Origin of the sequence: Rhabdonatronobacter sediminivivens (assembly GCF_013415485.1) — a bacterium.
Lineage (GTDB): Bacteria > Pseudomonadota > Alphaproteobacteria > Rhodobacterales > Rhodobacteraceae > Rhabdonatronobacter > Rhabdonatronobacter sediminivivens.
Genome location: NZ_JACBXS010000011.1, coordinates 1 through 110,836, shown reverse-complemented (window position 1 = coordinate 110,836; position 110,836 = coordinate 1). Strand labels below are relative to the sequence as shown.

100 protein-coding genes are annotated in these 110,836 nt (G+C 67.4%); 63 read left to right on the top strand and 37 right to left on the bottom strand.

The genetic code is table 11. The annotated features are described in order from the left end of the window. Nucleotides 1–134 precede the first annotated feature (134 nt). Nucleotides 135–1,439, bottom strand: coding sequence for an ATP-dependent protease ATPase subunit HslU (gene hslU, locus HUK65_RS07475; RefSeq protein WP_179905527.1), 1,305 nt, complete (start codon nt 1,437–1,439; stop codon nt 135–137). A 160-nt stretch (nt 1,440–1,599) separates the two neighbouring features. Here hslU and HUK65_RS07470 point away from each other — a divergent pair, with 160 nt between their 5' ends. Continuing rightward, nucleotides 1,600–2,955, top strand: a complete 1,356-nt coding sequence (locus tag HUK65_RS07470; RefSeq protein ID WP_179905526.1) for a S8 family serine peptidase — start codon at nt 1,600–1,602, stop codon at nt 2,953–2,955. Between the two features lie 33 nt (nt 2,956–2,988). Beyond that, complete coding sequence (locus HUK65_RS07465; RefSeq protein ID WP_179905525.1) at nt 2,989–3,288, top strand: hypothetical protein; 300 nt, start codon at nt 2,989–2,991, stop codon at nt 3,286–3,288. A 27-nt stretch (nt 3,289–3,315) separates the two neighbouring features. Here HUK65_RS07465 and hslV read toward each other — a convergent pair whose 3' ends face one another. From hslV to tsaE, 5 genes are all read right to left on the bottom strand, one after another. Continuing rightward, the gene (gene hslV / locus HUK65_RS07460; protein ID WP_327787055.1) at nt 3,316–3,867 is read right to left on the bottom strand and encodes an ATP-dependent protease subunit HslV; all 552 of its coding nucleotides are present in this window, start codon (nt 3,865–3,867) and stop codon (nt 3,316–3,318) included. Nucleotides 3,868–3,941: 74 nt separating this feature from the next. Then, complete coding sequence (gene trxA / locus HUK65_RS07455; RefSeq protein WP_179905524.1) at nt 3,942–4,262, bottom strand: thioredoxin; 321 nt, start codon at nt 4,260–4,262, stop codon at nt 3,942–3,944. Between the two features lie 31 nt (nt 4,263–4,293). Then, nucleotides 4,294–7,668 carry a double-strand break repair helicase AddA gene (gene addA, locus HUK65_RS07450; RefSeq protein WP_327787056.1) on the bottom strand — a complete coding sequence of 1,125 codons (3,375 nt, stop codon included), beginning with the start codon at nt 7,666–7,668 and terminating at the stop codon, nt 4,294–4,296. A gap of 103 nt (nt 7,669–7,771) precedes the next feature. Then, a complete protein-coding gene (gene addB, locus HUK65_RS07445) occupies nt 7,772–10,711 on the bottom strand; it encodes a double-strand break repair protein AddB (protein ID WP_179905522.1) in 2,940 nt (979 codons plus the stop codon). Nucleotides 10,712–10,789: 78 nt separating this feature from the next. Continuing rightward, complete coding sequence (tsaE, locus tag HUK65_RS07440; protein WP_235441821.1) at nt 10,790–11,281, bottom strand: tRNA (adenosine(37)-N6)-threonylcarbamoyltransferase complex ATPase subunit type 1 TsaE; 492 nt, start codon at nt 11,279–11,281, stop codon at nt 10,790–10,792. A 291-nt stretch (nt 11,282–11,572) separates the two neighbouring features. On the opposite strand from tsaE, the gene HUK65_RS07435 reads away from it, so the two are divergent. The 3 genes from HUK65_RS07435 to phoB all read left to right on the top strand — a co-directional run bounded on the left by HUK65_RS07435 (nt 11,573) and on the right by phoB (nt 14,196). Continuing rightward, nucleotides 11,573–12,709 carry a sensor histidine kinase gene (locus HUK65_RS07435; RefSeq protein ID WP_235441820.1) on the top strand — a complete coding sequence of 379 codons (1,137 nt, stop codon included), beginning with the start codon at nt 11,573–11,575 and terminating at the stop codon, nt 12,707–12,709. Between the two features lie 69 nt (nt 12,710–12,778). Beyond that, nucleotides 12,779–13,498 (top strand): phosphate signaling complex protein PhoU, encoded by a 720-nt coding sequence (gene phoU / locus HUK65_RS07430; protein WP_179905521.1) that lies wholly within the window; start codon nt 12,779–12,781, stop codon nt 13,496–13,498. Next, entirely contained in the window at nt 13,495–14,196 is a 702-nt protein-coding gene (gene phoB / locus HUK65_RS07425; RefSeq protein WP_179905520.1) for a phosphate regulon transcriptional regulator PhoB, read from the top strand. The genes phoU and phoB overlap by 4 nt, the downstream gene beginning before the upstream one ends. On the opposite strand, the gene HUK65_RS07420 is transcribed toward phoB, so the two are convergent. Continuing rightward, nucleotides 14,181–14,954, bottom strand: a complete 774-nt coding sequence (locus HUK65_RS07420; RefSeq protein ID WP_179905519.1) for a hydroxypyruvate isomerase family protein — start codon at nt 14,952–14,954, stop codon at nt 14,181–14,183. The two genes, phoB and HUK65_RS07420, sit on opposite strands and share 16 nt — an antisense overlap. Before the next feature lie 304 nt (nt 14,955–15,258). Between HUK65_RS07420 and HUK65_RS07415 the strand changes: the two genes are divergently transcribed. From HUK65_RS07415 to HUK65_RS07370, 10 genes are all read left to right on the top strand, one after another. Further along, nucleotides 15,259–18,210 carry a hypothetical protein gene (locus HUK65_RS07415; RefSeq protein ID WP_179905518.1) on the top strand — a complete coding sequence of 984 codons (2,952 nt, stop codon included), beginning with the start codon at nt 15,259–15,261 and terminating at the stop codon, nt 18,208–18,210. A 42-nt stretch (nt 18,211–18,252) separates the two neighbouring features. Next, nucleotides 18,253–19,077: a SapC family protein gene (locus HUK65_RS07410; RefSeq protein ID WP_179905517.1), complete on the top strand. Its 825-nt coding sequence runs from the start codon at nt 18,253–18,255 to the stop codon at nt 19,075–19,077. Nucleotides 19,078–19,129: 52 nt separating this feature from the next. Beyond that, the gene (locus HUK65_RS07405) at nt 19,130–20,518 is read left to right on the top strand and encodes a TolC family protein (protein ID WP_179905516.1); all 1,389 of its coding nucleotides are present in this window, start codon (nt 19,130–19,132) and stop codon (nt 20,516–20,518) included. Next, entirely contained in the window at nt 20,515–22,728 is a 2,214-nt protein-coding gene (locus HUK65_RS07400; protein WP_179905515.1) for a type I secretion system permease/ATPase, read from the top strand. Before HUK65_RS07405 ends, HUK65_RS07400 begins: the two co-directional genes overlap by 4 nt. Then, entirely contained in the window at nt 22,712–24,022 is a 1,311-nt protein-coding gene (locus HUK65_RS07395) for an HlyD family type I secretion periplasmic adaptor subunit (protein WP_179905514.1), read from the top strand. The genes HUK65_RS07400 and HUK65_RS07395 overlap by 17 nt, the downstream gene beginning before the upstream one ends. A 46-nt stretch (nt 24,023–24,068) precedes the next feature. Further along, nucleotides 24,069–24,623, top strand: coding sequence for a dTDP-4-dehydrorhamnose 3,5-epimerase (rfbC, locus tag HUK65_RS07390; RefSeq protein ID WP_179905513.1), 555 nt, complete (start codon nt 24,069–24,071; stop codon nt 24,621–24,623). A gap of 3 nt (nt 24,624–24,626) precedes the next feature. Continuing rightward, the gene (rfbB, locus tag HUK65_RS07385; RefSeq protein ID WP_179905512.1) at nt 24,627–25,670 is read left to right on the top strand and encodes a dTDP-glucose 4,6-dehydratase; all 1,044 of its coding nucleotides are present in this window, start codon (nt 24,627–24,629) and stop codon (nt 25,668–25,670) included. Continuing rightward, nucleotides 25,667–26,515, top strand: a complete 849-nt coding sequence (gene rfbD, locus HUK65_RS07380; protein WP_179905511.1) for a dTDP-4-dehydrorhamnose reductase — start codon at nt 25,667–25,669, stop codon at nt 26,513–26,515. Before rfbB ends, rfbD begins: the two co-directional genes overlap by 4 nt. After that, a complete protein-coding gene (gene rfbA / locus HUK65_RS07375; RefSeq protein WP_179905510.1) occupies nt 26,512–27,387 on the top strand; it encodes a glucose-1-phosphate thymidylyltransferase RfbA in 876 nt (291 codons plus the stop codon). The genes rfbD and rfbA overlap by 4 nt, the downstream gene beginning before the upstream one ends. 214 nt (nt 27,388–27,601) lie before the next feature. After that, complete coding sequence (locus HUK65_RS07370; protein ID WP_179905509.1) at nt 27,602–28,849, top strand: MraY family glycosyltransferase; 1,248 nt, start codon at nt 27,602–27,604, stop codon at nt 28,847–28,849. A gap of 192 nt (nt 28,850–29,041) precedes the next feature. Here HUK65_RS07370 and HUK65_RS07365 read toward each other — a convergent pair whose 3' ends face one another. From HUK65_RS07365 to HUK65_RS07355, 3 genes are all read right to left on the bottom strand, one after another. Beyond that, on the bottom strand, nt 29,042–30,493 hold the full coding sequence (locus tag HUK65_RS07365; RefSeq protein WP_179905508.1) for a mannose-1-phosphate guanylyltransferase/mannose-6-phosphate isomerase: 1,452 nt from the start codon (nt 30,491–30,493) through the stop codon (nt 29,042–29,044). Then, the gene (locus HUK65_RS07360; protein WP_179905507.1) at nt 30,490–31,875 is read right to left on the bottom strand and encodes a phosphohexomutase domain-containing protein; all 1,386 of its coding nucleotides are present in this window, start codon (nt 31,873–31,875) and stop codon (nt 30,490–30,492) included. The genes HUK65_RS07365 and HUK65_RS07360 overlap by 4 nt, the downstream gene beginning before the upstream one ends. 118 nt (nt 31,876–31,993) lie before the next feature. After that, on the bottom strand, nt 31,994–33,187 hold the full coding sequence (locus HUK65_RS07355; RefSeq protein WP_179905506.1) for a cytochrome P450: 1,194 nt from the start codon (nt 33,185–33,187) through the stop codon (nt 31,994–31,996). Between the two features lie 124 nt (nt 33,188–33,311). Between HUK65_RS07355 and HUK65_RS07350 the strand changes: the two genes are divergently transcribed. The 16 genes from HUK65_RS07350 to HUK65_RS07275 all read left to right on the top strand — a co-directional run bounded on the left by HUK65_RS07350 (nt 33,312) and on the right by HUK65_RS07275 (nt 48,823). Beyond that, nucleotides 33,312–33,785, top strand: a complete 474-nt coding sequence (locus tag HUK65_RS07350; RefSeq protein WP_179905505.1) for an Lrp/AsnC family transcriptional regulator — start codon at nt 33,312–33,314, stop codon at nt 33,783–33,785. Nucleotides 33,786–33,914: 129 nt separating this feature from the next. Beyond that, a complete protein-coding gene (gene rplO, locus HUK65_RS07345) occupies nt 33,915–34,406 on the top strand; it encodes a 50S ribosomal protein L15 (RefSeq protein ID WP_179905504.1) in 492 nt (163 codons plus the stop codon). A 115-nt stretch (nt 34,407–34,521) separates the two neighbouring features. Then, on the top strand, nt 34,522–35,895 hold the full coding sequence (gene secY, locus HUK65_RS07340; protein WP_179905503.1) for a preprotein translocase subunit SecY: 1,374 nt from the start codon (nt 34,522–34,524) through the stop codon (nt 35,893–35,895). Then, the gene (locus tag HUK65_RS07335) at nt 35,892–36,539 is read left to right on the top strand and encodes an adenylate kinase (RefSeq protein ID WP_179905502.1); all 648 of its coding nucleotides are present in this window, start codon (nt 35,892–35,894) and stop codon (nt 36,537–36,539) included. Before secY ends, HUK65_RS07335 begins: the two co-directional genes overlap by 4 nt. Nucleotides 36,540–36,729: 190 nt before the next feature. Further along, on the top strand, nt 36,730–37,098 hold the full coding sequence (gene rpsM, locus HUK65_RS07330; protein WP_179905501.1) for a 30S ribosomal protein S13: 369 nt from the start codon (nt 36,730–36,732) through the stop codon (nt 37,096–37,098). A gap of 15 nt (nt 37,099–37,113) precedes the next feature. Continuing rightward, complete coding sequence (gene rpsK, locus HUK65_RS07325) at nt 37,114–37,503, top strand: 30S ribosomal protein S11 (RefSeq protein ID WP_179905500.1); 390 nt, start codon at nt 37,114–37,116, stop codon at nt 37,501–37,503. A gap of 118 nt (nt 37,504–37,621) precedes the next feature. After that, entirely contained in the window at nt 37,622–38,638 is a 1,017-nt protein-coding gene (locus HUK65_RS07320) for a DNA-directed RNA polymerase subunit alpha (RefSeq protein ID WP_179905499.1), read from the top strand. Between the two features lie 114 nt (nt 38,639–38,752). Continuing rightward, nucleotides 38,753–39,169: a 50S ribosomal protein L17 gene (gene rplQ, locus HUK65_RS07315; protein ID WP_179905498.1), complete on the top strand. Its 417-nt coding sequence runs from the start codon at nt 38,753–38,755 to the stop codon at nt 39,167–39,169. 505 nt (nt 39,170–39,674) lie between these two features. Further along, complete coding sequence (gene dnaA / locus HUK65_RS07310; RefSeq protein WP_179905497.1) at nt 39,675–41,081, top strand: chromosomal replication initiator protein DnaA; 1,407 nt, start codon at nt 39,675–39,677, stop codon at nt 41,079–41,081. Nucleotides 41,082–41,190: 109 nt separating this feature from the next. Further along, nucleotides 41,191–42,309, top strand: coding sequence for a DNA polymerase III subunit beta (gene dnaN, locus HUK65_RS07305; protein ID WP_179905496.1), 1,119 nt, complete (start codon nt 41,191–41,193; stop codon nt 42,307–42,309). Between the two features lie 108 nt (nt 42,310–42,417). Beyond that, the gene (gene recF / locus HUK65_RS07300) at nt 42,418–43,530 is read left to right on the top strand and encodes a DNA replication/repair protein RecF (protein WP_179905495.1); all 1,113 of its coding nucleotides are present in this window, start codon (nt 42,418–42,420) and stop codon (nt 43,528–43,530) included. A gap of 2 nt (nt 43,531–43,532) precedes the next feature. Continuing rightward, nucleotides 43,533–43,967 (top strand): VOC family protein, encoded by a 435-nt coding sequence (locus tag HUK65_RS07295; RefSeq protein ID WP_179905533.1) that lies wholly within the window; start codon nt 43,533–43,535, stop codon nt 43,965–43,967. Beyond that, nucleotides 43,964–44,584, top strand: a complete 621-nt coding sequence (locus tag HUK65_RS07290; RefSeq protein WP_179905494.1) for a LysE family translocator — start codon at nt 43,964–43,966, stop codon at nt 44,582–44,584. The genes HUK65_RS07295 and HUK65_RS07290 overlap by 4 nt, the downstream gene beginning before the upstream one ends. Nucleotides 44,585–44,689: 105 nt before the next feature. Further along, the gene (gene gyrB / locus HUK65_RS07285) at nt 44,690–47,107 is read left to right on the top strand and encodes a DNA topoisomerase (ATP-hydrolyzing) subunit B (protein ID WP_179905493.1); all 2,418 of its coding nucleotides are present in this window, start codon (nt 44,690–44,692) and stop codon (nt 47,105–47,107) included. Between the two features lie 103 nt (nt 47,108–47,210). Next, nucleotides 47,211–47,819, top strand: coding sequence for a class I SAM-dependent methyltransferase (locus HUK65_RS07280; RefSeq protein ID WP_179905492.1), 609 nt, complete (start codon nt 47,211–47,213; stop codon nt 47,817–47,819). Next, a complete protein-coding gene (locus tag HUK65_RS07275; RefSeq protein ID WP_235441819.1) occupies nt 47,816–48,823 on the top strand; it encodes an NADPH:quinone reductase in 1,008 nt (335 codons plus the stop codon). The genes HUK65_RS07280 and HUK65_RS07275 overlap by 4 nt, the downstream gene beginning before the upstream one ends. A gap of 131 nt (nt 48,824–48,954) precedes the next feature. Here the strand turns inward: HUK65_RS07275 and HUK65_RS07270 are convergent, their stop codons facing one another. The 3 genes from HUK65_RS07270 to HUK65_RS07260 all read right to left on the bottom strand — a co-directional run bounded on the left by HUK65_RS07270 (nt 48,955) and on the right by HUK65_RS07260 (nt 51,687). Continuing rightward, nucleotides 48,955–49,947 carry an NAD(P)H-quinone oxidoreductase gene (locus HUK65_RS07270; RefSeq protein ID WP_179905491.1) on the bottom strand — a complete coding sequence of 331 codons (993 nt, stop codon included), beginning with the start codon at nt 49,945–49,947 and terminating at the stop codon, nt 48,955–48,957. 77 nt (nt 49,948–50,024) lie between these two features. Further along, a complete protein-coding gene (locus tag HUK65_RS07265; RefSeq protein WP_179905490.1) occupies nt 50,025–50,897 on the bottom strand; it encodes a branched-chain amino acid aminotransferase in 873 nt (290 codons plus the stop codon). Nucleotides 50,898–50,964: 67 nt separating this feature from the next. Beyond that, nucleotides 50,965–51,687, bottom strand: a complete 723-nt coding sequence (locus tag HUK65_RS07260) for a COQ9 family protein (protein WP_179905489.1) — start codon at nt 51,685–51,687, stop codon at nt 50,965–50,967. A gap of 138 nt (nt 51,688–51,825) precedes the next feature. On the opposite strand from HUK65_RS07260, the gene rpsU reads away from it, so the two are divergent. Then, nucleotides 51,826–52,032 (top strand): 30S ribosomal protein S21, encoded by a 207-nt coding sequence (gene rpsU, locus HUK65_RS07255; RefSeq protein ID WP_082055842.1) that lies wholly within the window; start codon nt 51,826–51,828, stop codon nt 52,030–52,032. A gap of 386 nt (nt 52,033–52,418) precedes the next feature. Here the strand turns inward: rpsU and HUK65_RS07250 are convergent, their stop codons facing one another. Continuing rightward, on the bottom strand, nt 52,419–53,960 hold the full coding sequence (locus HUK65_RS07250) for an SARP family transcriptional regulator (protein ID WP_179905488.1): 1,542 nt from the start codon (nt 53,958–53,960) through the stop codon (nt 52,419–52,421). 97 nt (nt 53,961–54,057) lie between these two features. Between HUK65_RS07250 and HUK65_RS18685 the strand changes: the two genes are divergently transcribed. The 8 genes from HUK65_RS18685 (at nt 54,058) to HUK65_RS07210 (ending at nt 63,730) form a co-directional block, all read left to right on the top strand. Beyond that, complete coding sequence (locus HUK65_RS18685; RefSeq protein ID WP_179905487.1) at nt 54,058–55,173, top strand: phosphatase PAP2 family protein; 1,116 nt, start codon at nt 54,058–54,060, stop codon at nt 55,171–55,173. Further along, nucleotides 55,164–55,391, top strand: coding sequence for a hypothetical protein (locus HUK65_RS07240; protein WP_179905486.1), 228 nt, complete (start codon nt 55,164–55,166; stop codon nt 55,389–55,391). Before HUK65_RS18685 ends, HUK65_RS07240 begins: the two co-directional genes overlap by 10 nt. Further along, nucleotides 55,388–57,091: a S8/S53 family peptidase gene (locus HUK65_RS07235; RefSeq protein WP_179905485.1), complete on the top strand. Its 1,704-nt coding sequence runs from the start codon at nt 55,388–55,390 to the stop codon at nt 57,089–57,091. The genes HUK65_RS07240 and HUK65_RS07235 overlap by 4 nt, the downstream gene beginning before the upstream one ends. Nucleotides 57,092–57,308: 217 nt before the next feature. Next, nucleotides 57,309–59,039 carry an acetate--CoA ligase gene (gene acsA, locus HUK65_RS07230; RefSeq protein WP_179905484.1) on the top strand — a complete coding sequence of 577 codons (1,731 nt, stop codon included), beginning with the start codon at nt 57,309–57,311 and terminating at the stop codon, nt 59,037–59,039. Continuing rightward, a complete protein-coding gene (gene pdhA, locus HUK65_RS07225) occupies nt 59,036–61,027 on the top strand; it encodes a pyruvate dehydrogenase (acetyl-transferring) E1 component subunit alpha (protein ID WP_179905483.1) in 1,992 nt (663 codons plus the stop codon). The genes acsA and pdhA overlap by 4 nt, the downstream gene beginning before the upstream one ends. After that, nucleotides 61,024–62,247 carry a dihydrolipoamide acetyltransferase family protein gene (locus HUK65_RS07220; RefSeq protein ID WP_179905482.1) on the top strand — a complete coding sequence of 408 codons (1,224 nt, stop codon included), beginning with the start codon at nt 61,024–61,026 and terminating at the stop codon, nt 62,245–62,247. The genes pdhA and HUK65_RS07220 overlap by 4 nt, the downstream gene beginning before the upstream one ends. Further along, nucleotides 62,244–62,492 carry an acyl carrier protein gene (locus HUK65_RS07215; RefSeq protein WP_179905481.1) on the top strand — a complete coding sequence of 83 codons (249 nt, stop codon included), beginning with the start codon at nt 62,244–62,246 and terminating at the stop codon, nt 62,490–62,492. Before HUK65_RS07220 ends, HUK65_RS07215 begins: the two co-directional genes overlap by 4 nt. A 17-nt stretch (nt 62,493–62,509) precedes the next feature. Next, nucleotides 62,510–63,730: a hypothetical protein gene (locus tag HUK65_RS07210; protein ID WP_235441818.1), complete on the top strand. Its 1,221-nt coding sequence runs from the start codon at nt 62,510–62,512 to the stop codon at nt 63,728–63,730. A 57-nt stretch (nt 63,731–63,787) separates the two neighbouring features. Here HUK65_RS07210 and HUK65_RS07205 read toward each other — a convergent pair whose 3' ends face one another. The 8 genes from HUK65_RS07205 to HUK65_RS07170 form a co-directional block, all read right to left on the bottom strand. Beyond that, entirely contained in the window at nt 63,788–64,921 is a 1,134-nt protein-coding gene (locus tag HUK65_RS07205) for an arginase family protein (RefSeq protein ID WP_179905480.1), read from the bottom strand. 43 nt (nt 64,922–64,964) lie between these two features. Further along, complete coding sequence (locus tag HUK65_RS07200) at nt 64,965–66,173, bottom strand: M24 family metallopeptidase (RefSeq protein ID WP_179905479.1); 1,209 nt, start codon at nt 66,171–66,173, stop codon at nt 64,965–64,967. A gap of 107 nt (nt 66,174–66,280) precedes the next feature. Then, nucleotides 66,281–67,003 (bottom strand): creatininase family protein, encoded by a 723-nt coding sequence (locus HUK65_RS07195; protein WP_235441817.1) that lies wholly within the window; start codon nt 67,001–67,003, stop codon nt 66,281–66,283. A gap of 11 nt (nt 67,004–67,014) precedes the next feature. Continuing rightward, nucleotides 67,015–67,659 carry a glutathione S-transferase family protein gene (locus HUK65_RS07190; RefSeq protein ID WP_179905477.1) on the bottom strand — a complete coding sequence of 215 codons (645 nt, stop codon included), beginning with the start codon at nt 67,657–67,659 and terminating at the stop codon, nt 67,015–67,017. Continuing rightward, entirely contained in the window at nt 67,646–68,440 is a 795-nt protein-coding gene (locus HUK65_RS07185) for an amino acid ABC transporter permease (RefSeq protein WP_179905476.1), read from the bottom strand. The genes HUK65_RS07190 and HUK65_RS07185 overlap by 14 nt, the downstream gene beginning before the upstream one ends. Before the next feature lie 7 nt (nt 68,441–68,447). Beyond that, a complete protein-coding gene (locus HUK65_RS07180) occupies nt 68,448–69,251 on the bottom strand; it encodes a transporter substrate-binding domain-containing protein (protein ID WP_179905475.1) in 804 nt (267 codons plus the stop codon). 64 nt (nt 69,252–69,315) lie between these two features. After that, the gene (locus tag HUK65_RS07175) at nt 69,316–70,371 is read right to left on the bottom strand and encodes an ABC transporter substrate-binding protein (protein WP_179905474.1); all 1,056 of its coding nucleotides are present in this window, start codon (nt 70,369–70,371) and stop codon (nt 69,316–69,318) included. A gap of 83 nt (nt 70,372–70,454) precedes the next feature. Then, the gene (locus HUK65_RS07170; protein WP_179905473.1) at nt 70,455–71,381 is read right to left on the bottom strand and encodes a LysR substrate-binding domain-containing protein; all 927 of its coding nucleotides are present in this window, start codon (nt 71,379–71,381) and stop codon (nt 70,455–70,457) included. Between the two features lie 111 nt (nt 71,382–71,492). Between HUK65_RS07170 and HUK65_RS07165 the strand changes: the two genes are divergently transcribed. Together HUK65_RS07165 and HUK65_RS07160 are read left to right on the top strand one after the other, a co-directional pair. Further along, nucleotides 71,493–72,581: a hypothetical protein gene (locus HUK65_RS07165; protein ID WP_179905472.1), complete on the top strand. Its 1,089-nt coding sequence runs from the start codon at nt 71,493–71,495 to the stop codon at nt 72,579–72,581. Nucleotides 72,582–72,596: 15 nt separating this feature from the next. Continuing rightward, a complete protein-coding gene (locus tag HUK65_RS07160; RefSeq protein ID WP_179905471.1) occupies nt 72,597–73,643 on the top strand; it encodes an aromatic ring-hydroxylating dioxygenase subunit alpha in 1,047 nt (348 codons plus the stop codon). Nucleotides 73,644–73,670: 27 nt separating this feature from the next. Here HUK65_RS07160 and HUK65_RS07155 read toward each other — a convergent pair whose 3' ends face one another. The 11 genes from HUK65_RS07155 to HUK65_RS07105 form a co-directional block, all read right to left on the bottom strand. Further along, a complete protein-coding gene (locus HUK65_RS07155) occupies nt 73,671–75,509 on the bottom strand; it encodes an SLC13 family permease (protein WP_179905470.1) in 1,839 nt (612 codons plus the stop codon). Between the two features lie 83 nt (nt 75,510–75,592). Next, nucleotides 75,593–76,975, bottom strand: coding sequence for a GntP family permease (locus HUK65_RS07150; RefSeq protein WP_327787050.1), 1,383 nt, complete (start codon nt 76,973–76,975; stop codon nt 75,593–75,595). Nucleotides 76,976–76,978: 3 nt separating this feature from the next. Then, entirely contained in the window at nt 76,979–78,037 is a 1,059-nt protein-coding gene (locus tag HUK65_RS07145) for a patatin-like phospholipase family protein (protein WP_179905469.1), read from the bottom strand. A 195-nt stretch (nt 78,038–78,232) separates the two neighbouring features. Then, nucleotides 78,233–79,324: a betaine/proline/choline family ABC transporter ATP-binding protein gene (locus HUK65_RS07140; protein ID WP_179905468.1), complete on the bottom strand. Its 1,092-nt coding sequence runs from the start codon at nt 79,322–79,324 to the stop codon at nt 78,233–78,235. Nucleotides 79,325–79,337: 13 nt separating this feature from the next. Next, nucleotides 79,338–80,396 carry an ABC transporter permease gene (locus HUK65_RS07135; RefSeq protein ID WP_179905467.1) on the bottom strand — a complete coding sequence of 353 codons (1,059 nt, stop codon included), beginning with the start codon at nt 80,394–80,396 and terminating at the stop codon, nt 79,338–79,340. A 74-nt stretch (nt 80,397–80,470) separates the two neighbouring features. Continuing rightward, nucleotides 80,471–81,433, bottom strand: a complete 963-nt coding sequence (locus HUK65_RS07130; protein ID WP_179905466.1) for an ABC transporter substrate-binding protein — start codon at nt 81,431–81,433, stop codon at nt 80,471–80,473. A gap of 43 nt (nt 81,434–81,476) precedes the next feature. After that, the gene (locus HUK65_RS07125; RefSeq protein WP_179905465.1) at nt 81,477–82,133 is read right to left on the bottom strand and encodes a DUF3726 domain-containing protein; all 657 of its coding nucleotides are present in this window, start codon (nt 82,131–82,133) and stop codon (nt 81,477–81,479) included. Then, on the bottom strand, nt 82,123–83,781 hold the full coding sequence (locus tag HUK65_RS07120; protein ID WP_179905464.1) for a hypothetical protein: 1,659 nt from the start codon (nt 83,779–83,781) through the stop codon (nt 82,123–82,125). The genes HUK65_RS07125 and HUK65_RS07120 overlap by 11 nt, the downstream gene beginning before the upstream one ends. A gap of 20 nt (nt 83,782–83,801) precedes the next feature. Beyond that, nucleotides 83,802–84,806: a membrane dipeptidase gene (locus HUK65_RS07115; protein WP_179905463.1), complete on the bottom strand. Its 1,005-nt coding sequence runs from the start codon at nt 84,804–84,806 to the stop codon at nt 83,802–83,804. Then, the gene (locus tag HUK65_RS07110) at nt 84,803–86,254 is read right to left on the bottom strand and encodes an aldehyde dehydrogenase family protein (protein ID WP_179905462.1); all 1,452 of its coding nucleotides are present in this window, start codon (nt 86,252–86,254) and stop codon (nt 84,803–84,805) included. Before HUK65_RS07110 ends, HUK65_RS07115 begins: the two co-directional genes overlap by 4 nt. Before the next feature lie 16 nt (nt 86,255–86,270). Then, a complete protein-coding gene (locus HUK65_RS07105) occupies nt 86,271–87,272 on the bottom strand; it encodes an Ldh family oxidoreductase (RefSeq protein WP_179905461.1) in 1,002 nt (333 codons plus the stop codon). 94 nt (nt 87,273–87,366) lie between these two features. Here HUK65_RS07105 and HUK65_RS07100 point away from each other — a divergent pair, with 94 nt between their 5' ends. The 10 genes from HUK65_RS07100 to HUK65_RS07055 all read left to right on the top strand — a co-directional run bounded on the left by HUK65_RS07100 (nt 87,367) and on the right by HUK65_RS07055 (nt 98,505). Then, nucleotides 87,367–88,266, top strand: coding sequence for a LysR family transcriptional regulator (locus HUK65_RS07100; RefSeq protein ID WP_179905460.1), 900 nt, complete (start codon nt 87,367–87,369; stop codon nt 88,264–88,266). 161 nt (nt 88,267–88,427) lie between these two features. Further along, on the top strand, nt 88,428–89,531 hold the full coding sequence (locus tag HUK65_RS07095) for an outer membrane protein transport protein (RefSeq protein WP_179905459.1): 1,104 nt from the start codon (nt 88,428–88,430) through the stop codon (nt 89,529–89,531). 137 nt (nt 89,532–89,668) lie between these two features. Next, nucleotides 89,669–90,526, top strand: a complete 858-nt coding sequence (locus HUK65_RS07090) for an ATPase (RefSeq protein ID WP_179905458.1) — start codon at nt 89,669–89,671, stop codon at nt 90,524–90,526. Nucleotides 90,527–90,537: 11 nt separating this feature from the next. Then, on the top strand, nt 90,538–91,455 hold the full coding sequence (metA, locus tag HUK65_RS07085) for a homoserine O-acetyltransferase MetA (protein WP_179905457.1): 918 nt from the start codon (nt 90,538–90,540) through the stop codon (nt 91,453–91,455). Nucleotides 91,456–91,504: 49 nt separating this feature from the next. After that, nucleotides 91,505–92,407: an alpha/beta fold hydrolase gene (locus HUK65_RS07080; RefSeq protein WP_179905456.1), complete on the top strand. Its 903-nt coding sequence runs from the start codon at nt 91,505–91,507 to the stop codon at nt 92,405–92,407. 78 nt (nt 92,408–92,485) lie between these two features. Further along, a complete protein-coding gene (locus tag HUK65_RS07075) occupies nt 92,486–93,727 on the top strand; it encodes an argininosuccinate synthase (RefSeq protein WP_179905455.1) in 1,242 nt (413 codons plus the stop codon). An 85-nt stretch (nt 93,728–93,812) separates the two neighbouring features. After that, nucleotides 93,813–95,330, top strand: a complete 1,518-nt coding sequence (gene gpmI, locus HUK65_RS07070; RefSeq protein ID WP_179905454.1) for a 2,3-bisphosphoglycerate-independent phosphoglycerate mutase — start codon at nt 93,813–93,815, stop codon at nt 95,328–95,330. After that, complete coding sequence (locus HUK65_RS07065; protein ID WP_235441815.1) at nt 95,327–96,484, top strand: murein hydrolase activator EnvC family protein; 1,158 nt, start codon at nt 95,327–95,329, stop codon at nt 96,482–96,484. The genes gpmI and HUK65_RS07065 overlap by 4 nt, the downstream gene beginning before the upstream one ends. 90 nt (nt 96,485–96,574) lie before the next feature. Next, on the top strand, nt 96,575–97,906 hold the full coding sequence (locus HUK65_RS07060; RefSeq protein WP_179905453.1) for a S41 family peptidase: 1,332 nt from the start codon (nt 96,575–96,577) through the stop codon (nt 97,904–97,906). A gap of 98 nt (nt 97,907–98,004) precedes the next feature. Further along, nucleotides 98,005–98,505 (top strand): RNA pyrophosphohydrolase, encoded by a 501-nt coding sequence (locus HUK65_RS07055; protein ID WP_179905452.1) that lies wholly within the window; start codon nt 98,005–98,007, stop codon nt 98,503–98,505. A gap of 115 nt (nt 98,506–98,620) precedes the next feature. Here the strand turns inward: HUK65_RS07055 and HUK65_RS07050 are convergent, their stop codons facing one another. Beyond that, nucleotides 98,621–99,079, bottom strand: coding sequence for an NUDIX hydrolase (locus tag HUK65_RS07050; RefSeq protein WP_179905451.1), 459 nt, complete (start codon nt 99,077–99,079; stop codon nt 98,621–98,623). Nucleotides 99,080–99,165: 86 nt separating this feature from the next. On the opposite strand from HUK65_RS07050, the gene hslO reads away from it, so the two are divergent. From hslO to HUK65_RS07015, 7 genes are all read left to right on the top strand, one after another. Then, nucleotides 99,166–100,152, top strand: coding sequence for an Hsp33 family molecular chaperone HslO (gene hslO / locus HUK65_RS07045; RefSeq protein ID WP_179905450.1), 987 nt, complete (start codon nt 99,166–99,168; stop codon nt 100,150–100,152). Continuing rightward, nucleotides 100,142–100,747 carry a CoA pyrophosphatase gene (locus tag HUK65_RS07040; protein ID WP_179905449.1) on the top strand — a complete coding sequence of 202 codons (606 nt, stop codon included), beginning with the start codon at nt 100,142–100,144 and terminating at the stop codon, nt 100,745–100,747. Before hslO ends, HUK65_RS07040 begins: the two co-directional genes overlap by 11 nt. Then, on the top strand, nt 100,744–101,889 hold the full coding sequence (locus tag HUK65_RS07035) for a CCA tRNA nucleotidyltransferase (RefSeq protein WP_179905448.1): 1,146 nt from the start codon (nt 100,744–100,746) through the stop codon (nt 101,887–101,889). Before HUK65_RS07040 ends, HUK65_RS07035 begins: the two co-directional genes overlap by 4 nt. A gap of 62 nt (nt 101,890–101,951) precedes the next feature. Continuing rightward, nucleotides 101,952–102,566 (top strand): LysE family translocator, encoded by a 615-nt coding sequence (locus HUK65_RS07030; protein WP_179905447.1) that lies wholly within the window; start codon nt 101,952–101,954, stop codon nt 102,564–102,566. Between the two features lie 78 nt (nt 102,567–102,644). After that, nucleotides 102,645–103,877 carry a lytic murein transglycosylase gene (locus HUK65_RS07025; protein WP_179905446.1) on the top strand — a complete coding sequence of 411 codons (1,233 nt, stop codon included), beginning with the start codon at nt 102,645–102,647 and terminating at the stop codon, nt 103,875–103,877. Between the two features lie 88 nt (nt 103,878–103,965). Then, nucleotides 103,966–105,168, top strand: a complete 1,203-nt coding sequence (locus HUK65_RS07020; RefSeq protein WP_179905445.1) for a GTP-binding protein — start codon at nt 103,966–103,968, stop codon at nt 105,166–105,168. A gap of 1 nt (nt 105,169) precedes the next feature. Then, nucleotides 105,170–105,481, top strand: a complete 312-nt coding sequence (locus tag HUK65_RS07015) for a DUF6525 family protein (RefSeq protein ID WP_179905444.1) — start codon at nt 105,170–105,172, stop codon at nt 105,479–105,481. On the opposite strand, the gene HUK65_RS07010 is transcribed toward HUK65_RS07015, so the two are convergent. Both HUK65_RS07010 and dapB read right to left on the bottom strand, forming a co-directional pair. Then, complete coding sequence (locus tag HUK65_RS07010) at nt 105,432–105,803, bottom strand: dihydrodipicolinate reductase (RefSeq protein WP_235441814.1); 372 nt, start codon at nt 105,801–105,803, stop codon at nt 105,432–105,434. The two genes, HUK65_RS07015 and HUK65_RS07010, sit on opposite strands and share 50 nt — an antisense overlap. 88 nt (nt 105,804–105,891) lie before the next feature. Further along, complete coding sequence (dapB, locus tag HUK65_RS07005; RefSeq protein ID WP_179905443.1) at nt 105,892–106,692, bottom strand: 4-hydroxy-tetrahydrodipicolinate reductase; 801 nt, start codon at nt 106,690–106,692, stop codon at nt 105,892–105,894. Between the two features lie 130 nt (nt 106,693–106,822). On the opposite strand from dapB, the gene rbfA reads away from it, so the two are divergent. From rbfA to truB, 3 genes are read left to right on the top strand one after another with little or no spacing between them, the layout of a single operon-like run. After that, a complete protein-coding gene (gene rbfA, locus HUK65_RS07000) occupies nt 106,823–107,257 on the top strand; it encodes a 30S ribosome-binding factor RbfA (protein ID WP_179905442.1) in 435 nt (144 codons plus the stop codon). Then, the gene (locus HUK65_RS06995; RefSeq protein ID WP_179905441.1) at nt 107,244–108,005 is read left to right on the top strand and encodes a phosphodiester glycosidase family protein; all 762 of its coding nucleotides are present in this window, start codon (nt 107,244–107,246) and stop codon (nt 108,003–108,005) included. The genes rbfA and HUK65_RS06995 overlap by 14 nt, the downstream gene beginning before the upstream one ends. A 36-nt stretch (nt 108,006–108,041) precedes the next feature. Further along, complete coding sequence (gene truB / locus HUK65_RS06990) at nt 108,042–108,956, top strand: tRNA pseudouridine(55) synthase TruB (RefSeq protein ID WP_179905440.1); 915 nt, start codon at nt 108,042–108,044, stop codon at nt 108,954–108,956. Between the two features lie 96 nt (nt 108,957–109,052). On the opposite strand, the gene ald is transcribed toward truB, so the two are convergent. Beyond that, on the bottom strand, nt 109,053–110,171 hold the full coding sequence (ald, locus tag HUK65_RS06985; protein ID WP_179905439.1) for an alanine dehydrogenase: 1,119 nt from the start codon (nt 110,169–110,171) through the stop codon (nt 109,053–109,055). 135 nt (nt 110,172–110,306) lie between these two features. Between ald and HUK65_RS06980 the strand changes: the two genes are divergently transcribed. Further along, nucleotides 110,307–110,765 (top strand): Lrp/AsnC family transcriptional regulator, encoded by a 459-nt coding sequence (locus tag HUK65_RS06980; protein WP_179905438.1) that lies wholly within the window; start codon nt 110,307–110,309, stop codon nt 110,763–110,765. Nucleotides 110,766–110,836 lie beyond the last annotated feature (71 nt).

Here is a 110,836-nt window from a genome sequence, read left to right as displayed (position 1 = left end):
AAAGATTGCTCATTGATTGGTCTCCTTGCGGAGCGTGAATCACGCCGCAAGGCTGAAATCAATAGGTCCTGAGCCTAAGATTTTCAGACAAAGGGACGCGCAAAAGCATGAGCTAGCCGATTGACAAGCTGTCCTCACAACACATATCGACTCAAATCCGCCGAGCGGGCCAGGTCGCCCAGGTTGGTCTCCACGAAACCCGCGTCCACGGTCACCGTCTCGCCGCCGCGGTCCGGGGCGGTGAAGGAGACCTCCTCGAACACCCGTTCCATCACCGTGTAGAGCCGCCGCGCGCCGATGTTCTCAACCGCCTGATTCACCTCGGCCGCGATCCGGGCCAGGGCTTTGATCCCGTCTTCGGTGAAATCCACCGTCACGTCCTCGGTCCCCATCAGCGCGGTGTATTGCCGGGTCAGCGCGTTGTCGGTCTCGGTCAGGATGCGCACGAAATCGCCCTCGGTCAGGGGGCGCAACTCCACCCGGATCGGCAAGCGGCCCTGCAATTCCGGCAGCAGGTCCGAGGGCTTGGCAATGTGAAAGGCCCCCGAGGCAATGAACAGGATATGGTCGGTCTTGACCGGCCCGTATTTGGTTGAAACCGTCGTCCCCTCGATCAGCGGCAGCAGGTCACGCTGCACGCCTTCGCGGCTGACATCGCCGCCGCGCGCATCCGACCGCGCACAGACCTTGTCGATCTCATCCAGAAACACGATCCCGTTTTCCTGCACCGTCTCCAGCGCGGCGCGGTTCACGGTCTCATCATCCAGCAGCTTGTCGGCTTCCTCGCTGACCAGCACATCATGGCTTTCGCCCACGGTCATGCGCCGGCGCACCTTTCGGCCGCCAAAGGCCTTGCCGAAGATATCGCCCAGGTTCATGCCGGCCCCGCCCTGCGGCATGCCGGGGATCTCCATCGCCGGAAACGGGCTTGAGGTGTCGGTGACTTCAAGCTCGATCTCGGTGCCATCGAGCGCGCCGCTGCGCAGCTTCTCACGGAAGCGTTCGCGCGTGGCCTCGCGGGCATCAGAGCCCACAATGGCCTCGATCACCCGGTCCTCGGCGGCGGCCTGGGCGCGGGCCTTGACCTCCTCGCGCATATGCTCACGGGTCATGGCAACGGCGCTGTCGGCCAGGTCACGGATGATGCTGTCCACATCGCGGCCCACATAACCGACTTCGGTGAACTTGGTGGCCTCGATCTTGATGAAGGGCGCGCGGGCGAGCTTGGCCAGACGGCGGCTGATCTCGGTCTTGCCGACGCCGGTGGGGCCGATCATCAGGATGTTCTTCGGATAGACCTCCTCACGCAGGTCCGAGGGCAGCTGCTTGCGCCGCCAGCGGTTGCGCAACGCCACCGCCACGGCCCGCTTGGCGTCCTTCTGGCCGATGATGAAGCGGTCCAGTTCGGACACGATCTCGCGGGGGGTCAGGTTGGTCATGCGCGGCTCCCATCTCGGTTTCGCCTCCATTTATGCGGCGGGCGGGCAGAAACCAAGGGTGCGAATTGATTTGACCGGACACCCGGCCTGCGAGACACTTGCGGTATTTCCAGGCAAGACCTTCACGATCATTTCCAGACGATATCCATAGGAGCAAGTCATGACACATGAGGATTCCAACAATGGCGCCATACCTTCGGGCGACGGCCCCGCACTTTCGGCATCGCTGAGCGAGTTGTGCACGCGCGCGCAGCAGCACCCCGAGGGCCACACCGGCCGACTGATTGCCGTGTTCCGGGACGATGACCCCGGCACCGCCTCCACCAGCTTCGATGCAGCGCTGAACCGCGTGAACGCCCATAGCCATGATTTCGCCGATGATGCGGTCGATTTCGGGGCGCTCTCCACCGCCGAGGCGCTGACCTTCGACAATCTGGGCATCGCCATCGTCACCGGCAGCGCTGCCGAGGCTCTCAGGTTCTCATCCTCGCGGCCGGCCGAAGGCTTTACGACCGCGGTGGATCAGCCCTTTGTGCTGGTGCCTGAAACCATCGAATGGGCGCAGACCGACCCCGGAAGCTACCTGCGCGGGTTTCGCGCCGCGGTGGACCGGATTTACCGGGATCTGGGCCATCCGGACGCGCCGGATGCGGATCACGAGCTTGCTGACGGCGGGCTGCAGACCGCAGAACATACATGGGGGTTGATAGCCACCGGCGTGCCGCTGTCGCCCTTTGGCGGCACCGATATCCGGGTGGCGATCCTCGATACGGGACTGGACCTGGAGCATCCGGACTTTCGTGACCGGCGCATCCTGGCGCAGTCCTTCATCCCGGGCGAGACACCGCAGGATGCAAACGGCCATGGCACCCATGTCGCCGGCACCGCCTGCGGCCCCCGCGTGCCCCATGTCCCGGGGCCACGCTATGGCATCGCCCATGACAGCGACATCCTGGTGGCCAAGGTGCTTGGGGACAACGGCTCGGGCTCAACCGCGGGAATCCTGGCCGGGATCAACTGGGCGCTGCAGAACGGTGCGCAGGTGATCAACATGTCGCTGGGCAACCGGGTGCCGACCGAGGCGCTCCATTACACCCAGGCCGGACGCAGTGCGCTGAACCAGGGGGCGTTGATCATTGCCGCCGCCGGAAATTCCAACGAGCCCACCGGCCAGCCCGCGAATTCGCCGACGGTCCTGTCGGTGGCGTCGATCACCTCCTCCATGGCCAAATCCGGGTTTTCGAACTTCGGCAAGATCGACCTGGCCGGGCCCGGCTCCTCCATCGATTCGGCGCTGCCACGGCCCAGGAAGCGCGGCTATCTCAGCGGCACCAGCATGGCGGCGCCGCATGTCGCAGGCATCGCCGCGCTTCATGCGCAGGCGCGCGGCCTGCGCGGGCGCGAACTCTGGGCGCATCTGCAAAGGACGGCAAGACGGCTTTCCCTGCCGGCAACAATGGTGGGCGCAGGGCTGGTTCAGGCGCCCGGCCTTGATTCCCCGAAGGCCGGGCCATAGATCTTCGCAAGGACACCTCACCGGAGCGCGCCAATGGACCTGATCCTGACCATCGACCCGTCCGAGGACATGGCGCGCGTCCTGAAGCGCCTCGAGGCGACCGAGGTCCAGGTGACCCGCGTGCTGGACAAGCTGCATGTCGTTGCCGTGCGGTGCGAAGGGGCTTCGGTCCAACAGATGCGCGCCATCCCGGGGGTTGTCTCTGCAGAGCCCGAAGGCGTGGTCACGCTGGACCCGCGCGAGGTGCCGGAACTGGGCGCCCCGCCCCCCTCCTTGCCCAACGACATTGGCGCATCCTGGCGCAGTCCCGCCTGGAGGCGCGACAATGACTGATGACGGCCTCAGGCGCGCCCCGGCCGCTCAGCCGCCAATAGCTTCGACCGTCAGGCGGCCATTGGTATAGACGCAGATCTCGGCGGCAATGGCCATGGCCTTGCGGGCCACATCCTCGGCCCCAAGGTCGGTTTCCATCAGCCCACGCGCCGCCGCAAGCGCATAATTCCCACCGGATCCGATCGCCGCCACATCATGCTCCGGCTCCAGCACATCACCCGCGCCGGTGATCACATAAAGCTCGGTGCCATCGGTGACAATCAGCATGGCCTCCAGCTTCTGCAGATACTTGTCGGTGCGCCAGTCCTTGGCCAGATCCACAGCCGCACGCTGCAACTGTCCCGGGCTGGCCTCCAGCTTCGTTTCCAACCGCTCCAACAGGGTGAAGGCATCGGCGGTCGAGCCTGCAAACCCGGCCACCACCTCGCGCCCACCGGGCGCCAGGCGCCGCACCTTGCGCGCGCTGCCCTTGATGACGGTCTGGCCCAGGCTCACCTGCCCGTCACCGGCCACCACCACCTTGCCGCCGCGCCGCACCGCCACAATGGTGGTGCCATGCCAGCCCGGAAACTCGCTCACGCCCGCCCCCATTTTCTTGCCGAAAATACTCCCGCCGGAGGCACCCGCCGCCAGGCGGGTTCCCCCGCGACGGCTCACACCGCGCTGTCGATCCAGCTTTGCAATGCCGACTTGGGCGCGGCACCCACCTTGTTGGACACCGGCTGGCCATCCTTGAACAGGAACAGTGCCGGGATGCCGCGAATACCCATCTGCGCAGGCGTATTCGGGTTTTCGTCCACATTCACCTTCACGATCTTCACCCGGCCCGCATATTCGTCCGAAAGCTCTTCCAGCGCAGGGCCGATCTGCTTGCAGGGACCGCACCATTCAGCCCAGAAATCAACGACAACGGGAATGTCGGACTGGCGCACTTCCTGATCGAATGTGGCGTCGGAAACGGCGATGGTAGCCATGGTCTCTCTCCTGTCTTGGGTTGCAGCCTAGTTATGAACGGGGCGCGGCGGGGTCAAGGGCGATACCGGCGCGGCTCAGGGCCGCTTCCAGCAGCGGACCGGGCAGCGGCATCAACGCGGCACTTCGGGTCCATAGCAGCGCGCAGTCCACGGCCCGCCCCGGCCAGACCTGCGCCAGCGCCGCGCGATAGGCGCCCATCTGCCGCAACAGGCCCTCGGGCACCTCCTGCGCGCTGGACGGCACCAGCCGGTTTGACTTGAAATCCACCGCCAGCACCCGGTCCGGGCCGATCACCAGCCGGTCCACCGTGCCCAACATCCGCTGCCCACCCAGATCCGCCGTTATATCGACCTCGGCCAGCGTGCCCGCGGCAAAGATCGGCGCCAGGGTGGGTTCTGCCAGCACGGCCTCGGCCTCGGACAGGATATCGGGCCAATTCGGGGGCAGGCCGTCGTCGCCCGTGGCCAGAAGGTCGCGGACCTGCGCTTCGCGCGCCGCCTGCGGCAGATCCGCAGGCCAGAGCGGCAGATGTTCCAGCAAAAGATGCAATGCCCGCCCCCGCGCCAGCGCAGCGGTTTCCGTCGCCTCCGGGTCGCTTTCACCCACAAGCGCCTTGGCCCCGCCCAGGTCCGAGGGGCTGAGCAACACCGCCGCCCTGGCCGGCGCCGCCAGCGGCTGCGCCAGCCAAGGGGGCAGCGCCCCCCGCGGCGCGGACGGTGCAGTTTCCTCATGCGCCGCCATCGGCCAGTCGCCATGGACATGGCGCAACCCGCGGCCCAGCCCAAAGTCATGCGGCACGGCGCCAACCGCCGCCATGCCCGCAGCAACCCGGTCATACCAGCAGGCGCCATCGTCAACCTTGCCCGCGGCGGCGACGATCAGCCATTTCTCGGCCCGGGTCATGGCCACATAGAGCAGCCGGGCATCCTCCTCGGCGCTCAGCGCGCGCGCCGCCTCCTGCGCAGCCTCGATCGCCGGGGCATTGCTGCCACTGCCCTTCCAGCCCACCGCATCCCCCTCCAGCGCATAAAGCTCCGAACGGTCGCGCGGGCGCCGTATGGCGGTATCCGGCAGGATCACCAGCGGCGCCTCCAGCCCCTTGGCGCCATGGACCGTCATCACCCGGATGCGCCGGCCGGCGGCGTCCAGCTGGCGCTTGATCTCCACCGCACCGGACTCAAGCCAGCTCAGGAACCCGGTCAGCGATGGCACCGTCAGTCGCTCATAGCCCAGCGCCTGCGCCAGCAGCGCATCGATCCCGTCCTCGGCCTCGGGGCCCAGCCGCGCCAGCAGGCGGCGGCGCCCGTCATGGCGGGTCAGGACACGTTCCAGCAGCTCGAACGGGCGCAGGAAATCGGTCTGCCCCATCAGGTCCAGCAACATGGCGCGCGCAGCACTGTCATCATCGCGCAGCCGTTCCCACAGAAAGGCACGGTCCCGGCCATGGGCGAGGGCAAAAAGCTCGGCCTCGGACCAGCCCATCAGCGGAGAGCGCAGCACGGCGGCCAGCGACAGGTCATCCTCGGGCGTGGCCAGCACCCGCAACAGCGCCGTCAGATCGCGCACCGCCATCTCGCCGGCCAGTTGCAACCGGTCCGCCCCGGCGATCGCCAGCCCCGCACCCTTGCAGGCACGGATGATCTCATGAAACAGCGCACCGCGGCTGCGCACCAGGATCAGGACGTCGCCCTCATGCAGGGGCCGCGGGCCTTTCTCATCGGGGATCGGCGTGCCCGCGTCGATCAGCGCACGGATATGGTCGGCGATGCCGCGCGCCAGTGTGCGGCTATGGTGCTCCTCGGGGATCATGTCCACCGGGTCGGACCAGTCCGCGGGCTCCGGGTCCTCCACCGGTGCCACCGCAGGCCACAGATCCACCCGCCCCGGCAGCGCGGCGTGAAAGGCGATATGCTGCACATCGCCGCCCAGACCCTGCCCGTGCTGCGCGTCAAAGGTCATGTCCACCAGCCGCAACACCGCGTCCGAGGAGCGGAAGGAATGGGCCAGCTGCATCCTGTTGAGCCGAACCCCCACCGCTTCCAGCGCGTCGGTGAAGCGCGCGCGCATGTCTTCGAACACCCGCAGATCGGCGCCCTGGAAGGAATAGATCGACTGTTTCTGATCCCCCACCACGAACAGGCTGCGCCGGTCCACCCCCTCGCCCGCGGTGAATTCCTGCGCCAGAAGGGCGATCACCTCCCATTGGGTGGGGCTGGTGTCCTGAGCCTCGTCCACCAGGATATGATCGACCCCGCCATCCAGCTTGTAGAGCACCCATTGCGCCACGCCGGGATCACGCAGCAGGTCACGGGCGCGGGCGATCAGATCATCGAAATCCAGCCAGCCCCGGGCGGCCTTGCGCGCGGCATAGGCGGGCAGGAACACCTGCGCAAAACCCGCCAGCGCGCGTGCACGTTCCAGCGCGGCCAGCGCCACCCGGCGGGGACGCGCGGCTTCCACGCGGCGCATCCAGGCCTCCAGCTGGTCCAGCTTCGGCCCCAGCGCGCCCTGAATCCCCTTGGTGGGAAAGGCCCCGATCTTGGCGCTGAACGGCGCCTTGGTTTTGGCCCCATTCAGAAACATCCCCTCCAGCGCCGGGATCACACTGGCCGAGGGCACCCGAAGCGCCACCGCCTCCAGCTTTTGCGCATTGCGGGTATCCGTCACCTTGTCGGACCCGGCCATGACCGCGGCCACGGCCTCGGCCAGGGCGCCCTCGCCGCCCAGAAACACCTCGGCCAGCAGTGCATCCTCGTCATAGCCTGCGGGCAGGTCGAACACCGCCTCCAGCGTGCCGGGCGGGGGCGGCGCGGCCAGGGTGGCGGCATGGGCGGACATGGCCTGCAGCAGCCCGTCCAGTTCGGCGCCGGTGTGATGGCGGGCCAGCGCCTCCAGCAGCCCGCGCTGCGGGCCTTCGGCCATGTCCTCGACCACGGCGCCGCGCAGGGCCCGCGCGGCGCGGTCATCCATTTCGGTAAATTGCGGCGGCACGCCTGCCTCCAGCGGAAACCGGCGCAACAGACCGGCACAAAAGGAATGGATGGTCTGGATCTTCAACCCGCCCGGGGTTTCGATGGCGCGCGCAAACAGCCGCCGCGCCCGGGCCAGCGCGTCACTGTCCGGCGCCACCTCGCCAATGGCATCCAGCGCCGCGGACAACTCTGCATCGGGCTTCATCGCCCATTCACCCAGTCGCGCAAACAGGCGGTTCTGCATCTCGGACGCTGCGGCCTTGGTATAGGTCAGACACAGCACCCGGGTCGGCGCCACCCCGTTGAGCAGCAGCCGCGCCACCCGGTCGGTCAATACCCGCGTCTTGCCCGACCCGGCATTGGCCGACAGCCAGGTCGAGGCAAAGGGATCGGCGGCATCCACCTGCCGCTGGCTGGCCTCGTTGCGCCGCACGTCACCGTGACTCAATGGGCCCTCCACTTCATCTTGCCTGAAATACTCCGGGGGAGTCCCCGCATCGCGGGGACGGGGGCAGCGCCCCCCTGCCCGGCCCCGGTCATGGCGCATCCCCGACCGGAACAGGCACCGGCCTGTCCTGCATCTGCCATTCGCCAAAACGTGACAGATGGTCGTAATCGCTGACATCGCGCGCCTGGAACAGCGCGCGCCGGGCGGGATAGCCCTTGTCCGGCGCGCGATAGGCCGCGATCAGCCGCTCCAGCCCGGCGCGGGTCTCGGCGGTCAACTCGGGCGTGATCTCGGTCGCTTCCACCTTTGGTGTCGCGCCAAGGCCGACATAGCTGACCCGCGCCACCGCGCACGGGCCAAGCGCGGCAAAGCCGCCCGCTTCGGCCATCACCGCCTCCAGCAGCAATTGCTTGTCGAAATGGGCCTGCTGTTTCCTGCTGGGGGGCGTGCCGGTCTTGTAGTCCAGAATATGCAGCCGCCCGTCGGGCCAGGCATCGATCCGGTCCGGGCGGGCGGTCAGGGTAAAGCCCAGGCCCGGCAACACCAGCTTGCCGCTGCGCTCGGTCAGCACCGGCGCGCCGGGCAGATCGGCATCATAGGCCAGATACCAGTCCACCACCCGCGCCAGCCGCGCCTGCCACAGGACCCGCGCGGCGGGCCAGGGAACTTCGGCCGCCAGCACCCGTGCGGCGGTCTGCAACAGCGTCTGGCGCGGGTCATCGCCCGGGTCATCCAGCCCGGTGAAGGTTTCGAGCACCTTGTGCAACACGGTGCCGCGCAACAGCGCATCGGGTTCGGGGTTCAGGGGATTGAGCGCGCGCAGCCGCAAGATGGTCCCGGCATAAACCGCATAAGGGTCCCGGATCAGCCGCGCGATCGCGGTAACGGGCAGCTCGCCCGGGCGCGCAGCCAGGGGCGGACAGGGCGCGGGGCGCGGGGCGGGTTTGCGGGCCTGATCCGGGATATGGCTGAAATCGGCCTCCATCCGGCGGGCCATGTCCAGCCAGCCCTGCCCCCGCGCGCGCATCCCCGCCAGCGCCGCATCGCCGCCCTGCGCGGGCAGCCCGGCCATCAGATTGGTCAGCCGGTTGAGCCAGCGCGAGGGCACCGTCTGCGCCTCGGCATCACGGACGGCGCGCGACAGCACCACCTCGGGCGCGGCCACGGCCTGCTGGAAGTCATGCGCCGCCAGCCCGACCTGGCGCTCGGGCAGCAACAACCCGGCGCTGGCGCGCATGGCGCGGTTCAGCCAGGGGTCGGGGGCGGGGGCGGCGGGCCAGACCCCGTCATTCAAGCCGCCCAGAATCACCAGATCGGCACCCTGCACGCGCGCCTCCAGCGTGCCCCAGATCATGATGCCGGGATGGGCGGCAACGGGTTCGCGCACTTCGCGCCCCTGCAGGATGGCGGTGACAAAGGGCAGGTAGTCGCCCGCGCTCAGCGCGCCGCCGTGATCTGCTTCGCGCGCAAGCTCGTCCATGACCGCGCGGGCGGCCTGCCCGGCCTCCTGCAACCACAGCTCGCCACTGTCGGCGCCATCGGCGCCGCGCGCCAACGCCTCGGCCAGGGCCATGTGGCGGGCAACCAGATCGGCCAGCGGTTCAGCGCCTGAGAGCGGGGCCGCGGGCAGCACACCGGCCAGCCATTCGGCCCAGGGGGCACGTTCGGGGCGGCGCTCGGCCCAGGTGCGCAAGGCGCGCGCATCCGGGAAGGCCAGCCCGTGGCGGCGGATATGCAGCTCCAGGTCGCGGCTGTGCAGCAGATGCCGGTTGCGGTCGCCGCTGCTATGCGTCAGCGGGTGTTTGAGCAGGGTGATCAGCGCCTCGGCGCTCAGGCGATCGGCCAGCAATTCGGCCACATGGCGCAGGAACCGCCCCGGCGCCGAAAGGGCAAGCGGGCGGCCTGCGCTGTCATCGGGGGTGATCCGCCAGCGGTCCAGCGCCGCGGCCACCTGGCGCGAGAGGGTGCGGTCCGGGGTGATCAGCGCCGCCACCTGCCCGTCCTGCGCGGCCTGGCGCAGGCGCAGCGCAATGGCCAGCGCCTCGGCCCCGGGGGATGGCGCCTCGATCAGGGTCATCCCCTCGGCGGCTTCGGCGACACCCTCAAGCCGGGTGCCTTCGGCCATCCACTGATCGGTCACCGGCGCGGGGCGCAGCGCCAGCGACACCAGCCGGTTGCGCGCAGGCACCGGGGCCGGGATATCCGCCCAGGGCTGCACATCGGCCGGGGCCAGACCCATCCGGTCCAGCAGCGCGCGAAAGCGGAACTGGGGGTGATCCTCGGCATCGAGGGCGCTGTCCAGCCCGTCCCAGACCGGCGCCGGCATGTCGAAATCGAACCCCGGCAGGATCACCGCCCCCTGCGGCAGCCGGGCCACGGCCTCCATCAACAGCGCCGTTGTCCCGCGAGAGCCGGTGGAGCCCGCCACCAGCACGGGATCGGCGGGCGGGTTGGCCTGCCAGTCGCGGGCCAGACGCTCCACCACCATGCGCTGGCGGCCTTCGGCATCGGGGGCGTCCTGATCCAGGAACCCGCCGACCAGCCGCAGGAAGCGCAAGGACCGCTCCCAGTGGCGGGAATGGCGGCTGACGTCCAGCTGCTCGAGCGCTGCCGCCGGGACGCCTTCGCCCTGCATTTCGTCACAGAGCCGCGCCAGACTGTCGGCCAGATCGAACAGGGCCGCGCGCGGGGCCAGGTCCGGTTGCTGATCCAGCAGGCGCTGGACCAGCTGCGCAATCTCCAGCCGTCGGCGCAGCGGGGGCACGGGGGGCGGCAGGCCGGGCAGCGCGGCCTCCTGCGCCAGATCGGTGATCAGCCGGATACGCGGCAGCAGGCGCGCGCCGCCTTCGGTCAGCAACGCACGGATGCGCCGCTGCATGCGCCGCGTGTTCACATGAATGGCCACGCGGGCCATGGCCTCGGGCGGGGTGCCGTCCATACGGGTCAGCAGGCCCTGAACCAGAAGACGCGGAAAATCGGCGCCCGGCGGCAGGGCGAACAGACGGGGCGTGTCGGTGGGGGTGAACACAAATCGGCCTTTGGCAGGGGCTTTGACCGGTGCAGCTTAGCGCGGCTTGCCGACGGGGGGAACCGTTCGAAACCGGCCTCAGCCGCCAAAATCTGCGCGCAGTTGCGCCAGGAGCCCCGCCCAGCGCGGGGCAGAGGCACTGAGGGTGATCTGGCGGGCCGCATCATGGCGGCCATCGGCAAACTGCAGCCACAAGGCACCATCCGGCGCCAGCGCGCCCAGCCGCTCCGGCCATTCGATCAGGCAAAGTGCCGTATCAAAGGCTTCATCCAGGCCCAGTTCGGGCGCCTCGTCGGCGTGGCCCAGCCGATAGAGGTCCACATGCCAGATTTCCAGCGCACCCGCCCAATAGGTCTGCACCAGCGTGAAACTGGGCGAGGGGACATCCTCGGCCAAGCCTTCGGCGGCCAGCCGGGCCTGGATCAGCGCCCGGGCGAAATGCGTCTTGCCCGCACCCACAGGCCCCGCCAGCAGCAGCACATCCCCGGCGCCCAGCCGGGGCGCAAGCCAGCGGGCCAGGGCTGCAGTGGCATCGGCGGTATCCATCTGCAAGGTCAGGGGCGCGTCCATGCCGGGGCTCATAGCCCGAAACCCGCGCGGGCTGAACCGCAAAACCGCCAGCGGCGCTGTCATCAAACTGTCATGCAACCCTGACAAGACAGGGGCGAGAACAGCGCACCAGGGTTCCACCATGACGAACAGGCCGCTTGGGGCCCGGCCGGGCCACCTCGCCCATGGGTATCGGACGCGCGCAAGGTCATGTATCCTGCGCGCGCGCCTGCACATGGCAGCGCCCCGCCCATCAACCGCCGGCCCCGGTCCCGGCCATGACCGGATCACCGGACAGGAGACCGCCCGCCGATGCCCGAGGACAGCCTCTTTCCCCCTCCAGGTGCGACGCTGGACGCCATGCGCGCCCTGATCGACGCATTGCCAGAGCCGGTGATGCTGGTGGCGCGCAATGGCGTGGTCCAGGCGGCAAACCAGGCGGCGGCGGATCTGTTCGGCCCGCATATCCAGGGCGCGCGGGTGCGTGCCTATCTGCGCCAGCCCGAGGTCGCGGCCATGCTGGAGGGCGCCTTTGCGCTGATTGATGATCCCGGCCGCCCCCATGCCGCGCGCATGGTGATCACCGAACCGGCGGCGGAAACCACCTGGCAGGTCACCGCCCGGGCGCTGCCACCCGGCGCGGGGTTTGCCGGGCTGGTCATCAGCCTGCATGACATCAGCCACCGCGAGGCCGCCGAGGCCCAGCGCCGCGATTTCGTCGCCAATGTCAGCCATGAGCTGCGCTCGCCGCTGACTGTGCTGACCGGGTTCATCGAAACCCTGCAGGGGGCCGCCGCGCGGGACGAACATGCCCGCCAGGAGTTCCTGGACATCATGGCGCGCGAGGCCGCGCGGATGACCGGTCTGGTGCAGGACTTGCTGTCGCTGTCCCGGGTCGAGGCCAGCGAACGTATCCGCCCGCGCGATCCGGTGGCCATGGATGACGTGCTGCGCGCCACCATCGCCGCCCTGCGCCCGCAGATCGACGGCGCCGGGCTGGCGCTGGACCTGACCCTGCCCGATGATCTGCCCAGCATACCGGGCGACCATGACCAGCTGGTGCAGGTCTTCCACAACTTGCTTGAAAATGCGGTGAAATACGGCGGCGCTGGCGGGCGGATCGATATCTCGGGCCGGGTTCTGCGGGCATGTCCGGGGCTGGAGGGGCCGGTGCTGCGCGTGTCTGTCACCGATCATGGCGACGGGGTGGACCCGATCCATATTCCGCGGCTGACCGAACGCTTCTACCGGGTGGACCGGGCGCGGTCGCGCGATCAGGGCGGGACCGGGCTGGGGCTGGCGATCGTCAAGCACATCATCAACCGGCACCGCGGGCGGCTGGTGATCCGCTCCAACCCCGAAACCGGCAGCACGTTCGAGGTGCTGCTGCCCTGCACCGCTCCCGCCCCGCCGCATGATCCGGGCAGCGCAACGCCCCCGTCACGCTGACGCCCCTGTCATGATGCTGTTACATACGCCCGGCAAACTGTGCCCTGTAGTCGAAGGAAACGCCCGAACATGAGCAACCGTCACACATTCTCGGCCTTTGATGAGGACCTTGAACAGATCCGCCTGAGCGTCCTGAGCATGGGCGGCCACGTCGAAGAGGCCATCCTGCGCGCCGCCCGGGCCCTGGAAACCCGCGATGCCGACCTGGCCGGTGATGTCGTCCAGGGCGACAAGATCATCGACGCCGCCGAAGAAGAGATCAACGCCCAGGTGGTGCGCCTTCTGGCCCTGCGCCAGCCCCAGGCCGATGACCTGCGCGCCGTGGTTGCGGTGATGAAAATGGCCGGAGAGCTGGAGCGCCTGGGCGACTATGCGAAGAACATGGCCAAGCGCGTGCCGGTGCTGGCCGCAGGCGTGGTGATCGACGGCGCCGCGGGCGCGCTGAAGCGCCAGGCGCGGCTGGTCAGCCAGATGCTGAAGGACATGCTGGACGCGTTTTCGCGGCTGGATGTGGACCTTGCCCATGATGTCATCGCCCGCGACGCCGAGGTCGATGACATGACCAACGCCCTGTTTCGCGAATTCATCACCCATATGATGGAAGACCCGCGCAACATCACCCCCTGCCTGCATTATGTCTTCATCGCCAAGAATATCGAGCGCATGGGCGATCTGGTCACCCATGGCGCCGAGCATGTGATCTTCGTGGCCGAAGGGGCGCGCCCCGGTGAACGCGCCAAGGGGCTGTCCACATCAACCATCACCGCCCAGCAGGTTCAGCAACAATGAGTACGCCCGATACGCCGCTGGTGCTGGTCGTCGATGACGAACCGGCCCAGCGCGCCCTGCTCAGTTACAACCTGGAAGCGGCGGGGTTTCGCGTCACCACCGCCGCCGATGGTGAGGCCGCCCTGCTGGCCGTGGCCGAACAGGCCCCGGATGTGATCCTGCTGGACTGGATGCTGCCGCGGCTTTCGGGTCTGGAAGCCTGCCGCCAGATCAAGGCCACCCCGGACGGGCGGCGGGCGGCGATCATCATGGTCTCGGCCCGGTCCGAGGAAACCGACCGCGTGCGGGGCCTCGACACCGGCGCCGATGACTATATCGTCAAGCCCTATTCCGTGGCCGAGCTTCTGGCCCGGGTGCGTGCCAACCTGCGCCGGGCGCGGCCCTCGGTCGCCGGAGCGGTGCTGGAGGTTGGAGAGTTGCGGCTGGACGCCGAAAGCCACCGCGTGACCCGGTCAGGCAAGGAAATCCACCTGGGCCCCACCGAATTCCGTCTGCTGGCCGCGCTGATGGAGCGCTCGGGCAAGGTCTGGACCCGCGAGGCGCTGCTGGACCGTGTCTGGGGGCGTGACATCTATGTCGATTCGCGCACCGTGGACGTCCATATCGGACGGCTGCGCAAGGCGCTGAGCCAGAATGGCAGCCTGGGCGGCGGCGATCCCATCCGCACCGTGCGTGGCGCAGGCTACGCGCTGGGCTGAATTTCTGCCAGCAACCGCGCGCGCCAGCCCAGCCCGGCCTCGACCGTGCCGCGCGGGCGGTATTCGCAGCCGAACGCCCCGCCATACCCCGCCGCCTGCATCGCCGGGATCAGCCGGGCATAGTCCAGCATGTCGTCCACGCCGGGCTCATTGCGTCCGGGCACGCTGGCAATCTGCACATGCCCCACGCGCCCCGCGTGGCGGGCAAAGGCCGCAGTGCAATCGCCGGTTGCGGTCTGGATGTGGAAGCAGTCGAACATCAGCCGCAGCCGCCGGTCGCTGATGTCTTCGATGATCGCCGCGGCCTGGTCGATGTCATGCAGGAAGTATCCCGGCATTGCCTGCTGGCAGATGGGTTCGATCAGCACCACCCGGTCACTCACCGCCAGCGCATGGCGCAGAACGCGCAGGAACGCGGCGCGGTCCCCATCCTCGCCGCTACGCCCCGCCAGCACATGGAGCGCTTGCGCGCCCAGGGCTTCGGCGGTGCGGGCGGCGGCATCAACATCGCGCCGGGCCTGATCTTCCTGCCCCGGAATTGCGGCGCAGCCCGCGCTCTGGCCCATGCGCACATTCAGCCCGCAGACCGGCAGCCCGGTCTCGGCAAGCGCCGCGGCCACGGCAGCAAGATCGCCGCGCTGCGCCTCATCGTGGAATTCGACCGCGTCGAACCCCGCGGCATGGGCCGCCCTGATCCGCCCGGGCAGGTCCAGATCCGTCCACAAGAAGCCGGTATTGGCCGAAAAGCGCGCAGTCATGGTGCCTCATGCCCGGTTTGGAGCCCAGTCTGCCCGGCCTTGGCTCAGGGCTCAAGCCCTCGAATCGGGTTGACAATCCGCCGCCCCGCGCCCCTGTGGGCGGGCCTCATCGCAACGCCATCACCCCCTGTGTTGTTTCAGGGTATCATACACTTGCGCCAGCACCGGAACAGGCTTCACGAGCATTGCCCAAGGCAGACAAATGCGATACTGAATCATGCGCAGAGGGTCTGGTCGGCGCGGCTTTCCGTTGCCCGGTCCGGATGAACGCGCGAGGCAGCGAGTGCAAGCAGGGGTTGAACACATGAAAGATTTCAGCACTGGGACCGAAGGTTCCGAATTCAACAAGGTTACACGGGACGCGAAGCGCCGCGCCTATATTCAGGACTGGATCGCACGCAACCAGCGTGTACTGGCCGCCGGGATTGGCACCGGGGTTCTGGCGCTGCCGCTGATTGCGCAGGGCGCCACATCGGATTTCGTCAGCCTGTCCAGCATTCACGGCATTCGCAGCGCGCAGGAACAAGCCGATGGCTCCTTGCGGCTTACGCTGAGCAATGGTCAGCAGGTGGTGCTGCAGCCCGATGACGTGATCATGGGCAAGAGCGGCGAAATCATGATCAGCCAGGAAGCGGCTGACATGATCGATGGCCTGGTGACCGTGGACGAAACCGCTGTCGGCGGTGGTGCCGGTCTGGCCGTGGCAGCCCTTGCCGGTCTGACGCTGGCGGCTGCGGCACTGGCCCGCAGCAGCAGCGACGATGACGATGCCGCACCGCCCCCGCCGCCCCCGCCACTGCCCGTGGTCAACCGCGATGACGTGGCCGGGCTGGTGTTTGATGACGTCTTCGACGAACCCGCCCCGGACGGCTCCGACCGCATCACCGCCACCATCGGCGAAGGGGACGCTGCCGTCAGCACCATGGGCGTTCTTGGCGATGATGGCGTGTGGCGCTTTGCCTTCGACCCCGATGACCTGACCGCCCTTCAGGGTGAGCAGCAGATCGCCTTCCTCGCCGAGAGCGAGGTGCTTGATGACGACGGTGACGGGACCGGCGAATTCGACGAACTGGGCAGCGGCGCAACCACGGTCTTCGTGGACACCATCGCCCCCGTCATCGACATTACCGAAGTGGCTGGCAGCGACAATGTCCTGAACGCCGAAGAGCGCGATGACGCGCTGGTCGTCGCCGGGACCACCGATGCCGAGGATGGCCAGGAGGTCACGGTTGACGTTCTGGACGGCGATGGCGCCGTGGTCGCCACCGGCACCGCAACGGCCCAGGATGGCGAATGGAGCGTCGAGATCGACGCATCCGGGCTGGATGATGATGCCGCCTACACCCTGCGCGCCAGCGTCGAGGATGTGAACGGCAATGCCGCCGACCCCGCCGAGGCAGACCTGCAGACCGATTTCACCGCCGAGGTGACGATCGCCCCCATCGACGATCTGACCACGGTCAACACCTTCTTTGATCTGGAAATCACCGGCGGCACGAATGGTGTCGAAGAAGGCGCCAGCGTCTTCGTGACCTTTGCCGGGAATGACTATGGCCCGGCCGCTGTCGGTGCCGATGGCAGCTGGTCCGTCACCGTGCCCCAGGCCGATATCGAAGCCCTGGGCGACGATGTCACCGAGGTTGTCGTCACTGCCAGCGTCACCGATGCCGCCGGCAACAGCGACGATGCCAGCCAGAACGTTGCGGCCGATTTCAGCGCGCCGGGCTTCGCCGTTACCTCGCCCACCGACGATGTCGTGCGCGATGTCGACAACATCGGCGAGGATCTGACCATTTCAGGCGTGTCCGTCCCCGGCTCCGAAGTGGTTGTCAGCATCGATGGTGAGGCCCGCGACGCCGTGACCGTCGCCGCCGATGGGACCTGGTCCGACACCATTCCAAGCGATGATCTGCCGGGTGACGGCACCTACGAGATTTCGGTCCAGGGCACGCTGGAGGGGGTCGCTGTTGCGCCGCCCGCCACGCTGGGCCTGATGATCGATACCCGGCCGCAAATCACGTTTGATGCCATTGGCGAGGATGGCGCGCTGATCATCGACGATCTGGGCGACACTATCACCTTCTCGGGCGCAACACGCGGTGTGGAGGCCGATCAGGAGGTGACCGTCAGCGTGGACGAAGGCGCAGGGTTCTCTGACGTCGGCACCGCCACGGTTCAGGCCGATGGCACATGGTCCCTGACCGTGGACACCGAAATCGACGGCTCCGAAGTCGGCAACGAAATCACCTTCCGCGCCGAAGTCAGCAATGCTGCGGGCCGCGCGGCCACCCCGGCAGAAGAGAGCGTGGTGGGATATGCGTACTCGAACTATGAAATGTTCGAAACCGGCCGCGATGGTGACACCATTACCGTCAGCATCTTCGGCATCGACGAAGCGTTCCCGGATGGGCTGACGGCTTTTGATGTCCAGACCACCATTGATCCGGATGTGGTGAATTACGGCGGCTATCCGTCGGATGAGCACCCCGGCTTCTTCTTCATCCTCGGCAACCCGGCGGACGGTCCCGGCGTGGGCACCATGTCCGGGGTCGTGCAGGTGACAGGCGCGGGCGAGGTTCCGATCACCGATTTCAGCATCGCACTGGCCCAGATCGAAACTGTCCTGCAGGACGGGGATGATGTGGTCGAAATCGGCCTGACCGGGGTCGGCTCGGGGGCGACGCAGCTGATCCTGGGCAGCGACGGCGCCGACACGCTGGTCGCGGGCAACACCGATGCCGTGATCCGCGGGCGCGGTGGCGACGATCAGATCGACCTCTCGGCACCCGGCAGCAATACCGTCGTCTTCGAAGGCGGCTCGGTGGCCAATGGCTTCGATACCGTGACCGGGTTCACCCTCGGCGGCGCCCTGGCGGACCGGATCAGCATCTCCTTCGATACCTTCGGACAGGACGAACTGCGCGGCAACGGCACGGACTTCCAGGTGACGGACGGCGGCGCCCTTGGGGCGGATGTCGGCCTGCTGGTGTTCACGACCGCAGTCGCCGATCTGGACGACGATGCCGCCATTGCAGATGCCGTGGGAAGCAGCATCACCGGCCTTGCCGAAAACGAAAACATCTACCTGATGATCGGCGACGGTACGGATGCGATCCTGACGGCAATCGAAGGAACCGATGGCGGTGTCAGTGTCTCCACGGGTTCGGGCACGGCTTATGCCCGCTTCGAGGGGATGGGTGATCTGTCTGGCTTCTCCTCGGCCAACGTCCTTGGGTTCGAACAGTTCAACGGCTGATCGGACTGGTCTGCGATCCCCAAGGAAACCGATCGGGATGAAATGACCGAAACGCCGACCACGGAACAGATGGTCCCCGTCAGCGCCGAGCGGCATGCCGCTCGGCGCTGGCGCCGTTTTTCCAGCTATGCCTTTGCCCGCAACCGCCGCCATGTGCCGGTGGTGCTGGGGGAACATGAACAGATCGCCGCCAACATGCCGCTGCTGTTTCACCGCAGCGCCGCCGGGCTGGCGCCGGTGGCCCTGCTGCGGGTCCAGCCCCAGGGGGACTCGGCGCTGGTGTCGGATACCGGTGTCTGGCGCGGCAGTTATGTGCCTTCGATCCTGCGGGTGCACCCGTTCGATGCCCGCAGCATCGACGACCGCTTTGAATTGCTGATCGACGAAGGCAGCGGCCTGCTGACCGACGCGTCCGAGGATGAGCGTTTTTTCGACGCCGAAGGCAATCTGACACCCGGCCTGGCCGAGGTTGTGCGCTTCTTTGAGCAACGCGCCACCGCCGCCCGGCGCACCGCCGAAGCCTGCGCCCAGTTGCAGCAGGCGGCACTCTTGCGCGATTTCCCCGCCGAGCGCGGGCTGCAGGGGTATCTGACGCTGGACCGGGCCGCGCTGGACAATGCCAGCCGCACCCAGCTTTCTGCCCTGCACCGTGCCGGTGCCCTGTCGCTGGCCCATGCGCATTTTGTATCGCTTTCCCACCTGGGCCTTCTTGCCCATGCCGAGGCTCAGGCGATACACCGGGACCAGGCGCCACAGCCTGCGCAAGAAGACCCGATGGCCGCGCGGGCCTCGGAACGGCTTAGCGGGTTTCTGGACGCGCTGGCCGATTCCCAGGCCAACGACCCGTTCGGGAACGGGCGCAATTGAAGGGTGTCGCGCGCGCCGCGGGACCGCAAGTCAAGGAAAGGCCACCATTTTGATGACCGCTGATCGCGCCCAGAGACCAGACCGCAGGCTGCGCCTTGTCGCAGGGCTGACGGGCCTTGCCCTGCTGGCCGGTTGCGCGGCAGGCTCCCCTCCGGAGGGATCGCCCCCGACCGAAGCCGACGAAGCCGCCACGCAGGAAGCCCCCCCGAGCCGCAGCGCCCCACGGGTGTCCACCGAACTGGCGCAAACGCCGTTTGGCCGCAGCATCGCCCAGGCCGTGCGCAGCAGCCCCGACCGCACCGCCGCGGGCGCCCGCGTGCAGGAGGCCGAGGCGACCCTGCAGGCCGAATCCGGCGCCTTCCTGCCGCAGGTGTCGCTGGGGGCCGAAGCCACCACCACCCTGGCCGGAACGTCCCAGGCAACGCCTCTGCTGCGGGTGCGCCAGTTGATCTTTGACGGCGGGGCCAGTGCCGGGCGGCGGTCCGCCGCCCAGGCGCGTGTGATCCAGAGCCAGAGCGACCGCCTGTCGACCCTGGCCTCAAGCACCTATGAAACCGTGGAAACCTATCATGATCTGCGCGCGGCCCGGCAGCGGCTGGACCTCGCGCGGCGCAACCAGACCACCCATCAGCGCTTTCTGGAGCAGGTCGAGGACCGTGCCGCCGCAGGTGCGGGCGCGGGCCCCGATGTCCTGACCGCGCGGTCACGGCTGGCCAATGCCACCACCCGCGCGGTCGAGGCGCAGGCCCGCGTGGATCGTGCGGAATCCGCCTATCAGCGCGCCTTTGGCGCAGCACCCCCCGGCAGAATCGGCGCCCCGCCCACGGCGCCCCGGCTGCCCGCGGGCAACGATGAGCAGATCATTGCCGCCAGCCCGCGGCTTCGCAGCCTGCAGGCTGCCGTCAAGGCGGCCGAAGCGGATCTGGCCACCGCCCGCGCCGGGCGCCGTCCGGCCATCAGCATCGGCGCAACCGGTCGGCGTGGCGCCGGGGACCGCCGGGTGGACGGCGCGTTGAGCCTGGAAATCGACTATGACCTGGGAACGCAGGGACGTCAGGCCGCCGCCATCCGCGCCGCCGACGCCCGCCTGCAGGCCCTGATCGCCGATCGTGACAGCCTGACCCGTGACATCGCCCGCGCCCTGGCCGATCTGCGCGCCGACCAACGCGCAGGCGCCGCCCGTCTGGCCGCCGCCCGCGATGCCGTCCGCGCCAATGAGGATTCGGTCGAGGCCGCGCGCGAGCAATTCTCCATCGGCAGGCAGAGCCTTGCAGGCCTGCTGGACGCCCAGCGCGATCTGTTCGAAGCCAGCGAATCGCTGATTTCGGCGGAACGTGAGCTGGCGCTGACCGGCTATGCCGCGCTCAGCCTGACCGGCGACATTCTGGATGCTTTCGGCATTGACCCGGGCAATGGCCTTGTGGCCCATGTGGCCGAATGAATACTCAGGGCCCCCCACCCCAGACGCCCGAGGGCGGCGGCGCAGAGGCAGAACCCGCGGGCCCTGACGCCACCAGCCCGCTGGAGGCCTGCCTGCTGCATGTGGCCGCCACGCTGGACCGGCCGATGACGCTGGCCTCGATCCACGCGGCGCAATCGGGGGCGCAGGGCGGCCTGGCCGTGCGCGATGCCATCACCGCCGCCGAACGCGCCGGGCTGCAGGCGGGGTTCGGCAGGTGGAAACTGTCGGATTTTGATGAGGTTCTGACCCCCGCGATCCTGCTGCTGGAGGGCGAGCGCGCGGTGGTTCTCCATGATGTGCGCCCGGGCGGAAAACTGGTGGTCTATGACCCCGCTTTGGGCGATAGCCTGGGTGAGGTCGCGCGCGACAAGCTGGCCGGGGTCTATACGGGCTATGCCCTGCTCATGCGCCCCGAACACCGCGAGGATATCGCCGCGCAGGTGGCCGGGCGGCGCGGGCACTGGTTCTGGTCAACGCTGGCGCAGAACCGCTGGTCCTATACGCAGGTGATCCTGGCGGCGATGCTGGCGAACTTCCTCAGCCTGTCCACCTCGATCTTCATCATGGTGGTCTATGACCGGGTGTTGCCGAACGAGGCGATCGAATCGCTGATCGCCCTGACGGTAGGCGTGGGGATCGCACTGCTGTTCGACTTCCTGATCAAATCCCTGCGCGCAGGTTTCATCGACCGCGCCGGGCAACGCGCCGACATGGAGATGGGGCGACGGATCTTCGACCAGCTTCTGGACATGCAGATGCGCGCGCGCAAGGGATCGACCGGGGCCATGGCCAGCACCCTGCGCGAGTTCGAGACCTTGCGCGATTTCTTCACCTCGGCCACGCTGGTGGCGGTGGTGGACCTGCCCTTCATCTTCCTGTTCATCGGGGTGATCTATCTGATCGGCGGGCCGCTGGCGATTGTGCCCGCGATTGCCGTGCCGCTGGTGTTGATCGTGGGGATCGCGGTGCAGCCGGTACTGGCCCGGCTGGCCGAACAGAGCTTTGCCGAAGGGCAGTCCAAGCAGGGCGTGCTGGTGGAAACCCTTTCCGGGCTGGAAACCATCAAGGCCGTGGGCGCGGCGCGGCGGATGCGCGCCCGCTGGGAAGATGCGATTTCACGCCAGTCCGACCACGGGCTGAAAAGCCGCGCGGTGACCCAGTTCGCCATCAACGCCACCGCATTCACCCAGCAGGCCGCGCAGGTGATGATCGTCTTCTATGGCGTGTTCCTGATCACCGCCGGCGAAGTCAGCATGGGCGCGTTGATCGCCGCCGTGATCCTGACCGGCCGGACGCTGGCGCCGCTGGCGCAACTGGCGCAGACGCTGACGCGGCTGAACCAGGCGCGGACCTCCTATCGCAGCCTGGACGCGCTGATGAAGGCCGACAGCGAACGCCCCGAGGGCAAGAGCTGGATCTCGCGCCCCCGGCTGGATGGCGAGATTACCTTCGAGGATGTGCATTTCGCCTATCCGGACCAGAGCGTGGACGCCCTGCGCGGCGTCAGCTTCACCATCAAGCCCGGTGAGCGGGTGGCGGTGCTGGGGCGGATCGGGTCCGGGAAAAGCACCGTGGCGCGGCTGATGCTGGGCCTATATGAGCCGCGGCAGGGCGCCGTGCTGATGGACGGGATCGACATTCGCCAGATCGACCCGGGCGATCTGCGGCGCAATGTGGGCTCGGTCCTGCAGGATGTGTGGCTGTTCACCGGGACCGTGCGCGAAAACATCGCCATCGGCGCCGTGCGCCCCCATGACAGCGACATCCTGGAAGCCGCGCGCATCGCCGGGGTCGAAGATTTCATCTCGCGCCACCCTTCGGGCTATGACCTGATGCTGGCCGAACGCGGCGAGGGGCTTTCGGGCGGGCAGAAACAGGCGATCAGCCTGGCCCGCGCGCTGGTGGGCCGCCCGCCGGTGATGCTGATGGACGAACCCACCGCCGCCATGGATGTCCAGAACGAGGCCGGTGTGATCCGCGCCCTGAAGGAGCACATGCAGGGGCGCACCCTGGTGGTGGTCACGCATCGGACAAGTTTGCTTGAGCTGGTGGACAGAATCATTGTCATAGATCAGGGCAAGGTCAGCATGGATGGGCCAAAATCGCTGCTGACCCGGGGCCGCGCGCCGCAGGGCGCAGCCCCCGGCGCAGCGCCGCAGAAGGAACCTGAAGATGGCACGCCACAATGATCTGGAGCGTCTGGCCCGCGAGATGCGCGGCGCCTCGCCCCTGCGGGGCTCGTTGCTGCTGGCGGTCATCATCCTGTTTCTGGTCACGGCCTCGGTCTGGGCCGCGCGCACGGAAATTGACGATGTGACCCGGGCCGAGGGGCGGATCGTCCCCTCGCGCGATATTCAGGTCATCCAGGCCACCGAACCCGGCGTGCTGCAGGCCCTCTATGTGCAGGAGGGCGAGGTGGTGGACGAAGGCGCCATCCTGATGGAACTGGACGGTACGCAACTGGCCAGCCAGCTGGACCAGGAACAGCAACGCGCCTTTGGGCTGATGGCCCGGATCGAACGGTTGCAGGCGGAAATCGATGGCGAGGATCTGGACTTCTCGGCCGATCTGCTGACGCGGGCGGCCTCGGTGGTGCGTTCGGAAACCGCGCTTTTCCATGGCCGTCTGGCCGAGCTGCAGTCCGAGGTCGACATTCTGGAGCGTCAGCGGATGCAACGGCGCGAACAGCACCAGGAGGCGCAGGTGGATATCCAGACCACCGAAGCCAGCCTGTCCCTGCTGGCCGAGGAGCGCGCGATCATGGCGCCGCTGGTGGAGCGCGGGGTCGAACCCGAAACCACGCTGCTGGAACTGCGCCGCCAGGAGGCCGAGTTGCAGGGCCGCATGACCCGCGCCGAGGCGACGCTGGCGCGAATGCAGGCCGCGCTGGATGAAATCGACGACCAGATGCGCGCCCAGCGCTCGCGCTACCGGGCGGCGGCGCTGTCGGATCTGGCGCTGGCCACCGCCGAACTGGCGGCGCTGGAACCCACGCTGCCCGCGTTGCAGGACCGCGCCGACCGCGCGCGCATCCGCGCCCCGGTGCGCGGGGTGGTCAACCGGATCCACCGCTCCACCCTGGGCGGGCTGGCCCGCGCGGGCGAGGATCTGATCGAGATTGTGCCGCTGGATGATTCGCTGCTGGTCGAGGCCTATGTCCGCCCCGCCGATATCGCCTTTGTCTATCCCGGCCAGCCGGTGAAGGTGAAGATCACCGCCTATGACTTCTCACGCTATGGCAGTCTGGATGGCGAGATCACCCGCATCGGCGCCGATGCCGTCACCCGCTCCGAACGCGACCCCGAGGAATATTTCGTCGTTCAGGTGCGCACCGATGACAATTTCCTGGATGCCGACGGGGTGGAGGTGGAAATCATCCCCGGCATGGTGGCCGAGGTTGACATTCTGGCCGGGCGCAAGACGGTGCTGGAGTATCTGACGCAGCCGGTTGTCCGGGTGCGCGACCGGGCGCTGCGCGAATAACCCGGCGCGGCCCGTCCCTTGCAACGCGGCCAGAGGGGGCCAGCCCATGAAGATCGAGGAAACCGCCCTTCCCGGCGTTCTGATCCTGACGCCGCGCCGCTTTGGCGATGCGCGCGGCTGGTTCAGCGAAAGCTGGAACCGTCGCGCGCTTCAGGATGCCGGCCTGCACCTGCCGGATTTCGTGCAGGACAACCACTCGTTTTCCGCCGCCGCCGGCACCCTGCGCGGCCTGCATTATCAGGCCCCACCCCATGCCCAGGGCAAACTGGTGCGCTGCGGGCGCGGGGCGCTTTATGATGTGGCGGTGGATGCGCGGCGCGGCTCGGCCCATTACGGGCGCTGGGTGGGGGTGGAACTGAGCTTTGAGAACGGCCGCCAGCTTTGGGTGCCGCCCGGATTTCTGCACGGTTTCGTCACACGGGTGCCGGATACGGAAATCATCTACAAATGCACCGATTTCTACGCGCCGCAGGCCGATGGCGCCGTGCGCTGGGATTCGCTGGGCATCGACTGGGGCGTGCGCGACCCGGTGCTGTCGGAAAAGGACGCGCAGGCCCCGGGGTTCGACGCGTTTGACTCGCCGTTTGAATACGAAGGATAGGGCGTGAAGATACTGGTCACAGGGGGCGCGGGGTTCATCGGATCGGCCGTGGTGCGGCTGGCGGTGGCGCGCGGGCACCATGTGGTCAATCTGGACGCGCTGACCTATGCCGCCTGCCTGGAGAATGTGGCCAGCGTCGCCGCCAGCCCGCGCTATGCCTTTGAACATGCCGATATACGCGACCGTGCGGCGCTGGCGCATATCTTTGCCACCCATGCCCCGGATGCGGTGATGCATCTGGCCGCCGAAAGCCATGTGGATCGCTCGATCGACGGGCCGGGCGCTTTCATTGACACCAATGTCACCGGCACCTTCAACCTGTTGGAGGCCGCCCGCACCCATTGGCAGGCGCAGGGCCGCCCCGAAGGCTTTCGCTTCCACCATATCAGCACCGATGAGGTTTACGGCAGCCTTGGCCCCGTTGGTCAGTTCACCGAAGACACGCCTTATGACCCGCGCAGCCCCTATTCCGCCTCCAAGGCCGCGAGCGACCATCTGGTGCGCGCCTGGCACCACACCTATGGCCTGCCGGTGGTGCTGAGCAATTGCTCCAACAATTACGGCCCCTATCACTTCCCCGAAAAGCTGATCCCGGTGGTGATCCTGAACGCGCTGGCCGAAAAGCCCCTGCCGATCTATGGCGATGGCGCCAATGTGCGCGACTGGCTGTATGTGGAGGACCACGCCGAGGCGCTGCTGCTGGTGCTGCAACAGGGCACGCCCGGGGGCAGCTACAATATCGGCGGCGAGAATGAGCGCAGCAATCTGGAGCTGGTGCGCACGCTTTGCACCCTGCTGGACGCGCGCCGCCCGCGGGGGCAGGGCAGCTATGCCGATCTGATCACCTTCGTCCCCGACCGCCCCGGCCATGACGCGCGCTATGCCATCGACCCCGCGCGCATCCGGCAGGAGCTGGGCTGGCGGCCTTCGGTTACGGTGGAACAGGGGCTGGCGCGCACCGTGGACTGGTATCTGGCGAACGAGGCCTGGTGGCGCCCGCTGCTGGCCCGTCAGGGCGTAGGCGAACGGCTGGGGGTGGGGGCGTGATCCTGGTCTTTGGCAAGACCGGCCAGGTCGCGCGCGAGATTGCCCGCGCAGACCCGGCCGCGCTGTGCGCCGGGCGGGAGCGGGTGGACCTGATCGACCCGCGCGCCTGCCATGATCTGATCCTGCAGATGCAGCCCGCCGCGGTGATCAACGCCGCCGCCCATACCGCCGTAGACCGGGCCGAGGGCGAGGCGGACCTGGCCCACACCATCAATGCCGAGGCTCCGGCGGCCATGGCCCGCGCCTGCGCGGCGCTGGGCGTGCCGCTGGTCCAGATCTCCACCGATTATGTCTTTGACGGCGCAGGCAGCGCCCCGTTCGCCCCCGACCACCCTCCCGCGCCGCTGGGCGTCTATGGCCGCACCAAGCTGAAAGGCGAGGACGGGGTGCGCGCGGCGGGCGGGGTGCATGCGATCCTGCGGACCTCATGGGTGTTTTCGGCCCATGGCAGCAATTTCGTCCGCACCATGCTGCGGCTGGGGGCCGAACGGGACAGCCTGCGCGTGGTCGCCGACCAGATCGGCGGCCCCACTCCCGCAAGCGCCATCGCCCGCGCCTGCCTGACGATTGCGCAGGCGCTGCGCGATGACCCGCGCGCCAGCGGCACCTATCATTTCAGCGGTGCCCCGGATGTCAGCTGGGCCGATTTCGCCCGCGCGATCATGGCGCAGGCGGGGCTGGACTGCCGGATCATCGATATCCCCACCACCGATTACCCCACCCCGGCGCGGCGCCCGTTGAACTCGCGGCTGGATTGCGCGGGGCTCGCGCGCCTTGGCCTGCAGCGCCCCGAATGGCAACCCGCGCTGGCCCAGGTCATCCGGGAATTGAAAGAGGCGACATGACAGAACGCAAGGGCATCATCCTGGCCGGCGGTTCGGGCACGCGGCTTTACCCCATCACCATGGGCGTGTCGAAGCAGCTTCTGCCGGTCTATGACAAGCCGATGATCTATTATCCGCTCTCGGTGCTGATGCTGGCCGATATCCGCGAGATCGCCATCATCACCACGCCCGAGGATCAGGCCCAGTTCCAGCGCCTGCTGGGCGATGGCAGCCAATGGGGGCTGCGGTTCACCTGGATTGTCCAGCCCCGCCCCGAGGGCCTGGCCCAGGCCTATCTGCTGGCCGCCGATTTCCTGGATGGCGCAAGCTCGCTCATGGTGCTGGGGGATAATATCTTTTTTGGCCATGGCCTGCCTGACCTGTTGCGCCGGGCCGATGCGCGTGGGGCTGGGGGCACGGTCTTCGGCTACCGGGTGGCCGACCCGGAGCGCTACGGCGTGGTGGATTTCGATACGGATGGCGCCGTGCGCGGGATCATCGAGAAACCGGCCATCCCGCCTTCGAACTATGCCGTCACCGGGCTTTACGCCCTCGACGGCACCGCGCCCGAGCGCGCGGCGGGCATCCGCCCCTCGGCCCGTGGAGAACTGGAGATCACCACCCTTCTGGAGCTTTACCTGCAAGACGGCGCGCTGACCGTCGAAACCATGGGCCGCGGCTATGCCTGGCTGGACACCGGAACCCATGAAAGCCTGCTGGACGCCGGGAATTTCGTCCGTACGCTTGAAGCGCGGCAGGGATTGCAGATGGGCAGCCCCGATGAAATCGCCTTTATCCAGGGCTGGATCACGCGCGGTGATCTTGAGGCCCGTGCACAGATTTTCGGCAAGAATGCCTATGGAAGCTACCTGAACCAGCTTGCAACCGACTGACGCCCACGCCTGGCGCGGCTGCACGGCCCGGCCCTTAAGCGGAAAAATGCCCAATTCCGCGGCGCAGCGCGTCCGATTGTCATAAAACTGATCAGTCAACCTAGCTAAGTCAAAGGGCTTATGCTAATCGAGAAAGCCGTTTCTATGTGCAAATGGATTCCATGACTCGTTTTTCGACCCAAAGGCTGGGACTTCCTGGGCAAATAGGTGCGACATGTCCGAACTGACGCTATTGCCCGTACTTCTTGGCGTGTTTGGTCTGGCACTTGTCCTGAGCGGCCTGATTCTGAAGCTTGAACCTGCAATCCGGCCGCGCCTGCGTGAGCGGCGCGATTGCCAGGCGGTCCAGTCCTCGCTTGACCATGACCCGCTGCGTCTGGGCGGCATTGCAGCCTTCGGCGCCTATCTGGTCGGGGCGATCTATGTGACCCTGCGCTTCGATGATGCCGTGGGGCTGATCCTTCTGGTGGCGGGGGCGCCGGTCCTGCTGGCAGGGCTGTCCGAGGATTCTGGCCGCCTGATCCCCGCCAAGGCCCGGTTCTTTGCCGCCATGGGGTCAGCGGCCCTGTGCATCGTCCTGCTCGGCGAATGGGCGCCGCACACGCATATTCCCTATTTCGATGCGTTGATGACGTTTATCCCGGTGGCCCTGTTCATGACAGTGCTGTTTGCCGGAGGGTTATGTCACGCAGTCAACCTGATCGATGGCATGAACGGGCTGGGGGCGGTGACGGTCAGTTCCTCGGCCGTGGGGATCGGCATCGTGGCCCATGGCGCCGGGCTGCCCCATATCAGCGCGCTGGCCTTTGTGCTGGCTGCATCGACGCTGGGCTTTGTGGTGATGAACTGGCCCAAATGCCGCCTGTTGCTGGGCGATGCCGGGGCCTATGGGTTGGGTCATCTGCTGGTCTGGCTGATGCTTCTGGTGGTGATCAATGCGCCCCAGATTTCGGTCCCCGCTCTGGTGCTGATCCTGTTCTGGCCCGTGGCCGATACGCTGCATTCTATCCTGTTTCGGGTGCTCAGGAAGAAAAAGATCTTCGAGCCTGACCGCCGCCATCTGCACCAGAAGATCCGCCGCTGCCTTGAAATCGCGCTGGTCGGACGCAACGGGCGCGAGCGGGCAAACCCGCTGACAACGGTTGTCATGACCCCGCTGATCCTTATCCCGGTTTTCACCGGGGTGCTGCTGTCGGAAAACGTGCCACTGGCCTGGATGGCGATGATCTTTTACGCGCTGGTTTTCGGCTGGCTACACAGGGTGACCTCGCGCTTTGCCCGCACGCGGCGGCGCAAGAAGCCCGCAGCCCCTGTTACCCAGCCCACCCTTGGAGCCGTCGCCCGGCAGGAACCGCAGATCTCGGCCAGCCCGGAAAAACTGCAGGCCACATCCACACGGCGCCCTCAACCACGGCTGGAGCCGCAGTTCGTCGGCTCCTACAGCGGCAGCGGCGGCGCCTGAGTCAGCATCATGGCGACAACCTAGCGCCGCTGGTCACGCCCCCCCCGCATCCGAAAGGGACAGATTGCGGGCCGGGACCGCCTTGCGCGCCTGTTCCAGACCAGAACCCGGTTCGGTGCCGACCGGCACCGAACAGCGCCCACGAGGCGCGCGGGAGGGTGGGTGGGGCGCGGCTCGTGGGCGCTTTCAGCGTCAACCCTTGGCGCCTTGCCCCCGGGCATAGACATCCTCATGGCGCACGATGTCATCCTCGCCCAGATAGGCACCGGTCTGAACCTCGATCAGGGTCAGCGGCAGCTTGCCGGGGTTTTCCAGCCGATGCCGTTCGCCCAGAGGGATGAAGACCGACTCATTCTCGGGGACCAGCTGCACTTTCTCGCCGATGGTCACCCGGGCGGTGCCTTCGACCACCACCCAATGTTCCGCCCGGTGGTGGTGGCTTTGCAGCGACAGGGCCGCGCCCGGATGCACCACGATCCGTTTCACCTGGAAACGCGGCCCCAGCGCCAGGCTTTCGAACCACCCCCAGGGACGATGGTCGCGGGGAAAGGCCTCGGCCTGCGGGGCGCCTGCGGCCTTGAGCGCGGCGACTGCCTGCTTGACCTCCTGCGCGTGGTCCTTGTGGGCGACCAGCACCGCATCGGGCATGGCGATGGCCACGATATCGCGCAGACCGATCCCCACCAGCCGCTGGCTGTCGGCCTCGGCGCGTAGCAGGCTGTCCTGGCAATCAATGGCCACGGCATCCCCATGGGTGACCATACCCTCCGCATCCGGCCCGGATTCGCGCCAGACAGCCTCCCACCCGCCCAGATCGGACCATTTGCCCCGAAACGGCACGACAGACAGGCCCGGCGCGCGCTCCATCACCGCATAATCGACCGAGATATCCTCCAGCCCCGCCCAGGGTTCTGGCGCAAGCCGGGTAAAGCCCAGATCGGCCTCGGCCCCCTCCACGGCCGCCTGCGCACCCGCCATCAGTTGCGGCGCATGGGCGGCAAAGGCATCGACGATGGTGGCGGTGGAAAACAGGAAGATGCCCGCGTTCCACAGGTAGCGCCCCTCGGCCAGCATCGTCTGCGCCGTGGCGGCATCGGGCTTTTCCACGAACCGCAGCAGCGGTTGCGGGGCGGCGGGGGCGTCCGGCGGCAGGGGGCTGTCCAGTTCCAGCCAGCCATAGCCGGTTTCGGCGCGGTCGGGCGCAATGCCGAATGTCACCAGCGCACCCGCCCGCGCAGCAGGCACGGCGGCGGCCACGGCGGCGCGGAAGCTTTCGGCATCCGGGATCACATGATCGGACGGCGCCACCAGCATCAGCACATCCCCCACCCGCGCGCGCAGGTCCAGCGCGGCCGCCAGGATCGCCGGGCCGGTATTGCGTGGTGCCGGTTCGATCAGCGTGCGCGCAGGTGTCAGCCCGCACCCGGCCAGTTGCTCCAGCACGATAAACCGGAAATCGGACCCGGTAACCACCGTGGGCGCGGCGTATCCCGGCCCCGAAAGCCGCAGGGCCGATTGCTGGAACAGGCTCTGATCCCCGGTCAGGGGCGCGAATTGCTTTGGATAGCTCTTGCGCGACAGCGGCCAGAGCCGCGTGCCCGAGCCACCGCAGAGCAGGACGGGATGGATCGCAGGCTCGGTCATGGCTGTGCCTTTTCAGTTTGAAACGGGGCGATCCGCGCGCTGAGAGCCTCCACCAGCGGCGCCGGATCGCTGCCGCGTGTCTCGATATTCAGCCGCAACACCGCTTCGGTGTTCGAGGCCCGAAGATTGAACCGCCAATCCCCCATGTCCAGGCTCAGCCCGTCGGTTTCATCCACCGCTTGCGCATCCGGACCATATGCGGCGCGCAGGGCGCTGATGGCGGCTTGCGGGTCGGTGACCTGGAAATTGATCTCGCCCGAGGACGGAAAGGCCGCGCGCCGTTCGGCCACCAGATCGGCCAGCGCCGCGCCCCGGCGGGCCAGCAGTTCGGCCACCAGCAGCCAGGGGATCATGCCGCTGTCACAATGGCAGAAATCCCGGAAATAGTGATGCGCCGACATTTCGCCGCCATAGATCGCACCGCTGGCGCGCATGGCCTGTTTGACAAAGGCATGGCCGGTGCGGGCCTGCACGGCTTCTCCCCCGGCGCGGGCGACGATATCGCGCGTGTTCCAGATCACGCGCGGGTCATGGATGATGCGCGCGCCCGGGTGGCGGGTCAGGAAGGCCTCGGCCAGCAGGCCCACGACATATTCGCCATCGACGAAGCCGCCGCGATGGTCGAACAGAAAGCAGCGGTCGAAATCCCCGTCCCAGGCCACGCCGAAATCGGCCCCGTGTTCGACCACCGCACGCGCCGTGGCGGGGCGGTTTTCCGGCAGCAACGGGTTGGGGATGCCGTTGGGAAAGCGCCCGTCCGGGTCATGGTGCATGCGCACAAACCGCAGGGGTGCGCCGCGCGCGGCCAGGGCATCGGCGATGGCATCGAATGTCGGCCCCGCGGCACCATTGCCCGCATTGACCAGGATGGTCATGGGGGTCAGCGCTTCAAGGTCGATGAAAAACAGCACCCGGTCCACATAGGCGGCGCGGGCCGGCGCGGCGACATCGCGGCGCTGCCCGCCGGGGCGCGGGGGGCCGAAATCATCGCGCTCGGCCAGGGCGCGCACCCGGGCCAGATCGGTGGCCGGGTCCAGCGGTGCCGCACCCCGGCCCACCAGTTTCATCCCGTTCCAGTCGATCGGGTTGTGCGAGGCGGTGACACAAACCCCCGCATCCGCGCCGAAATGGTCGGTGGCGAAATAGACTTCCTCGGTCCCGCAGAGGCCAAGCTCCAGAACCTCCGCGCCCTCATCCACCAGGGCCCGGGCGACCGCTTCGGCCAGTTCGGCCGAACTGGCGCGGCCATCGCGCCCCAGCACCACGCGGCGCGCCTGCATCCCGCGCGCCAGGGCCCGGCCGATCCGCCGCGCGATCCCCGTGTCCAGATCAACGCCCAGACGGCCGCGGATGTCATAGGTCCTGAAACAGGCAAGCGTCATGGGCGGGGCCGTTCGCAATTCATGCAGGATCAATCGGATACCTGCCTGCGTAGAACATCGGTGCAGCCCGTTCCAGACAAAAGCTGCGGGGGGACCGTGACCGCCCCGGGACGCGGCGTCAGCGCAACGGATCGAAGCGGACGGGCAGCCGCAGCGGGCCGGTGTTGCCGCTTTCAGGCAGCCATTCGGCGGGGCCGTCGGGGCGCGGGTTGCGCAGGCGCCCGGCCAGCATCTTCAACGCCTCGGTCATGTCCCCGCGGGCGATAGGTGAACCGATGCAATGATGCCGCCCGCCGCCAAAGCCGAAATGCGGTTTGTGCCGGGCGGTGATGTCAAAGCCCGGCGCAAAATGCTCCGGGTCGGTCGCCGCCGATTCGGAGAACAGATGGATCGTGGTGCCCTGTGCGATCTCCAGCCCCCTGTAGGTGAAATCCTCCACCGCCTCACGCGTGACCCAGGTGACGGTGGGCCGGGTGCGCATCACTTCTTCGACAGCGGCGCGGGCCAGATCAGGGGTTTCGCCCAGCAGGCGCCACTGGTCGGGGTGGTCCATGAACTGCGCCATGGCCAGGCCCAGCTGGTTGCGGGTGGTGTCGATCCCGCCAAAGATCGACAGCACGATCATGTCATGCAGCTCCTGTTCGCTCAGCCGTTCGTCCGTGCTGGCGCCGATCAGGGCGGTGATGAAATCATCCTTGGGGGCGGCGCGGCGGTCGGCAACAACCTGGTGCGAGAAGGCAAACATCTCGGCGATGGCCGCATCGGCAATGGCTTCGTCGCGGGCATAGGTGACGCTGAGCGCCAGCCCCATGCGCACCGCCTGATCGGTCAGCGCGCGCGCTTGCGCCGCCTCCACGCCCACCAGCGCGCAGATCACCCGCGCCGCATAGGGCTCGGCGAAATCGGCCATGAACTCGCACCGCCCATGGCGTTCGAACCCCGCGATCAGCGCATCGCACAGGCGCTGGAATTCGGGGATCAGGCCGCTGACCAGGCGCGGCGAAAACGCGGGCATGGCCAGACGGCGCAAACGCGCGTGGTCCGCCCCTTCGACATTCAGCACGATCCGCTTCCACCATTGCGCCCAAAGCCCCGTGGCCCCGCAATGGTCCGGCCAGCGATGGGAGCCCTGCCGCAGCGCCGGGTGCAGGATCAGCTCTTTCATCGGCGCATAGCGCAGCACAGCCAGACCGTAGGGCGTGCGCGCATACCAGCTTTCTTCGCGGGCGGCGCGCACGGCCTGCGAGCGGACCGAAAACGACGGATCCGCCGGGTCCAGAAACGGCACCTTGGCCAGTGTATCGTCCTGCATCGGTCCTCTCCGTCATCGGCTGATGGTGCGGCGGCGCCATTGACGGCGCCATCTGCGCATTCCTATGCTGAGGCAGGATGCAACGCGTCTCAATCGAAACTATTTCGAACGTCATGAGGCCTGAATGCCGTTGGACCGAACAGATATCGAGATTCTGCGGCTCTTGCAGAATGATGCGCGGCTGATGAACAAGCAGATCGCCGCCGCGGTGGGCCTGGCGCCATCCTCCTGCCATGAACGCATCCGGCGGCTGTGGCGCGACGGCGTGATCACCGGCACCGAAACCCTGCTGGACCCGCAGGCGCTGGGATATCCGCTGGCGGCGGTGCTGTTCGTCACCATTTCCAAGGCCGGGCAGTTGCGGATCGATGCGCTGATGGATGACCTGGTCGCCGTGCCCGAGATCCGCGAGGTGTTTCTGGTTACCGGGCGCTATGATCTGGTGGTCAGCCTGGTGGCGCGGGACATGGACCACCTGAAATCCATCGCCTATACCGCGCTGTCCGCCCGGGAGGAGATCACGGGCTATGAGACCTCGGTCGCCTATGATCACCGCCGGGGCAAGGGGGTGCTGGAGGCGCAGCCAACCCGGCCTTGACCTTTGGCGCCATTCCCCCCTATAGGCTGGGCCCACGGGCCCTTGTCTGACAAGGGGCCGTCACGTCATATGTCAAGCCGCGTGCGCCCTGTTTCGCTTCGGGGGTGTTTCCGGCAAAGGAGAAGCGACATGAAACTGAATGAACTGCGCGACAATCCCGGCGCAACCAGAACCAAGAAACGCATCGCCCGCGGCCCCGGTTCGGGCAAGGGCAAGACCGCTGGCCGCGGGATCAAGGGCCAGAAATCGCGCTCGGGCGTGGCGCTGGGCGGATACGAGGGCGGCCAGATGCCGCTGTACCGCCGCCTGCCGAAGCGCGGCTTCAGCAAGCCCAACCGCAGCGAATTTGCCGTTGTGAACCTGGGCCTGATCGAAAAATTCGTGGCTGCTGGCAAGCTGGATGCCAGCGCACCGATCACCGAAGACGCGCTGGTGGCCTCGGGCCTGCTGCGGCGCAAGCGGGATGGCGTGCGCGTTCTGGCCAAGGGCGAAATCAGCGCCAAGGTCGATCTGGTGGTCACCGGGGCCTCGGGTGCCGCCGTGGCCGCGGTCGAAAAGGCGGGCGGTTCGGTGGCCTTTGTCAAGCCGGCGCCGAAATCCGAAGAGGCGGCCACCGCATAAGAGGCCGATTAAGTGGTTGTGAGCCGCAACCCGGCGGCTTACATCTTCCCTCATGGTTTTCCGCGCCGCCGACCGGGGACCGGTTCGGCGGCGCCGACATGAAAGAGACGCGCATATGGCATCTGCTGCAGAGCAACTGGCCTCGAACTCCAGCTGGGGCGCACTGGCCAAGGCAACCGACCTGCGCCGCCGCATCTTCTTCGCGCTGGGGCTGCTGATTGTCTATCGCATCGGCACCTATATCCCGGTGCCCGGCATTGACGGGATCGCCCTGCGCGAATTCATGGACGAGGCCGCCGCCGGCATCGGGGGCATGCTCAACATGTTCACCGGGGGCGCGATTTCCCGCATGGGGATCTTCGCGCTGGGCATCATGCCCTATATCTCGGCCGCGATCATCGTGCAGCTGATGACGGCGATGGTGCCCTCGTTCCAGCAGCTGAAGAAAGAGGGCGAGCAGGGCCGCAAGAAGATCAACCAGTATACCCGGTATCTGACCGTGGTGCTGGCCACCTTCCAGTCCTATGGTCTGGCCGTCAGCCTGGAAGCCGGGGATCTGGTCACCGATCCGGGCTGGTTCTTCCGCATTGCCTGCATCATCACGCTGGTGGGCGGGACCATGTTCCTGATGTGGCTGGGTGAGCAGATCACCGCGCGCGGCATCGGCAACGGTATTTCGCTGATCATCTTTGTCGGCATCATTGCCGAAATCCCGGCAGCCCTTGCACAGTTCTTCAGCCAGGGGCGATCCGGTGAGCTGGCGCCCGCCATCATCATCGGCATCCTGCTGATGGTTGTGGCGGTGATCACATTCGTGGTGTTCATGGAGCGATCGCTTCGAAAGATCACCATCCAGTACCCGCGCCGTCAGGTGGGGATGAAGGTGTTCGACGGCGGCGCCTCGCATCTGCCGATCAAGGTGAACCCGGCGGGCGTTATCCCGGCGATCTTTGCCTCGTCCCTGCTGCTGTTGCCGGTGACCTTGGCCACGTTCTCGGGGCAGCAGACCGGCGATTTCATGGCGACCCTGCTGGCCTATTTCGGGCCCGGGCAGCCGCTGTATCTGCTGTTCTTCACCGCCATGATCATCTTCTTCACCTTCTTCTACACCCAGCATGTGTCCTTCAAGACCGAGGAAGTTGCCGATAACCTGAAGAACCAGAACGGCTTCATCCCCGGCATCCGCCCCGGCCAGCGCACCCAAGAGTATCTGGATTACGTGGTGGTGCGGATCGTCACCGTGGGGGCGATCTATCTGGCGGCGGTCTGCCTGTTGCCGGAAATCCTGCGCGACCAGCTGGCGATCCCGTTCTATTTCGGCGGGACTTCGGTGCTGATCGTGGTGGTGGTGACCATCGACACCATCAATCAGGTGCAGTCGCATCTTCTGGCCCATCAGTACGAAGGGCTGCTGGAGAAATCGCAACTGCGCGGCAAGCGCCGCAACCGTGGCGGGAATGGCAAACCGAAGGGGCCTTCGCGGCGATGAACATCATCCTGATCGGACCGCCCGGGGCGGGCAAGGGCACCCAGGCCAAGCGGCTGGTCGCTGAACGTGGCATGGTGCAGCTGTCCACAGGCGACATGCTGCGCGAGGCCAAGACCAGCGGCAGCGAGATGGGCCAGCGCGTGGCCGATGTCATGGCCCGGGGGGAACTGGTCACCGATGAGATCGTCATCGGCCTGATTGCCGAGAAGCTGGACACGCTGAACGGCGCGGGCGCCATCTTTGACGGCTTCCCGCGCACGCTGGCCCAGGCCGATGCGCTGGGTGATCTGCTGGAGCGCACGGGCCAGCAGATCAGCGCCGTGGTGGAAATGCGCGTCGATGACGAGGCGCTGGTGGACCGGATCACCGGGCGCTTCACCTGCGGCGATTGCGGCGAGGTCTATCACGACCGCACCCGCCCCACCGTCAGGCCCGGCATCTGCGATGTCTGTGGCTCGGACAACATGCAGCGCCGCGCCGATGACACCGAAGACGCCCTGCGCCGCCGGCTGATGGAATATTACAAGCAGACCGCGCCGCTGCTGGGCTATTACTACGCCCATGACCGCCTGCGCCGGGTCGATGGCATGGCGCCGATGGACCAGGTTTCGGCGGAAATCGGCGCCGTTCTGAACGGCGGTTGAAGCGCTCTTGACCTTGCGCTGAAAAACCCATAGGCGAAGCGCTCTCATCGGGAATCGCACGGGCTTGCCGAATGGTGATCCGTGCGATTCGCGTTGTCCAATATGCACGAGGCGCGCAGGAGTGTGTCGGCCGCGTGTTGTGAAAAAAGGTTCTGGAACTACGGAACCGCAACGAAAAGGAAATCCCCGCGTGGCACGTATTGCTGGCGTAAACATCCCCACCGGAAAGCGCGTTCCCATCGCGCTGACCTACATCCATGGCATCGGCCCCGCCGCTGCCAACCACATCGTCGAGACGCTCAAGATCGACCCGACCCGCCGCGTCAACGAGCTGTCGGACGATGAAGTGGTTTCGATCCGTGAGTTCATCGACGGCAACCTGACCGTCGAAGGCGACCTGCGCCGCGAAGTGCAGATGAACATCAAGCGCATGATGGACATCGGCAGCTACCGCGGTCTGCGGCACCGCCGCAACCTGCCCGTGCGCGGCCAGCGCACCCATACCAACGCCCGCACCCGCAAGGGCCCGGCAAAAGCCATCGCTGGCAAGAAGAAGTAAGGGGAGGGCAGGTCAATGGCTCGTGACAAGACGCGCGTCAAGCGCAAGGAACGCAAGAACATCGCCGCCGGTGTGGCGCATGTGAACAGCTCGTTCAACAACACCAAGATCCTGATTTCGGACGTGCAGGGCAATGCGATTGCCTGGTCCTCGGCCGGAACCATGGGCTTCAAGGGCTCGCGCAAATCGACGCCCTATGCCGCGCAGCTGGCCGCCGAAGATGCGGGCAAGAAAGCGCAGGAACATGGCGTGCGCACGCTGGAAGTCGAAGTGCAGGGGCCCGGCTCGGGCCGCGAATCGGCGCTGCGCGCGCTGGCGGCTGCCGGGTTCAACATCACCTCAATCCGCGATGTGACGCCGATGGCGCATAACGGTTGCCGTCCGCCCAAGCGCCGCCGCGTTTGATCGGACACTGCCACGGACCGGGCCGCGCGACCAGCGCGGCCCGCTTTTGTCATTCAAGACCCTCGGGCGTCTGCTGCTTCGGATCCATGGGCAGCAGACAGGAATGGAGGCGACACGCATGATCCATAAAAACTGGCAGGAACTGATCAAGCCGATGCAGCTTGACGTCCGCCCCGGTGCAGACCCCGCGCGCAGGGCCACCGTCACTGCCGAACCGCTGGAACGCGGCTTTGGCCTGACACTGGGCAATGCGCTGCGCCGGGTGCTGATGTCGTCGCTGCAGGGCGCGGCAATCACCGCCGTGCAGATCGACAATGTGCTGCATGAATTCTCGTCGGTGCCCGGTGTGCGCGAAGACGTCACCGACATCGTCCTGAACCTGAAGAACGTCACCCTGCGGATGGATGTCGATGGCCCCAAACGGCTGACGATCTCGGCCAAGGGGCCCGGCACGGTCACGGCCGGGGACATCACCACCTCGGGCGGGATCGAGATCCTGAACAAGGATCTGGAGATCTGCAACCTGGATGATGGCGCCGAAGTCTACATGGAACTGACGGTCAACACCGGCAAGGGCTATGTGGCTGCGGATAAGAACCGCCCCGAAGATGCACCCATCGGGCTGATTCCGATCGATGCCATCTTCTCGCCGGTCAAGCGCGTCAGCTATGAGGTGCAACCCACCCGTGAGGGACAGGTGCTGGATTATGACAAGCTGACCATGAAGCTGGAAACCGACGGCTCGGTCACGCCGGACGATGCCCTGGCCTATGCCGCGCGCATCCTGCAGGACCAGTTGCAGATCTTCGTGAATTTCGAAGAGCCTGAATCGGCCCGCGGTGCGGACGATGATGACGGTCTGGAATTCAACCCGCTGCTGCTGAAGAAGGTGGATGAGCTGGAGCTGTCGGTGCGTTCGGCCAACTGCCTGAAGAACGACAACATCGTCTATATCGGCGATCTGATCCAGAAGACCGAGGCCGAGATGCTGCGCACCCCGAATTTCGGGCGCAAGTCGCTGAACGAGATCAAGGAAGTGCTCTCGGGCATGGGGCTGCATCTGGGCATGGATGTCGAGGATTGGCCGCCGGAGAACATCGACGATCTGGCCAAGCGATTCGAAGACCAGTTCTGAGCATTCGGGGCCAGGCCACGCGCCTGGCCCCAAACACCGGGCATTCCGCCCCAAGGAGAGCGGCGCTCACGCAGGCGCTGCCGGACAAAGCAAAACACGTAACGGAGAAACACAATGCGTCACGCACGAGGCTACCGCCGCCTGAACCGCACCCATGAACACCGCAAGGCGATGTTCGCAAACATGTCCGGGTCGCTGATCGAACATGAACAGATCAAGACGACCCTGCCGAAGGCGAAAGAGCTGCGGCGAATCGTCGAAAAGCTGATCACCCTGGGCAAGCGCGGCGATCTGCACGCGCGTCGCCAGGCGGCCGCACAGCTGAAACAGGACATGCATGTGGCCAAGCTGTTCGAGGTTCTGGGCCCCCGCTATGCCGAACGCCAGGGCGGCTATGTCCGCGTTCTGAAAGCCGGATTCCGCTATGGTGACATGGCGCCCATGGCCATCATCGAATTCGTGGACCGCGACCCCGCGGCCAAGGGTGCGGCCGATCTCGCACGTCTGGACGCCGAGGAATCGGCATCCTGACCTGACCCGGAACACCCGGTCAAGACATTGAAAAATAAACGCTTTGCCCCGCCACCCAAGCGGGGCATTGTGCTTTTGGACGCGCTTTGTCCTTTCGAACCTGCCCGGATGTGATGCGCAGACAGGTATCGTTGCCCCCCGGTCACAGGCCGTCCGATTCGGATGACGGTTTCTTCGCGTCAAGTTTGATGTTCGGTTGCGGGGCGATGCGCGCTGTTGCTACCTTGCCGGGGCGACTCGCGGCGTCCTGGGGGGACTGGCGATGTGCGGCACGGGCTGCCCGAATGGCGCCCGCTCCGACGATTATGGAGACTTCCGTGCTCTGGCCTTGGCGTGGCTGGACCGGGTTTGTTGTCCACTCTCCCCATCTCAAAACGCGTTGATACCCGGCCCTTGCGTTGCATCGGCTGCGGGAACGGTTTTTCCGAACGGGTCCGGCCCTTGTGGCGGGGGGGCCTGGTTGGGCGGGCGTCGCATGGTGAGATGAAAAGCGGATCGGGACAGGATGAACAACGAGATCTGGGAACAGGCAGCCCGCGACCTACGCAGCACCATAGGGGAGAACCATTTCAAGGCCTGGATTGAACCCCTTGCCTTCAGTGACCAGACCGATGGCGTGGTCCGGTTTCAGGCACCGACCAGTTTCGTGGCCACCTGGGTCAAACGCAACTATGGCGACCAGATCCTGAACAGCGTCAATGCCGCGGGGGCGAATGCGCAGCGCGTGGAATTCAGCGTAAGCCGGGCTGCGCCCGCCAACGGGGCAAAGCTCAACGGTGGGCAGGGCAACGGTGGGCAGGCGGGTCCTTCCCAAACCGCCCCCGCGCAACACGCCGCCCCGGCCAGTGTCCGCGCATCCGAGGAGAGCGAGCTCAACAGCGCGCCCCTGGACGGTCGCTTCTGCTTTGACAATTTCGTGGTGGGCAAGCCCAATGCCCTGGCCCATGCCGCCGCAAAACGCGTGGCCGAGGCTGGCCCCGTGACCTTCAACCCGCTGTTCCTCTATGGCGGTGTGGGGCTGGGCAAGACCCACCTGATGCATGCCATCGCCTGGGAGCTGCGCGCCTCGCGCCCGGAATTCCGGGTGCTGTATCTGTCGGCGGAACAGTTCATGTATCGCTTTGTGCGCGCCCTGCGCGACAAGCAGGTGATGGATTTCAAGGGGCTGTTCCGCTCGGTCGATGTGCTGATGGTCGACGATGTGCAGTTCATCGCCGGCAAGGAAGGCACGCAGGAGGAATTCTTTCACACCTTCAACGCCCTGGTGGACCAGAACCGGCAGATCGTGATTTCCGCCGACCGCGCGCCCGGAGAGATCAAGGACCTGGAGGACCGCATCAAGTCGCGCCTGCAAAGCGGGCTGGTGGTGGACCTGCACCCCACCGATTACGAATTGCGGCTGGGCATCCTGCAACAGAAGGCCGAGCAATACGCCGAAACCTATGGCCGGATCATCATCGAAGGGGGCGTGCTGGAGTTTCTGGCGCATCGGATCACCACCAATGTCCGCGTGCTGGAAGGCGCGCTGACCCGCCTCTTCGCCTTTGCCAGCCTGGTGGGGCGCGAGATCTCGATGGATCTGGTCAATGAATGCCTGGCCGATATCCTGCGCACATCGGAGCAGCGCGTGACGGTCGAGGAGATCATGCGCAAGGTGGCCGAGCACTACAACGTGCGGCTGTCGGATATCGTGGGGCCCAAGCGCGTGCGCACCATTGCCCGGCCCCGGCAGGTGGCCATGTTCCTGGCCAAGGAGTTGACCTCGCGCTCCCTGCCCGAGATCGGCCGGCGCTTTGGCGGGCGCGACCATACGACCATCATGCACGGTGTGCGCAAGATCGAGGAATTGCGCGCCTCGGACCAGCAGTTGAGCGAGGACCTGGACCTTCTGCGCCGCCTGCTGCAGAGCTAGGCGCGGCGCAGGCCAGAAAAGCCTTGTAGCGCCGGGATTTTTGGATAGTCTCGCACGCCCCGGTGGGGCGTAAACCAAACCCGGGACGGGTGTTTCAAAGGGTTCGACCATGAAGATCAGCATCGAGCGCGGGGTTCTGCTCAAGGCCGTGGGGCAGGCGCAATCGGTTGTCGAACGGCGCAACACCATTCCCATTCTGGCCAATGTGCTGATCGAGGCCGAGGGCGAGCAGATCAGTTTCCGCGCCACCGATCTGGATATCGAGGTGGTGGACCGCGCGCCCGCGCAGGTGGAACGCCCCGGCGCCACCACCGTATCGGCGGTGCTGCTGCATGAAATCGTGCGCAAACTGCCCGATGGCGCGCTGGTGCAACTGGCCGATGATCCGCGCACGGGGCGGCTGAGCGTGACCGCCGGGCGGTCGAGCTTTGCGCTGGCGACCCTCCCGCGCGAGGATTTCCCGGTCATGGCCAGTTCCGAATACAGCGCCAATTTCAGCGCCAAGGCGGGTGAATTGAAGCGGCTGTTCGAGAAATCCAAATTCGCGATTTCGACCGAGGAGACGCGCTATTACCTCAACGGCGTTTACATGCATGTAGCCGAGGGCGAGGAGGGCCGCGCGCTGCGCTGCGTGGCCACCGACGGGCACCGGCTGGCGCGGGTGGACACTGCCCTGCCCGCAGGCGCCGAAGAAATGGCCGGGGTGATCGTGCCGCGCAAGACGGTGAATGAGCTGCGCAAGCTGCTGGATGACGATGACATGGATATCGCCGTGTCGGTGTCGGAGACCAAGCTGCGCTTTGCCACGCCGGATATCACGCTGACCTCCAAGGTGATCGACGGGACATTTCCGGATTACACCCGGGTCATTCCCGCCGGCAACACCAAGCGGCTGGAAGTGGATGCCTCGGAATTCGCCCGCGCCGTGGACCGGGTGGCAACAGTGTCCTCCGAGAAATCCCGCGCCGTAAAGCTGGTTCTGGAAGAGGATCGGCTGGTGCTTTCGGTGAACGCGCCCGATGCCGGTGCCGCCGAAGAGGAACTGGTGGTGGCCTATGGCGACGAGCGGCTGGAGATCGGCTTCAACGCCAAGTATCTGCTGGAAATCGCCAGCCAGGTGGACCGGGAAAACGCGGTGTTCATGTTCAATGCCTCAGGCGATCCCGCGCTGGTGCGCGAAGGCAATGACACATCGGCGGTCTATGTGGTCATGCCGATGCGCGTCTGACACGTCGGACGCGCCCCGGCACGCCGCCCACCCGCCCACCCCGGCGCGCCGGGGCGCGGGCGCTTCATGAACGGCGCGGCACGGCTGGTTGCTTGATGGACCCCTGCGATGCGCTGTTACGTTCAATCCCTGACGCTGGCGCAATTCCGCTCACACGCCCGGGCGCGGGTGTTGGCGGACGGACGGCCTGTGGCGCTGTTTGGTCCCAATGGGGCGGGCAAGACGAACCTGCTTGAAGCCGTGTCGATGCTGTCGCCGGGGCGCGGGCTGCGCCGGGCGGGGGCGGATGATCTGGCGCGGCGCCCTGCGGGACTGGGCTGGAAGATCCGGGCCGAGGTTCAGGGCAGCGATGGCACGCATGAGATCGAAACCGCAGCCCCCCCCGGGCAGTCGCGCAGCGTGCGCATCGACGGCAAACTGACCCCTCAGCTGGCGCTGGGGCGGGTTTTGGCGATGTTGTGGCTGACCCCGGCCATGGACCGGTTGTGGACCGAAGGCGCCGAGGGGCGGCGGCGGTTTCTGGACCGGATGGTGATGAGTTTCCTGCCCGATCACGCCGAGGCCGTCCTGACCTATGAGCGTGCCATGCGCGAACGCAACCGGCTGTTGCGTGATCAGATCGGCGATGATGCCTGGTATGGTGCGCTGGAGCACCAGATGTCCGAAAGCGGCGCGCAGATCACGGCCAACCGCCGAACGGCCCTGTTGGCCCTGGCCGAGGCAACCACCGGCGCGCAGACCGCCTTTCCTGCCGCCGAGCTATCCCTGACCGGCCCCGATGACAGCCCCCAGCCGGACACCGTGGCCGATCTTCGCGCAGCCCTGGCCGAAGGGCGCCGCCGGGACATGGCCGCGGGGCGCAGCCTGTCGGGGCCGCACCGGGCCGATCTGGGTGCGGTCTATGCCGCCAAGGGGCAGCCGGCGGCGCTGTGTTCGACCGGCGAGCAGAAGGCGCTGCTGATCTCGATGGTGCTGGCCAATGCCCGGGCGCTGATGGCCCGGCGCGGGCTGGCGCCGGTCCTGCTGCTGGACGAGGTCGCCGCCCATCTTGACGCCGACCGCCGCGCCGCGCTTTATGACGAGGTTCTGGCCCTGGACGTGCAAGCCTGGATGACCGGGACCGGGCAGGAGTTGTTCGCAGGGACCGGCCACCGGCTGCAGGGACTGCGGGTAACCCAGGCCGAGGGGATCTCTGCCATCGAGGAAAAGGAACTGCCATGACCCTGCCCCGCCAGCGCGTTTCGCTGATTACCCTGGGCGTCCGGGACCTTGACCGCGCGCGGGCATTCTATGCCGCATGGGGCTGGGAAGCGGTGCAAACCCTGCCCTCGGTGGTATTCTACCGGATGGACGGCATGGCGCTGGGCCTGTTCGGGCGTGATGATCTGGCCGCCGATCAGGGGCAACCGGGCGCCGCACTTGGCACCGGCGCCATCACATTGGCGCAGAATTTTGCGGACCGCGATGGGGTCGATGCCGCCTGGGCACTGGCGCTGGCGGCGGGGGCAACGCCGCTCAAGGAACCGCAGGCCGTGTTCTGGGGCGGGTATTCGGGCTATTTCGCCGACCCGGACGGCCATGTCTGGGAGTTGGCGCATAATCCGTACTGGCCCCTGGATCAGGACGGGCGGTTGCACATTCCGGACCCTGAGGCATGAGCGCCTCGGCCTTTGATCTGGTGCTCTATTCCGGGGCCATCCTGATCCTGTTCCTGACCCCCGGCCCGGTCTGGGTGGCGCTGACCGCACGCGCGCTGTCGGGCGGGTTCCGGCAATCCTGGCCGCTGGCGGTGGGCGTGTCGCTGGGCGATCTGATGTGGCCGCTGGCGGCGATCTTCGGCCTGGCCTGGATCCTGACCGTGTATGACGGGATCATCGACAATCTGCGCTGGGTGGCGGTGGGGACCTTTGTGATCATGGGCGGCGCGCTGATCCGCAACGCCGAAAAGCCGGTCAGCACCGACAGCCGCCTGACCCGGCCGGGCCGCGCGGCGGGGTTTCTGGCCGGGGTGGTGGTGATCCTGGCCAACCCCAAGGCGATCCTGTTCTACATGGGCATGTTGCCGGGGTTCTTTGACCTTGGCCGTATCACCGCCGCGGATATCGCCGCGATCCTGCTGATTTCCGCCACCATTCCGCTGGCCGGAAACCTGTTGCTGGCGCTGATGATCGACCGGGTGCGGCAGGTGTTGCAATCGCCGCGCGCGCTGGCCCGGACCAACCGGATTTCGGGCGTGTTGCTGATCGGTGTGGGGGTGCTGATCGCGCTGGGATAACCCTTGCGTGACGGGGCGCGCGCCCCCCCCGAATATGGTGTGCCGGGCGTGACATGCCGGGGCGAAGCGACTATACAGGGCGCAGGTTACAGGCAGGTTGGCGGAATGAGCGAAGCAGCAGCAGAAAAACAGGACTACGGCGCCGATTCCATCAAGGTTCTCAAGGGCCTGGATGCCGTGCGCAAACGGCCGGGCATGTATATCGGGGATACCGATGACGGCTCGGGGCTGCATCACATGGTCTATGAGGTGGTGGACAACGGCATCGACGAGGCGCTGGCCGGTCACGCCGACCGGGTGGAGGTGATCATCCACGCCGACAGTTCGGTGTCGGTCATGGACAACGGGCGCGGCGTGCCGACCGATATCCACGCCGAGGAAGGCGTTTCGGCCGCCGAGGTCATCATGACCCAGCTGCACGCGGGCGGGAAATTCGACCAGAACAGTTACAAGGTCTCGGGCGGGTTGCACGGGGTTGGCGTGTCGGTGGTGAATGCCCTGTCGGACTGGCTGGAGCTGCGCATCTGGCGCAATGGCAAGGAGCATGTCGCCCGGTTCGAACGCGGCGAAACTGCGGAGCACCTGCGGGTGGTGGGTGATGCCGAAGGCAAGACCGGGACCGAGGTGCGGTTTCTGGCCTCGACCACCACGTTTTCCAACCTGGACTACAGTTTCAAGACGCTGGAAAACCGGCTGCGCGAACTGGCCTTCCTGAACTCGGGCGTCCGCATCGTGCTGGAAGATCACCGCCCCGCCGAAATGCTGCGCTCGGAACTGCATTACGAAGGTGGGGTGCGCGAGTTCGTCCGGCACCTGGACCGCTCCAAGAGCCCGGTCCTGTCCGAGCCCATCCACATCGAAGGCGAACGTGACGGGATCGGCGTGGAAGTCGCCATGTGGTGGAATGACAGCTATCATGAAACCGTGCTGCCCTTTACCAACAACATCCCCCAGCGCGATGGCGGCACCCATATGGCGGGGTTTCGCGGGGCGCTGACCCGCACCATTACCCGCTACGCGCAGGACAGCGGCATCGCCAAGCGCGAGAAGGTCAGCTTTACCGGCGATGACGCGCGCGAGGGGCTGACCTGCGTGCTGTCCGTGAAGGTACCGGACCCGAAGTTTTCCAGCCAGACCAAGGACAAGCTGGTATCGTCCGAAGTGCGCCCGGTGGTGGAATCGCTGGTCTCCGAGAAACTGGCCGAGTGGTTCGAGGAACACCCCGCCGAGGCCAAGGCGATCGTTTCCAAGATCGTCGAGGCCGCGCTGGCGCGTGAGGCGGCGCGCAAGGCGCGCGACCTGACCCGGCGCAAGACGGCGCTGGATGTGGCCTCGCTGCCCGGCAAGCTCGCGGATTGCCAGGAGAAGGACCCCGCTCTGTCGGAGCTCTTCATCGTCGAGGGTGACAGCGCCGGTGGCTCGGCCAAGCAGGGACGGTCGCGCGCCAATCAGGCGGTGCTGCCGCTCCGCGGCAAGATCCTGAACGTGGAGCGTGCGCGCTTTGACCGGATGCTGTCGAGCCAGGAAATCGGCACGCTGATCACCGCGCTGGGCACCGGAATCGGACGCGACGAGTTCGACCTGAGCAAGCTGCGCTACCACAAGATCATCATCATGACGGATGCCGATGTGGATGGCGCGCATATCCGCACGCTGCTTCTGACCTTCTTCTTCCGCCAGATGCCCGAGCTGATCGAAGCGGGGCATCTCTACATCGCCGAACCGCCGCTCTTCAAGGTCGCGCGCGGCAAGTCCGAGGTCTATCTGAAGGACAAACCCGCGCTGGAGGATTACCTGATCGGCCAGGGCGTCGAAGGCGCCATGCTGCGGCTGGGCAGCGGTGAGGAGATCGTGGGCACCGACCTGGCCCGCGTGGTGACCGAAGCGCGATCCGTGCGCCGCGCGCTTGAAGCCTTTCCCACCCATTACCCGCAGCATATTCTGGAACAGGCCGCCATTGCCGGGGCGCTGTCGCCCGAGGCGCTGGCGAGCGCGCCGCAGGAACTGGCCGACCGGGTGGCCGCGCGGCTGGATGCGGTGGCCGCTGAATATGAGCGCGGCTGGCAGGGGCGGCCCACCCAGGATGGCGGGCTGCGGCTGAGCCGCGTGCTGCGGGGCGTTGAAGAGGTACGCGCCCTGGACGGCCCGGTGCTGCGTTCGGGTGAGGCACGGCGGCTGGCGGCACACACCCCGACATTGCAGGAAACCTATGGCCAGCCCGCGACGCTGATGCGAAAGGACCGCGCGCAGGCCATCCACGGGCCGGTTGCGCTGCTCAATGCCATCCTGGCCGAAGGCGAGAAGGGGCTGAGCCTGCAGCGCTACAAGGGTCTGGGCGAGATGAACCCGGGCCAGTTGTGGGAAACCACCCTGGACCCGGATGCGCGCACGCTGCTGCAGGTGCGGGTCGAGGATCTGGCCGAGGCAGATAACCTGTTCACCAAGCTGATGGGCGATGTGGTGGAGCCGCGCCGCGAGTTCATCCAGTCGAATGCGCTGAGCGTGGAGAATCTGGACGCCTGAGTTTTCCGTGCCCGGGGCCAGCGCACCGCGCCCCGGCACGCCTCCCACCCACCCACCCCGGCGCGCCGGGGCGCGGGGCATCCCTGACAGGAGAGTGCTGCAAATGGATCTGACGGCCATCACCTCAAGCTATCGCCGCTGGGCGCCAGTTTATGACGACACCTTTGGCAGGATCACCCGCAAGGGCCGGCGACAGGCGACCGAGGCGGTCAATGCCACGAATGGACGGGTGCTGGAGGTCGGCGTGGGCACGGGCCTGTCGCTGGGGGATTATGCCGCGCATCTGGAGGTGACGGGGATCGATTTCTCGGATGAGATGCTGGCCCGCGCCCGCCGCCGCGTGGCCGAGGACAAGCTGGCCCAGGTGCGCGAGCTGCGCCAGATGGATGCGCGGTCGCTGGATTTCCCCGACGGGCATTTCGACACCGTGGTGGCGATGTATCTGGTCTCGGTCGTGCCCGAGCCCGAGCGGGTCATGGCCGAGATTGCCCGGGTGTGCAAACCCGGCGGGCAGGTGATCATCGTCAACCATTTCGCGCGTGAGCGGGGCGCGCTGGCCATGATCGAGCGGGCCTTTGCGCCCTTGGCGGGCTGGCTGGGCTGGCATCCGGATTTCCCCAAGGCGCGCATTCTGGGCGAACGCGCGCTGGAAGTGACCGAAGAGCGCCCGCTGGGTCTGTTCACCTTTATCCGGATGGAGAAAGCAGCATGAGCGGCACCATGCGCGCCATCGCCTATGAGCAAACCGGCCCGGCCCATGACGTGCTGGCGCTGCAAGAGCTGCCCCGGCCCAGCCCGGCGCCGGGCGAGGTTCTGGTCAAGGTTGCCTATTCCGGGGTGAACCCCTCGGATGCCAAGACCCGCGCCGGGGCGCGGGGGGCGCTGGCCTGGCCGCGGGTGATCCCCCATAGCGATGGCTCGGGCGTGATCGCTGGGGTCGGCGCAGGCGTGGACCCGGGGCGCTTGGGCCAGCGGGTCTGGCTGTGGAACGCGGCCTGGGGGCGGGCGCATGGCAGTTGCGCCGAATATATCGCCCTTCCGGCGGCGCAGGCCGTCGCCCTGCCCGATGCCGCCCGCCTGACCGACGGCGCCTGTCTGGGCATCCCCGCGCTGACGGCGCATCGCTGCCTGTTTGCCGATGGGCCGATCGACGGGCAGGTGGTGCTGGTCACCGGCGGTGCGGGTGCCGTGGGCGCCTATGCGGTGCAGATGGCGAAGCTGGCGGGGGCGGCTCGGGTGATCGCCACGGTCAGCGGGCCGGAGAAGGCGGCCCATGCAAGCGCCATGGGGGCGGATGCGGTGGTGAATTACCGCGAGGATGGCGTGGCCGAAGCAATTCTCGAGGCTGCAGGCGGCGCGCGGGTGGACCGGATTGTCGAGGTGGAGTTCGGCGGCAATCTGGCGGTGACCCGCGCGGTTCTGGCCGAGAACGGGATCGTTGCCGCCTATGGCTCCATGGCCGCACCGGAGCCCGCGCTGCCGTTCTATCCGATGATGTTCGACGCCCAGAGCCTGCGCATGGTGCTGGTCTACAAACTGCCGCAGGCGGCGCGGCAGGCAGGGATTGCCGATGTCACGCTCTGGCTGGAAGCGGGGGCGTTGCAGCACCCGGTGGCCGGGGTGCATCCGATCAAGGACACGGCGCAGGCCCATGACGCTGTTCTGGCGCCGGGGCGGATCGGTGCGATGCTGGTGCGCGTGGCCGGGGACAACTGAGGCCACGCAAGCCACTTTCCCGCCCTGCGCATGGCGCATGGCGCAGGGCAGCGCCCCCGAAGCGCCATGGGTGGGCGGGCGGGGCGCTGAGGGGGCGCTTCCACCACGCCGCCGATACTGGCACGGCTGGTTCAGTGCGGAATATCCAGCACGATCTTGCCGATATGGGCCGAGCTTTCCAGCCGGGCATGGGCCGCGGCTGCCTGGTCCAGGGCAAAGGCACGGTCCATCACCGGGGCGATCCGCCCACTGGTCAGATGTGGCCAGATCTCGCGCTCCAGATCCCGGGCGATGGCGGCTTTGGCAGCGACGGATTGCGGGCGCAGGGTGGACCCGGTGACTGTCAGGCGGCGCACCATCAGTTCGGCGAAATTCAGCGTAACTTCGGCACCCTGAAGAAAGGCGATCTGCACCAGCCGCCCGTCATCGGCCAGGGCCTGCACATTGCGGGGCAGGTAATCGCCGCCGACCATATCCAGGATCAGATCCGCCCCACCCTCGGCCTTCAGGGCGGCGACGAAATCCTGCGTGCGGTAGTTGATCGCGCGTTCGGCTCCTAGCGCGATGCAGGCAGCGCATTTTTCATCCGATCCGGCGGTGGCAAAGACGCGCGCGCCCCATAGCCGGGCCAGCTGGATGGCCGTGGTGCCGATCCCCGATGACCCGCCATGCACCAGAAAGCGCGCACCAGAGCGCAGGCCGCCACGCAGGACGACATTGGTCCAGACGGTGAAGAATGTCTCTGGCAGGCAGGCGGCCTGGGCCAGAGAGAGCCCCGCGGGGATGGGGAGGGCGTGGGCGGCCTCGGTCAGGGCGAATTCGGCATAACCGCCGCCGGGCAGCAGTGCGCAGACCGGATCCCCCACCTGCCAGCGGGTGACGCCCGCGCCGATGGCCGCCACATGCCCTGCGCCTTCCAGCCCCGGCAGGTCCGAAGCGCCGGTGGGTGGCGCGTAACTGCCCGCGCGCTGCAACGCATCAGGACGGTTCACCCCGGCATGGGCCAGGCGGATGAGGATCTGCCCGGCACCGGGCACGGGCACCGGGCGCGTGACCGGGCGCAGGACATCGGGCCCTCCGGGGATGGAGATTTCCACGGCGCGCATGGTCTGGGGCAGGGACATTCGCGGAACCTTCGGGCTATGTGGCCTGTGGCGGGAGTATTTCGGGCAAGATGAAGCCGCAGGGGTATTGTTGCGGGTCAGGTGCGGGCGGGCTGGCGGGAATGGGCGTAGTCCCAATAGAGCTCTCGGGCGCGCTGCGCCACCGGACCGGTGCCCAGGGTCCGATCCTGATAGCGTTCGACGGGCATCACCTTGGCGATGTTGCCGGTGACGAAGATTTCCTCGGCCCTGTCGAAATCGGCGAGGGTGAGGGAGGTCTCCTGCACCTCGACCCTTTCGGCGCGCAGGAGCGCGATGATGCGCTGCCGGGTGATGCCGTTGAGAAAGGTGCCGTTGGGCACCGGCGTGAACACCACGCCATCGCGCACCATGAACACATTGGTCGAGGCGGTTTCGGCCACGTTCCCGTCCACATCCAGCGACAGGGCGTTGGAGAAGCCGCGCTTGCGGGCATCGGCCATGATGCGGGCGTTGTTGGCATAGAGCGCGCCGGCCTTGGCCTCGGTCGTGGCCATGTCAGGGCGGGGGCGGCAGAAGGGCGAGACGGTGAGCGAAAAGGCCCCCGGTGCGGGCATGGACAGGCTTTCGATGCAGATGGCGAAGCCCGTGCTTTCGGGGACGGCATCGATGATCCCCGGCGTGCTGTCGCGCGACCACATCATCGGGCGCAGATAGAGCGCGGCATCAGGGGCAAAATGGGTGCAACCCTCTTCCAGCAGGCCCTGGACGGTGGCGGCATCGACCGGGGGGGTCATGGCCATGGCCTCGGCCGAGCGGATGATGCGCGCGGCATGCAGGTCCAGGTCCGGGCGGGTGCCTTCGAACTGGCGCGCGCCGTCGAACACGGTGCTGCCAAGCCAGGCAGCATGGTCGGCGGCGTTGATGATCGGCGCGTTGCCGCGGTGCCACTGACCTTCGTACCAGGTGACGATTTCACTGCTGACCGCCATTGCTGCCCCCTTTTCCTTGGAACCCTGTGCCAAACCGCGCGCAAGGTGCGCGCTGGGGGCGGCAGGGTCAAGCCCCGGGTTCGGTGGCCGACCCCTGCGGCGGCGGGGCCCAGCGGCCCGGCATGTTGTCCTGCACCGCATCCGAAGGTGCGCGCACCTTTCCGGCCAGCCAGAGCGGCCCGGCAAAGAGCGTCTTGAACAGCGCGTTGCGGTTGGCGGCGGCCTTGACCCGTTCGAACTGCATCACATCATCGATGCGGCGGTCCAGAAACGCCCAGGTGGCTTCGGACTCCGGGCTGTTGTCACCCAGCCAGTAGAGCACGGTCGAGGAATAGACCCCCGAGAGGATCGCGCGCTTGGTGTACCAGTTGATATCGTCCGAAGGATCGCCCAGCGCGGACCAGATGGCATCGGCGGTATTCCAGGTCAGGCGGGCGCCTTCGGGGGCCAGATGTGGCAGGGAAAACAGGGCAATGCCGCGGCGCACGACCTCGCGGTCGCCGGCCAGTTCCAGCCGCAGGCGCACCGCGCGGGCCACGCGGTCACGGATACGCAGCGCGCCCAGATCGGCGCGCTGGACGGCGCCTTTCAGCGCGGAATCGCCGCGCTGATGAAACGCCACGGCCAGATCGGTGGCACCCCGTGGGCATGCGGCCCGTGCAACAGCGGGGTCGGCCCCGATATCGGCAATGGCGGCGCGAAAGCTGGCTTCGCTCCAGCCATCGAAGGGGACGTGCAGCAGGGCTGCATCCAGCAGCTGATCCTTGATCTGCGGGGTTTCAACGGTCATCGGCGCCTCCTGGTCTGACACCTAAGTGTAGCGCCGCGCCGCAGCATGTCCAGCTGTGGACAAGCTCCAGGCAGTTTGCTATAGCGCAGGCTCCTGCACATCATGCAAACTCTAACTTAGGAAGGTGGTGAAGACCACATGCAGGTAAGTGTTCGTGACAACAACGTCGATCAGGCATTGCGCGCGCTGAAGAAGAAGCTCCAGCGCGAAGGCGTGTTCCGCGAAATGAAGCTCAAGCAGCATTTCGAGAAGCCGTCCGAGAAGAAAGCCCGTGAACGCGCCGAGGCGATTCGCCGGGCCCGCAAGCTGGCGCGCAAGAAGGCGCAGCGCGAAGGTCTGCTCTGATCCCGCGATCACAGGTGGCCGGGGTTTCCGGTGCCACGATGAACCCCCGCGCCCTGGCCCGGGGGTTTTTCATTTGGTGCGAGGCATGGCCACGCGGGATCACGGACATTGCAGCGTTCGTCTGACGGGTTGTTGAGTGGCGCGCATCTGCGGCAGGGACGATCCCCTAGCAGGCTGCTGAAAATGTCGCCCGCCTCCAAATGTTCAGGCATGGGACCGGGAAACTGTTCCTCGGCACGCTTTCCACAAGCCCTGTTCCGGGCGACCAGCCCGGGACGCGCCCGACCCTCCCCCGGGAGGGCGCATCCCTTCGCTCCGGGGGTCGATGTAGGAACAGGAACAGTTTTCCTGACAGGCACTGCCCAATCTTCTTCTTCAGCAGCCTGCTAGAGGCCCGAGCGCGTGACCCCCAGCAGCCCCATGGTGCGCAGGGTGGTGACGGGGTATTCAGGCTCGGACATCAGTTCCAGCGAGAAATCCGGCTCCAGCGCGCGCAGGCGGCCCAGCGCCTCGGCTGCGCCGGCCTCATCGCCCCGGTAAAACCGCAGCGCTGCCAGGAATCGCAGGGATGCGCAATTGTCCGGCGCATGGGCCAGGGCGGCCTCGGCCAGGCGCTCGGCCTCGGCGAAGCGGCCCAGACGGATCTGCACGGCACTGCGCCGCAACAGCAGATTCGCCGGACCCAGGATCGACAGCGGTCCGACCGAGGCGCGCAACAGCGCCGTATGGGCATCGCGGTCACGCCCGGCATCCATCAGCGCCTGTGCCAGTGCATGATGGGCCAACTCGTCATCGGGGGAGATGCGACAGGCCATCCGCGCCAGTTCCATCGCCCCGCCGGTATCGCCGCGCCAGGAATGCAGGTTCGAGGCCACCGCCAGCGCCATGGGGTTGCCCGGCGCCCGCTCCAGCGCCCGGGCGGCAAAGGCATTGGCCTCGTCCAGCCGCGTTTGCGGATCACCGGCCTTGCGCTCGATCACCATCGTGTAGCGCAGATGTGCGCGCAACGACAGGCCGGTGGCGCTTTCGGCCAGTGCCGGGAACTGCGCCATCTGCTGGTCCGCAGCCAGCAGCCGATCGCGCGAGTGGCTGAAGACATCGCGCAGCGGCATGGTCGGCACCGGCCCCGGCAGCTTCTGCGCCCCATCCAGCAGGCCGATGATGACGCTGGCCACCGCCCGGCGCATCACCGGCGCCCCGGCGTCCAGGGGCAGCACAAGGTTCTGGGTCCAGAGCGGGCGGCCCGTGGCCAGGTCACGCAGCATCAGCAGCAGCATCACCCGATCGCCCGCGGCACTGTACATCCCGCCCAGCCCCAGCCCCGTGCCGCCTTCGGGCAGGCGGGCGACATGCTGGACATCGACGGGCAGCAGATCACTGGCGCGCCCTACCGCGTCATGCACCACCATGGCCGCCAGCACCGCGGCCTGCGGCGCGGCCCCTTCCAGATCGGCAACGACCAGGCGCAACCGTTCGGGCGGCGGCGGTGCCACGGGCACGGGCGCGGGCGCGTCCTCCAGATGCAGGCGCATGTCGCGCAGCCAGTCCTCGAACTCGGGGTCCGGGATATCCAGATCGGCGGCGAACTCCTGCGGCTGGCCGACGGCATCCAGCACCGGCGACAGATCCACCTGCACCCGCTGCGGGTCCAGCCCCACCCACCCCGGCCCCCGGGCCAGGGCCGCGCGGTGATCCGGGCCCAGCGTCTGGCGCAGCTCATGCAGGGTCTGGCGCAGGGAATTGGCCCCATGCTGCGGGGCGCTTTCGCTCCAGAGCCGGTCCTGCAGATGGCTGCGCTGCATCCGGCATTCGGACGCCGTGCCCAACAGCGCCAGAACCCCCCGGGCCTTCTGGCCGCGGGGCGTCAGATCCTCGCCTTGTGGGCCAAGCAGTCGCACAGGCCCCATCAACCGCAGAGTAACTCGCATGATAGACACCGACACGAAACTGTGAAAACCTATCCTTACAGACGTTCCTTTCCAAGGTCACTTGCTTTCGTTCCCATAAGACGAAGGAGCCGACACGGTGCTAACCAATTCCTACAATTCGTATAATTCCTACAACTCGTACAATTCGTACAATTCCTATGGCGCCAGCAACTCCTATGCCGGGCTGGACGGGGGCGCGGACCCTTCACTGGCCGCGGCCCTTATGGCCGCGCGCGACGGGATCATCGATGGCGCGGTCCCCGCCCCGCAGGCCCCCGCCCCGCAGCCGCTGGGCCCCGCCTGCAAGCTGCGCCGACTGGAGCCGCATTTCGCCCTGTCGGTGCTGCTGTTCGAGGCGCTTGAGGCGCTGGCGGTGACGGCGGGCAGTGACTGCGCAACACCACACGCCACCCTGGCCGCCCGCCAATCCGATGGCGCGCTGGAGCCGCTCTTGCGGATGGACCGCCCCTCGGACGCCGATTTTGCAGCCGAATTGGCGCTGATCGAAGGCTATGGCGATCTGCGCAGCGAACGGTTGCCGGAGATCCTGGTGCAGCGCGGGTCGCTGGTGCCGTTCTTTGCCGCCATTCTGCATCTGAACCCGCTCCATGCCCCGGCGACAGCGCTGGTGCTGGATCTGACGCAGGAGTTGGCGACGGCGGTGGTGCAACGGGTGAAGCTGGTGTTTTCGGCCCCGCGTCCGCATATGCTCGATGACCGGTTGCAGCCAGTGATCGCCTGTCCCGCGCATGGGGCCTATCCCAGCGGGCATGCGACCCAGGCCTTTGCCCTGGCCACCGTTCTGGACATGCTTTGCCGCGATGCCTCGCCCGCGGCGCAGACACTCCCGGACGCTGACAGCCAGCTCTACCGCATGGCGGCGCGGATTGCGGTGAACCGCACCGTGGCCGGGGTGCATTTCCCGGTGGACAGCGCCGTGGGTGCCCTGCTGGGGGTCACGCTGGGGCGCTGGATGGCGGCGCGGGCAGGGCTGGTGGGCGGCACCTGCCCGGCGCTGGCGTTCAACGGCGGGCACTGGGGCGACAGCGCCCAGGGCGGCAGCCGCGATTTTCACCTGCCCCGACTGGTCGAGGTCATGTCAGCCACAGATCCCTGTCTGTCCACACTCGCGGATGTGCCGGTGACCTCGGCGCCGATGATCTCGGACCTCTGGGATCAGGCGCAGCAGGAATGGGGCCGCAGATGGAGCTGACCTGGACCCCCGCACCGCAGCACGAGGCCGACCGCATCGGCGCGACCGGCGCCCCCCTGACCGATTACATGCTGCACCCGCCCCAGGCGCCCGGCGCGCAGGTCGGCGCACCGCCCGCCCTCTGGCCGGGTTGCGCGGCCTCGGCGCCCGATCCGGCCACCGAACAGGCCGCCTGCGGCGCGCTGGAAGCACTGATCACCGCGGCGCTTGACCCATGATTGCCCAGGCCACGCTGGAGAAATACCGCGCGCTGATCGACCGGCTGCCCGGCTTTGTGCCCCCTGACGCGCTGATCCGCCCCGGGCTGCCGCTGGTCGATGATCCGGAATTCCTGTCACCGCAGGCCCTGCCGCCAGACCCGGGGCGCTGCGCGGTGATCGGGGTGATCGACCATGCCATCCCCTTTGCGCATCGGCTGCTGACCACCGCCTCCGGGCACAGCCGGGTGGCGGCGATCTGGCTGCAGGACGCCCCGGCGCAGGACCGGCGCTGCGATATCGCCTTTGGTCAGGAGCTGCGCGGCCATGCCATCGACCACTATCGCCTGGGCACCGGGGCACGGCGGGGCGAAGCGCAGGTCTATCGCCGGTTCGGGGTGATCGACCCGGCCCGGCGCGGTGGCGTGGACTTGCAGCGCATGGCCAGCCATGGCGCGGCGGTGACGGCGCTTGCGGCGGGTTTCGCGCCCGGGGATCCGCAAGGGCTGGATCATCCGCTGATCGCCGTGTCGCTGCCGGATTTCAGCGTGGCCGATACCTCGGGCAGTTTCTCGCCGCTGTTCATCCAGGCGGCGGTTTTCTACATTCTGGCCCGGGCGCGGGCGCTGGCCCGGGCGCTGGGGCAGAAGCTGCCGGTGGTGATCAACCTGTCCATGGGGCTGACGGCGGGCAGTCTTGACGGCAGCGCGCTGGTCACGCAGCTGCAGGACAGCGTGGCCAGCCAGCCGGATCCGTTGCTGGGTCCGGTTCAGTTCATCCTGCCCAGCGGCAACAGCCGCCAAGGGCGCTTGCGCGGCACGCTGGCCCCGGGCGGGACCATGCAGTGGCACCTGCCCCCCGATGACCGGACCCCTTCGGCGCTGGAGCTTTGGGGCCCTGCATCCCCCCTGCCCCAGCCGCCGCTGCGCCTGACGCTGCAACGCCCCGGGGGCAGCGCCATCGCCACGCAGTTCGGCGGCCCCGGGCTGGCGCGGCTGCTGGATGACACAGGGCACGAGGCTGCACGGCTGATGCTGCAGACCCTCCCTGCGGGGGGCGATCACTGGCGCCAGCGGCTGACGCTGATCGTGCCGCCCACCCGCCCTGCGGCCCCCGGCGCGCCCACGGCCCCGCCCGGGTGCTGGCGGATCACGCTCTGCGCCGACAGCCCCGGCCCCTGCACCATAGCCGTGCAGCGCGATGATACCCTGCCCGGTTTCCGCCCCGGCGGGCGGCAATCCGGGCTGGTGGCTGAAGGATACCGGCGCCGCACCCCCGATGGCCACTGGCCCGAGGCCGACCCGGACAACCTGCCCCCGGGCGCAACAGCCGTGCGGCGCAACGGCACGGTCAATGCGCTGGCGACCGGGCAGACGCAACTGCGGGTGGGGGCCGCCCATGGGCGCGGGGGGCAGGGTCTGCCGCCCTATGGCGGGCTGCTGGAGGATGGAAGCCCCGGCGACCTGCTGGCCCCGGCGGATCGCAGCGCCAACATGCCCGGCCTGCTGGTCCCGGCCAGCCGCGGCAGGGCGCTGCAAAGGTCCAGCGGCACCAGCCTGGCCGCGCCACGCGCCACGCGCTGGCTGGCGATGCAACTGGCCGCAGGCGCTGACCTGACCGACCGCGCGTCCATCGTCGCCGCCGCTTCAGCGCAAGGGCACGCAGGCGCACCGCCGGTCCTGGCGGATATAGGCCCCCTGCCCTGGCGTGACGGCCTGTAACGCGGGGCTTTGTCCGCAACCCGGGGCCTTGTCCGCAACCCGGGGCCTTGTGTCCCGGTCAGGCCCTTGTGGACCCCGGCGATATCCATTCCCCCTGATCTGCGTCAAGGACAACCCGGCGATTCGCCGTCACCCTTTGCCGTGATCCCGCTGACCGCCAGATGTGCGGCCACGGGCGAAGGACGCGCCGCGCATACGCACCCGGGGAGGGGGGGCCATGACACCGCAGTTCATTTCCAAACCCGCGCCGCAAGACGCCACGCGGCGGCGGCAGCAGCAGCCCACAGGATGGGAGGCCGCCCGCAGGCGGCTGCAGGGGCTTGCAGATGGCGGGCTGAACATCGCGCATGAGGCGCTGGACCGGCATGTCGCGGCTGGGCATGGCGATCAGGCGGCGCTGATCTGGCTTGGCAAGGACGGCACCCGGCATGTTCTGAGCTATCGTGATCTGGCCGCCGATGCCGCGCGCTTTGCCCATGTGCTGCGCGCGCATGGGGTCACCCGTGGCGAACGGCTGTTCCTGCTGGCGGGCCGGATACCGGCGCTCTATGCCGCGACGTTGGGGGCGCTGAAAGCCGGTGTGGTGGTCAGCCCGCTCTTTGCCGCCTTCGGCCCGGAACCCGTGCGCGCGCGCATGGAGATCGGCGCGGCCAGCGTGCTGGTGACCACCGCCGCACATTACAAGCGCAAGGTGGCGCCATGGCGCGCCGAGATGCCGGGGCTGAAGCTGGTGCTGATCGTGGGCAATGACGCGCCCGAGGGCTGCGTCGCGCTGGGCCCGGCCATGGCCGCAGCCTCGGAGCATTTCGACACCGTGTCCACCGACCCCGAGGACATGGCGCTTCTGCACTTCACCTCGGGCACCACCGGCCTGCCCAAGGGGGTGGTGCATGTCCATCAGGCGGTGGTGGCGCATTCGGAAACCGGGCGTCTGGCGCTGGACCTGCGCCCGGGCGATGTCTACTGGTGCACCGCCGATCCGGGCTGGGTGACGGGGATGAGCTACGGCATCATCTCGCCCCTGTGCAACCGCGTGACCATGGTGGTGGACGAGGCCGAATTCGACCTTGAGCGCTGGTATGCGATCCTGGAGAACGAGCGCGTGCAGGTCTGGTACACAGCGCCGACGGCGATCCGCATGATGATGCGCGCAGGGCCGAAGGCCGCAGAGGGGCACGATTTCAGCGCGCTGCGGTTTCTCGCCTCGGTCGGTGAGCCGCTGAACGCCGAATGCGTGCTCTGGGGCCAGCAGGTCTTTGGCCTGCCCTTCCATGACAACTGGTGGCAGTCGGAAACCGGCGGCATCATGATCGCCAATACCGCCGAGATGGGCATCAAGCCCGGCGCCATGGGCAAGCCCCTTCCGGGGATCGAGGCCGGGATCGTACAGGTGGAGGGCGAGAGCGTCACAGAACTCCCCGACGGCGAGATCGGCGAGCTGGCGCTGCGCCCCGGCTGGCCGTCGATGATGCGCGAATATCTGGGCCAGCCCGAGCGCTACGCCAAGGTGTTCAAAGGCGGCTGGTATCTGACGGGCGATCTGGCGATGCGCGATCCGGACGGGTATTTCTGGTTCGTGGGCCGCGCCGATGACCTGATCAAGTCTGCCGGGCACCTGATCGGCCCGTTCGAGGTGGAAAGCGCCCTGATCGAACATGAAGCCGTGGCCGAGGCTGCGGTGATCGGCGTGCCGGATGAAACGGCGGGCGAGCTGGTCAAGGCCTTCGTGACCCTGAAAGCGGGCTTCGAGGCCGGAGACGCGCTCGAGCGCGAACTCAGGGGCCATGCGCGCAAGCGCCTTGGCCCCGCCGTCGCCCCGCGCGAGATCGTGTTTCGCGAGAAGCTGCCCCGCACACGCTCGGGCAAGATCATGCGCCGCCTGCTGCGCGCGCGCGAGTTGGGCCTGCCCGAGGGCGATCTGTCCACGCTGGAGGGGGATTCCAAATGACCAAGGTGAAACTGGACCACGTCCACGCGCTGGACCTGCTGCGCGGCATGATCCGTATCCGGCGGTTCGAGGAAAAGAGCTACGAGCTTTACACGCAGGAGCATATCCGCGGCTTCCTGCACCTTTATGATGGCGAGGAAGCGGTGGCGGTGGGCGTCTCTGCGGCGCTAGAGGAACGCGACCGCGTGGTGTCCACCTACCGTGAACACGGCCATGCGCTGGCGCGCGGGATGAGCATGGAATCCGCGCTGGCGGAAATGTACGGCAAGGCCACCGGCTGCGCGGGCGGGCGCGGCGGGTCGATGCATCTCTTTGACCATGAGACCAACCTCTATGGCGGCAATGCCATCGTCGGCGGCGGGTTGCCGCTGGCCGTGGGGCTGGGGCTGGGCGATGCGATGCAAGGCGCAGACCGGATCACCGTCTGTTTCTTTGGCGATGGCGCGCTGGCCGAAGGCGCGTTCCACGAGGCCATGAACCTGGCTGCGCTGTGGAAGCTACCGGTGTTCTTCGTGCTGGAAAACAACCTCTATGCCATGGGCACGGCGGTGGAGCGCGTGCAGGCCAATACCGATTTCGCTGCCCGCGCCGCCAGTTACGGGATGCACGCCGAGTCGGTGGATGGCAATGATGTGGTGGCGGTCGAGGCTGTCGCGCGACGGCTGGTGGCGGCGGCCCGCGCGGGCGAAGGACCGCAATTCCTGCACTGCCAGACCTATCGCACCCGCCCGCATTCCATGTTCGACGCCGAGAAGTACCGCGACAAGTCCGAGGTCGCCGAATGGCGCAAGCGCTCGCCCATCACCCGTTACCAGTCGTGGCTGCTGGAGAACGGGCTGGTCCGGCAAGAGGAAATCGACGCCATCGAGGCAGAGGTAGAGGCGCAGTTGCGCAATGCCGTCGCCGCCTGCGAACAGGCCCCGTGGGAGCCGGTCGAAGACCTGACCCGCCATACGGTCGCCGGGGAACGCCCCGCCCCGCCCGAACCCGTGGCGCCCGGCAAGCTGGTGGACAGCACCTATCGCGACTGTTGCCGCGCGGCGATCACCGATGCGCTGTTGCGCGACGAGCGCGTGTTCATGATGGGCGAGGATATCGGCGCCTATGGCGGGTGCTATGCGGTGTCCATGGGGCTGTTGAAGGAATTCGGCGAAGGGCGCATTCGGGATACTCCGCTGGCCGAGGGCGGCTTTACCGGTGCGGGCATCGGTGCCGCCATGGCCGGGATGCGCCCGATCGTCGAGATCATGACGGTCAACTTCTCGTTGCTGGCGCTGGATCAGATCCTGAACACGGCGGCCACCATGCGCCACATGTCCGGCGGACAGTTCGGCGTGCCGCTGGTGATCCGCATGGCCACCGGCGCGGGGCGACAACTGGCGGCGCAGCACTCGCATTCGCTGGAGAATTACTACGCCCATATTCCGGGGCTGCGGGTGGTGGCACCGGCAACGCTGGAAGATGCGCGGGGCATGCTCTGGACCGCGCTGCAGGAGCCTGACCCGGTGATCCTGTTTGAGCATGTGATGCTCTACAATATGGCCGGGCAGTTGCCCGACAACGCCGGGCCGGTGGATATCGACCGCGCGATGGTGCGCCGCAAGGGGCGCGATGTGACCCTGATTGCCTGGAGCTACAGCCTGTGGAAGGCGCTGGAAGCGGCCGAGGCGCTGGCCGGGGACGGGATCGAGACCGAGGTGATCGACCTGCGCAGCCTGCGCCCCATCGACGATGAAACCATCATGGACTCGGTCGCCCGCACGCGGCGCGCGGTGGTGGTGGATGAAGGCTGGCGCACGGGATCGCTGGCCGGGGAGATTGCGGCGCGCGTGCAGGAGGCGTGTTTCTGGCATCTGGACGCGCCGGTGGGCCGGGTCTGTTCCGCCGAGGTGCCGGTGCCCTATCCGAAGCATCTGGAAACCGCGGCGCTGCCGCAGGTCGCGGATATCGTGGCGGCGGTGAAGGCGTTGCCGGGAGTGGGCAAATGAGCATCTTCACCATGCCCTCGCTGGGCGCCGACATGGAGAGCGGGAAGCTGGCCGAATGGCTGGTGGGGCCGGGCGACCGGCTGGCGCGCGGCGATATCGTCGCGGTGGTGGAAACCCAGAAGGGTGCCATCGAGATCGAGATTTTTGAGTCGGGTGAGGTGGTGGAACTTATCGCCGCACCCGGCCAGACCCTGCCCGTGGGTGCGCCGCTGGCGCGCATCCGCAAGCCGGGCGAAGTGGAGGACGAGACGCCCGAAGCGGCTCCCGAACCGGAGCCCGCTGCGCCCGTGACACCGCCCACGCCAGAAAGCGCCCCCTCAGCGCCCCGCCCACCCTCCCATGGCGCTTCGGGGGCGCCGCCCGGTGCCAGGGCACCGGGCAGGGTGCCATCAGGAGCATTGGCCTCGCCCGCCGCCAAGGCGCGGGCTGCGGAAGTGGGGCTTGATCTGAGCGATGTGCCAGGCTCCGGCCCCGGCGGGGCGGTGCTTCTGGCGGATGTCGAGGCGCATGCGAAGGCTTCCGGGAAACCAGCCGCAAAAGGCAAGCCGGGCCTCGACATGGCTGAAATGCGCCGCGCCATTGCTGCTGCCATGTCGCGCGCCAAGCGGGAAATCCCGCATTACTACCTTTCGCACCGGATCGACCTGCAGGCGGCGCAGGACTGGCTGGCCGCGACCAACGCCGAACGCAGCCCCGACAGGCGCTTGCTGATGGGGGCGCTGCTGATCCGCGCCACGGTGCGGGCGCTGGCGAAGGTGCCGGAACTCAATGGCCGTTTCGAGGGCGGGGATTACGCGCCCTCGGACACCATCAATTGCGGCATGGCGGTGGCCATGCGCGGCGGCGGGCTGATTGCGCCCGCGATCATGGATGCGCGCGAGAAGAGCCTTGATGACATCATGGCCGCAATGCGTGATCTGGTCGCCCGCACCCGCACCGGGCGTTTGCGCAACAGCGAAATCACGCAGGGCACCGTCACCATTTCCAGCCTGGGCGAAAACGGGGTGGATGCGCTGTTCGGCGTCATCTACCCGCCGCAGGTGGCGCTGGTGGGCTTTGGCAGCCCGCGCCCGGCGCCCGTGGTGCATGACGGAAGCGTGGCCGCGCGGGTCTGCGTCACCGCAACGCTGGCCGCCGATCACCGTGTCAGCGATGGCCGCCGCGGCGCCACATTCCTTGCCGAAATCGACCGACTGCTGCAGGAGCCAGACACGCTATGACCCCCGAAGACATCCGCGCCGCCTTCATCGAGGATCTGACCTCGGTCGCCCCGGACATCGACCCGGATACGTTGGAGGATGACGCGCATATGCAGGACGATCTGGGCCTGGATTCCATGGATTTCCTGAACCTGGTCAGCGCCTTGCACAAGCGCTTCGGCCTGCCGATCCCGGAGTCGGATTACCCCGAACTGGCCACCACTGCAAAGGCCGTGCGCTATCTGGGCCGGGCGCTGGCGGGCTGACGGGCGTGTGGCTGGGCGTGACGCGGGTGCTTGTCATCCTGTGGCTGGTGTTGGCGGCACTGCCGGCCAGCCTTGCCCCGGCAAGGGCCGCGGCGCCGGACACCAACGGCCCCGTATTGCATGTGTTCTGGAGCCTGACCTGCCCGGTCTGCATCCGCCAGAAGCCCTGGATTGACGGGCTGGAAGAACGCTTTCCGGGCCTGCGCGTCGAATTGATGGAGCTTTCAGGCTCGGACCGCTACCACACGCGCTTTGACACGATGGCCGCCGAGCGCGGCATCCGGGCTGAATTCGTGCCCACGCTGATGCTGGGCAAACGGGCCTGGGTCGGTGACACGCCCAGGCTGCGCGCCGAGATCGAAGCGGCGGTCGAGGCCGCGCTTTCAGGCACCGAAACCGCCACCGACAGCGCCCTGCGCCTGCCGGTCCTGGGCCCGGTGGACCCAAGCGCGGCCCCGCTGGCCGGGGTCACGGTGCTGATCGCCTTTGTGGATGGCTTCAACCCCTGTTCGCTCTGGGTGCTGACCCTCCTTCTGGGCATGGTCATCGCCTCGGGGTCGCGCAGGCGGGTGGCGGTGGTGGGGGTCAGCTTCCTGCTGACCACGGCGCTGATCTATGGTGCCTTCATCGCCGGGCTGTTCAGCGTCATGGCCTGGGCCTTTGCGCTGCCCTGGGTGCGCTGGGCGGTGGCGCTGTTTGCGCTGGGCTTCGGGCTGGTCAGCATCAAGGATTACCTCTGGTACGGGCGCGGGATCAGCTTCTCCATCCCTGAAGGGCAGAAACCCGGTATCTATGCGCGTATCCGCCGCCTGCGGCAGGAGGACCTTGGCACACCTGCGCTGATGGCGGCAACGGTCGCCATGGCGGCGGGGATTGCGCTGGTGGAACTGCCCTGCACGGCAGGGTTTCCGGTGGTCTGGTCCGGCATCCTGGCCGAGCGCGGCGTGACCACGGGGGCCGGGTTCTGGGGCCTGCTGGCGCTCTATGTGCTGATCTATCTGGGGGTCGAGTTGATGATCTTTGCCCTGGCCATCACCGGCATGAGCCTGGGCCGCATGGGCGAACGCCATGGCCGCGCGCTCAAGCTGATTGGCGGGGTGGTCATGGTGGCGCTGGCCGGAGCGCTGGCGCTGCGGCCAGAGTTGATGGAAGACCTGGGCGCATCGATGATGCTGTTCGGGGCAGCCCTGGGCATCGCAGCATTGGTCCTGCTTGGCGAGGCCCGCCGCCGGGCGTGACCTGCCCGGGCAGCGACAGCGCAGGCACCGCGCCCCCCGGAACCGCGCCCCAAATGATCAGCCGCGATCCGGCGCCCACTGCCCGTCAGGATCCAGCAGCGGATGGCGCGCCACAACTGCGGTCACGGCCTGCGCTGCGGCGGCCTGATCCTCGGGGTAATAGGCCAGCGGGTCCGACAGATCGAGCGGCGCGCCCAGGAAGCCCAGCGCCGTGGCATAGGCGCAAAAGCCCGTGTAGGCGGGGTTATATCCCCCTTCCTGCACAACGAGCATGCCGCGCAGGTCCAGGTCCGCGGACAGCGCTGCCATTTGCGCGGCAAGGGCATGGAACCCCGCCATGCTGACAAGCTGGCGCCCATTCGGGTCGAACTGGCTGGCATCCTGACCGTTTGACACGATGATCAGATCCGGCGCAAAACGCCGCAGCGCGGGCAGGACCACGCGGTGCATGAGGGCGATCATCGCCGCATCGCCCGATCCGAAGGGCAGCGGCAGGTTCAGGTTGTAGCCCCGGCCCGGGCCGGTGCCGATCTCGGCCACCTCGCCGGTCTGGGGGTGGGTTTCGGGGGACCAGGCGCCGTGGTTCATGTGGAGTGACACCGTCAGCACATCCGCACGGTCGTAGAACACGGCCTGGGTGCCATTGCCGTGGTGGACATCCCAATCCACGATTGCCACGCGCGCGCAGCCTGCATCGCGCGCGCGTTCAGCCGCCATCGCCGCGCCGTTCAAGAAGCAATAGCCATCGGCCACATCCGGGCCTGCATGGTGGCCGGGCGGGCGGACCACCGCATAGGCCATGCCGGTCTGCCCCCCCAGAATGGCATCCAGCGCGGCCAGCACCGTGCCCGCCCCCGCACGCACCACGCGCAGACCCCCGGCGGGCAGGCAGGTGGTGGCGGTGAACCAGTGCCCCTTGGCATCGGCAGCGTGCAAGGCGTCCAGATAGGCGGCTGTGTGCACGCGCAGGATCTCGGCATCGGTGGCATGGCGCCCCTCATGCCAGCGGAACCGATGGGCCGAAGGGCCACGCTCCAGCACCGAGCGGATGTTGGCGATGCGTTCGGGGCCTTCGGCAAAGGGCACCTGATGGGCCAGAAGCGGCGAGGCCGGCTTTTCGAACAGCCCGTCAGGGACGCGGGCGCCCAGCACATCGGGGTGAAAGAAGACATCCAGAGCGGGGTCGGTCATCGGCATGTGTCCTGCTTTGCGGTCCATGGGGCGCGCGCCCGCCTCAGACGGCGACCAGCCCGCGCGGCAGGGTGGACAGAACCTCCAGCCCGGTTTCGGTCACCAGCAGCGTTTCGATATAGGCCGCCCCGGTGCCGCCGGCCCAGCCCTCGGTATCGTCGAACTGGCCTTCGAAGTTGAACACCATGCCCGGCTTCAATTCGCAATCGGGTGAGCCATAGCGCGGGCCCACCCATATCTCGCCCACCCAGTCGGGCGGCATGGCGATGCCCAACGCATAGCCGCCGACCACCCAGACCTTGTCGCGCAGGCCCTGGGCATCGGTCCATTCGTTGCCGATGCGATGGACCTCGGACAGGCGCATTCCGGGATGGAACGCCTCGGTGATGCGGTCGATGGTTGCGGCGGCGCGGTCCATCAGATCGAACCAGCGGGGATCAACCTCGCCCAGCGCGAAGGTGCGGTTGAGGTTCACATGATAGCGGTGCAATGCGGCGCAGAAGTCGATGAACACCAGTTCGTTGTTGCCCAGCGGCCGGTGCTGGGCGGGGCTGTGGTGGGTGCCCGCGCGCGGACCTGATCCGATCATGCAGCGGATGCCCGGATCGCCGCCGCCATCGGCCATCATCGAGCCCATGATGATCCCTTGCAATTCGGTTTCCAGCAGCCCCGGCACCAGCGCCTCGCGGGCGCGGATCATGGCGGTGTCGGCGATGCGGGCAGCGCCTCGGATATGGGCGATCTCGGCGGGGGACTTGTAAAGGCGGATCAGCTCGATCACCCCCGAGGCATCGGCGGGCACCAGACCCTTCGCCTGCAGCGCGGCCTTCAGGGTATCCATGGTCCGGGCATGGGGCGAATATCCCCAGGGCTGCAGCCCCAGTTGCGCACCGGCGGTCAGTTCCGCCTGCGCCGCGGCGGCGATGATCGCAGCATTGCCATCGGGCACGGTCCCGTCCAGCCAGACCACCCCGTCCAGCCCCGGTGTCAGTTCCACCATGGTGCGGTGCATGGGCGTGTCAAAGAACACCAGCCGCGCATCCGGCGCCGTGATCAGGCAGCCGGTCAGGCAGCGCAGGTGGAACCAGATCATGTCATAGCCGGTCAGATAGCAGATATCCGCCGGGTTGGTGACGAACATCCCGTCCAGGCCCTGCCCGGCCAGCGCTTCGGCGACCTTGCGGCGGCGCATGGCGTATTCTTCCGGCGGGAAGGGTTGGGGCCAGTCCACGCGCGCGGGTTGTCTGGTCATGGGGCGGCCTTTCCGGTTGTGCTGTGGATCCGGCCGACGGTAGCGCCGCGCGGAAGCGTTGAAAAGACGGATTTTTGCCAGCGATCCACCGGCCGCTTGCGTGGCTGCTATGCGTCTGGTGCCCGGGCGAAGGCGTCGATATCCGCCGCGGCTTCAGCGGTAGCAAGGGCCAGCAACTGCGCGCCATGTTCGGGGCGGGCAAGTTCGGACCAGGCCCCGACCCTGCCGCAGGGAAAGCGGGCGCGGTGTTCGCCGGGCGGGCCGTGGCGGTCGCCTGCATGCCGGGCGCGGAACGCCGCGTCCAGGGCCTCGGGCGCGGGCAGGGGGGCGCGGTCCACGCGGCGATGCAGGGCCTGGGTGATGGAGATTTCCGACGGGGTGGCGTGCATCCCCTCCCAGTCGCCATAAAGCGCCTGCCGCAAGGCATTGGTCTGCGGGTAGTCCCACCAGGAGCGTATCCGCAGCGTCAGGGGCGCATCGGCGGCCAGCGCCCGCAGCGGCGCCAGATTGGCGCCATGGCCGTTGAGCACATAGAGCTTGCGAAACCCATGTGCGGCCAGCGCGGCCGTGATCTCGGACAGCAGGGCCGAGAACGTGGCCTCGGAAACCGATATCGTGCCCGCAAACCCCATGTTGAACGGCGCCGGCGTGTAGGCCAGCGGCGCCAGCACCACGGCCCCCGCCCGGTCCGCCGCCTGTTCGGCAACCGCCGTGGCACAGAGCGTATCGGTGCCGATCAACCCTATGGGCCCGTGCTGTTCGGTGGACCCCACGGGCAGGACCGCATCACTGCGCCGGGCCAGATAGCTGTCCACCTCTTCCCAGGTCATGTGGTCCAGCCTCATGTCGGCGCCCCCCGCGCTGCAGCCCAGCCCGCCAGGGCCGTCCGATAGGCGCGCAGATGGTCTGCGCATTCTGGCAGATCATCCCCCGCCAGGGTCGGCCAGCGCATGGCAAGATCCAGCGCCAGCGCGCGGTTGAGGGTTTCCAGCACCGCCGCCACGGCCCAGAACCCGCAATCGGGCAGGCCCGGGGACTGGCCGGACAGATAAGGCCCTGGCCCCACAATCGCGGCAAATCTGTCCATCTGGCCGGACAGGGTTGCGCGGGTCGCCTCCGGCACTGCGCCGTCACTGCCAACGAAGGGAAACAGCGCCCGTACCGCAGGTTCCAGCCGGGTGTCGATGAACCGCGACAGCGCGCGCGCCCGTGCCCGCGCCTGCGGCCCCCCGGGCAGCAGCAACGGCCCGGCGCCGATCTCGTCCAGATATTCGATGATCGCATCGGATTCGGCCAGCACGGCCCCGTCATGGACCAGCGCAGGCACCGTTCCCTGCGCCACGATCGCCCGATAGGGGGCGCTGCCATACCCCCCGGGTGGTTCGACCTCGCGCCATTGCAGCCCCTTGAGCGCCAGCGCCAGCCGCAGCTTGCAACTGTAGACGCTGACCGGCGTGGCATAGACACGAAACTCAGTCCCGGCCATGCACGCCCGTCCCCATCCGCCGCTCCATCACCCGCACCCCCCACGAGACCAGCAGGATCAGCGCAAGGTATTCCAGCACCAGAAAGCTGTAGATCTCCAGCGGGCGGAATTCGGTCAGGGTCAGTTCATTGGCCCTGCGGGTGAGTTCCTGAAACCCGATCACCGACACCAGCGATGACATCTTCAGCACATAGACATACTGGTTGCCCAGCGCCGGCAGCACCGCACGCACCACCTGCGGCAGGATCACCAGCCGCATGGTATGCCGGGCCGACAGGCCAAGGCTGCGCGCGGCCTCGCCCTGGCCCTTCTTCACCGACTGCAACCCGGCGCGCCAGATTTCCGCGGTAAAGGCGCTGTCCGAAATCGCCAGACAGATCAGGCCGGTGACAAAGACGCTGAACTGCACCCCGGTCAGGATCGGCAACCCGTAATAGACCCACAGGATCATCACCAGCAACGGGATGGAGCGGAAGAATTCCACATAGACCCGGCTGGCATAGAACAGCGAACGCCGACTGCCGGTGCCCATCAGCGCCACCAGCAGCCCGATGCTCAGCGAGATCAACATCGCCAGTGTGGAGATCGAGACCGTTGCCCAGAACCCCAGCAGCATGAAATACAGGTTGGACTGTCCGCGCGGGTCCCAGGGCGACAGGATATACCAGGCGAAGGTGTAGCCGCCGCCGGTCGCGCCGCAACCGGCGAGCACAAGCGCAGAGGCCACCAGAAGCACCGGCAGATGCCAGCGCTTGCGGGCCGAAACGGGGCGGGTTGTCATGCCGCGCTCAGGTCTGGCCCAGCCATTTGCGGTCCAGTTCGGCAAAGAACCCCTCGATCCGTTTCAGCGACACCCAGGTGTTGATGAAATTCAGCCAGATCGGATCATCCTGCGCCACCACATAGGCAAAGGGGCGGCGGTTGCGCATTTCGGACCCTGGCACCAGGATGCTCAGTTCCTCGAAGCGCTGGACCAGGGTTCCGGCCTCGACATTCGAGGTGATGGTCACATCGGCACGCCGGGCCAGCACCTCCTGAAACCCGGTGGCGGGGGTCTGCACGGCCTGGATGGTGGCATTGGGGAAATGCGCGCGGGCCTGTTCCTCGAAAACGGTGCCCATGGACACCGCCACGGTGGTTCCTTCGGTGTTGATCTCTTCCCAGGTGCCGAAACGCTCGGCATTGGCGGCAAGCGACAGCGGCACGGTCCCGGCTTCGGTATAGGGCACCGAAAACGCCGCGACCCGCGCGCGGGCCACATTGACCGACGCCCCCGAGAAGATGTCATACCGGTCTGCCGAAATCCCGGCGGTGATGGTGGCCCATTCGGCGGCGACCCATTCCACCTGCACATCCAGGTCGGCGGCAAGCTGCAGCATCGCCTCGATGTCATATCCGGCGCGGTCGTTGCTGCCGGTATCGCGGAAGGACATGGGGTTGAAATCGCCGGTGGTGCCGACGCGCAACCGTCCGCTTTCCAGCACCCGCGCCAGCCGTGATCCGGTGGTCTGCGCCTGCGCCTTCTGCGTCCCGGCCAACAGCGCGCCGCCGGTTCCCAGCGCCGCGGCAACGAAAAGATCCCTTCTGAGCATTTTGGTCATCCCTGTTCTGGTGGTCGTTTCTTCTGTGGTCTGGCGGCTGGACGGTGGCTCTGGTTCATGCCACCAACGCTTGTCGGCATCGGGTCAACGGCCCCTGGTCGATCATGGCATCAAGATCACACCCGCGGTCCAGAAATCCATGGGCAAGAAGATGATCCTGCTTGCGGCGCAACAGCGCAATCCGCTCGGGCGCCAGCGATACATCAACCTGGTCGAAAAGTCGCGCTGAATAGCCCTGCTCCAGCAGCGCCTCGGGCAGGCCGGTGTCATTGGCAAAGATGCGCCGTGCGTCGCCAACATGGCCGCGCACCCAGTCCGGCGCCCGCAGCAGTTGTGCCATCCAGCGGTCCACCAGATCCGGCCGCTCTGCCAGCAGCGGGGCCGAGACCGTCAGCACGATGGGATGGCCGAAACCTGCTTCGCTGTCATCCTCATGGCCGCGCAGCCGCAGCACCGGCACCGCGCCGGTGGTGGCGCACAGGATCGCGGCAAGCGCGGCGTCGGAATAGATGACATCCACCTCGCCCTTGTAAAGCGCGGCAACCTCCTCGCGCTGGACCGCAAACTGGCTGCGGCTGCCCCAGAGCGAGGCCCGCGTTTCCGGCCCGGCGGTGGCATCGTCGAAATAGGCGCGGTCGATCTCTATCGGGACCACGGTGATGTCATCGCGCGTCAGGCCTGACACGGCCAGCAGATGCTCTATCCCCGCCAGAACCGTCGCGCGCCACCAATCGGTCCGGTCCTGCCTGCGGATCGGCAGACCGATGCGCGCGCCCCGCAGCGCTTGCGGCGCGCAGGGTGCCGCAGCGGCCAGCGGATGGTCCGGAAGCGCATGGAACCCCGCAACCCGGTCATGCCAGTTCAGCCCGATGATCCGCAGATCAACGCCGCGCGCCATGGCCTGCAACGGGGGCACATAGCCGCCGAACCGGAAAAGCGCGGGGTGGTCATGGCTGTAATGGGCCAGCCGCGTGTCCGGGTCCGGCGATTCCGAGATCGAGCGCACGGCAATCCCGTCGGGGGCGAAAGCCTCTTCCAGCCAGCCCTGGCGGATCGCCACCGAAGCGGCGGTGGGGGCAGGGCAACGCGTGTACCAGAGCGTATGTGTCACGAAATCTGAATCCCGGCTGCATGTCTGGCCCAGCGTTGCGCAGGGTGCAGGCGGGTGCAAGCAGGGGTTGGTAATGCCTGCAATCAGTCTGGCTTATCGCTGGCGGCGGCGCTGGCTTCGGCGAACACCCAGTCATGAAAGGCGCGGATCGCCGGGCGTTCCAGCGCGGGTTCGGGGCAGACAAACCAGAAGGCATAATCCGACGGGACCGGAGCCTGCGCGAAGGGGCGCACCAGCAGGCCATCGGCCAGCGCATCCATGACCAAGGCATCCCGCCCAAGCGCCACGCCCAACCCTTCGATGGCGGCCTGCACCACCATGTTCGACTGTCCGAAACGGCGCATCCGTGCCGGGCGCGGCAGGGTCACCCCTGATTGCGCGGCCCAGAATTCCCAGTTGGGCAGACGCCCGCCCACGGGTTTCAACTCATCCACCAGCAGCGTATGGCGGGCCAGATCGGCGGGGCTGTGCAGGGCCGGGCCATCCCTGAGCAGCGCCGGCGCGCAGACCGGTGTCAAGCTTTCGCCCAGCAGCCTGCGCACATGCAGCCCGGGATACCGCCCCATCCCGTAGCGGATCGCCAGATCGGCCTCGCCGCCTGCGAAGCTGACCGGGCGCGGATCGGTCGAGATCGACACCGAAATCCCGGGGTGCAACTGGTCAAAGCGGATCAGACGCGGAAACAGCCAGTTGATCGCAAACCCCGGCAGGCATGAGACCGCCAGCGTCACCCCGCCGGTGCCCCGGCTGCGCAGGTCATGGCAGATCTCGCCGATCCGGCCCAGCCCCTCGGCCACCGCCTGCGCCAGGCGCTCGCCCTCATCCGTGGGGTGCGAGGCGCGTGCCCCCCGGATCAGAAGCCGCTGCCCGGTCCAGTCCTCAAGCAGGCGCACATGCTGCGAAACCGCACTTTGCGACATGCCCAACTCGTCGGCGGCCCGGCTGAACCCCTTCAGCCGCACCACCGCTTCAAAGGCCCGTAGCGCGGCATAGGGCAAGGTCGTCAGCATGCGTGCGATATAAGCCTTACTTAAGGGGTGGATTAGACCTCGCATATTGCGCCGCGCCGCGCAACGGCATGGACTGGGCAGGGGCATCTGCCGGGGGCATTTGGGGCAAGAATGATCACGCAACAGGCATCAGGGCTGGAGCAGGGTGTGGCAAACCTGATGTTCGGCTGCGCGGGCGCGCAGAGCGGCGCAAGCCTGCTGATTCTGGCCGAAGACCCGGCGCTGGACCATTACGCCGCCGATCTGGCCCCGGCCGTGGCCGAAACCGCCCGCACGCTGGGTTTCGATACCCGCTGCCGTGAAATCAGCTTTTCGCCCGAACCCGGCGATCTGCCAGCCGATGTCTGCGCGGATATGCAAACAGCCGATCACATCCTTTATCTGGCGCGGTTCGGGGATCAGATGCGCTTTCGCCCGCTGCCGCATGCGGCACGCTCGATCGTCAGCCACGCCATGACCCGGGCCGCGCTTGCAGGCCCGTTCGGTACCATTCCGCATGCCGCCATGCTGGCGCTGAAGGCCGCGATCAACGCCGCCATGCAGACCGCGCGCGACATCCGTGTCACCTGCCCGCTGGGCACCGACCTGCGCGGGCGTGTCGAAAGCGCACCCGCGCCGCTGGCCGATGTCAATGTCCTGCGCTTTCCCATGGCCGTTTTCGCGCCGCTGCCGATGGCGGGGTTTTCCGGGCGAATCGCCCTGGCGCGGTTCCTGGTGGGCACCGGGTCGATCTACTATGACCCCTTCCTGCTGCCCTTTGACGGCATCGTCATGGTCACCCTGGAGGGCACCCGCGCCACCCGCTACGATGGACCGCCCGAAGCGGTGGCCGCCGTCCGCGCGCATGTGGGCGATATTGCGGGGCGCTTCGGGCTGGATGGTAATTTCGTGCATTCCTGGCATGTGGGCATCCATCCCGGTTGCGCCTATGAAGGGCGCATCCAGGACAACCCCGGGCGCTGGACAAGCTCTGCCTTTGGCAATCCGCGGCTTCTGCATGTGCATACCTGCGGCGCCTATGCCCCGGGCGAAATCTGCTGGAACCTGCTGGACCCCACGGTCACGCTGGATGGCGTGGCCCTGTGGCAGGATGGCAGGCTGCACCCCGAACGTATCTGCGGGGGCCAGAGCGTGCTGGACGGTTGCCCCGAACTGGCGGCATTGTTCGACGCGCCCGCAACGGCCGTTGGCATCGATTGACTATGGAGGATCCGAATGTTCCTGAAAAACGCCTGGTATGTCGCCGCATGGGACCACGAGATCGGCCGCGCCCTGACGCCGGTGCGGATACTGGACCAGCCCATCGTGCTTTACCGCACCGAAGCGGGGGCGGTGGCGGCACTTGAAGATGCCTGCCCGCACCGCAAGCTGCCGCTGTCCATGGGGCGGCTGAAGGGCGATCAGGTGGAATGCGGCTATCACGGGCTGACATTCGATGCCGCGGGCACCTGCACCCGCGTGCCCGGCGCCGAACGCATCCCGCACCGCGCCTGCGTGCGGTCCTATCCGGTGGCCGAACGCTACGGGCTGGTCTGGGTCTGGACGGGCGACCCTGCGCATGCCGATGAAGGGGCGATCTTCGATATCCCGGAATGGGGCAACCCGGACTGGGGCGTGAACCGTGGCGACGCAATGACGCTGGAGTGCAATTATCTCTACATGACCGACAACCTGCTGGACCCCAGCCATGTGGCCTGGGTGCACCAGAGCAGCTTTGGCGGGGCGGGCACCGACGAAACCCCGCTCAACACCGATGTGCACGACAAGGGCGTGACGGTCTGGCGCTGGATGATGGACACGCCGCCCGCGCCATTCTACGCGCAGTTTCTCAGCTTTGCGGGCAATTGTGACCGCAAGCAGCATTACGAGGTCCACTGGCCCAGCCATGCCATCATCAAGGCAATATTCACCCCCGCCGGCACCGGCGGCGAGGACCGCCCGCTGCATCCGCAGGCGTTTGTCATGGACAGCTACAATTTCATGACCCCTGTCAGCGCGACCGAAACCCGCTACTACTGGTTCCAGATGCGCAACTTCGCCCCGCACGATGCGGATGTCTCTGCCCGTTTTGCCAAATCCGTGCGCGGCGCATTCGAAGAGGACCGCGTGATCCTGAACGCCGTTCAGAAGGGCATGGATGCCATGCAGACCCCGAACCTGGACCTGGCCATCGACCTTGGCCCGCTGCGGTTCCGCAATCGGCTGCGCAAGATGATCGAGGCCGAAACCGAAACCGGCACCGCTGAGCCCGCGCGGGCCTGACCCTGACCCGGCCCCGACATCGGCGCGTCAGAGCGGCCAGACAATCAGCAGCAGCGGTATGCTGACGGCGACCACCAGCACCTCAAGCGGCAGGCCAAGCCTCCAGTAATCCCCGAAGCGAAAGCCACCCGGGCCAAGGATCAGGGTATTGTTCTGGTGCCCGATAGGCGTCAGGAACGCGCAGGAGGCCCCGATGGCGACCGCCATCAGAAAGCTGTCGGGGTTCACACCAAGCGCGGCCGCGATGCCGATGGCAATGGGGCAGAGCACGGCCGCGGTGGCGGCATTGTTCATCACATCCGACAGGAACATGGTGGTGACCAGCACCACCGCCAGCGCGGCAATGGCATTGCCCTGGGCGATCGTATCCACCAGAAACCGCGCCAGAAGGTCGGCAGCCCCGGTCGCCTGCATCGCCCCCGCCACCGGGATCAGGGCCGCCAGCAGCACAATCACCGGCCAGTCAATGGCCGTATAGACCTGCCGGGGCGGCACCGTGCGCAGCAGCATCGAGGCGATGACCCCAAGCATGAAGGCCGCCGCCGCAGGAAGCAGCCCCGCTGTGACCATGCCCACGGCGCCCAGAATGATCGCCCCGGAAATGATCGCCATGCGCCTGTCGGGGATGCGCAATTCGCGCTCGCCCAGCGGCACGCAGCCGGTATCGTTGATGAAATCGGTCATCACCTCGGCCGGGCCCTGCATCAGCAGCAGATCGCCCGATTTCACCTTCAGCGTGCGCAGCCGCGCCTTGGGGGGGTGCCCTTCGCGCGACACGGCCAGCAGGTTCAGCCCATACCGCGTGCGCAGCCGCAGATCACTGGCCGAGCGTCCGACGATGCTGGAGCCGGGCAGCACCGCCAGCTCACGCAGGACGATATCCACATCGCGTTTGCTGTCATCGTCCTCGGAGGTTTCTTTCGGCTCCTGACCTTTCGCAGGTTTTGCGTCCGGCTGCTCGTCCGCCTCCGAGGAGCCCCCCTGTTCCTCGAGCTTGATGCCGAAAACCGACAGCGCCTTGGCCAGCGTTTCAACATCGGCTTCCAGCACCAGGATATCGCCCTCGCGGATGCGGCGCCCACCATGGGGCGCAGTCATGCGCACCTCGTTGCGCACAAGGCCCACGATCTGCGCCGCGCTGTCCTCGATCTCGGCCTCAAACTGGCGCAGGGTCAGGCCGATGGCCTTGCTGCCCTCGGGCACGCGCACTTCGGTCATATAGGCGCCAGTCTCGAACCCTTCGGCCCCGGAAGCCTTGCGCGCGGGCACCAGACGCCAGCCGATCAGAGCCACGAAAGCCACACCCGCAACCGCCACGGCCACCCCCACAGGCGCGAAATCGAACATGGCGAAATGGCCCAGACCGGCCTCGGCCCGGAAGCCCGAGGCGATCAGGTTCGGTGGCGTGCCGATCAGCGTGGTCATCCCGCCCAGGATGGTGCCAAAGGCCAGCGGCATCAGCACCTGTCCCGGTGTCAGCTGCAACCTGTCCGAAAGCTGCACCGCGACCGGCATCAACAGCGCCATGGCGCCGACATTGTTCATGAACCCCGAAAGCACCGCGCCCAGCCCCATCAGCGCCGCCATGCCGGTCAGACGCCCGGCCTCAGCCGGCAGCACAGTCCGCGCCAGCCAGTCCACCGCGCCGGTGTTCTGCAAGCCCTGGCTGAGCACCAGCACGCAGGCCACGGTGATCACCGCCGGATGCCCGAACCCGGCAAAGGCCTCGACCGCCGGAACCAGACCGGCCACAACACAGGCCATCAGCGCCATGAGCGCCACGATGTCATGCCGGAACCGCCCCCACAGGAACAGCGCCATCGTGGCGGCCAGAATGGCGAAAATGAACATCTGCGGAGGGGTCATGGCACGGCCTGCGTGGTTCGGGGTTGCCGCGACAGGATCAGAATATGCGCCCGAGATCAAAGCCCTTTGCGCGGGCACATGCCTCAGAAACTCCCGAACAGGGTTCCAAGCGTGACCAGCACCACCAGTGCCAGGATCGGGATCAGCACCGCAACCACGGCAATGTCGCGATAGGCCTCGCGGTGGGTCAGGCCGCAGATCGTCAGCAGGGTGATCACCGCGCCGTTATGCGGCAGCGCATCCAGCCCGCCGGTTGCCACAGCTGTCACCCGGTGCAGCAGTTCGGGCGACACCCCGGCAGCCTGCCCCATCTCCAGATAGGTTTCGCCCAGGGTCGACAGCGCTATCGACATGCCCCCCGAGGCCGAGCCGGTCATCCCCGCCAGCAGGCTGGTGCCGACCGCCAGCGAAATCAGCGGGTTGTCCCCGCCCACGGTCACCACCCAGTCGCGGATCACGCCAAAGGCCGAAAGCGATGCGATCACCGCGCCGAAGCCCACAAGGCTTGCGGTGTTGAAGATGGGCTTGAGCGAATCCTGCGCGCCATCCTCCAGCGTTTCGCCCATGCCTTCGGCCAACCGGCGCCAGTTGAGCGCGACCAGCGCAAGTGAGGCCAGCGTCAGCGCCGAAATGATGGACCAGACGCCGCGCACCGAACCGACATCCGTTTCGCCGAATTCCGGCTGCGACAGATAGCCCGTATCCATTGCCGGGATCAGCACGAAGGTGAAGGCAAGGTTCAGGGCCAGAACCAGCACCAGAGGCAGGGCGGCCACCGCCAGCGACGGGGTGCTGTCGGCGTCCTTTTCCTCCGCGCTGTCTTCGGGGTCGGTGCCGTAACCCGGCCCCAGCGCCCGCGCGCGGTATTCCAGCCAGGCCCAGCCGAAGCCCAGCATCAGCGCCCCGGTGATCAGCCCCAGCCCCGGCGCGGCAAAGGGTGTGGTGCCGAAATACGGCATCGGGATCGCATTCTGGATGGCCGGCGTGCCCGGCAAGGAGGTCATCGTGAAGGTGAAGGCGCCAAGCGCGATGGTCGCCGGGATCAGCACCTTCGGCAGATCCGCCTCACGGAACAGGGCGGCGGCGATGGGCCATACGGCAAAGGCCACGACGAACAGCGACACGCCGCCATAGGTCATCACGGCGCAGGACAGCACCACGGCCAGGATCGCCTTGCCCGGCCCCAGCCTGCGGATGATCCCGTCCGCCAGCACCCGCGCCGAACCCGAGGCCTCCATCAGCTTGCCAAACACCGCGCCCAGCAGGAACAGGGGAAAATACTGGATGATGAACCCGCCGGTGGCCTGCATGAAGATCTGGGTGTAGCTGGCCAGAACCGGGCCGCCCTCGGCCGCCAGAACCGCCAGAAGCGCCATGGCCGGGGCCAGCAGAAGCAGGCTCAGCCCGCGATAGGCCAGGAACATCAGCCCCGCCAGTGCTGCGGCGATGACGAAGACCCCCGGCACCGCCTAGCGCCCCGGTTGCGATGGCGCAGCGGACGGGTCGTCGAAGAAGGCTCCCAGATCAAAGGTCGATTGCTGCCCGATGTGGTCAAAATGCGCGTCCAGCCAGGCCTCAGCCCAGCCGCGCCCGCGCTCGAACAGAAGCCGCAGATAGGACCATTCGGCGTTCAGCTTGCTTGAGGCCGCAAGATCCTGCACCTCGGTGTCGGTATGGATCAGGTGGATGAAGGTTTCCCCCGCCGCGCCCAGGTCCAGACCCTTGGCGGCAACGATGTCCTGCATCAGCGCAATGGCGCGCAATTCCTTGATCAACGCGGTGTTGAAGCTGATCTCGTTCACGCGGTTGAGGATGTCGCGGGCCGATGTGGGGGTGTCATGGCGCACAACAGGGTTGATCTGCACCACCACGATATCGGGGCTGGCTTTGCTGGTCACCAGCGGCATCAGCGCCGGATTGGCACTGAACCCCCCGTCCCAATAGGGCTCCCCATCGATCACAACCGCCGGATAAAGCTGCGGCAGACAGGCCGAGGCCATCACCGAATCCAGCGTGACCGCCCCGCGCGAAAAGACACGCGCACGCCCGGTTCGGACATGCGTGGCCGACACATGGACCGAAATCGCCTTGCAGGTGTTGACGTTGTCGAAATCGACCTGCCGCGCCAGCAGGTCACGCAGCGGGTTCAGGTTCAGCGGATTGAGCTGATAGGGAGAGAGCACCCGGCTGAGCCCTTCGAAAAACAGGTACCCGGGCGCGGCATCCAGGCTGAACCGTCCCAGCATCCGGTCCAGGGGGCTGCGTTGCAGCGGTGACGCCATGGCCGCCATGCTGATCGCGCGCCAGAAATCTTCAAGCGCCTTGCGCGCACCGTCACGCCCGCCACGCTCGAACCCATCGGCCAGCACCACGGCGTTCATCGCCCCGGCGCTGGTGCCGCTGATTTCGGCGATATCCAGCCGCGTATCCTCGAGCAGCCGGTCCAGAACGCCCCAGGTCAATGCGCCATGGGAGCCCCCGCCCTGCAGGGCCAGATTGATGCATTTGCGGGCGTTTGCGGCTGCCATGTGCGCTCCTATGCTGCAATGCAGCATGGATAGCATGCGCAGAAGCCCTGCACAACGAAGCGATGGCGGCGGGCGGGTTCATCTCGGCCCGGCGCCCCCAACGATGCACATCTGAATGGCAGGCATCCTGCCCCGGGACCGGGGGCCCCGGGGCCCATCACATGCCCCGGTCCGGCATCATGCCGGGTGACCGGATCAGGCCGCCGGGCCCGAGGCCGCGGGCTGCGCCTTTTCCTGCTTGCGGTTGCCGTGGCGCGGCGCCTGGGTGGGGACCAGGGCGCGGACCAGGCTCTGCATGTTCAGATAGCCGACCGTGGTATCCCTGTTGCGCACCGCATAGCTCAGCGCGGTATCGCCGCCCGAAAGCGCGATCACCGATTCCAGCGTTGCATCCACATCCACCGTGCCGGCCACCTGCGGGATGGTTTCCGGCGCCCGGTCCATGACCGAGCGCACACGCAGCACCCGCGCGCGGTTGATGTCGCTGATGAAGTCGACGATGTAGGGATCATTGGGCTTGAGCAGGATTTCCTGCGGTTCGCCCTGCTGGACCACAGAGCCATCCTTCAGGATCACCAGATGGTCGGCCAGCTTCAGGGCCTCGTCCAGATCATGGCTGATGAAGATGATGGTCTTCTGCAGTTCTGTCTGCAACTCCAGCAGCAGGTCCTGCATATCCGTGCGGATCAGCGGATCAAGCGCCGAAAAAGCCTCGTCCATCAGCATGATCGGCGCATTGGAGGTCAGCGCGCGGGCAATTCCGACGCGCTGCTGCATGCCGCCGGAAAGCTGGTGCGGATACTGCCCCTCCTGCCCGCCAAGGCCAACGCGCGCCAGCCAATGCAGCGCGTCACGCTCGAAATCCGCGCGCCGTTCGCCCCGCACCGACCGCGCCAGCCCGATATTGTCCAGCACCGTGCGGTGCGGCAGCAGGGCGAAATGCTGGAACACCATGGACATCTGCTTGCGCCGCAGCTCACGCAGGCGGGTTTCGCCGAACTCCAGGATGTTTTCGCCATTGACCAGGATCTCGCCCGCCGTGGGTTCGATCAGGCGGTTGACATGGCGGATCAGCGTGGACTTGCCTGAGCCTGACAGCCCCATGACCACGGTGATATCCCCGGCGCGCATGTCGATGTTGATGTCACGCAGGCCCAGGACATGCCGGTGCTGCGCCATCAACGCGTCCTTGCCCGTCCCGGCGCGCACATGCTCCAGCGCGCGGACCGGGTTGGCGCCAAAGATCTTGTACAGGTGCCGAATGGCAATGCTGACCTGTCTGTCCATCATGCGCTCTGCCTCAATGCCGCGCGACGCTGGCGGCGGCATTCACCCGCGCCAGTGCCGCCTTGGTCACGCGATCCAGGATCACCGCCAGAAGCACGATCCCCAGCCCCGCCATCAGCCCCACGCCAAGTTCCAGGTTGCGGATACCGCGCAGGACCAGCACGCCCAGCCCCGGCGCCGACACAAGCGAGGCGATGACCACCATGGCCAGGCTCATCATGATCGTCTGGTTCACCCCGGCCATGATATTGGGCAGCGCCAGCGGGATCTGCACGCGGATCAGCTTCTGGTGGCGGGTCATGCCAAAGGCCTCGGCGGCTTCGATCACTTCCTTGTCCACCAGCCGGATGCCCAGATCGGTCAACCGGATGACGGGGACGATCGCATAAAGAATGATGGCAATCCCGTAGAGCTTAGGCTCGGTCACCGAAAACAGGAAGATCAGCGGGATCAGATAGACGAATGTGGGCAGCGTCTGCAGCATGTCCAGCACCGGGATCATCAGCCGCTGGAAGCGGTTGCTGCGCGACATGGCAATGCCCACCGGCACCCCCATCACCACACACAGGAAGGCGCAGACAAAGATGATCGACAGCGTCTGCATGGCAAAGACATAGTGATCGACGAACAGCAGGAACCCCATGACGGCAGCCACCAGACCGACCAGCGCCGCCGACCGCCCCGCCAACCAGACCACGACCAGCAGCGCCATCAGCATCAGCCACCAGGGCGTGTTGACGGCGACATGAAGCGCGTTTTCCAGCGCCCAGCTCAGCGGCTGGGTCATCGGGTCCAGCACGAATCGCAGCGATTCGCGGACATTCAGGAACCCGGCCTCCAGCGACCGGGTCAGATCGCGCGAGCGGGGGATCTCGGCACAGGCCTTGTGCAACTCATCCAGCGACGGGAAGGGCAGCGACCAGAGCGCGCCCCAGTCGAAGCCGGTTTGCGGTTCCGCCGGGGCCGCGCCGCGGGCCAGCAGGTCGGCCATGGTCATGGGGCCTGAGCGCACGGACTCGCCACACCATTCGCGCAGGCCCAGCCCGTTGAAGATGAAATCATACGTTGCCACGGTGGCCCCCTGCATGCTGCGCGCCTGCCCGACGCGGCCAAAGCACCGCGCCGGGCCGTTTCATGACCCCGGGTTCAGGGGAACAGCGCCGACAGCCGTTCGGCCGCCTCTGTGTTCAGCCAGCCCATCCAGGTGTCCTGCTCGGTGGTCAGGAAATGCACCGCCGTTTCCTCGGCCGAGGCGCTGTTGAGATCCTGCCAGGCCAGCAACTCGCTCAACCCCTGCGAGGTGAAGGAGATATTGCTGACCAGTTCGAACACCGCGGGGTTGCGCTCGGCGAAATCGGCGGTGACGACCGTCAGCACCGGTGCCGCCGGAAAGGACGAGATCGCCGGGGTTTCGCAATCGACGGTCTGGTTGCAGGCATGAATTTCGGAATCATACTCGCCGATGTCGATGGCCACCATGCCATAGCGCCCCAGAACCGCGGTCGGCCCGTACATGTAGCCAAAGAAGGGTTCGCGGTTTTCATAGGCGGTGGCCATGGCGGCGGCCAGCGTCTCGCCCGAGCCATGGTTGAACACATCCATGCCCGCCCCTTCGAAGTCATGGGCGATGATCAGGTTGTCATTGGCAATGCGGCAGCCCCAGCCATCGGGGCAGTTGTGGAAGCGCCCGCCCACCAGTTCGGGGTTGGCCAGCACGCCTTCGATCGTGGCCAGTTCGGGGTGCTCTTCGATCAGGTAATCGGGCACGAACCAGTTTTCGGTGCCGCCGTCGGAAAACACATCCGCCGCCTTGCGCACGCGGCCCTCGGCCTCCAGCCGGGTGTAGAGCGGGGCCGAGTTGATCCAGAGTTCCGGCACCACATCGGGTTCGTTGTTTTCCGCCAGCGAGGTCACGGCCGTGGTGGTGGCCGAGGGCACCAGCGTCACCTCGCAGCCATAGCCCTGCACCATCAGGAATTCGGTGATCTTGGAAATGATCGAGGCCGAAGACCAGTTCATCTCTGCGACCGAGACGCGGCCGCAATCGGCCATGGCGGCGGCGGGAAAGGCAAGGCCTGCAACGGCGGTGGCGATCAGTGTTCTTTTCATGGGTCAGTCTCCCTGTTGTGTGGTTGGTTTCGGCACTTTCCAGTCAGTCATTGTCATCCCCCGCAGCCCCCGCCCCGGCCAGGGACGCGGCCGAAGCGGGCACGGTGAAGGCGATCATCAGCGCGTTCAGCCGCGCGTATTGGGCGGCTGTGACGGTGGCCCGGTGGCGCACAGGCCAGCCGCCCGAGGCCCCCGGCCCCGCCGCCGCCGTATCCGCCCCGATGGTGACGGCGACAGCCCCCCGGGGCATCATCTGCCCCTGAAGGACCGGCGCGGCAGCGGGCGGCACGGTGACATCGGCGCCCTGCCAGACCAGCCGCAGGGCCTGCCCGGTCCGGGCTGCGGCCTGCGCGGCAAAGGGCAGGATGAAGGCCGGGCAGCGGACCCCCGGCAGGGTAACGCCGACCCGTGCCACGCCATCGGGCAGCGCGGCGCCATCGGCCAGACGCAGCCCCGCACGCAGGGGGCAGGCGGCGCTGTCGCCCGGCAGGTCCAGCACCTCCAGCAGCATCCCCGCCCAGTCCAGCCCGGCGCGCGCCAGCCAGCATGCGGCTTGCGCGCCCTCTTCGGCCTCGCCCCAGCTGCGCCCGGCGCCGCGGATGGCGCGCCAGGACAGGGCCGCGATTTCGGACAGGGAAAGCTCTGGCGCGTCCCGTTCAGGAGCGCCCGCGGGCGCGTGCGCTGCAGGATCATGCTTCATGACCGGCCCCGCCCATGTCCTCGGGATAGGGCGCGCCCTGAAAGAGGCTGATGCGCACCCAGCGGTCAGAGCGCGGATCGAAACGCGTGGCCCCGAAAAACGCCAGCTTGCAGCGCAAAAGGTCGATGGGCAGCATGTCGGCGGCGATCAGATTGTCGCGGATTTCCGCAAACGGATGGCGCGCGGTGATCTGGGCGCGGCGCAAGGCCGGGCGGTGTTCGGGGTGGGCCAGCAGCAGATGCGCCACCGGCTGATCATCCGGGCGACCGGCCAGCGCCGCCCACAGCGCCGCCGCCTGCCGCCCCGTGTCCAGTGGCAATTCACACCCGGCGCCCGGTTCGTCAAAGCGTTCGCCAAGGCGTGGCTCCAGCTTGTCCTCGGAGACATACCAGAAGCGTGCGCATTGATCGCGCGCGCCATAGTCAACCCCCAGCGCCCAGTCATAACGGTCCTGCAGAATGGCGCGCAGATCGCCAATGCGCATGGCCCCGTCGATGGCAAAGACGGCATCCTCATCGGCGTCCATACACTCGGCCAACCCGTCGATCAGGGCGCCATGCGGCTCCAGCATGGCGGCCAGCAGGGCCTCTTGCGCTTCAAGCGGAAGCTGCGCCTGCCCCCAGCGCCACAGGCTGTCCCAGGGGTGCGCCGCGCCCCGGTCCCAGGCGCCGCTGACATGGGCGATGACCCGGGACAGCCCGTCGCGCAGATCAGCCAGTTTCGCCTGCTGCACCGGATGTGCGCTGGTCCAGAGCTGCGCGTTCACCGCCGCCCCCTGCAGCGCGGCCAGCAGCCCGTCACATTCCGCCGCACCCGCGCTGTCCTGCGCGCGGACCCGGGCCAGTGCCTCTTCGCGCGCCAGCATCCAGTTGTTGAGCAGCACCGGATGGCGGATCACAAAGGGCGCCATGCCCAGGCCGGTGGAATTGCCGACCCCCAGCCCGCGCTTCAGCGCCGGGTCGAGCCGCACCGCCCTATCGCCGCCGCGCGCCCGGGCCAGATGTTCGACCAGATCGACGGTAAAGGCCCGGGTCAGCCAGACCGAGAGCATCTCGGCCTGGAAGGGGGCGCGCAATTCGGGGCGCGGGGCAATGGCGGCGCGGTCGGCGGCGCCGAACTTGCCCGCGCCATAGACCGCGGTGGTGCGCATCAGATAGCCGGTGTCCTGCAACATGGCGGCATCGGGCTGCAGTCCGCGGGACAGGCGTTCAACCACATGATCGAACAGCCGGACCGATCGATTGGCCCGGCTGAGGCTGAGCTCGCGCGGGGTGATGCGCCCGGCCTCCTGCAGTGGCACATTGGCGGCCAGGCGGTCCAGGTCCTGCGCATCCGGGGTGCCATCGAATAGCGCGAAGGTTGCATCCCAGGCGGTGGCGATCACCCGGTCCGAACGCGCCTGCGCCGGCAGGTCATGGGCAAAGGCCACCAGGCTGTAGCTCCGTGCAGGCCCGATGGCGCGATAGACCGCACGGCCCACCCCGCGCGCATCCATCTGCCAGACCGGACGGTCGAAGCGCCAGCGTTCCTGCTGCATCCGCCGCAGCAACTGGCGCAGAAAGGACAGGCGCGTGGGATGGCTGCATCCCATCCGGGACAGGCGCATCACTTCGGCGGGGCTGCGCCGGAAGGCAGCGGCCCGGGGCATGGGGTTGCGCCCCTCGCAGCTCATTGCGCGGCCTCACGCTGCAGGGTACGGGCCGGGCGGAACGCTTCGGCAAGGAAACGGGCCCAGTTGCCGCCCATCACGGCCGCCACCTCGCCCGGGGCCATGCCCAGGGCGCGCAGGCCCGAGGCGATCTGCCCGAAATCATGGTTGCCCTGAAACCAGTCCGGCATGGGCGGAAAGCCGGGATTGTCGGCGCTGCCTTCGCCATAGTCGCGCGCCTTGGTCCAGCGGCCCGCGCGCATCCAGTCCACCACGCTGTCGGGCTGGTCCTGGCACAGGTCTGTGCCGATGCCCAGCCGCTCTATCCCCATCAGATCGGCAGTGCGCGCGATCATGGTGCAGAACGCATCCAGCGTGCAGGCGCTGCCGCCGCGCAAATGGTGCGGATAGACCGAAAAACCCAGCATCCCGCCGCTTTCGGCAAGCGCACGCAGCACGCGGTCGGATTTGTTGCGCAGGGCCGGGTGCCAGCTGGCCGGGTTGGCGTGGGTGATCGCAATGGGCCGGGTGGACCGGGCGATGGCATCAAGCGTCGAGCGCTCGCCGGAATGGCTCATGTCGATGACCATGCCGACGCGGTTCATCTCGGCCACCACCTCGCGGCCCATGCGGGTCAGGCCCGTATCTTCGGCCTCGTAGCAGCCAGAGGCCAGCAGCGACTGGTTGTTATAGGTCAGTTGCATGAAGCGCAGGCCCAGACGGTGCAGCACCTCGACCAGGCCGATGTCATCCTCGATGCAGGACGGGTTCTGCGCGCCGAAGTAGATCGCCGTGCGCCCGGTGCGCTGGGCAAGGTCGATATCCTCGGCGCCAAACCCCTGAAAGATCAGGCCCGGGAAGCGTTCGAACCAGCGGTTCCACGCCTCGATGTTCAGCACCGTTTCGCGGAAATTCTCGTGGTAGGTGATGGTCACATGCACCGCATCGACGCCGCCTTCGCGCATCTGGCGAAAGATCTTCTCTGACCAGTTGGCATATTGCAGTGCGTCGATGCGGGGGCTCATGCGGGCGCCCCCGAGTGGATGTAGGCGGTCTTGACGATGGTATAGAATTCCTCGGCCGCGCGGCCCTGTTCACGCGGCCCGTAGCTGGAGGCCCCGCGCCCGCCAAAGGGGACGTGGTAATCGGTGCCCGCGGTGGGCAGGTTGACCATGACACACCCCGCCCGCGCATGGCGGCGGAAATGGGTGGCGCGGGCCAGATCGCGGGTCATGATCCCGGCGGTCAGGCCGAATTCGGTGTCATTGGAGGTATGCAGGGCTTCGTCATAGCTGCCGACCTTCAGGATGCAGGTGATCGGCGCGAACATTTCCTCGCGGTTGATCACCATGTCATTGCGCGTGCCTGCAAAGACTGCGGGGGCCATGAAATAGCCTTCGGTCGCGCGCTCCAGCCGTTCGCCGCCGCAAAGCAGATCGGCCCCTTCGCGCTTGCCGGTCGCGATATAGTCCAGATTGGCGGCAAGCTGCCCGGCGCTCACCACAGGGCCGATCTGGGTGCCGTCTTCCAGCGCATGCCCGACTTTCAAGGCCTGCGTGCTCGCGACCAGTTTCTCGACAAAGGCATCATGGATGCGCTCATGCACGATCAAGCGGCTGGCGGCGGTGCATTTCTGACCTGTGCCGCCAAAAGCCGCGTTGGTGGCATGCGCCACGGCCAGATCGAGATCGCAATCATCCATGATCACCATCGGGTTTTTCGACCCCATCTCCATCTGCAGCTTGGTCATGTTGGGAATGGCAGCAGCCGCGATCCCACGCCCCACCGGCACCGATCCGGTGAAGCTGATCGCATCGACAGCGGGGCTTTCGGCCAGCGCCTGCCCGATTTCGCGCCCGGCCCCCATGACCAGATTGAACAGACCCCTGGGCAGATCCTGACGCGCGATGATCTGCGTCAGCGCCACGGTGCTGGCCGGGGTCTGGTTGGCCGGCTTCCAGACCACGGCATTGCCAAAGGCCAGCGCGGGCGCGATCTTCCAGGCAGGTGTCGCCACGGGGAAGTTCCAGGGGCTGATGATTGCCACCACCCCCACCGGTTCCCGCCGCACGTCGATCTCGATATCCGGGCGCACGCTGTCGGCGGTATGGCCCAGTTGGCGCAGCGCCTCGGCGGCGTAATAGGTGAAGAACTGCCCGGCGCGATAGGCCTCGCCGGTGCCTTCGGCCAGGGGCTTGCCTTCTTCACGCGCGATGAGCGCGCCGATCTCGGCGGCGCGGGCCATCAACTCGGTGCCGATGGCCATCAGCACGTCATGGCGCTTTTGCGGGCCGGTAGCGACCCATGCGGCCTGCGCATCGCGCGCAGCCTGCAGGGCATCGGCCAGCTGCGCGGTATCGGCCTGGGCGAAACTGCCGATCATGTCGGACAGGTCCGAGGGGTTGCGGTTTTCCACCGTATCCCGGCCGTCCTGCCATTCGCCTGCGATGAAATTCCGGGTTTCAAGTGCCATGAGAGTCCTTCCCGCCTCAGGCGGATATGATCCTGTCCATCAGCGCCGCATCGATGCGCACGCCCTCTGCTTCGATCCGGGCGCGATTGGCCGCGCGGCGTGCGCCGGGCAGGCGGGCCCCCGCCTGATCCGTGATCACCCCTGCCAGCCGCTCGACCGAGGCTGCGAAATGCTGCGCATCGAACGCGCCCGGGTCCACCCCGATGAAGAATTGCCCGGTGCCGGGAGGTCCCCCCTTCGGCCCCGAGAACGGGCTGGCATCGATCCCGAGATTGCCGCCCGAAAGCGCCGCGGCAAACAGCTCGACCATCAAGCCCATGCCAAAGCCCTTCTGCCCGCCTGCAGGCAGCATGGACCCGGCCAGCGCGGCGTCGGCATCCAGCGTCGGCGCGCCATCGGCATCGATTGCCCAGCCCGGCTCGATCGGCTGGCCTTCGCGCGCACGCAGGATGATTTCCGATTTTGCAATGGCGCTGGCCGACTGGTCGATCACCAGCCGCGCCCCGCCCGCGCCATCCGGAACCGCCAGCGCGAACGGATTGGTGCCGATCACCGGCCGCGCGCCCCCCACCGGCGCCATCGAGGCCGGCGCATTGGTAAAGCACAGCCCCACCAGCCCCGCCACTGCCAGCCGTTCGGCATGATGGCCCAGCACCCCGCAATTATAGGACCGGAACACCGCCATGGCCGCAATGCCCTGGGCGCGAATGGCACGCTCGAAAGCGGGCCAGCCGGCATCGATTGCGGCATGGGCAAAGCCGTGGGCGGCATCCACATGCACGGCACCGGGGCGCGGGGTGGCGACCTGCGGGGCGGCCTGTCCCAGCACCTTGCCGCAGCGCAGATGCTCGGCATAGACGGGGACATACATCAGACCGTGGCTACGAATCCCGTCACGTTCGGCCAACCGGGTGGCGCGCGCCACTGCCCCCGCCTGCTGCGCCGAGGCCCCCGCCCCCTCCAGCACCCGCTGTGCAAGGGCCTCGACCTCGTCCAATGCATATGTCTTTGCTGTCATGCAGGGCTCCTTTGGATCACCGTAGGCAGGCTGGCCATTTCAACGCAATCGAATTAATATGAAGCTTGGTTCAGCAATCCTGAAACGGTGCGCCATGCTCAGACCCCATGCCCTGCGCGTTTTCGTGGCCGTGGCCGACTGCGGGAACATCCGCGATGCCGCCGCCCAGCTTGGGCGCACTGTTTCGGCGGTGTCGATGACGCTCAAGCAACTGGAAGACAGGATTGGCGCGCCGCTGTTCGAGGCGGACCGCAAGCACACCCTCACCCCGCTGGGCACCGAGGTGCGCAAGCTGGCCCGGGACCTGCTGCGCGAACATGACCGGACCATGGAGCGAATCACCGCCATTGCCACCGGGCAGGAAGGCGTGTTGCGGATTGCCGCGGTGCCGTCGGTTGCAGCGCAACTGCTGCCCGCCGTCCTGACCGAGATGCTGGCCCGGCAACCGGGTGTGCAGATCGAGCTGCTGGATACCGACACCCCCAGTGTCCATGCGCTGGTTGCGGGCGGCGAGGTTGAGATCGGCATCGCCGGCAAACCCGGTCCGGCCCGGGATCTGGAGTTCATGCCCCTGTTCAACGATCCCTTTCGTCTGGTCTGCCGCCGGGACCACCCGCTGGCCGCCGCCACCGCCCCGCTGCGCTGGCAGGACCTGCAGGGCCATCGCCTCATCAGCAACAAATCCACCACTGATTTCGCCACCGCCGATGATGCGCGGCTGCGGGCAGCCTCGGCGCTGTCGGCGCGCAACATGATCTCGTTGCTGGCACTTGTGGGGGCGGGGGCGGGTGTCACCATTCTTCCCGGGCTGGCCACCCGGTCGATGCAGCCGGACCTGTGTTCGATGGCGCTGGCGGATCGCGCGGCGCTGCGGACCGTTGGCTTCATCCTGCGCCAGAAGAACACACCCAGCCCCATCAGCACCGCCTTCCAGCGGCGGTTCCGAAAAATGATCGCCACATCCGGCCTGGTCTCAGTGACCGCGGCACCCTGAGCCGCGCGCCCCGTTCCGACCCGGCGCAAACTGTCACAGAAACGCAACAGCCCCGGATCGGCGGGCGATATGACGCGCGGTCAAGATTCCTGCGCCGGACCGCGCGGATAATATTTCGGGACCTTGTGCTGGAGGGGCACAAGGACAGGAGGAGCTTGTCAATGATCAGAACGGGTCTTGCGGTCGCTGCGGCGGCCATGCTGGGGGCAGGGGCGGCATCCGCCGGAGGTGTGGAGCGTTCGGCGCAGTCCATGGCGCTTCTGTTCGAGCGCGGAAACTACGCCGAATTCGGCCTGAGCTACAGCCGCCCGCGGGTGAGCGGCGAGGCACCGGCCGCGCTTGGCGGTGCGGGCTCGGGCGACATGGCGCGGTCCTTCACCACCTTCAATCTGGGTGTGCGGGGGGATCTGTCGGACGCTCTGTCCTATGCCTTCATCATCGACGAACCCATCGGGGCCTCGGTCGAATATCCTGCGGGCACGGGGTATTTCATCGCCGGGTCCAACGCGCGCATCCAGAGCACCGCCGTGACCGGCGTGCTGCGCTACCAGTTTGACGGGGGTTTCAGCGCCCATGCCGGTCTGCGCGCCGTGCGCACCCGCGGCGAGGTCGAGCTGTTCAACCCGATGCTGCCCGGTGGCACCTACACCATGAACGCCCGCAATGACACCGCGGTGGGCTATCTGGCCGGGGTCGCCTGGGAACGCCCCGACATCGCCGCCCGGGTGGCGCTGACCTATAATTCCCGCGTGAAGCACAGTTTCGATGCCACCGAAACCAATGTTGCCTGGGGCGGTGCGGCCGAAACCACCTTTGACACCACCATCCCCGAATCACTGCAGCTGGAATTCCAGACCGGCGTGGCCGAGGACACGCTTCTGTTCGGCTCTCTGCGCTATGCGCGCTGGACCCGGTTCGAGATCGCGCCCGAAAACTACACCACCATCCTGGGCCAGAACCCGCTGGTGGAGTATGAAAGCAACAGCCTGACCTGGAATATCGGCGTGGGGCGGCAGTTCAACGAAAACTGGTCCGGCGCCGTGTCCCTGGGCTATGAGCGCAAGAGCGGCGATGCCCTGGCCAACCTGGGTCCGACCGATGGCTACCGCTCCATCGGGGTGGGCGTGACCTATCGCGAGGGGCCGATCATGGTGGCAACGGGCATCCAGTACCGCAGGATCGGCGGCGGCGAGACCGCTGCCGGCGCGCGGTTCAGCGGCAATTCGGCCCTGGGACTGGGTGTGCGTGTGGGCATCAGCTTCTGACACCATTGTCCCGTCTGACCCGAACGGCCCCGGCGCAGCCTGCGCCGGGGCCGTTTGCCTTGGCGGCGCCCCCATTGACCCCGGTGGGGCGGCTTTGTAACCACAGCAGGCTGCGCATCCGCGCCCAGGGGGTCCCAATGCTTTATCCCGATGCCGCCAGCTGGCTGGAATGCGACCGAAAGCGGGTGATGCTGTTCGGCATGTCGGGACTTGGCAAGACGCATCTGGCCAACATGCTGCGCGACTCGGGCGGGTGGTTCCACTATTCCGTCGATTACCGCATCGGCACCCGCTACATGGGTGAGTTCATTGCCGACAATTTCAAGCGCGAGGCGATGAAAGTGCCGCTGCTGCGCGAGCTGCTGCTGACCGACAGCGTCTATATCCAGTCCAACATCACCTTTGACAATCTGGCGCCGCTGTCCACCTATCTGGGCAAGCCGGGTGACCCGTCCAAGGGCGGCCTGCCCTTCGAGGAATACATGCTGCGCCAGGACCAGCACCGCGCGGCCGAAATCGCCGCCCTGCTGGACACGCCGCATTTCATCGCCCGGGCCGAGGCGCTTTACGGATACGCGCATTTCGTCTGCGATACCGGCGGGTCCATCTGCGAGGTGGTGAACCCCGAGGACCCCGCCGACCCGGTAATGTCCACGCTGGCCGCGCATCTGCTGCCGGTGTGGATCGAAGGCTCGGACGCGCATACCGCCGAGCTGGTCCGCCGGTTCGATCGCGCGCCCAAGCCCATGTATTACCAGCCTGATTTCCTGCGCGCCGCCTGGGCCGAGTATCTGGATACCCAGGGCGTGACCGAAGATCAGGTCAACCCCGATGCCTTCGTGCGCTGGACCTACGCCCGCGCGCTGGCACATCGCGCACCGCGCTACGCGGCCATGGCGCGCAACTGGGGCATCTCTGTGCGTGCCGAGGATGTGGCGCAGGTCCGTGACCGCGCCGGGTTCGACGCGCTGATCGCCGCCGCCCTGCCCAGCTGAGGTTTCCGCCCATGCCCATCACGCTCCCCTCCAGCCTCCCGGCCTTTGGCATCCTGTCGGACGAAGGCGTCATGGTCATGTCGCGTTCGCGCGCCGCGCGGCAGGATATCCGCCCGCTGCGCATCGGCCTGCTGAACCTGATGCCGAAGAAGATCCAGACCGAAACCCAGTTCGCCCGCCTGATCGGCGCCACGCCGCTGCAGATCGACCTGTCGCTCATCCGCATGACCGAGCATGAGACGAAGAACACCGCCGCCGAACACATGGCCGAGTTCTACCGCCCCTTTCAGGAGGTCAAGCACGAACGCTTCGACGGCCTCATCATCACCGGCGCGCCCATCGAACACCTGCCCTATGATCAGGTCACCTATTGGGACGAACTGACCGAGGTCTTCGAATGGACCCGCACCCATGTGCATCAGACCTTTGGCGTCTGCTGGGGCGGCATGGCGATGCTGTGGCATTTCTACCGCATCCAGAAGCATATGCTGCCGGCCAAGGCCTTTGGCTGTTACCGCCACCGCAACCTTGCCCCGGCCTCGCCCTATCTGCGGGGGTTTTCCGATGACGTGCTGATCCCCGTCAGCCGCTGGACGGAACTGCGCCAACCCGAGGTCGACGCCGTCCCCGCGCTCAAGACCCTGATCGGATCGGACGAGGTCGGCCCCTGCCTGATCGAGGACCCCGCCCACAGGGCGCTGATGATCTTCAACCATTTCGAATATGACAGCACCACGCTGAAGGAAGAATACGACCGCGACGTGGCCGCGGGAAAACCCATCAATGTGCCGCGCAATTACTACCCCGATGACGATCCCGCGAAAACGCCGCTCAATCGCTGGAGAAGCCACGCGCATCTGCTATATGGCAACTGGATAAACGAGATTTACCAGACCACGCCCTATGATCTTGCGCAGATTGGCCAGTAACGCAGTCGGCGCGGCGGCCTTCGCGCTGCTGCTGGCAGGAGGCTGCGCCATGGCCGACGGGACCGATGCCAACAGCCGCGAGGGGCGCGCCCGGCAGGCCACCCCACCCGAAGGCCAGTTCGTCGAGGTCAATGGCCGCCGCGTCCACGCCGTGGTGCGCGGGCAGGGCCCCGATCTGGTGCTGATCCACGGCGCCAGCGGCAATGCGCGCGATTTCACCTTTGATATGGTGGAGGATCTGGCCGACGATTTCCGCGTCATCGCCTTTGACCGCCCCGGCATGGGCTGGTCCGACCGCCAGGAAGAGATAGAGCGCAGCCCCCAGGCGCAGGCCGATGTTCTGCGCAGCGCCGCCGCGCAACTGGGGGTGGAGCGTCCCATCGTGCTGGGCCATTCCTATGGCGGCGCCGTGGCGCTGGGCTGGGCCCTGCGCGATCCGGGCAACACGGCCGCGCTGGTGCTGCTGGCCCCGGCCTCGCACCCCTGGCCGGGCGATCTGGGCTTCTGGTATCGGGTGACGGCCAGCCCGGTGGGGCGCTGGCTGGTCCTGCCGGCGGTGTCGGCCTTTGCCCCGCAAGGACGGGCCGAGGACGTGATCGAACGCATCTTTGCCCCCGATCCGGTGCCCGAAGGCTATACGGACCATGTGGGGCTGGATCTGGCCCTGCGGCGCAGCCAGCTGGCCGTGAACGCCATCCAGGTCAACGCCCTGCGCGTCCATGTCGAAGCGATGGTCGATCACTACCCGCAACTGACCCTGCCGGTCGAAATCCTGCATGGCACGGCTGACACCACCGTGGGAATGTCGATCCATTCCGAACGGCTGGCGGCCGAGGTGCCCGGCGCCAATCTGGTCCGGCTGGAGGGCGTGGGCCACATGCCCCACCACGCGCGCCGCGCGGAAACGCTGGACGCCATCGCCCGCGCAGCCACCCGCACCGGGCTGCGCTAGCCGCACCCCGCGCGCGGGCCTTGCCCCCATGGGGGAAAGTCACTAGACGAAGGGCGCCTTCAACGAACGGAGTTGCCCATGCCCGCGCCTCGCACCCCCGCGCCCCGCAAAGTCGTGCTTGCCTATTCCGGGGGGCTTGATACCTCGATCATCCTGAAGTGGCTGCAGGTGGAATACGGCTGCGAGGTTGTCACCTTCACCGCCGATCTGGGCCAGGGCGAGGAACTGGACCCCGCCCGCAAGAAGGCCGAGCTGCTGGGCATCAAGCCCGACAACATCTATATCGAAGATGTGCGCGAAGAATTCGTCCGCGATTTCGTATTCCCGATGTTCCGCGCCAATGCGGTCTATGAGGGGCTGTATCTGCTGGGCACCTCCATCGCGCGGCCGCTGATCTCGAAGCGTCTGGTCGAAATCGCCGAGGCGACGGGCGCCGATGCCGTCGCCCATGGCGCCACCGGCAAAGGCAATGATCAGGTGCGGTTCGAACTCAGCGCCTATGCGCTCAACCCCGATATCAAGGTGATCGCGCCCTGGCGCGAATGGGACCTGTCCAGCCGCACCCGTCTGATCGAATTCGCCGAGGCCCACCAGATCCCCATCGCCAAGGACAAGCGCGGCGAGGCGCCGTTCAGCGTGGATGCGAACCTGCTGCACACCTCGTCCGAGGGCAAGGTTCTGGAAGACCCGGCCGAGGACGCCCCCGATTACGTCTATCAGCGCACCACCAACCCCGAGGACGCCCCCGAAACCCCCGAATACATCGAAATCGGCTTTGAACGCGGCGATGCCGTCAGCATCAACGGGCAGGCGCTGTCCCCCGCCGCCCTGCTGACCCGGCTCAATGACCTGGGCGGCAAGCATGGCTGCGGGCGGCTGGATCTGGTCGAAGGCCGCTTCGTGGGCATGAAATCGCGCGGGATCTATGAAACGCCGGGCGGCACGCTGCTGCTTGAAGCGCATCGCGGGATCGAACAGATCACGCTGGACCGCGGCGCGGGCCACCTGAAGGACGAGCTGATGCCGCGCTACGCCGAACTCATCTACAACGGCTTCTGGTTCTCGCCCGAGCGTGAGATGCTGCAGGCCGCCATCGACCACAGCCAGCAGCATGTCACCGGCACCGTGCGGCTGAAACTCTACAAGGGGTCGGCCCGCACCGTGGGGCGCTGGTCCGATCACAGCCTCTATTCCGAGGCCCATGTCACCTTCGAGGACGATGCCGGCGCCTATGACCAGAAGGACGCCGAAGGCTTCATCAAACTCAACGCGCTGCGCCTGAAATTGCTGGCCGCGCGCGACCGGCGGTTGAAAACCTGACACACAGGTATTTCATCTTGCCCCAAGAACTCCCGCCGGAGGCGCATTTTGCCACCGGCACCCCGCCCGGAACAAAGGACCCGTCATGGCCAAACCTGTCGTGCTCTGCATCCTCGATGGCTGGGGCCTGTCCGACCGGGCCGAGGGCAACGCCCCCCGCCTGGCCAACACCCCCGCCTATGACCGGATCATGGCCACCTGCCCCCATGCGACCCTGATCACCCATGGCCGCGATGTGGGCCTGCCCAGCGGCCAGATGGGCAATTCCGAGGTCGGTCACACCAATATCGGCGCGGGCCGCGTGGTGCCCATGGACCTGGGCCAGATCGACCTGGCGATCGAGGATGGCAGCTTCGCCGAAATCGAGGCGCTGCAGCAATTCATCGCCAAGCTGCAGGCCTCGGGCGGGACGGCGCATCTGATGGGGCTGGTCTCGGATGGCGGGGTGCACGGCCATATCGCGCATCTGAAAGCCTCCGCCGGGATCATCGCCGCCGCGGGCGTGCCGGTGGCGGTCCACGCCATCACCGACGGGCGCGATGTGGCGCCGAAATCCGCGCAGGGCTTCATGGCCAACCTGCTGGGCGATCTGCCCGCCGGGGTCACAGTGGCCACGGTGATCGGACGCTATTGGGCGCTGGACCGGGACCGCCGCTGGGACCGGGTAGAGAAAGCCTATTACGCCATTGTCCGCGCCCGGGCCGATCACCATGCCCGCGACGGGATCGCCGCCATTGCCGAAGCCTATGCGCGCGGCGAAACCGACGAGTTCATCCAGCCCACGGTGATCGAGGGCTTTGGCGGGGTGCGCGGGGCCGATGGCCTCTTTTGCCTGAACTTCCGCGCCGACCGCGCGCGCGAGATTCTGGCCGCCATGGGCGCGCCCTCGTTCAACGGGTTCGATCGCGGCCACTTGCCGGATTGGGAGGCGCTTCTGGGCATGGTCGAATATTCAGATGCCCATAACGCCTTCATGTCCACGGCCTTTCCCAAGCGGCGCATCAAGAACACGCTGGGCGCCTGGGTCGCGCAGCACGGGCTGCGCCAGTTCCGCCTGGCCGAGACCGAAAAGTATCCCCATGTGACCTTCTTCCTCAACGGTGGCCGCGAAGACCCCGAAGAGGGCGAGGCGCGCCACATGCCTGCCAGCCCCTCGGTGGCGACCTATGACCTGCAACCGGAAATGGCCGCGCCCGAAGTGACCGACACCCTGCTTCAGGCGATCGAGGCGGGCCATGACCTGATCGTGGTCAATTTCGCCAATGCCGACATGGTGGGCCATTCCGGCGATCTGGCCGCCACCATCGCCGCCTGCGAGGCTGTGGACCGGGGCCTGGCCCAGGTGCTGGAGGCATTGGACGCAAAGGGCGGCGCCATGCTGCTGACCGCCGATCACGGCAATGCCGAATGCATGATCGACCCTGAAACCGGCGGCCCGCATACGGCCCATACCACCAATCTGGTGCCCGTGGCCCTGATCGGCGGGCCCGAAGGCGCCACGCTGGCCGATGGCCGTCTGGCCGATGTGGCGCCCACGGTGCTGGCGCTGCTGGGTCTTGATCCCCCGCCCGAGATGACGGGCCAGAGCCTGATCCGCCCATGACCCGCGCGCGCCCGCAAGCCATGCTTCTGGCGCTGTGGGTGCTTCTGGCCGCGGCCCTCCCTGCCCCGGCCGCTCTGGCCAGCCCGGCCGAGGCTGCCCGGCAGGCCGCCGCTGATCTGGCCCGCGCGGTCGAGGCCATGCAGGAGGCCAGCCGCGCCCGCGATCAGGTGGCTGCCCTAACCCGCACCATCCGCGCCTATGAGGAAGGGCTGGACGCCCTGCGCACGGAGCTGCGCGACGCCGCCCTGCGCGAGGCCACCCTGCGCCGCCGCTTCGAGGCCAGCAGCGCCGAGCTGTCACAGCTTCTGGGGGTGCTGATGGCCATTGGCCGCACCCAGGCCGGGATGGATCAGTTCGTCCACCCCGATGGCCCTCTGGGCACGGCCCGCGCGGGTATGCTGCTGGGCGAAATCGCCCCTGCCCTTGCCGGAAATGCCGCACGGGTCGGCGCCGACCTGCAGGAAATCAGCGCCCTGCGCGCCCTGCGCGAAGACGCCCTGTCCCTGTTGCTGGACGGGCTGGACGCGGCCCAGACGGCGCGCGCCGATCTGGGCCGGGCCATTGCCGACCGCGATGCACCGCCGCGCCGCCTGGTGGACGATCCCGAAGCCCTGGCCGCGTTGGCCGCCGCGGGTGAAACCCTGGACGCCTTTGCCCGCGACCTGTCCACCCGCAGCGCCGCGCTGCATGATGCCCCGGGCATCCGGGATTTCCCCCAGGCCCGCGGCGTGCTGCCCATGCCCGCGCGGGGCGTGCTGCTGCGCCGCGCGGGCGAGGCCGATGCCGCCGGGGTCGCCCGCCCCGGTCTGGTGCTGGCCACAGCACCCGGGGCCATTGTCACCGCGCCGTGGTCCGGGACGGTGCGCTATGCCGGGCCGCTGCGCGGCTACGGGAATGTGATCATCCTCGAACCCGCCGAGGGCTATCTGCTGGTTATGGGCGGGCTGGAAATCGTCTATGGTGGCATGGGGGATGTCGTTGACGAAGCTGCCCCGCTGGGGATCATGGGCGGCACGGATATGGCAGCGCCGGCGTCCGGCGCCATCACCCCCCCCGATGGCGCGCGGACACAGTCGCTCTATGTCGAGCTGCGCCGGGATGGCGTGCCGGTTGACCCCGGGCCCTGGTTCGCGTTGACTGCGACAGGGAATTGAATACCCCCGCCCGGCGCCATGCAGCGGGCAGAGACAACGGCTGATCGGCACAGACCGGCGCCCAAGGCAGGAATGGGAGCAAGGATCGCTATGAAGAAGCATGTTCTGGCCGGGATCGGCGGCATCATCGCCGGGGCGATCCTTGCAACGCAGATCGCGGGGCCGCTGGTCGCGCAGGAACAGCAGCGCAACAGTTCGGTCTATCAGCAGCTGGACCTCTTCGGTGATGTGTTCGAACGCATCCGCGCGCAATATGTCGAGGATGTCGCCCCCGAAAAGCTGATCGAGGCGGCGATCAACGGCATGCTGACCTCGCTGGATCCGCATTCCGGCTATCTGCCCCCCGATGATTTCGACGAGATGCGCAGCCAGACCCGTGGCTCCTTCGGCGGGCTGGGGATCGAGGTCACCATGGAGGACGGTTTCGTCCAGGTGATCACCCCTATGGATGGCACCCCCGCCGATGATGCGGGCGTGCAACCGGGCGATCTGATCAGCCATGTGGATGGCGAATCGCTCATGGGGCTGACCTTGGGCCAGGCGGTGGAGCTGATGCGCGGCCCGGTGGGCTCCGAGATCATCATCACCGTGGTGCGCGAGGGCGAGCCCGAGCCCTTCGATCTGTCGATCATCCGTGACACCATCCGCGTGCAGGCCGTGCGCACCCGCACCGAAGGCGATATCGTCATCCTGCGGGTGACCACCTTCAACGAACAGACCTTCCCCAACCTGCGCGACGGTCTGGCCGAGGCGATCGAGGACCTGGGCGGCATGGACAATCTGGGCGGCGTGGTCCTGGACATGCGCAACAATCCCGGCGGGCTCTTGAGCCAGGCGGTGCGGGTGTCGGATGCGTTCCTAGATCAGGGTGAGATCGTGTCCACCCGCGGGCGCGGCTCGGACGGGGGTGAGCGCTACAACGCCCAGTCCGGCGATCTGATCGACGGGGCGCCGATGGTGGTGCTGATCAACAACGGCTCGGCCAGCGCGTCCGAGATCGTCGCCGGGGCCTTGCAGGATCATCGCCGGGCCATCGTCGTGGGCACCCGCAGCTTCGGCAAGGGGTCCGTGCAGACGGTGATGCCGCTGCGCGGCGACGGGGCGATCCGGCTGACGACCTCGCTGTATTACACGCCTTCGGGGCGGTCGATCCAGGCGCTGGGCGTCTCGCCCGATATCGTGGTGGAGCAGCCCCGCCGCAGCCCGGCGGGCGATGAAGAGGCCGAAGCCCCGCCCAGCCGCTCGGAGGCTGATCTGCGCGGGCGTCTGGACAATAACTCGATGTCCGATGAGGAGCGCCGCCAGCTTGAAGATGAGCGCCGCGCCGCCGAGGAAGTCTCGCGCCTGCGGGATGAGGATTACCAGCTTGCCTATGCCCTGGATATCCTGCGCGGCCTGTCCGCCCTGAACGGGCGGCGCTGACCCGCCGCATCAGGACGGGCGCGCAGGACGCACTTGAACCCGGCACGGGGCCGCAGCATGCTGCGGCCCCGTTTGATTGTGACAGAAAAGGCCCGCCCATGTCCGCACCCCCTGACCCCGATGCCATCAAGGCCCTGCCCCTGCGCCCCTGTGTGGGGGTGATGCTGATCGACGACGCCGGGCGGATATTTGCCGCCCAGCGCCGCGATGCCAGCGCGCCCGCATGGCAAATGCCGCAGGGCGGGATCGACCCGGGTGAGGAGCCGCGCGCTGCCGCCCTGCGCGAATTGCATGAGGAAATCGCCGTGGGCCCGGATCTGGTGGAGGTTCTGGCCGAAACCGAAGACTGGCTGAGCTATGACCTGCCGCCCGAGATCGTGCCCAGGGTCTGGGGCGGAGAGTTCCGCGGCCAGACGCAGAAATGGTTCCTGTTGCGCTTTCTGGGGCAGGATTCGCAGATCGACCTGCAAACCGCCGCGCCCGAGTTTTCGGACTGGCGCTGGATGGGATCCGGGGAGCTTCTGGCCGGGATCGTGCCGTTCAAGCGCGACACCTATGCACAGGTGATCGCCGCCTTCCGCCCCTGGCTGGCCGCGTAATCCATACGGGCGGGGGTGCGCCTGTGGGAGCGCCCTCCCCCTTGCGGGCGTCCCACCCGCCCACCCGCGCCCGCACGGGGGAGGGCGCGACACTAACGACACCGCGCGCGCTATGTCACCGCAGGCGGTTGAGGGTCCGGGCCAGGAAATACCGGTCGCCTTCGCTGGCCAGCAGGCGGGCGGCCCTGTCCAGGTCCAGCCAATGGGCGACATGGCCGGGTTCCGTGGCGGGGCCCAGGCGGCGCATCGGCCGGGCCAGGTAGATCACGCACAGCTTTTCCGCCCAGAGCGCGTATTCCGGCATCCAGGTGAAGCGCCGGAACGCCCCCAGCCGCCGCAGGGGCGCGATGCGCCAGCCGGTTTCCTCGAACACCTCACGGTGGAGCGCCGCCAGCGTGCTTTCGCCCGGGTCCACCCCACCGCCGGGCAGTTGAAACTCGCGCGCCGACCCGGGCCCTGGCCGCTCCTGCCGGGTCACCAGCAGCTTGTCCCTGCGCTGCAGCAGCGCATAGACGCCCGGGCGCCGTGTATAGCGGCGGTCGGGGTCAGGGGCGGGGCCAAACCGTCTGATCATCTGCGCATTCCAAACCATCCCTTGGCCATCTGCGGTTCAATCATATATGAGAGCCTGATGCCAAGCCCGAACCCCAAGGATACTTCATGACCCTCGGTGCACAGATCGCCTGGGACGATACCGTCCTGCCCTTTCAGCTTGACCGTTCGGACATCCGTGGACGGGTGGCGCGGCTGGATCAGGTGCTGGACCGGATCCTGTCTCAGCACAGCTATCCGCGCGCCATCGAAGACCTGGTGGCCGAAGCCGCCATGCTCACGGCGCTGATCGGCCAGACCATCAAGCTGCGCTGGAAACTGTCGCTGCAGGTGCGCGGCGACGGGGCGGCGCGGCTGATTGCCACCGATTACTTTGCCCCCGCCAGCGAGGGGGCGCCTGCGCGCATCCGCGCCTATGCCGGGTATGATGCCGAACGTCTGGTCGAAGATGCGCCGGGCTTTGACCAGATCGGGCAGGGGTATTTCGCCATCCTGATCGACCAGGGCCAGGGGACCACCCCCTACCAGGGGATCACCCCCATTGCCGGGCACTCGCTGGCCGATTGCGCCGAGGCCTATTTCGCCCAGTCCGAACAGCTGCCCACCCGCTTTTCGCTGCATTCCAGCACCGAAGCGCGCGTCTGGCGGGGTGGCGGGGTGATGCTGCAGCACATGCCCAAGGCCTCGCCGCTGATGCAGGGGGGCGGCACCGGCGAGGGTGGCCTGCTGCGGCCCGCCGATGTCATGGGCAGCGGCGACGAGGCCGAGAACTGGACCCGTGCCAACCTGCTGCTGGACACGGTCGAGGCGGAGGAGCTGACCGGGCCAAAGGTGCATTCCACCGACCTGCTGGTGCGGCTGTTCCATGAGGAAGCCCCGCGTGTCTTTGACCCGCAGCCGGTCGAATTCGGCTGCACCTGTTCCGAGGCCAAGGTCCGCCAGAGCCTGTCCATCTATTCCGCCCGCGACATTGCCAGCATGACCACTCCCGAAGGCACGGTCACGGCAGATTGCCAGTTCTGCGGCGCGCATTACGTGATGGACCCGGCCTCTTTGGGGTTCGAGGCCGAAACCGGTGGAGATGATGACAGCTGACGCCGATCCGCTGCAGCGGCTGCGCCGGGCGCTGGCCGCCCCGGCGGGACCGTCCAGCGATTTTGACCTCAACCGTGATGGCGGCCCACCGCGGATGCGCAGATTGCGCCCGGCGGCGGTTCTGGTCGGCATCCAGCCCCTGCCCGAAGGGTTGCGGCTGGTGCTGACCAAGCGCGCCTCGCATCTGCGCCATCACCCGGGGCAGATTTCCTTTCCGGGCGGCAAACAGGATGACGATGACCCCGGGATCGAGGCCGCCGCCCTGCGCGAAGCCCGCGAGGAGATCGGCCTGGACCCGGCAGCGGCGCAGGTGCTGGGGCATCTGCCCGGCCATGAGACCGTCACCGGCTTTGCCATTACCCCGGTTCTGGCCCGGATCGACCCGGCCTTCCGCCCCCAGGCCCAGCCCGGCGAGGTCGAGGAAGTGTTTCGCGTGCCGCTGGACCACGTGCTGGACCCCGCGCGATACCGGGTCGAACGGCGCTTGTGGCTGGGGCAGTGGCGCCATTACTATACCGTGCCCTGGGGTCCCTATTACATCTGGGGCGCCACGGCGCGTATCCTGCGCGGACTGGCAGAGCGGGTGAAGGCATGAAGGCAAGCGGCACCTGGCTGAGTGACACGGCAACTCAGGCGGTGCTGGCCATGCTGGCGCAAGGCGGCCATCAGGCGTTCTGCGTCGGTGGCTGTGTGCGCGATGCGCTGATCGGGCGGGGGGTGTCGGATGTGGATATCGCCACCGATGCCCATCCGCAGACGGTGATCGACCTGGCCGCGCGCGCCGGGCTGAAGGCTGTGCCGACGGGCATCGACCATGGCACCATCACGGTGGTCGCCGAAGGGCGCGGGTTCGAGGTCACGACCTTTCGCCGCGATGTCGAAACCTTTGGCCGCCACGCCGTGATCGCCTTTGCCGACCGGCTGGAGGATGACGCTGCCCGGCGGGACTTCACCATGAACGCGCTTTACGCCCGCGCCGATGGCACCGTGGTTGACCCGCTGGGCGGGGGGCTGGCCGATCTGGTGCAGCGCCGGGTGCGCTTTGTCGGCGAGCCCGCCGACCGTATCCGTGAAGATTACCTGCGCATCCTGCGGTTCTTTCGCTTCCAGGCGCATTTCGGCGATCCGCTGCGCCCCATGGACGGCGCCGCATTGGCGGCCTGCGCGGCCCATGCCGGGGGAATGGCGCAGCTTTCGCAGGAAAGGGTGGGCGCCGAGATGCGCAAGCTGCTGGCCGCCCCCGACCCTGCCCCCGCGGTGGAGGGGATGGCACAGACCGGTGTGCTGGGCGTCATCCTGCCCGGGGCAGATCCGTCCGGGCTGCGGTTGATGGTGCATCTGGAAGCGGGGATTGCCCCCGGATGGCTGCGACGACTGGCGGTGCTGGCCCCGCAGGACCCCGAAACCACCCTGCGCCTGACCCGGGCCGAGGCGCGCAATCTGGCCCGGATCCGCGACCATGCCGCCACCGATGCCAGCCTGGCCGCGCTGGGCTACTGGCTGGGGGCCGATCCGGGCGCCGATGCCGCGCTGCTGCGCGCCGCCCGCGCGCGCGAGCTTCTGGCGCCGGGCTGGCAGGATGAAATTGCGCGCGGGGCAGAGCAGCGTTTCCCCCTAAAGGCCCGCGACCTGATGCCGGATTACAACGGCCCCGCCCTGGGCCAACGCCTGCGCGAGCTGGAATGGCGCTGGGTGGCCTCGGATTTCACGCTGACCCGGGCGCAGCTTCTGGCTTGACAGGCGGCGGGATTCGCGGATGATAGGTCAGCATTACAGACCTTTTAACCGGACTCGCCGCCATGCCGCTCGAAACCTTTGCCGCGCTGCTGATGCTGACCTTCGCCGGAACCTGGACGCCGGGGCCCAACAACGCGATGCTGGCGGCCTCGGGGGTGAATTTCGGACTGGCGCGCACCATTCCGCATGTGAATGGCGTCTGGCTGGGCTTTGCCGGGATGGTTTTCGTTGTCGCCATCTTTCTGGGTGAGGCCTTTCAGCAATCGGCCCTGCTGCGCGAAACCCTGCGCTGGGGCGGGGCGGCGCTGCTGCTATGGGTGGCCTGGCAGATTGCAACCAAGGGCGGCCTGCCCTCGGCCGCCGGAGAGGCGAAGCCCTTCACCTTTTGGCAGGCGGCGGCTTTTCAATGGATCAACGCCAAGGCCTGGGTGATGGCGGTGGCGATCTCGGCGCAGTTCGTCCACCCCGAAGCCCCCTGGCTGACCGCCAGTCTGGTGGCGCTGGCCTTTGCGCTGGCGGGGGTGACCTCGTCGCTGGGATGGGCTGCGGCGGGACAGGGGCTGCGCCGGTTCCTTGCCGATCCGGTGCGGCTGCGGGTGTTCAACGCGGTCATGGGCCTGTCGATCGCGCTGGGCGTGGCGCTGATGGTCATGGACGGCCCGGTTGGCCAGCCCTGAGCGGCGCACGCCCGGCATTTCCAACGCATCGCGTCTTGCGCTAGGTTGGTGTGGCGGCAGAAGGGCGAGGGCGAGATCATGCGGGCGATTCTGATATGCCTACTGCTGCTGTTACCGGGCTGCGTCGGCGCCAATGTGGACCGCTCCCCCCGCCCCGAAGCGCGTCCGGAAGCAGGCCCCGAGGCCACGCGGGCGGCCAGTTTCGACGGCTGGGTGGCCGCTTTCCGTCCACGCGCGCTGGCCGCCGGGGTGCAGGCGCCGGTCTTTGACCGGGCCATGGCCGATGTGCGCCCGCTGCCCGCCACGCTGCGGCTGGACCGGGCGCAGTCCGAATTCGGCACCCATGTCTGGGATTATCTGGATGCGCAGGTGACCGCAGCGCGCATCAGCCGGGGGCGGCAGTTGCTGGCCAGCCACGACGACCTTCTGGGCCGCATCACCGCGCGCTACGGGGTCGAACCCGAGGTCCTGGTCGCCATCTGGGGGCTTGAGACCTCTTACGGGGCGGTGCGCGGCTCCACGCCGATCCTGAGCACCCTGGCCACGCTGGCCCGCGACGGCCGCCGCGCGGCGTTCTTCGAACAGGAGCTGATTGCCGCGCTGAAGATCGTTCAGGCGGGCGAGGTGACGCCCGCGCGCATGATCGGCTCCTGGGCGGGCGCCATGGGGCACACGCAGTTCATGCCATCGAGCTATCTGGACCATGCGGTGGATTTCACCGGCAACGGGCGGCGTGATGTCTGGTCGGACAACCCGGCGGATGCGCTGGCCTCGGCGGCGCATTACCTTTCGGCCAATGGCTGGCAGCGCGGCCAGCCCTGGGCGGTCGAGGTGCGCCTGCCGCAGGGTTTCGACCTGGGGCTGACCGGCACCCGCCGCGGGGTGGATGCCTGGCGCGCGCTGGGGGTGGCGGCGGTGGCCGGGGCGCAACTGCCTGCGCAGGGAACGGCCAAGCTGATGCTGCCCGCAGGGCGGCATGGCCCGGCGCTGCTGACCTTCGGCAATTACGATGTGCTCAAGACCTACAATATCTCGGACGCTTATGTGATTGCGCTGGGGCATCTGGCGGACCGCCTGCGCGGGGCGGGGCCGTTTGCCAGCGGCTGGCCCCGGGGGGACCGCGCGCTGAACCTGAATGAACGGATGGAGTTGCAGCGGCGGCTGAACGCGCAGGGCTTCGACACCGCCGGGATCGACGGGCGGCTGGGCCCCGCCACCCGCGCCGCCGTCCGCGCCTGGCAGGCGCGGCAGGGTCTGGTGCCCGATGGCTATATCTCGGTGCAGGTGCTGGAGGCATTGCGGGGGCAATAGTGACGGCGCGCACCGGAAAAAGAGCGGTTGCGGTGCCCCGGCCCCATGGTGTAAATGATATAATATAACATTACACACGGAGCCCACCATGACCGACACCCGCCTTCCCGTCACCGTGCTCTCGGGCTTTCTGGGCGCGGGCAAGACGACGCTGCTGAACCATGTGCTCAACAACCGCGAAGGCCGCCGCGTGGCCGTGATCGTCAATGACATGTCCGAGGTCAACATCGACGCCGATCTGGTGGAAGCGGGCGTGGACCTGCGCCGGGGCGAGGAGAAGCTGGTGGAAATGTCCAATGGCTGCATCTGCTGCACCCTGCGCGATGACCTGCTGCAAGAGGTCCGCTGCCTGGCCACCGAAGGGCGCTTCGACTACCTGCTGATCGAATCGACCGGGATATCCGAGCCGCTCCCCGTGGCCGCCAGCTTCGAGTTCCGGGACGAGGGGGGCGACAGCCTCGCCGATGTCTCACGGCTGGATACGATGGTCACAGTGGTCGATGCGATCAACCTGCTCGAGGATTTCTCCAGCCATGATTTCCTGTCCGACCGGGGCGAGACGCTGGGCGAGGAGGACGAGCGCACCCTGGTCAACCTGCTGACCGAGCAGATCGAATTCGCCGACGTGGTGGTGCTGAACAAGGTGACCGACGCCGGGCCAGAACGCGCGGACGCGGCGCGCAAGATCATCAAGGCGTTGAACCCCGATGCCCGGCTGATCGAAACCGACCAGTCGCAGGTCGCGAGCGATCTGATCTTCGACACGGGGCTGTTCGATTTCGACAAGGCACACGAGCATCCGCTCTGGGCGAAGGAGCTTTACGGCTTCGCCGATCACATTCCCGAGACCGAGGAATACGGGATTTCCAGCTTCGTCTATCGCGCGCGGCGCCCCTTTGACCCGCAGAAGGTGCATGATGTGCTCAACGGCGATCTGCCGGGGGTGATCCGCGCCAAGGGGCATTTCTGGCTGGCCACGCGCCCCAATTGGGTGGCCGAGTTCAGCCTGGCCGGGGCGGTGTCCTCTGTCACGCCGCTGGGGGGCTGGTGGGCTGCGGTCCCGCGCGACCGCTGGCCGAACCACGCCGAAGCCCTGTCCCGCATGCAGGAAAACTGGGTGGAACCCTGGGGCGACCGGCGGCAGGAACTGGTGTTCATCGGCGCGGGCATGGATATTGCGGCGATCCGCGCGCAGTTGGATGCCTGCCTGATCGGCGAGGATTTCACCCCCGCCGCCTGGGCCGATCTGCCGGACCCGTTCCCGCGCTGGGGCGCGCGCAAGGCCGCCTGACATGCGCAATGTGGCGACGGGATTGAAGCGCTCGGCCATGTCCATGCGCCGGTTTGACCGCCTGCCGCCCGAGTTGCGGCGCTGGCTGCACGATGCCGCCCTGCCCTGGAGCGCAGCATCAGCGCAAAAGCTGTGGGCCCGCGCGCTGCGCCGGGCTGGCGGGGATGCGGCGGCGGCGCAGGAGCTGCTGGACCGGGCGCAGGCGCGGGCCCTGGCCCGCGATGCCCGCGACATCTGGGGGCCGGGCCACCCCGCCGCCCGGATCAGCGCAGACGGAAATCCGCCGAATCGCCCTGGCCCTGGTCCGAGATGAAACGCAGCGTATCGCCGTCGCGCAGCACCAGCTGGCAGTTGTCCGGGTCGCCGCCACTGCCCCATTCCAGGGTGCGGCAGAAGTAACGCCCTTGCCAGCCCCAGTCGCCGGTCACCTGGCGGCCAAAGCCCCTGCCCGATATGGTGCCGTCATCATGCACCTGCAAACGCACGGCAAAGCGGCGCAATTCGCGCCCCTGCACCAGGGCGCGGAATTCGTTTTCATTGTTGACCACAGCGAAATCCGCCTGCGCGGGCTGAGCTGCGCCCATGCCCAGGGTCAGCGCGCTGGCCGCTGCCAGGATGGTGAAAATGCGCCTCATCGTGACCTCCTTGCGGTATGCTCCAACGGGATACGCAAGGCGGCAGGGATCGGATGCAGATCGGCGCGGGCTTGGCGGAAATCCGCCGTTACAGGCCCAGAACTGCGGCCATGGAATACTCTCCCGGTGGCTGGCCCTGGGCCCAGATGGCGGCGCGCAGGGCGCCACGGGCAAAGACGCTGCGATCGCTGGCCACATGGCGCAGGGTGATGCGTTCCCCGGTGCCGGCAAAGATCACATCATGTTCGCCGATGATGTCACCGCCGCGGATGGCGTGAAAGCCGATGGCGCCGGCCTGGCGCGCGCCGGTGATCCCGTCACGCCCACGCTCGGACACATCGGCCAGCCGCTGGCCGCGCCCTTCGGCGGCAGCCTCTCCCAGCATCAGCGCGGTGCCGGACGGCGCATCGACCTTGTGGCGGTGATGGGCCTCGACGATCTCGATGTCATACTCCATGCCCAGTGCGCGCGCGACCTGCGCCGTCAGTTGCACCAGCAGGTTGACGCCCAGGCTCATGTTGCCCGCGCGCACGATCACGCCACGCTCGGCCGCGCGGGCGATGGCCTGCAGGTCGGCATCGGAAAACCCGGTGGTGCCGATCACATGCGCCACCCCCATGGCGGCGGCCTGTTCGGCCAGGGCCACGCTGACGCCGGGGGCGGTGAAGTCGATCACGGCATCGGACTGTTCCAGCGCCTGCGCCACCGAATCGGTTACCCGCAGCCCCAGCGCCGCACCGCCTGCCGCCACACCCAGATCCTGGCCGACCCAGCCGTGGCCGGGACGCTCCACCGCCGCGCCCAGCACCGCCAGGTCGCTTTCGCCGACCAGCTGCACCAGCATCTGCCCCATGCGCCCCGAAGCGCCCATTACCGCAATCCGCACCATGGTCCTGCTGCCCCCTGACCGTTTCCGCGCTCCCCTTAACGCCCCTTGAGCTCGTTGGCAAAGCCCAAGGGTGGTGCGGGAAAGGGCGCGCGCCATTGCACAGGGCCCCGCGCTGGCCTAGATAACAGCAATGAGCATCAGACGACATAACGCGGCCAAGGGGCCATCGCAGCGCCAGCTCAGGGTGGCCGAGCTGATTCGGCGCACGCTTTCCGATGTGCTCAACCGTGCCGATGTGCATGACCCCGAACTCAACCGCATGTCCATCACCGTGAGCGAGGTGCGCACCTCACCCGATCTGAAGCTGGCCACGGTATTTGTCATGCCGCTGGGGGGCGACAACCAGGAGGCCGCGCTCAAGGCTCTGGCGCGCAACCGGCCCGCGCTGCGCCGCGCCGTGGGCAAGGAGCTGACGCTGAAATTTGCCCCCGACCTGCGCTTCCGGCTGGACGAGACCTTCGACCGCATGGATGACACGCGCCGCATCTTTGCCGACGCCCGCGTGCAGCGCGATGTGGCCGCAGCCGATGAGGACGGGAGCATCGGGGGCGATGAGGACCGCTAGGACCGCGGCCTGGGCCGCGGCGCTGACGGCGCTGGCCAGTGGCGCCGGGGCCGAACCTTGCGAGAACCGCAGCCAGGATGGCCAGCGCTACACCGTATGCACGGTTCACGCAGGCGATGATCTGCGCCTGTTCCTGACCGGTCCGACCGGCGAAACCCTGGGAAGCTTCAGCCGGATCGACGACATGCTGGCCGCCGAAGGCGCGCGGCTGGGCTTTGCCATGAACGCAGGCATGTATCACCCTGACCGCCGCCCCGTTGGCCTCTATGTCGAAGGCGGCGAGGAACGCGCCGGCATCGTCACCCGTGAAGGGCCGGGGAACTTCGGCATGTTGCCCAATGGCGTCTTCTGTGTGCTGCAGGACCGCTTTGCCGTGATCGAAAGCCGCAGCTTCGCCGAGCAGGCGCCGCCATGCCAGCACGCGACCCAATCCGGCCCGATGCTGGTGATCGACGGCGCGCTGCATCCGCGGTTTCTGGAAGGGTCCGAGTCATTGCGCGTGCGCAACGGGGTTGGCGTCAGCGCGGGTGGCGGCACCGCCTGGTTCGTGGTTTCGGGCGGGCAGGTGAATTTCCATGACTTCGCGGTATTCTTCCGCGATGTGCTGGGGGCACCGCAGGCGCTCTATCTTGATGGCAATGTCTCGCGCCTGCATGCGCCGGGGCTGGGGCGGTCGGACTGGGGCCTGCCAATGGGCCCGGTGGTGGGGCTGGTTGTGGATATTGACGCCACACCCGGCACCGAGTAGCACCCGCCGCCACGGCAACAGATCGGAGGCAGGGATTTGGGACGCAAGCGCAAGGGGCGTGACATTTCCGGCTGGGTGGTGGTGGACAAGCCCGCGGGCGTGACCTCGACCGCCGTGGTCAACAAGCTGCGCTGGGCGCTGGAGGCGAAGAAGGCCGGTCATGCGGGCACGCTGGACCCGGCCGCAACCGGCGTGCTGGCCGTGGCGCTGGGCGAGGCCACCAAGACCATCCCCCATGTGACCGAGGCGCTGAAATGCTATCGCTTCACCGTGCGGCTGGGCCAGGCGACCACCACCGATGACGCCGAGGGCAGCGTGATCGCCGAAAGCGACGCGCGCCCCGCAGATGATGCGATCGCCGCTGCGCTGGCGCCGTTTCGCGGCGAGATCATGCAGGTCCCGCCACAGTTTTCCGCCGTCAAGGTCGAGGGCGAGCGCGCCTATGACATCGCGCGGGCAGGCGATGAGATGGAGCTGGCCGCCCGCCCGCTGTGGGTCGAAAGCCTGGAGATGGTCGCGCGCCCCGATGCCGACCATGTTGAGCTGGAGATGGTCTGCGGCAAGGGTGGCTATGTGCGGTCGGTGGCGCGGGATCTGGGGGCGGCGCTGGGCTGTCACGGGCATGTGACCGTGCTGCGCCGGGTCTGGTCCGGGCCGTTCGAGGCCGAGGACGGCATCAGCTTCGCGCAGATTGAGGAGCTGGCCCGCACCCCGGCGCTGGATGCCCATGTGCAGCCCCTGGAGGTTGCCCTGGCCGACCTGCCGGAACTGCCCGCCACGCCCGAGGGGGCGGCGCGGTTGCGTAACGGCAATCCGGGCATGGTGCTGGCCTCGGACGTGGACTATGGCGCCGAGGCCTGGGCCAGCATCGATGGCCGCGCGGTGGCGCTGGGGGTCTACAGGGCGGGCGAGTTGCACCCGACGCGGGTTTTCGTGCAGGCGGCGCGCTGAGTGCAGGCGGCGCAAGGGGGGCGCTGCCCCCCTCGGCCTGGCGGCCTCACCCCCCGGAGTATTTCTCGCAAGAAAATGGAGCCTGGTGGCGCGTGCTCAGGTCTTGAGCGCTTTTGTGGGGGAGAGCACGTCGATGCCCAGCGCCTTGCCCACCGCGTAATAGGTCAGGTGCCCGGCGTGGGTGTTGAGCCCGTCCAGCAGATGGGGGTCATCTTCGCAGGCCTGCCGCCAGCCCTTGTTGGCCAAGGCCAGCATGAAGGGCATGGTGGCATTGCCCAGCGCGATGGTGGAGCTGCGCGGCACCGCGCCGGGCATGTTGGCGACGCAGTAATGCATCACGCCGTCGACCTCATAGATCGGGTCCTGGTGGGTGGTGGCCCGCGAGGTCTCGAAACACCCGCCCTGGTCGATGGCGACATCCACCAGCACGGCGCCGGGCGCCATCTGGCCCAGTTGCGCGCGGGTGATCAGCTTCGGCGCCGCCGCGCCGGGGATCAGCACCGCGCCCACGATCATGTCGGCGCGCTCCAGCAGCCCTTCGACCGCCGCCGCATCGGAAAATTGCGTGGTCAGCCGCCCCATGAAGATGTCATCCAGATAGGACATGCGCGCGATGGAGCGGTCCAGCACGGTCACATTCGCGCCCATGCCCACGGCCACGCGGGCGGCGGCGGTGCCCACCACGCCGCCCCCGACGATCACCACATTCGCCGGGCGCACCCCGGGCACGCCGCCCATCAGCACGCCGCGCCCGCCATTGGCCTTTTGCAGGGTCCAGGCGCCCATTTGCGGGGCGAGGCGGCCGGCGACCTCGGACATCGGCGCCAGCAGGGGCAGGCCGCCAGTGCGGTCGGTGACAGTTTCATAGGCGATGGCGGTGACGCCGCTTTCCAGCAGATCGCGGGTCTGATCCGGGTCGGGCGCCAGGTGGAGATAAGTGAAGAGCACCTGCCCCTCGCGCAGCTGCTTGCGCTCGGTGGCCTGGGGCTCCTTCACCTTGACCACCATCTCGGCGGTGGCAAAGATCTCCGCGGCGCTGTCCACGATCTGCGCGCCGGCGGCCGTATAGTCGTCATCGGTGAAGCCCGCGCCCTCGCCGGCGGCGGTCTCCACGATCACCTTGTGCCCGGCGCTCACGGCCTCACGCGCGGCATTCGGCGTCAGACCGACCCGGAACTCCTGCGGTTTGATTTCCCTTGGGCATCCGATAAGCATGGTGTCCCTCCCTGTTGGAGCCGCACGATTGCACGGTTCGCACCGAATGTGCTTGATTCCCGGCCCTGTTCCGTGATCCTACATTCGAAGAAACTGCGCCGGTTACCGGTAATTTTGAAAGGAAAGTGCGCTGCGATGCAGCTAGACGCAACTGATCGGCGAATTCTGGCGGTTCTTCAGCGTGAGGGGCGCATTTCGAATGCGGATCTGTCCGAACGGGTGAATCTCTCGCCTTCGGCATGCCATCGGCGGGTGCACCGGCTGGAGGCATCGGGGATGATCTCCGGCTATGTGGCGCTGCTGGACCGCCGCCGCATGGGCAAGCCCACCACCGTGTTCGTGGAGATCACGCTTCAGGGCCAGAGCGACGAGTTGCTGGATGCGTTCGAGCGCGAGGTCGCCCGGGTGCCCGATATCCAGGAATGCCATCTCATGGCAGGAAATGCCGATTACCTGCTGAAGATCCTCGCCGCCGATACCGAGGACTTCGCCCGCATCCACCGCCGCTACCTGTCGCGTCTGCCCGGTGTGGCGCAGATGCATTCGTCCTTTGCGCTGCGCACGGTGGTGCAGACAACCGCCGTGGATGTCTGAGAGTCCGATTCATAATGGTCTGAATGATTTCAGGTTCTTGCGATGAGGCGGGTGAGGCGACGGATGTGGGC

What these genes read in the sequence shown, in the direction of transcription:
- hslU (WP_179905527.1), bottom strand. Translation starts at nt 1,439, where the DNA reads ATGACCAACCTGACCCCCCGCGAGATCGTGTCCGAACTGGACCGCTTC.
- HUK65_RS07470 (WP_179905526.1), top strand. Translation starts at nt 1,600, where the DNA reads ATGACACATGAGGATTCCAACAATGGCGCCATACCTTCGGGCGACGGC.
- HUK65_RS07465 (WP_179905525.1), top strand. Translation starts at nt 2,989, where the DNA reads ATGGACCTGATCCTGACCATCGACCCGTCCGAGGACATGGCGCGCGTC.
- trxA (WP_179905524.1), bottom strand. Translation starts at nt 4,262, where the DNA reads ATGGCTACCATCGCCGTTTCCGACGCCACATTCGATCAGGAAGTGCGC.
- tsaE (WP_235441821.1), bottom strand. Translation starts at nt 11,281, where the DNA reads ATGGACGCGCCCCTGACCTTGCAGATGGATACCGCCGATGCCACTGCA.
- HUK65_RS07435 (WP_235441820.1), top strand. Translation starts at nt 11,573, where the DNA reads ATGCCCGAGGACAGCCTCTTTCCCCCTCCAGGTGCGACGCTGGACGCC.
- phoU (WP_179905521.1), top strand. Translation starts at nt 12,779, where the DNA reads ATGAGCAACCGTCACACATTCTCGGCCTTTGATGAGGACCTTGAACAG.
- phoB (WP_179905520.1), top strand. Translation starts at nt 13,495, where the DNA reads ATGAGTACGCCCGATACGCCGCTGGTGCTGGTCGTCGATGACGAACCG.
- HUK65_RS07420 (WP_179905519.1), bottom strand. Translation starts at nt 14,954, where the DNA reads ATGACTGCGCGCTTTTCGGCCAATACCGGCTTCTTGTGGACGGATCTG.
- HUK65_RS07415 (WP_179905518.1), top strand. Translation starts at nt 15,259, where the DNA reads ATGAAAGATTTCAGCACTGGGACCGAAGGTTCCGAATTCAACAAGGTT.
- HUK65_RS07410 (WP_179905517.1), top strand. Translation starts at nt 18,253, where the DNA reads ATGACCGAAACGCCGACCACGGAACAGATGGTCCCCGTCAGCGCCGAG.
- HUK65_RS07405 (WP_179905516.1), top strand. Translation starts at nt 19,130, where the DNA reads ATGACCGCTGATCGCGCCCAGAGACCAGACCGCAGGCTGCGCCTTGTC.
- HUK65_RS07400 (WP_179905515.1), top strand. Translation starts at nt 20,515, where the DNA reads ATGAATACTCAGGGCCCCCCACCCCAGACGCCCGAGGGCGGCGGCGCA.
- HUK65_RS07395 (WP_179905514.1), top strand. Translation starts at nt 22,712, where the DNA reads ATGGCACGCCACAATGATCTGGAGCGTCTGGCCCGCGAGATGCGCGGC.
- rfbC (WP_179905513.1), top strand. Translation starts at nt 24,069, where the DNA reads ATGAAGATCGAGGAAACCGCCCTTCCCGGCGTTCTGATCCTGACGCCG.
- rfbA (WP_179905510.1), top strand. Translation starts at nt 26,512, where the DNA reads ATGACAGAACGCAAGGGCATCATCCTGGCCGGCGGTTCGGGCACGCGG.
- HUK65_RS07370 (WP_179905509.1), top strand. Translation starts at nt 27,602, where the DNA reads ATGTCCGAACTGACGCTATTGCCCGTACTTCTTGGCGTGTTTGGTCTG.
- HUK65_RS07365 (WP_179905508.1), bottom strand. Translation starts at nt 30,493, where the DNA reads ATGACCGAGCCTGCGATCCATCCCGTCCTGCTCTGCGGTGGCTCGGGC.
- HUK65_RS07360 (WP_179905507.1), bottom strand. Translation starts at nt 31,875, where the DNA reads ATGACGCTTGCCTGTTTCAGGACCTATGACATCCGCGGCCGTCTGGGC.
- HUK65_RS07355 (WP_179905506.1), bottom strand. Translation starts at nt 33,187, where the DNA reads ATGCAGGACGATACACTGGCCAAGGTGCCGTTTCTGGACCCGGCGGAT.
- HUK65_RS07350 (WP_179905505.1), top strand. Translation starts at nt 33,312, where the DNA reads ATGCCGTTGGACCGAACAGATATCGAGATTCTGCGGCTCTTGCAGAAT.
- rplO (WP_179905504.1), top strand. Translation starts at nt 33,915, where the DNA reads ATGAAACTGAATGAACTGCGCGACAATCCCGGCGCAACCAGAACCAAG.
- secY (WP_179905503.1), top strand. Translation starts at nt 34,522, where the DNA reads ATGGCATCTGCTGCAGAGCAACTGGCCTCGAACTCCAGCTGGGGCGCA.
- HUK65_RS07335 (WP_179905502.1), top strand. Translation starts at nt 35,892, where the DNA reads ATGAACATCATCCTGATCGGACCGCCCGGGGCGGGCAAGGGCACCCAG.
- rpsK (WP_179905500.1), top strand. Translation starts at nt 37,114, where the DNA reads ATGGCTCGTGACAAGACGCGCGTCAAGCGCAAGGAACGCAAGAACATC.
- HUK65_RS07320 (WP_179905499.1), top strand. Translation starts at nt 37,622, where the DNA reads ATGATCCATAAAAACTGGCAGGAACTGATCAAGCCGATGCAGCTTGAC.
- rplQ (WP_179905498.1), top strand. Translation starts at nt 38,753, where the DNA reads ATGCGTCACGCACGAGGCTACCGCCGCCTGAACCGCACCCATGAACAC.
- dnaA (WP_179905497.1), top strand. Translation starts at nt 39,675, where the DNA reads ATGAACAACGAGATCTGGGAACAGGCAGCCCGCGACCTACGCAGCACC.
- dnaN (WP_179905496.1), top strand. Translation starts at nt 41,191, where the DNA reads ATGAAGATCAGCATCGAGCGCGGGGTTCTGCTCAAGGCCGTGGGGCAG.
- recF (WP_179905495.1), top strand. Translation starts at nt 42,418, where the DNA reads ATGCGCTGTTACGTTCAATCCCTGACGCTGGCGCAATTCCGCTCACAC.
- HUK65_RS07290 (WP_179905494.1), top strand. Translation starts at nt 43,964, where the DNA reads ATGAGCGCCTCGGCCTTTGATCTGGTGCTCTATTCCGGGGCCATCCTG.
- gyrB (WP_179905493.1), top strand. Translation starts at nt 44,690, where the DNA reads ATGAGCGAAGCAGCAGCAGAAAAACAGGACTACGGCGCCGATTCCATC.
- HUK65_RS07280 (WP_179905492.1), top strand. Translation starts at nt 47,211, where the DNA reads ATGGATCTGACGGCCATCACCTCAAGCTATCGCCGCTGGGCGCCAGTT.
- HUK65_RS07275 (WP_235441819.1), top strand. Translation starts at nt 47,816, where the DNA reads ATGAGCGGCACCATGCGCGCCATCGCCTATGAGCAAACCGGCCCGGCC.
- HUK65_RS07270 (WP_179905491.1), bottom strand. Translation starts at nt 49,947, where the DNA reads ATGTCCCTGCCCCAGACCATGCGCGCCGTGGAAATCTCCATCCCCGGA.
- HUK65_RS07265 (WP_179905490.1), bottom strand. Translation starts at nt 50,897, where the DNA reads ATGGCGGTCAGCAGTGAAATCGTCACCTGGTACGAAGGTCAGTGGCAC.
- HUK65_RS07260 (WP_179905489.1), bottom strand. Translation starts at nt 51,687, where the DNA reads ATGACCGTTGAAACCCCGCAGATCAAGGATCAGCTGCTGGATGCAGCC.
- rpsU (WP_082055842.1), top strand. Translation starts at nt 51,826, where the DNA reads ATGCAGGTAAGTGTTCGTGACAACAACGTCGATCAGGCATTGCGCGCG.
- HUK65_RS07250 (WP_179905488.1), bottom strand. Translation starts at nt 53,960, where the DNA reads ATGCGAGTTACTCTGCGGTTGATGGGGCCTGTGCGACTGCTTGGCCCA.
- HUK65_RS07240 (WP_179905486.1), top strand. Translation starts at nt 55,164, where the DNA reads ATGGAGCTGACCTGGACCCCCGCACCGCAGCACGAGGCCGACCGCATC.
- HUK65_RS07235 (WP_179905485.1), top strand. Translation starts at nt 55,388, where the DNA reads ATGATTGCCCAGGCCACGCTGGAGAAATACCGCGCGCTGATCGACCGG.
- acsA (WP_179905484.1), top strand. Translation starts at nt 57,309, where the DNA reads ATGACACCGCAGTTCATTTCCAAACCCGCGCCGCAAGACGCCACGCGG.
- pdhA (WP_179905483.1), top strand. Translation starts at nt 59,036, where the DNA reads ATGACCAAGGTGAAACTGGACCACGTCCACGCGCTGGACCTGCTGCGC.
- HUK65_RS07220 (WP_179905482.1), top strand. Translation starts at nt 61,024, where the DNA reads ATGAGCATCTTCACCATGCCCTCGCTGGGCGCCGACATGGAGAGCGGG.
- HUK65_RS07215 (WP_179905481.1), top strand. Translation starts at nt 62,244, where the DNA reads ATGACCCCCGAAGACATCCGCGCCGCCTTCATCGAGGATCTGACCTCG.
- HUK65_RS07205 (WP_179905480.1), bottom strand. Translation starts at nt 64,921, where the DNA reads ATGACCGACCCCGCTCTGGATGTCTTCTTTCACCCCGATGTGCTGGGC.
- HUK65_RS07200 (WP_179905479.1), bottom strand. Translation starts at nt 66,173, where the DNA reads ATGACCAGACAACCCGCGCGCGTGGACTGGCCCCAACCCTTCCCGCCG.
- HUK65_RS07195 (WP_235441817.1), bottom strand. Translation starts at nt 67,003, where the DNA reads ATGACCTGGGAAGAGGTGGACAGCTATCTGGCCCGGCGCAGTGATGCG.
- HUK65_RS07190 (WP_179905477.1), bottom strand. Translation starts at nt 67,659, where the DNA reads ATGGCCGGGACTGAGTTTCGTGTCTATGCCACGCCGGTCAGCGTCTAC.
- HUK65_RS07185 (WP_179905476.1), bottom strand. Translation starts at nt 68,440, where the DNA reads ATGACAACCCGCCCCGTTTCGGCCCGCAAGCGCTGGCATCTGCCGGTG.
- HUK65_RS07180 (WP_179905475.1), bottom strand. Translation starts at nt 69,251, where the DNA reads ATGCTCAGAAGGGATCTTTTCGTTGCCGCGGCGCTGGGAACCGGCGGC.
- HUK65_RS07170 (WP_179905473.1), bottom strand. Translation starts at nt 71,381, where the DNA reads ATGCTGACGACCTTGCCCTATGCCGCGCTACGGGCCTTTGAAGCGGTG.
- HUK65_RS07165 (WP_179905472.1), top strand. Translation starts at nt 71,493, where the DNA reads ATGATCACGCAACAGGCATCAGGGCTGGAGCAGGGTGTGGCAAACCTG.
- HUK65_RS07160 (WP_179905471.1), top strand. Translation starts at nt 72,597, where the DNA reads ATGTTCCTGAAAAACGCCTGGTATGTCGCCGCATGGGACCACGAGATC.
- HUK65_RS07155 (WP_179905470.1), bottom strand. Translation starts at nt 75,509, where the DNA reads ATGACCCCTCCGCAGATGTTCATTTTCGCCATTCTGGCCGCCACGATG.
- HUK65_RS07145 (WP_179905469.1), bottom strand. Translation starts at nt 78,037, where the DNA reads ATGGCAGCCGCAAACGCCCGCAAATGCATCAATCTGGCCCTGCAGGGC.
- HUK65_RS07140 (WP_179905468.1), bottom strand. Translation starts at nt 79,324, where the DNA reads ATGGACAGACAGGTCAGCATTGCCATTCGGCACCTGTACAAGATCTTT.
- HUK65_RS07130 (WP_179905466.1), bottom strand. Translation starts at nt 81,433, where the DNA reads ATGAAAAGAACACTGATCGCCACCGCCGTTGCAGGCCTTGCCTTTCCC.
- HUK65_RS07125 (WP_179905465.1), bottom strand. Translation starts at nt 82,133, where the DNA reads ATGAAGCATGATCCTGCAGCGCACGCGCCCGCGGGCGCTCCTGAACGG.
- HUK65_RS07120 (WP_179905464.1), bottom strand. Translation starts at nt 83,781, where the DNA reads ATGCCCCGGGCCGCTGCCTTCCGGCGCAGCCCCGCCGAAGTGATGCGC.
- HUK65_RS07115 (WP_179905463.1), bottom strand. Translation starts at nt 84,806, where the DNA reads ATGAGCCCCCGCATCGACGCACTGCAATATGCCAACTGGTCAGAGAAG.
- HUK65_RS07110 (WP_179905462.1), bottom strand. Translation starts at nt 86,254, where the DNA reads ATGGCACTTGAAACCCGGAATTTCATCGCAGGCGAATGGCAGGACGGC.
- HUK65_RS07105 (WP_179905461.1), bottom strand. Translation starts at nt 87,272, where the DNA reads ATGACAGCAAAGACATATGCATTGGACGAGGTCGAGGCCCTTGCACAG.
- HUK65_RS07100 (WP_179905460.1), top strand. Translation starts at nt 87,367, where the DNA reads ATGCTCAGACCCCATGCCCTGCGCGTTTTCGTGGCCGTGGCCGACTGC.
- HUK65_RS07095 (WP_179905459.1), top strand. Translation starts at nt 88,428, where the DNA reads ATGATCAGAACGGGTCTTGCGGTCGCTGCGGCGGCCATGCTGGGGGCA.
- HUK65_RS07090 (WP_179905458.1), top strand. Translation starts at nt 89,669, where the DNA reads ATGCTTTATCCCGATGCCGCCAGCTGGCTGGAATGCGACCGAAAGCGG.
- metA (WP_179905457.1), top strand. Translation starts at nt 90,538, where the DNA reads ATGCCCATCACGCTCCCCTCCAGCCTCCCGGCCTTTGGCATCCTGTCG.
- HUK65_RS07080 (WP_179905456.1), top strand. Translation starts at nt 91,505, where the DNA reads ATGGCCGACGGGACCGATGCCAACAGCCGCGAGGGGCGCGCCCGGCAG.
- HUK65_RS07075 (WP_179905455.1), top strand. Translation starts at nt 92,486, where the DNA reads ATGCCCGCGCCTCGCACCCCCGCGCCCCGCAAAGTCGTGCTTGCCTAT.
- gpmI (WP_179905454.1), top strand. Translation starts at nt 93,813, where the DNA reads ATGGCCAAACCTGTCGTGCTCTGCATCCTCGATGGCTGGGGCCTGTCC.
- HUK65_RS07065 (WP_235441815.1), top strand. Translation starts at nt 95,327, where the DNA reads ATGACCCGCGCGCGCCCGCAAGCCATGCTTCTGGCGCTGTGGGTGCTT.
- HUK65_RS07060 (WP_179905453.1), top strand. Translation starts at nt 96,575, where the DNA reads ATGAAGAAGCATGTTCTGGCCGGGATCGGCGGCATCATCGCCGGGGCG.
- HUK65_RS07055 (WP_179905452.1), top strand. Translation starts at nt 98,005, where the DNA reads ATGTCCGCACCCCCTGACCCCGATGCCATCAAGGCCCTGCCCCTGCGC.
- HUK65_RS07050 (WP_179905451.1), bottom strand. Translation starts at nt 99,079, where the DNA reads ATGATCAGACGGTTTGGCCCCGCCCCTGACCCCGACCGCCGCTATACA.
- hslO (WP_179905450.1), top strand. Translation starts at nt 99,166, where the DNA reads ATGACCCTCGGTGCACAGATCGCCTGGGACGATACCGTCCTGCCCTTT.
- HUK65_RS07040 (WP_179905449.1), top strand. Translation starts at nt 100,142, where the DNA reads ATGACAGCTGACGCCGATCCGCTGCAGCGGCTGCGCCGGGCGCTGGCC.
- HUK65_RS07035 (WP_179905448.1), top strand. Translation starts at nt 100,744, where the DNA reads ATGAAGGCAAGCGGCACCTGGCTGAGTGACACGGCAACTCAGGCGGTG.
- HUK65_RS07030 (WP_179905447.1), top strand. Translation starts at nt 101,952, where the DNA reads ATGCCGCTCGAAACCTTTGCCGCGCTGCTGATGCTGACCTTCGCCGGA.
- HUK65_RS07025 (WP_179905446.1), top strand. Translation starts at nt 102,645, where the DNA reads ATGCGGGCGATTCTGATATGCCTACTGCTGCTGTTACCGGGCTGCGTC.
- HUK65_RS07020 (WP_179905445.1), top strand. Translation starts at nt 103,966, where the DNA reads ATGACCGACACCCGCCTTCCCGTCACCGTGCTCTCGGGCTTTCTGGGC.
- HUK65_RS07015 (WP_179905444.1), top strand. Translation starts at nt 105,170, where the DNA reads ATGCGCAATGTGGCGACGGGATTGAAGCGCTCGGCCATGTCCATGCGC.
- HUK65_RS07010 (WP_235441814.1), bottom strand. Translation starts at nt 105,803, where the DNA reads ATGAGGCGCATTTTCACCATCCTGGCAGCGGCCAGCGCGCTGACCCTG.
- dapB (WP_179905443.1), bottom strand. Translation starts at nt 106,692, where the DNA reads ATGGTGCGGATTGCGGTAATGGGCGCTTCGGGGCGCATGGGGCAGATG.
- rbfA (WP_179905442.1), top strand. Translation starts at nt 106,823, where the DNA reads ATGAGCATCAGACGACATAACGCGGCCAAGGGGCCATCGCAGCGCCAG.
- HUK65_RS06995 (WP_179905441.1), top strand. Translation starts at nt 107,244, where the DNA reads ATGAGGACCGCTAGGACCGCGGCCTGGGCCGCGGCGCTGACGGCGCTG.
- ald (WP_179905439.1), bottom strand. Translation starts at nt 110,171, where the DNA reads ATGCTTATCGGATGCCCAAGGGAAATCAAACCGCAGGAGTTCCGGGTC.
- HUK65_RS06980 (WP_179905438.1), top strand. Translation starts at nt 110,307, where the DNA reads ATGCAGCTAGACGCAACTGATCGGCGAATTCTGGCGGTTCTTCAGCGT.